121 protein-coding genes, 1 pseudogene, 1 riboswitch and 2 other annotated features (2 of these 125 running past the window's edge) are annotated in these 115,343 nt (G+C 40.6%); of the genes and pseudogenes, 90 read left to right on the plus strand and 32 right to left on the minus strand.

Annotated features, from left to right (window positions below):
• Positions 1-44, plus strand: a riboswitch (yybP-ykoY riboswitch); it begins 57 nt to the left of the window's first position.
• A gap of 88 nt (positions 45-132) precedes the next feature.
• The 3 genes from ACQKIC_RS08805 (at position 133) to ACQKIC_RS08815 (ending at position 3,422) form a co-directional block, all read left to right on the plus strand.
• The gene (locus ACQKIC_RS08805; protein ID WP_402867929.1) at positions 133-897 is read left to right on the plus strand and encodes a TerC family protein; all 765 of its coding nucleotides are present in this window, start codon (positions 133-135) and stop codon (positions 895-897) included.
• 372 nt (positions 898-1,269) lie between these two features.
• Positions 1,270-2,013: an RNA polymerase sigma factor SigI gene (gene sigI, locus ACQKIC_RS08810; RefSeq protein WP_402987654.1), complete on the plus strand. Its 744-nt coding sequence runs from the start codon at positions 1,270-1,272 to the stop codon at positions 2,011-2,013.
• Positions 2,010-3,422 (plus strand): anti-sigma-I factor RsgI family protein, encoded by a 1,413-nt coding sequence (locus ACQKIC_RS08815; RefSeq protein WP_427591039.1) that lies wholly within the window; start codon positions 2,010-2,012, stop codon positions 3,420-3,422. Before sigI ends, ACQKIC_RS08815 begins: the two co-directional genes overlap by 4 nt.
• Before the next feature lie 48 nt (positions 3,423-3,470).
• On the opposite strand, the gene ACQKIC_RS08820 is transcribed toward ACQKIC_RS08815, so the two are convergent.
• Positions 3,471-3,668: a small, acid-soluble spore protein, alpha/beta type gene (locus ACQKIC_RS08820; RefSeq protein WP_402867932.1), complete on the minus strand. Its 198-nt coding sequence runs from the start codon at positions 3,666-3,668 to the stop codon at positions 3,471-3,473.
• 226 nt (positions 3,669-3,894) lie between these two features.
• Between ACQKIC_RS08820 and ACQKIC_RS08825 the strand changes: the two genes are divergently transcribed.
• The 14 genes from ACQKIC_RS08825 to ACQKIC_RS08890 all read left to right on the plus strand — a co-directional run bounded on the left by ACQKIC_RS08825 (position 3,895) and on the right by ACQKIC_RS08890 (position 17,686).
• Positions 3,895-5,247, plus strand: coding sequence for a TrkH family potassium uptake protein (locus tag ACQKIC_RS08825; protein ID WP_427591040.1), 1,353 nt, complete (start codon positions 3,895-3,897; stop codon positions 5,245-5,247).
• Positions 5,248-5,423: 176 nt separating this feature from the next.
• Entirely contained in the window at positions 5,424-6,761 is a 1,338-nt protein-coding gene (locus ACQKIC_RS08830; protein ID WP_427591041.1) for an ATP-binding protein, read from the plus strand.
• Between the two features lie 141 nt (positions 6,762-6,902).
• Entirely contained in the window at positions 6,903-8,072 is a 1,170-nt protein-coding gene (locus ACQKIC_RS08835) for an acyl-CoA dehydrogenase family protein (protein WP_402956487.1), read from the plus strand.
• Positions 8,069-8,842: an SDR family oxidoreductase gene (locus tag ACQKIC_RS08840; RefSeq protein ID WP_407408058.1), complete on the plus strand. Its 774-nt coding sequence runs from the start codon at positions 8,069-8,071 to the stop codon at positions 8,840-8,842. The genes ACQKIC_RS08835 and ACQKIC_RS08840 overlap by 4 nt, the downstream gene beginning before the upstream one ends.
• 33 nt (positions 8,843-8,875) lie before the next feature.
• Positions 8,876-10,486: a long-chain-fatty-acid--CoA ligase gene (locus ACQKIC_RS08845; RefSeq protein WP_407408057.1), complete on the plus strand. Its 1,611-nt coding sequence runs from the start codon at positions 8,876-8,878 to the stop codon at positions 10,484-10,486.
• A 74-nt stretch (positions 10,487-10,560) separates the two neighbouring features.
• Entirely contained in the window at positions 10,561-11,124 is a 564-nt protein-coding gene (locus ACQKIC_RS08850) for a TetR/AcrR family transcriptional regulator (RefSeq protein WP_407408055.1), read from the plus strand.
• A 26-nt stretch (positions 11,125-11,150) separates the two neighbouring features.
• Positions 11,151-12,038, plus strand: coding sequence for a 3-hydroxyacyl-CoA dehydrogenase family protein (locus tag ACQKIC_RS08855; RefSeq protein ID WP_402956082.1), 888 nt, complete (start codon positions 11,151-11,153; stop codon positions 12,036-12,038).
• Positions 12,035-12,814 (plus strand): enoyl-CoA hydratase/isomerase family protein, encoded by a 780-nt coding sequence (locus tag ACQKIC_RS08860; protein ID WP_407408052.1) that lies wholly within the window; start codon positions 12,035-12,037, stop codon positions 12,812-12,814. Before ACQKIC_RS08855 ends, ACQKIC_RS08860 begins: the two co-directional genes overlap by 4 nt.
• Positions 12,815-12,831: 17 nt before the next feature.
• Positions 12,832-13,233: an acyl-CoA thioesterase gene (locus ACQKIC_RS08865; protein WP_402867940.1), complete on the plus strand. Its 402-nt coding sequence runs from the start codon at positions 12,832-12,834 to the stop codon at positions 13,231-13,233.
• Between the two features lie 30 nt (positions 13,234-13,263).
• On the plus strand, positions 13,264-14,322 hold the full coding sequence (locus ACQKIC_RS08870; RefSeq protein WP_427591042.1) for a phosphotransferase family protein: 1,059 nt from the start codon (positions 13,264-13,266) through the stop codon (positions 14,320-14,322).
• A gap of 4 nt (positions 14,323-14,326) precedes the next feature.
• Entirely contained in the window at positions 14,327-15,085 is a 759-nt protein-coding gene (locus tag ACQKIC_RS08875) for a 2-phosphosulfolactate phosphatase (protein WP_427591043.1), read from the plus strand.
• Between the two features lie 34 nt (positions 15,086-15,119).
• Complete coding sequence (locus ACQKIC_RS08880; RefSeq protein WP_402867943.1) at positions 15,120-15,899, plus strand: SDR family NAD(P)-dependent oxidoreductase; 780 nt, start codon at positions 15,120-15,122, stop codon at positions 15,897-15,899.
• 14 nt (positions 15,900-15,913) lie between these two features.
• Positions 15,914-16,693, plus strand: coding sequence for an enoyl-CoA hydratase/isomerase family protein (locus tag ACQKIC_RS08885; protein WP_402867944.1), 780 nt, complete (start codon positions 15,914-15,916; stop codon positions 16,691-16,693).
• 15 nt (positions 16,694-16,708) lie between these two features.
• A complete protein-coding gene (locus ACQKIC_RS08890) occupies positions 16,709-17,686 on the plus strand; it encodes a quinone oxidoreductase family protein (protein WP_427591045.1) in 978 nt (325 codons plus the stop codon).
• Between the two features lie 50 nt (positions 17,687-17,736).
• Here the strand turns inward: ACQKIC_RS08890 and ACQKIC_RS08895 are convergent, their stop codons facing one another.
• Positions 17,737-18,072, minus strand: a complete 336-nt coding sequence (locus ACQKIC_RS08895) for a DUF3905 domain-containing protein (protein ID WP_427591046.1) — start codon at positions 18,070-18,072, stop codon at positions 17,737-17,739.
• A 120-nt stretch (positions 18,073-18,192) separates the two neighbouring features.
• Between ACQKIC_RS08895 and ACQKIC_RS08900 the strand changes: the two genes are divergently transcribed.
• Both ACQKIC_RS08900 and ACQKIC_RS08905 read left to right on the plus strand, forming a co-directional pair.
• Entirely contained in the window at positions 18,193-18,351 is a 159-nt protein-coding gene (locus ACQKIC_RS08900; protein WP_402867950.1) for a hypothetical protein, read from the plus strand.
• Positions 18,352-18,492 (plus strand): hypothetical protein, encoded by a 141-nt coding sequence (locus ACQKIC_RS08905; RefSeq protein WP_402867952.1) that lies wholly within the window; start codon positions 18,352-18,354, stop codon positions 18,490-18,492. It abuts the gene before it with no gap.
• A 39-nt stretch (positions 18,493-18,531) separates the two neighbouring features.
• Here ACQKIC_RS08905 and ACQKIC_RS08910 read toward each other — a convergent pair whose 3' ends face one another.
• Both ACQKIC_RS08910 and ACQKIC_RS08915 read right to left on the minus strand, forming a co-directional pair.
• Positions 18,532-20,292 carry a B12-binding domain-containing radical SAM protein gene (locus tag ACQKIC_RS08910; RefSeq protein WP_402867954.1) on the minus strand — a complete coding sequence of 587 codons (1,761 nt, stop codon included), beginning with the start codon at positions 20,290-20,292 and terminating at the stop codon, positions 18,532-18,534.
• 172 nt (positions 20,293-20,464) lie between these two features.
• Positions 20,465-21,517: an acyltransferase family protein gene (locus tag ACQKIC_RS08915; RefSeq protein ID WP_402867956.1), complete on the minus strand. Its 1,053-nt coding sequence runs from the start codon at positions 21,515-21,517 to the stop codon at positions 20,465-20,467.
• Positions 21,518-21,783: 266 nt separating this feature from the next.
• Here ACQKIC_RS08915 and ACQKIC_RS08920 point away from each other — a divergent pair, with 266 nt between their 5' ends.
• The 3 genes from ACQKIC_RS08920 (at position 21,784) to ACQKIC_RS08930 (ending at position 25,075) form a co-directional block, all read left to right on the plus strand.
• Positions 21,784-23,943 (plus strand): PAS domain-containing protein, encoded by a 2,160-nt coding sequence (locus ACQKIC_RS08920; protein WP_427591047.1) that lies wholly within the window; start codon positions 21,784-21,786, stop codon positions 23,941-23,943.
• Positions 23,944-24,221: 278 nt separating this feature from the next.
• On the plus strand, positions 24,222-24,446 hold the full coding sequence (locus ACQKIC_RS08925; RefSeq protein WP_402867960.1) for an aspartyl-phosphate phosphatase Spo0E family protein: 225 nt from the start codon (positions 24,222-24,224) through the stop codon (positions 24,444-24,446).
• Between the two features lie 71 nt (positions 24,447-24,517).
• Positions 24,518-25,075, plus strand: coding sequence for a PilZ domain-containing protein (locus ACQKIC_RS08930; RefSeq protein WP_427591049.1), 558 nt, complete (start codon positions 24,518-24,520; stop codon positions 25,073-25,075).
• Positions 25,076-25,127: 52 nt separating this feature from the next.
• Here ACQKIC_RS08930 and ACQKIC_RS08935 read toward each other — a convergent pair whose 3' ends face one another.
• The 3 genes from ACQKIC_RS08935 to ACQKIC_RS08945 all read right to left on the minus strand — a co-directional run bounded on the left by ACQKIC_RS08935 (position 25,128) and on the right by ACQKIC_RS08945 (position 28,822).
• The gene (locus tag ACQKIC_RS08935) at positions 25,128-25,859 is read right to left on the minus strand and encodes a ZIP family metal transporter (RefSeq protein WP_427591050.1); all 732 of its coding nucleotides are present in this window, start codon (positions 25,857-25,859) and stop codon (positions 25,128-25,130) included.
• 113 nt (positions 25,860-25,972) lie between these two features.
• Positions 25,973-27,202, minus strand: coding sequence for an MFS transporter (locus ACQKIC_RS08940; RefSeq protein WP_427591155.1), 1,230 nt, complete (start codon positions 27,200-27,202; stop codon positions 25,973-25,975).
• Positions 27,203-27,319: 117 nt separating this feature from the next.
• Positions 27,320-28,822 carry an ATP-binding protein gene (locus tag ACQKIC_RS08945; RefSeq protein ID WP_427591051.1) on the minus strand — a complete coding sequence of 501 codons (1,503 nt, stop codon included), beginning with the start codon at positions 28,820-28,822 and terminating at the stop codon, positions 27,320-27,322.
• Positions 28,823-28,981: 159 nt separating this feature from the next.
• On the opposite strand from ACQKIC_RS08945, the gene ACQKIC_RS08950 reads away from it, so the two are divergent.
• The 3 genes from ACQKIC_RS08950 (at position 28,982) to ACQKIC_RS08960 (ending at position 32,569) form a co-directional block, all read left to right on the plus strand.
• A complete protein-coding gene (locus ACQKIC_RS08950; RefSeq protein WP_402867969.1) occupies positions 28,982-29,419 on the plus strand; it encodes a MarR family winged helix-turn-helix transcriptional regulator in 438 nt (145 codons plus the stop codon).
• Positions 29,420-29,659: 240 nt separating this feature from the next.
• A complete protein-coding gene (locus ACQKIC_RS08955) occupies positions 29,660-31,354 on the plus strand; it encodes a M3 family oligoendopeptidase (RefSeq protein WP_402867971.1) in 1,695 nt (564 codons plus the stop codon).
• A gap of 171 nt (positions 31,355-31,525) precedes the next feature.
• A complete protein-coding gene (locus tag ACQKIC_RS08960; RefSeq protein WP_402867973.1) occupies positions 31,526-32,569 on the plus strand; it encodes a YkvI family membrane protein in 1,044 nt (347 codons plus the stop codon).
• Positions 32,570-32,611: 42 nt separating this feature from the next.
• Here the strand turns inward: ACQKIC_RS08960 and ACQKIC_RS08965 are convergent, their stop codons facing one another.
• Positions 32,612-33,241 (minus strand): hypothetical protein, encoded by a 630-nt coding sequence (locus ACQKIC_RS08965; protein WP_402987691.1) that lies wholly within the window; start codon positions 33,239-33,241, stop codon positions 32,612-32,614.
• Positions 33,242-33,443: 202 nt separating this feature from the next.
• The gene (locus ACQKIC_RS08970; protein ID WP_402867977.1) at positions 33,444-33,620 is read right to left on the minus strand and encodes a YkvS family protein; all 177 of its coding nucleotides are present in this window, start codon (positions 33,618-33,620) and stop codon (positions 33,444-33,446) included.
• Positions 33,621-34,045: 425 nt separating this feature from the next.
• On the opposite strand from ACQKIC_RS08970, the gene ACQKIC_RS08975 reads away from it, so the two are divergent.
• Positions 34,046-34,240 (plus strand): abortive phage infection protein, encoded by a 195-nt coding sequence (locus ACQKIC_RS08975; protein WP_402867979.1) that lies wholly within the window; start codon positions 34,046-34,048, stop codon positions 34,238-34,240.
• Between the two features lie 49 nt (positions 34,241-34,289).
• On the opposite strand, the gene ACQKIC_RS08980 is transcribed toward ACQKIC_RS08975, so the two are convergent.
• The 3 genes from ACQKIC_RS08980 to ACQKIC_RS08990 form a co-directional block, all read right to left on the minus strand.
• Positions 34,290-34,778 (minus strand): sigma-70 family RNA polymerase sigma factor, encoded by a 489-nt coding sequence (locus ACQKIC_RS08980; RefSeq protein WP_402867981.1) that lies wholly within the window; start codon positions 34,776-34,778, stop codon positions 34,290-34,292.
• Positions 34,779-35,011: 233 nt separating this feature from the next.
• A complete protein-coding gene (locus tag ACQKIC_RS08985; protein ID WP_402956096.1) occupies positions 35,012-35,371 on the minus strand; it encodes a PilZ domain-containing protein in 360 nt (119 codons plus the stop codon).
• 85 nt (positions 35,372-35,456) lie between these two features.
• Positions 35,457-36,287, minus strand: coding sequence for a thermonuclease family protein (locus ACQKIC_RS08990; RefSeq protein ID WP_427591052.1), 831 nt, complete (start codon positions 36,285-36,287; stop codon positions 35,457-35,459).
• A 75-nt stretch (positions 36,288-36,362) separates the two neighbouring features.
• Here ACQKIC_RS08990 and ACQKIC_RS08995 point away from each other — a divergent pair, with 75 nt between their 5' ends.
• The 8 genes and pseudogenes from ACQKIC_RS08995 (at position 36,363) to ACQKIC_RS09030 (ending at position 42,543) form a co-directional block, all read left to right on the plus strand.
• Entirely contained in the window at positions 36,363-36,872 is a 510-nt protein-coding gene (locus ACQKIC_RS08995) for an ATP-binding cassette domain-containing protein (RefSeq protein WP_427650953.1), read from the plus strand.
• A 3-nt stretch (positions 36,873-36,875) separates the two neighbouring features.
• On the plus strand, positions 36,876-37,100 hold the full coding sequence (locus ACQKIC_RS09000; protein ID WP_427591054.1) for a hypothetical protein: 225 nt from the start codon (positions 36,876-36,878) through the stop codon (positions 37,098-37,100).
• A pseudogene (locus ACQKIC_RS09005) lies at positions 37,100-37,886 on the plus strand (ABC transporter permease). The gene ACQKIC_RS09000 and the pseudogene ACQKIC_RS09005 overlap by 1 nt, the downstream one beginning before the upstream one ends.
• A gap of 214 nt (positions 37,887-38,100) precedes the next feature.
• Positions 38,101-38,367 carry a phosphocarrier protein HPr gene (locus ACQKIC_RS09010; protein ID WP_402867991.1) on the plus strand — a complete coding sequence of 89 codons (267 nt, stop codon included), beginning with the start codon at positions 38,101-38,103 and terminating at the stop codon, positions 38,365-38,367.
• Complete coding sequence (ptsP, locus tag ACQKIC_RS09015; protein WP_427591055.1) at positions 38,367-40,085, plus strand: phosphoenolpyruvate--protein phosphotransferase; 1,719 nt, start codon at positions 38,367-38,369, stop codon at positions 40,083-40,085. The genes ACQKIC_RS09010 and ptsP overlap by 1 nt, the downstream gene beginning before the upstream one ends.
• Positions 40,086-40,413: 328 nt before the next feature.
• Positions 40,414-41,199, plus strand: coding sequence for an SDR family oxidoreductase (locus tag ACQKIC_RS09020; RefSeq protein ID WP_402956108.1), 786 nt, complete (start codon positions 40,414-40,416; stop codon positions 41,197-41,199).
• A gap of 39 nt (positions 41,200-41,238) precedes the next feature.
• Entirely contained in the window at positions 41,239-42,111 is an 873-nt protein-coding gene (locus ACQKIC_RS09025) for an NAD(P)-dependent oxidoreductase (protein WP_402987705.1), read from the plus strand.
• A gap of 66 nt (positions 42,112-42,177) precedes the next feature.
• Positions 42,178-42,543 (plus strand): hypothetical protein, encoded by a 366-nt coding sequence (locus ACQKIC_RS09030; protein WP_402868000.1) that lies wholly within the window; start codon positions 42,178-42,180, stop codon positions 42,541-42,543.
• An 88-nt stretch (positions 42,544-42,631) separates the two neighbouring features.
• On the opposite strand, the gene ACQKIC_RS09035 is transcribed toward ACQKIC_RS09030, so the two are convergent.
• A complete protein-coding gene (locus ACQKIC_RS09035; RefSeq protein WP_402956112.1) occupies positions 42,632-43,774 on the minus strand; it encodes an aminotransferase A in 1,143 nt (380 codons plus the stop codon).
• A 165-nt stretch (positions 43,775-43,939) separates the two neighbouring features.
• Between ACQKIC_RS09035 and corA the strand changes: the two genes are divergently transcribed.
• The 3 genes from corA (at position 43,940) to ACQKIC_RS09050 (ending at position 46,679) form a co-directional block, all read left to right on the plus strand.
• Positions 43,940-44,914 carry a magnesium/cobalt transporter CorA gene (corA, locus tag ACQKIC_RS09040; RefSeq protein ID WP_402956114.1) on the plus strand — a complete coding sequence of 325 codons (975 nt, stop codon included), beginning with the start codon at positions 43,940-43,942 and terminating at the stop codon, positions 44,912-44,914.
• Positions 44,915-45,020: 106 nt separating this feature from the next.
• A complete protein-coding gene (locus tag ACQKIC_RS09045) occupies positions 45,021-45,527 on the plus strand; it encodes an RDD family protein (RefSeq protein ID WP_402956116.1) in 507 nt (168 codons plus the stop codon).
• 246 nt (positions 45,528-45,773) lie between these two features.
• Entirely contained in the window at positions 45,774-46,679 is a 906-nt protein-coding gene (locus ACQKIC_RS09050) for a chemotaxis protein (RefSeq protein ID WP_402868006.1), read from the plus strand.
• 49 nt (positions 46,680-46,728) lie between these two features.
• On the opposite strand, the gene ACQKIC_RS09055 is transcribed toward ACQKIC_RS09050, so the two are convergent.
• Both ACQKIC_RS09055 and ACQKIC_RS09060 read right to left on the minus strand, forming a co-directional pair.
• Positions 46,729-47,235 (minus strand): YkyB family protein, encoded by a 507-nt coding sequence (locus ACQKIC_RS09055; RefSeq protein ID WP_402868007.1) that lies wholly within the window; start codon positions 47,233-47,235, stop codon positions 46,729-46,731.
• A 315-nt stretch (positions 47,236-47,550) separates the two neighbouring features.
• Positions 47,551-47,928: a hypothetical protein gene (locus tag ACQKIC_RS09060; protein WP_402956118.1), complete on the minus strand. Its 378-nt coding sequence runs from the start codon at positions 47,926-47,928 to the stop codon at positions 47,551-47,553.
• A gap of 118 nt (positions 47,929-48,046) precedes the next feature.
• Between ACQKIC_RS09060 and ACQKIC_RS09065 the strand changes: the two genes are divergently transcribed.
• Both ACQKIC_RS09065 and crcB read left to right on the plus strand, forming a co-directional pair.
• Positions 48,047-48,427: a fluoride efflux transporter FluC gene (locus ACQKIC_RS09065; protein WP_427591057.1), complete on the plus strand. Its 381-nt coding sequence runs from the start codon at positions 48,047-48,049 to the stop codon at positions 48,425-48,427.
• Positions 48,424-48,780, plus strand: coding sequence for a fluoride efflux transporter CrcB (gene crcB / locus ACQKIC_RS09070; protein WP_402868011.1), 357 nt, complete (start codon positions 48,424-48,426; stop codon positions 48,778-48,780). Before ACQKIC_RS09065 ends, crcB begins: the two co-directional genes overlap by 4 nt.
• Before the next feature lie 143 nt (positions 48,781-48,923).
• Here the strand turns inward: crcB and ACQKIC_RS09075 are convergent, their stop codons facing one another.
• Entirely contained in the window at positions 48,924-49,784 is an 861-nt protein-coding gene (locus tag ACQKIC_RS09075) for a metallophosphoesterase (protein WP_402868013.1), read from the minus strand.
• Positions 49,785-49,944: 160 nt separating this feature from the next.
• Between ACQKIC_RS09075 and ACQKIC_RS09080 the strand changes: the two genes are divergently transcribed.
• The 4 genes from ACQKIC_RS09080 to ACQKIC_RS09095 all read left to right on the plus strand — a co-directional run bounded on the left by ACQKIC_RS09080 (position 49,945) and on the right by ACQKIC_RS09095 (position 54,204).
• Complete coding sequence (locus ACQKIC_RS09080; protein ID WP_427591058.1) at positions 49,945-51,801, plus strand: SLC13 family permease; 1,857 nt, start codon at positions 49,945-49,947, stop codon at positions 51,799-51,801.
• Positions 51,802-52,001: 200 nt separating this feature from the next.
• Entirely contained in the window at positions 52,002-53,207 is a 1,206-nt protein-coding gene (locus ACQKIC_RS09085) for an EAL domain-containing protein (RefSeq protein WP_402868016.1), read from the plus strand.
• Between the two features lie 72 nt (positions 53,208-53,279).
• Positions 53,280-53,510 carry a hypothetical protein gene (locus tag ACQKIC_RS09090; RefSeq protein WP_402868018.1) on the plus strand — a complete coding sequence of 77 codons (231 nt, stop codon included), beginning with the start codon at positions 53,280-53,282 and terminating at the stop codon, positions 53,508-53,510.
• Between the two features lie 193 nt (positions 53,511-53,703).
• Complete coding sequence (locus tag ACQKIC_RS09095) at positions 53,704-54,204, plus strand: DUF3993 domain-containing protein (RefSeq protein ID WP_402987717.1); 501 nt, start codon at positions 53,704-53,706, stop codon at positions 54,202-54,204.
• Positions 54,205-54,281: 77 nt separating this feature from the next.
• Here the strand turns inward: ACQKIC_RS09095 and ACQKIC_RS09100 are convergent, their stop codons facing one another.
• Positions 54,282-54,515, minus strand: coding sequence for a glutaredoxin family protein (locus ACQKIC_RS09100; RefSeq protein WP_402868022.1), 234 nt, complete (start codon positions 54,513-54,515; stop codon positions 54,282-54,284).
• A gap of 53 nt (positions 54,516-54,568) precedes the next feature.
• Complete coding sequence (locus tag ACQKIC_RS09105) at positions 54,569-55,546, minus strand: MBL fold metallo-hydrolase (protein ID WP_427591059.1); 978 nt, start codon at positions 55,544-55,546, stop codon at positions 54,569-54,571.
• A gap of 183 nt (positions 55,547-55,729) precedes the next feature.
• On the opposite strand from ACQKIC_RS09105, the gene ACQKIC_RS09110 reads away from it, so the two are divergent.
• The 8 genes from ACQKIC_RS09110 to ACQKIC_RS09145 all read left to right on the plus strand — a co-directional run bounded on the left by ACQKIC_RS09110 (position 55,730) and on the right by ACQKIC_RS09145 (position 62,428).
• Positions 55,730-55,969, plus strand: coding sequence for a YkuJ family protein (locus tag ACQKIC_RS09110; RefSeq protein WP_402868027.1), 240 nt, complete (start codon positions 55,730-55,732; stop codon positions 55,967-55,969).
• 131 nt (positions 55,970-56,100) lie between these two features.
• Positions 56,101-56,247 carry a hypothetical protein gene (locus ACQKIC_RS09115; RefSeq protein WP_402868029.1) on the plus strand — a complete coding sequence of 49 codons (147 nt, stop codon included), beginning with the start codon at positions 56,101-56,103 and terminating at the stop codon, positions 56,245-56,247.
• A 124-nt stretch (positions 56,248-56,371) separates the two neighbouring features.
• Positions 56,372-56,812, plus strand: a complete 441-nt coding sequence (gene cbpB, locus ACQKIC_RS09120) for a cyclic-di-AMP-binding protein CbpB (protein WP_402868031.1) — start codon at positions 56,372-56,374, stop codon at positions 56,810-56,812.
• 91 nt (positions 56,813-56,903) lie between these two features.
• The gene (locus ACQKIC_RS09125; RefSeq protein ID WP_427591157.1) at positions 56,904-58,448 is read left to right on the plus strand and encodes an MDR family MFS transporter; all 1,545 of its coding nucleotides are present in this window, start codon (positions 56,904-56,906) and stop codon (positions 58,446-58,448) included.
• A gap of 324 nt (positions 58,449-58,772) precedes the next feature.
• Positions 58,773-59,657 carry a LysR family transcriptional regulator gene (locus ACQKIC_RS09130; RefSeq protein ID WP_402868033.1) on the plus strand — a complete coding sequence of 295 codons (885 nt, stop codon included), beginning with the start codon at positions 58,773-58,775 and terminating at the stop codon, positions 59,655-59,657.
• Between the two features lie 127 nt (positions 59,658-59,784).
• On the plus strand, positions 59,785-60,495 hold the full coding sequence (gene dapD / locus ACQKIC_RS09135) for a 2,3,4,5-tetrahydropyridine-2,6-dicarboxylate N-acetyltransferase (RefSeq protein WP_402868035.1): 711 nt from the start codon (positions 59,785-59,787) through the stop codon (positions 60,493-60,495).
• Between the two features lie 70 nt (positions 60,496-60,565).
• Positions 60,566-61,696 (plus strand): N-acetyldiaminopimelate deacetylase, encoded by a 1,131-nt coding sequence (locus ACQKIC_RS09140; RefSeq protein WP_407407906.1) that lies wholly within the window; start codon positions 60,566-60,568, stop codon positions 61,694-61,696.
• A 72-nt stretch (positions 61,697-61,768) separates the two neighbouring features.
• Positions 61,769-62,428, plus strand: a complete 660-nt coding sequence (locus ACQKIC_RS09145; protein ID WP_402868561.1) for a potassium channel family protein — start codon at positions 61,769-61,771, stop codon at positions 62,426-62,428.
• An 84-nt stretch (positions 62,429-62,512) separates the two neighbouring features.
• On the opposite strand, the gene rnjA is transcribed toward ACQKIC_RS09145, so the two are convergent.
• Together rnjA and ACQKIC_RS09155 are read right to left on the minus strand one after the other, a co-directional pair.
• Positions 62,513-64,183 (minus strand): ribonuclease J1, encoded by a 1,671-nt coding sequence (rnjA, locus tag ACQKIC_RS09150; RefSeq protein WP_402868038.1) that lies wholly within the window; start codon positions 64,181-64,183, stop codon positions 62,513-62,515.
• 3 nt (positions 64,184-64,186) lie between these two features.
• The gene (locus ACQKIC_RS09155) at positions 64,187-64,399 is read right to left on the minus strand and encodes a DNA-dependent RNA polymerase subunit epsilon (protein ID WP_402868040.1); all 213 of its coding nucleotides are present in this window, start codon (positions 64,397-64,399) and stop codon (positions 64,187-64,189) included.
• A gap of 898 nt (positions 64,400-65,297) precedes the next feature.
• Here ACQKIC_RS09155 and ACQKIC_RS09160 point away from each other — a divergent pair.
• On the plus strand, positions 65,298-66,065 hold the full coding sequence (locus tag ACQKIC_RS09160; RefSeq protein WP_402868042.1) for a Cof-type HAD-IIB family hydrolase: 768 nt from the start codon (positions 65,298-65,300) through the stop codon (positions 66,063-66,065).
• A 71-nt stretch (positions 66,066-66,136) separates the two neighbouring features.
• Here the strand turns inward: ACQKIC_RS09160 and def are convergent, their stop codons facing one another.
• Positions 66,137-66,691: a peptide deformylase gene (def, locus tag ACQKIC_RS09165; protein ID WP_427591060.1), complete on the minus strand. Its 555-nt coding sequence runs from the start codon at positions 66,689-66,691 to the stop codon at positions 66,137-66,139.
• A 223-nt stretch (positions 66,692-66,914) separates the two neighbouring features.
• Positions 66,915-67,085 (minus strand): YjcZ family sporulation protein, encoded by a 171-nt coding sequence (locus tag ACQKIC_RS09170; protein WP_402956130.1) that lies wholly within the window; start codon positions 67,083-67,085, stop codon positions 66,915-66,917.
• A 216-nt stretch (positions 67,086-67,301) separates the two neighbouring features.
• Between ACQKIC_RS09170 and ACQKIC_RS09175 the strand changes: the two genes are divergently transcribed.
• From ACQKIC_RS09175 to ACQKIC_RS09210, 8 genes are all read left to right on the plus strand, one after another.
• Positions 67,302-67,967 carry a YkyA family protein gene (locus ACQKIC_RS09175; RefSeq protein ID WP_407407913.1) on the plus strand — a complete coding sequence of 222 codons (666 nt, stop codon included), beginning with the start codon at positions 67,302-67,304 and terminating at the stop codon, positions 67,965-67,967.
• Between the two features lie 633 nt (positions 67,968-68,600).
• On the plus strand, positions 68,601-69,716 hold the full coding sequence (gene pdhA / locus ACQKIC_RS09180) for a pyruvate dehydrogenase (acetyl-transferring) E1 component subunit alpha (RefSeq protein ID WP_402868047.1): 1,116 nt from the start codon (positions 68,601-68,603) through the stop codon (positions 69,714-69,716).
• A gap of 3 nt (positions 69,717-69,719) precedes the next feature.
• Positions 69,720-70,697 carry an alpha-ketoacid dehydrogenase subunit beta gene (locus tag ACQKIC_RS09185; protein WP_402956137.1) on the plus strand — a complete coding sequence of 326 codons (978 nt, stop codon included), beginning with the start codon at positions 69,720-69,722 and terminating at the stop codon, positions 70,695-70,697.
• A gap of 121 nt (positions 70,698-70,818) precedes the next feature.
• Positions 70,819-72,201, plus strand: coding sequence for a dihydrolipoamide acetyltransferase family protein (locus tag ACQKIC_RS09190; protein WP_402956139.1), 1,383 nt, complete (start codon positions 70,819-70,821; stop codon positions 72,199-72,201).
• 3 nt (positions 72,202-72,204) lie between these two features.
• The gene (gene lpdA / locus ACQKIC_RS09195; protein WP_402987728.1) at positions 72,205-73,617 is read left to right on the plus strand and encodes a dihydrolipoyl dehydrogenase; all 1,413 of its coding nucleotides are present in this window, start codon (positions 72,205-72,207) and stop codon (positions 73,615-73,617) included.
• 247 nt (positions 73,618-73,864) lie between these two features.
• Entirely contained in the window at positions 73,865-74,122 is a 258-nt protein-coding gene (locus tag ACQKIC_RS09200) for a hypothetical protein (protein WP_402868055.1), read from the plus strand.
• A 43-nt stretch (positions 74,123-74,165) separates the two neighbouring features.
• Positions 74,166-74,999 (plus strand): polysaccharide deacetylase family protein, encoded by an 834-nt coding sequence (locus tag ACQKIC_RS09205; protein ID WP_407407916.1) that lies wholly within the window; start codon positions 74,166-74,168, stop codon positions 74,997-74,999.
• A 194-nt stretch (positions 75,000-75,193) separates the two neighbouring features.
• Positions 75,194-75,436 carry a hypothetical protein gene (locus ACQKIC_RS09210; RefSeq protein WP_402868059.1) on the plus strand — a complete coding sequence of 81 codons (243 nt, stop codon included), beginning with the start codon at positions 75,194-75,196 and terminating at the stop codon, positions 75,434-75,436.
• A gap of 266 nt (positions 75,437-75,702) precedes the next feature.
• On the opposite strand, the gene ACQKIC_RS09215 is transcribed toward ACQKIC_RS09210, so the two are convergent.
• Positions 75,703-76,137 carry a DUF1885 family protein gene (locus ACQKIC_RS09215; RefSeq protein WP_402956145.1) on the minus strand — a complete coding sequence of 145 codons (435 nt, stop codon included), beginning with the start codon at positions 76,135-76,137 and terminating at the stop codon, positions 75,703-75,705.
• A gap of 324 nt (positions 76,138-76,461) precedes the next feature.
• On the opposite strand from ACQKIC_RS09215, the gene hutH reads away from it, so the two are divergent.
• The 5 genes from hutH (at position 76,462) to ACQKIC_RS09240 (ending at position 82,243) form a co-directional block, all read left to right on the plus strand.
• The gene (hutH, locus tag ACQKIC_RS09220; RefSeq protein ID WP_427591061.1) at positions 76,462-77,964 is read left to right on the plus strand and encodes a histidine ammonia-lyase; all 1,503 of its coding nucleotides are present in this window, start codon (positions 76,462-76,464) and stop codon (positions 77,962-77,964) included.
• Between the two features lie 16 nt (positions 77,965-77,980).
• The gene (gene hutU / locus ACQKIC_RS09225; protein WP_402868065.1) at positions 77,981-79,648 is read left to right on the plus strand and encodes a urocanate hydratase; all 1,668 of its coding nucleotides are present in this window, start codon (positions 77,981-77,983) and stop codon (positions 79,646-79,648) included.
• On the plus strand, positions 79,649-80,926 hold the full coding sequence (gene hutI / locus ACQKIC_RS09230) for an imidazolonepropionase (RefSeq protein WP_402868067.1): 1,278 nt from the start codon (positions 79,649-79,651) through the stop codon (positions 80,924-80,926).
• Positions 80,919-81,914 carry an agmatinase family protein gene (locus tag ACQKIC_RS09235; RefSeq protein ID WP_427591062.1) on the plus strand — a complete coding sequence of 332 codons (996 nt, stop codon included), beginning with the start codon at positions 80,919-80,921 and terminating at the stop codon, positions 81,912-81,914. Before hutI ends, ACQKIC_RS09235 begins: the two co-directional genes overlap by 8 nt.
• Before the next feature lie 203 nt (positions 81,915-82,117).
• Complete coding sequence (locus ACQKIC_RS09240; RefSeq protein WP_402868072.1) at positions 82,118-82,243, plus strand: GapA-binding peptide SR1P; 126 nt, start codon at positions 82,118-82,120, stop codon at positions 82,241-82,243.
• A gap of 163 nt (positions 82,244-82,406) precedes the next feature.
• Here ACQKIC_RS09240 and ACQKIC_RS09245 read toward each other — a convergent pair whose 3' ends face one another.
• Positions 82,407-83,864, minus strand: coding sequence for an aminotransferase class I/II-fold pyridoxal phosphate-dependent enzyme (locus ACQKIC_RS09245; RefSeq protein WP_427591063.1), 1,458 nt, complete (start codon positions 83,862-83,864; stop codon positions 82,407-82,409).
• A gap of 338 nt (positions 83,865-84,202) precedes the next feature.
• Between ACQKIC_RS09245 and ACQKIC_RS09250 the strand changes: the two genes are divergently transcribed.
• The 9 genes from ACQKIC_RS09250 to trpA all read left to right on the plus strand — a co-directional run bounded on the left by ACQKIC_RS09250 (position 84,203) and on the right by trpA (position 92,652).
• Positions 84,203-85,162 carry an NAD(P)H-dependent flavin oxidoreductase gene (locus tag ACQKIC_RS09250; protein WP_402956155.1) on the plus strand — a complete coding sequence of 320 codons (960 nt, stop codon included), beginning with the start codon at positions 84,203-84,205 and terminating at the stop codon, positions 85,160-85,162.
• 46 nt (positions 85,163-85,208) lie between these two features.
• Positions 85,209-85,481, plus strand: coding sequence for a UPF0223 family protein (locus tag ACQKIC_RS09255; RefSeq protein WP_402868078.1), 273 nt, complete (start codon positions 85,209-85,211; stop codon positions 85,479-85,481).
• Between the two features lie 69 nt (positions 85,482-85,550).
• Positions 85,551-85,788, plus strand: a binding site (T-box leader).
• 36 nt (positions 85,789-85,824) lie between these two features.
• Positions 85,825-86,058, plus strand: a binding site (T-box leader).
• A gap of 155 nt (positions 86,059-86,213) precedes the next feature.
• The gene (gene trpE / locus ACQKIC_RS09260; RefSeq protein ID WP_427591064.1) at positions 86,214-87,608 is read left to right on the plus strand and encodes an anthranilate synthase component I; all 1,395 of its coding nucleotides are present in this window, start codon (positions 86,214-86,216) and stop codon (positions 87,606-87,608) included.
• Positions 87,605-88,210: an anthranilate synthase component II gene (locus ACQKIC_RS09265; protein WP_402868082.1), complete on the plus strand. Its 606-nt coding sequence runs from the start codon at positions 87,605-87,607 to the stop codon at positions 88,208-88,210. The genes trpE and ACQKIC_RS09265 overlap by 4 nt, the downstream gene beginning before the upstream one ends.
• Before the next feature lie 26 nt (positions 88,211-88,236).
• The gene (gene trpD / locus ACQKIC_RS09270) at positions 88,237-89,259 is read left to right on the plus strand and encodes an anthranilate phosphoribosyltransferase (protein ID WP_402868083.1); all 1,023 of its coding nucleotides are present in this window, start codon (positions 88,237-88,239) and stop codon (positions 89,257-89,259) included.
• On the plus strand, positions 89,260-90,039 hold the full coding sequence (gene trpC / locus ACQKIC_RS09275; protein WP_402956161.1) for an indole-3-glycerol phosphate synthase TrpC: 780 nt from the start codon (positions 89,260-89,262) through the stop codon (positions 90,037-90,039). It abuts the gene before it with no gap.
• A 17-nt stretch (positions 90,040-90,056) separates the two neighbouring features.
• Positions 90,057-90,674 carry a phosphoribosylanthranilate isomerase gene (locus ACQKIC_RS09280; protein ID WP_402868087.1) on the plus strand — a complete coding sequence of 206 codons (618 nt, stop codon included), beginning with the start codon at positions 90,057-90,059 and terminating at the stop codon, positions 90,672-90,674.
• Positions 90,675-91,880 carry a tryptophan synthase subunit beta gene (gene trpB / locus ACQKIC_RS09285; RefSeq protein ID WP_403080055.1) on the plus strand — a complete coding sequence of 402 codons (1,206 nt, stop codon included), beginning with the start codon at positions 90,675-90,677 and terminating at the stop codon, positions 91,878-91,880.
• The gene (gene trpA, locus ACQKIC_RS09290; protein ID WP_403080053.1) at positions 91,873-92,652 is read left to right on the plus strand and encodes a tryptophan synthase subunit alpha; all 780 of its coding nucleotides are present in this window, start codon (positions 91,873-91,875) and stop codon (positions 92,650-92,652) included. The genes trpB and trpA overlap by 8 nt, the downstream gene beginning before the upstream one ends.
• An 88-nt stretch (positions 92,653-92,740) precedes the next feature.
• Here the strand turns inward: trpA and ACQKIC_RS09295 are convergent, their stop codons facing one another.
• On the minus strand, positions 92,741-93,361 hold the full coding sequence (locus ACQKIC_RS09295) for a YktB family protein (protein ID WP_402956495.1): 621 nt from the start codon (positions 93,359-93,361) through the stop codon (positions 92,741-92,743).
• Between the two features lie 202 nt (positions 93,362-93,563).
• Here ACQKIC_RS09295 and ACQKIC_RS09300 point away from each other — a divergent pair, with 202 nt between their 5' ends.
• Positions 93,564-93,761, plus strand: a complete 198-nt coding sequence (locus tag ACQKIC_RS09300; protein ID WP_402868093.1) for a hypothetical protein — start codon at positions 93,564-93,566, stop codon at positions 93,759-93,761.
• 333 nt (positions 93,762-94,094) lie between these two features.
• Positions 94,095-94,898, plus strand: coding sequence for an inositol monophosphatase family protein (locus ACQKIC_RS09305; RefSeq protein ID WP_402956497.1), 804 nt, complete (start codon positions 94,095-94,097; stop codon positions 94,896-94,898).
• Positions 94,899-94,994: 96 nt separating this feature from the next.
• On the opposite strand, the gene ACQKIC_RS09310 is transcribed toward ACQKIC_RS09305, so the two are convergent.
• Positions 94,995-95,177: a YlaF family protein gene (locus ACQKIC_RS09310; protein ID WP_402868097.1), complete on the minus strand. Its 183-nt coding sequence runs from the start codon at positions 95,175-95,177 to the stop codon at positions 94,995-94,997.
• A gap of 125 nt (positions 95,178-95,302) precedes the next feature.
• On the opposite strand from ACQKIC_RS09310, the gene typA reads away from it, so the two are divergent.
• From typA to ACQKIC_RS09325, 3 genes are read left to right on the plus strand one after another with little or no spacing between them, the layout of a single operon-like run.
• Positions 95,303-97,150: a translational GTPase TypA gene (gene typA, locus ACQKIC_RS09315; RefSeq protein ID WP_402868099.1), complete on the plus strand. Its 1,848-nt coding sequence runs from the start codon at positions 95,303-95,305 to the stop codon at positions 97,148-97,150.
• A 22-nt stretch (positions 97,151-97,172) separates the two neighbouring features.
• Complete coding sequence (locus tag ACQKIC_RS09320) at positions 97,173-97,481, plus strand: YlaH-like family protein (protein ID WP_402868100.1); 309 nt, start codon at positions 97,173-97,175, stop codon at positions 97,479-97,481.
• Positions 97,482-97,488: 7 nt separating this feature from the next.
• Positions 97,489-97,773 carry a hypothetical protein gene (locus tag ACQKIC_RS09325; protein ID WP_402868101.1) on the plus strand — a complete coding sequence of 95 codons (285 nt, stop codon included), beginning with the start codon at positions 97,489-97,491 and terminating at the stop codon, positions 97,771-97,773.
• Between the two features lie 31 nt (positions 97,774-97,804).
• On the opposite strand, the gene ACQKIC_RS09330 is transcribed toward ACQKIC_RS09325, so the two are convergent.
• The 3 genes from ACQKIC_RS09330 to ACQKIC_RS09340 form a co-directional block, all read right to left on the minus strand.
• Positions 97,805-98,227 (minus strand): hypothetical protein, encoded by a 423-nt coding sequence (locus ACQKIC_RS09330; RefSeq protein WP_402956163.1) that lies wholly within the window; start codon positions 98,225-98,227, stop codon positions 97,805-97,807.
• Positions 98,217-98,417 (minus strand): YlaI family protein, encoded by a 201-nt coding sequence (locus ACQKIC_RS09335; RefSeq protein ID WP_402868104.1) that lies wholly within the window; start codon positions 98,415-98,417, stop codon positions 98,217-98,219. Before ACQKIC_RS09335 ends, ACQKIC_RS09330 begins: the two co-directional genes overlap by 11 nt.
• Before the next feature lie 147 nt (positions 98,418-98,564).
• Positions 98,565-99,164: a YhcN/YlaJ family sporulation lipoprotein gene (locus ACQKIC_RS09340; protein ID WP_402868105.1), complete on the minus strand. Its 600-nt coding sequence runs from the start codon at positions 99,162-99,164 to the stop codon at positions 98,565-98,567.
• Positions 99,165-99,375: 211 nt separating this feature from the next.
• Between ACQKIC_RS09340 and ACQKIC_RS09345 the strand changes: the two genes are divergently transcribed.
• The gene (locus ACQKIC_RS09345; RefSeq protein ID WP_402868106.1) at positions 99,376-100,704 is read left to right on the plus strand and encodes a PhoH family protein; all 1,329 of its coding nucleotides are present in this window, start codon (positions 99,376-99,378) and stop codon (positions 100,702-100,704) included.
• 60 nt (positions 100,705-100,764) lie between these two features.
• On the opposite strand, the gene ACQKIC_RS09350 is transcribed toward ACQKIC_RS09345, so the two are convergent.
• The gene (locus tag ACQKIC_RS09350) at positions 100,765-101,268 is read right to left on the minus strand and encodes a peptidyl-prolyl cis-trans isomerase (protein ID WP_402956166.1); all 504 of its coding nucleotides are present in this window, start codon (positions 101,266-101,268) and stop codon (positions 100,765-100,767) included.
• A 199-nt stretch (positions 101,269-101,467) separates the two neighbouring features.
• Between ACQKIC_RS09350 and ACQKIC_RS09355 the strand changes: the two genes are divergently transcribed.
• Together ACQKIC_RS09355 and pyc are read left to right on the plus strand one after the other, a co-directional pair.
• The gene (locus ACQKIC_RS09355) at positions 101,468-101,749 is read left to right on the plus strand and encodes a YlaN family protein (RefSeq protein ID WP_402868108.1); all 282 of its coding nucleotides are present in this window, start codon (positions 101,468-101,470) and stop codon (positions 101,747-101,749) included.
• A gap of 533 nt (positions 101,750-102,282) precedes the next feature.
• Positions 102,283-105,720, plus strand: coding sequence for a pyruvate carboxylase (gene pyc, locus ACQKIC_RS09360; protein ID WP_402956168.1), 3,438 nt, complete (start codon positions 102,283-102,285; stop codon positions 105,718-105,720).
• Positions 105,721-105,877: 157 nt separating this feature from the next.
• Here the strand turns inward: pyc and ACQKIC_RS09365 are convergent, their stop codons facing one another.
• Entirely contained in the window at positions 105,878-106,861 is a 984-nt protein-coding gene (locus ACQKIC_RS09365) for a COX15/CtaA family protein (RefSeq protein WP_402868112.1), read from the minus strand.
• 636 nt (positions 106,862-107,497) lie between these two features.
• On the opposite strand from ACQKIC_RS09365, the gene cyoE reads away from it, so the two are divergent.
• From cyoE to ACQKIC_RS09400, 7 genes are all read left to right on the plus strand, one after another.
• Positions 107,498-108,436, plus strand: coding sequence for a heme o synthase (gene cyoE, locus ACQKIC_RS09370; protein WP_402987763.1), 939 nt, complete (start codon positions 107,498-107,500; stop codon positions 108,434-108,436).
• 259 nt (positions 108,437-108,695) lie between these two features.
• Positions 108,696-109,778, plus strand: coding sequence for a cytochrome c oxidase subunit II (gene coxB, locus ACQKIC_RS09375; protein WP_402868114.1), 1,083 nt, complete (start codon positions 108,696-108,698; stop codon positions 109,776-109,778).
• Between the two features lie 24 nt (positions 109,779-109,802).
• Positions 109,803-111,674, plus strand: coding sequence for a cytochrome c oxidase subunit I (gene ctaD / locus ACQKIC_RS09380; protein WP_402956172.1), 1,872 nt, complete (start codon positions 109,803-109,805; stop codon positions 111,672-111,674).
• Complete coding sequence (locus tag ACQKIC_RS09385; RefSeq protein WP_402868118.1) at positions 111,674-112,303, plus strand: cytochrome (ubi)quinol oxidase subunit III; 630 nt, start codon at positions 111,674-111,676, stop codon at positions 112,301-112,303. Before ctaD ends, ACQKIC_RS09385 begins: the two co-directional genes overlap by 1 nt.
• 3 nt (positions 112,304-112,306) lie before the next feature.
• Positions 112,307-112,642: a cytochrome c oxidase subunit IVB gene (ctaF, locus tag ACQKIC_RS09390; RefSeq protein ID WP_402868119.1), complete on the plus strand. Its 336-nt coding sequence runs from the start codon at positions 112,307-112,309 to the stop codon at positions 112,640-112,642.
• Between the two features lie 149 nt (positions 112,643-112,791).
• Positions 112,792-113,694 (plus strand): cytochrome c oxidase assembly factor CtaG, encoded by a 903-nt coding sequence (gene ctaG / locus ACQKIC_RS09395; protein WP_402956174.1) that lies wholly within the window; start codon positions 112,792-112,794, stop codon positions 113,692-113,694.
• 239 nt (positions 113,695-113,933) lie between these two features.
• Complete coding sequence (locus ACQKIC_RS09400; RefSeq protein ID WP_402868122.1) at positions 113,934-114,395, plus strand: DUF420 domain-containing protein; 462 nt, start codon at positions 113,934-113,936, stop codon at positions 114,393-114,395.
• Between the two features lie 104 nt (positions 114,396-114,499).
• Here the strand turns inward: ACQKIC_RS09400 and ACQKIC_RS09405 are convergent, their stop codons facing one another.
• Positions 114,500-114,862 (minus strand): YugN family protein, encoded by a 363-nt coding sequence (locus ACQKIC_RS09405; protein WP_402868123.1) that lies wholly within the window; start codon positions 114,860-114,862, stop codon positions 114,500-114,502.
• 329 nt (positions 114,863-115,191) lie between these two features.
• On the opposite strand from ACQKIC_RS09405, the gene ACQKIC_RS09410 reads away from it, so the two are divergent.
• Positions 115,192-115,343, plus strand: the 5' end (the start) of a protein-coding gene (locus tag ACQKIC_RS09410; RefSeq protein WP_402956176.1) for a CAP domain-containing protein. 889 nt of this gene lie beyond the right edge of the window; the window shows 152 of its 1,041 coding nt (coding positions 1-152); its start codon is at positions 115,192-115,194; its stop codon lies off the right edge, out of view.

The following is a 115,343-nucleotide window of genomic DNA, read 5'->3' on the forward strand; positions in this document are numbered from 1 at the left end:
TGAATGGAGACATTCATCGGCTTTGTTGACATGATTTCATGTTCAGCAAGACCTTTGCCTATACGGCAGAGGTCTTTTTATTTTGCCAAATGCCGATAGGGAGGAAAATACAAACTATTGGAGGTAAAATATATGGAAGTATCGTTATTATTGGAATATGGATGGGTCCTTCTTATCTTGGTCGGACTTGAAGGGATACTCGCTGCTGATAATGCAGTCGTCATGGCTGTCATGGTTAAGCATTTACCAAAAGATCAACAACGGAAAGCTTTGTTTTATGGATTGTTAGGAGCTTTTGTTTTCCGTTTTGCAAGTTTATTCCTGATTTCTTTCCTTGTCGACGTATGGCAAGTTCAAGCACTCGGTGCGCTTTACCTTCTCTTCATCGCTTTTCAGCATCTTTATAAGAAATATGCTGGTAAAGGCGAGGCTGAAGTCAAGAAACCTAAGAAACAATCCGGCTTCTGGATGACCGTCGTCAAAGTAGAAGTAGCGGATATTGCATTTGCCATTGATTCGATGCTGGCAGCCGTTGCATTAGCTGTTACACTTCCTGCTACAGGCTGGATGAAGGTCGGTGGAATTGACGGAGGACAATTTGCTGTCATGTTCCTCGGCGGGATGATAGGCTTGGTCATCATGCGTTTTGCAGCTAATGGATTCGTGAAGTTGCTTCATCAGCGTCCATCACTTGAAACTGCAGCCTTCTTGATTGTAGGTTGGGTAGGGGTTAAATTGGCCGTCTACACGCTAGCTCATCCTTCCCTCGGCGTCTTGGAACAGCATTTCCCTGAATCAACCCTTTGGAAGTCAATTTTCTGGGTTGTATTAGTTGGAATCGCGGTTGGTGCTTGGGTCATTTCGAGTAAAAAAGAGAAACAAATTCAAGAAGTATAAAAAATGTCAGGCGTGAAAGTCACGCCTGACATTTTTTTGTGCAATGAAAATTAATCATTTTGTGGAAAATGACCGCGTTACCCACAAAAAAATAATCCTATTTTCGAAATTTATGCTTAAGAGTCAAATATTAAATTAAAGTAATAAAAATGACAAATGTCCTATGAAACCATTAGAAAACTTCGATTTTTTTATTGAACTGTAACTTTAATGTAATAAACGAGAAAAAACTAAGCATTTTATCATGTTATATCGAAAATTTAATCTGTGATTTTCGGAAAATAGGTCTTTTGGAACTGTCATTTAGGCTTGCTCCCCTTAAGATTAAGATGTTGATGCATAATTTTGCATCAATAGGAGCGAGGTGAACAAATGCTTGGTTTGTTGTTTACAGCATTCAAAAAAAAGCGTTCTTTAGAATCGACCGTCTTGAAAATTCAACAAGGCGATTTAAGCCTTCGAAATGATACCATAGAATCATTCAAGCCTTTTATAGCTAAAACCGTCTCATCCGTTTGCAGACGTTACATATATGAAACAGATGATGAATTCAGTATTGGATTGATTGCATTTAATGAAGCAATCGATAAATATTCTCCTGAAAAAGGAAGTTCGTTACTGGCATTTGCAGAAACCCTTGTTAAAAGGAGGGTTATTGACTATTTGCGGAGCCAGTCAAGACGTAAAGAAATGACTGTGGATCTTGCAGTGGACGAAGAAAATAACCAAAACCAAAGTTATTTCGATGATAAAAATTCCATACAAGAATATGAAAAGCAATTGGAATCAGAAAAAAGAAGTGAAGAAATTCATCTTTACATAAATGAATTACAAGATTTTGGTCTGTCGTTTGACGATCTTGTCGAAGTTTCTCCGAAACATGCTGATGCTAGGAAAGGAGCAATCATGATAGCTAAAATGCTAATGGAAGATGACGAGTTAAAAGAAATCCTGTTTACCAAGAAACGTCTTCCTGTTAAGCAGCTAGAGGGTAGGGTGGAAGTGAGTCGAAAAACAATTGAACGGAACCGAAAGTATATCATTGCTGTGGCCATAATACTGAATGGGGATTTCCTGTACTTGAACGAGTATATTAAAGGGGTGATTAATGGATGAAAAAAGGAGTTGTTCTTTCTATAAATAAACGTTTTGTCACTCTTTTAACCCCTGAAGGCGAGTTCTTAAAAACTAAACGGAAAGCCCGACCCTATAAAGTAGGAGAGGAAATTACCTTTTCGACTGTTAAACCATCGTTTAATTTTTCTTTTTCTACCTTTCATTTTTCAGCAAAGAAAACCGTCGTGCTCAGCTTGACATCCAGTTTTCTTATTCTCATTTCCCTCCTTCCGTCATTGTTTTCTGACCATGTCTCGGCTTATATGACGATCGATGTGAATCCAAGTATTGAATTGGAACTTAATGATGAACTGGAGGTTCTCAAGCTCACTGGACTTAATGGAGATGGGAAGTTGGTGATTAGGGAAATTTCAAACTGGAAAGGCAAGAATGTTAAAACGGTCACGAATCGTATCGTGAAGACCACAAAACAACTTGGTTATTTGAAAGGGAAAAAACAAATTGTGGTTTCAACAACTTTATTGGATGAGAATAAAGAACTGGATAAGAACCTAAAATCAGAAATTAATAAAATCTCAACTCAGGATAATATCGCCCAAACAAAGCTGAAAGTTATCCCAGCAACAGAAAGTGACCGCAAACACGCAAGGGAGCAGGGGATATCTACCGGAAAATATGTGGAAAAGAAGCTCGAGAAAAAGGAGAAGGAAAAAGGGGACACAAGGAAACCGGTACAGGGAAGTAACGCGAATCATTCAAGACACAGTGAAAATAATAGTAGCAAACGTGAATTACATAAAAAAGAAGCCGGAACAATACCTGAAAAAAATAAAGAGCTCGAGCAAAAGGAAAAAGCGGTAAAATCTTTAAGGGATTCAGTAGAAGAGTCAACCAGAAAAAAGGAAGAATCGCCTCAGAAAAAACAAAAGGTGAATAATCCTAAAGTAAAAGCACCAAAGCAGGAGCCATCAAAGCCAAAGCCACAAAAGGAAAAAGCAGCAAAGCCACAGCCACAAAAGGAAAAAGCAGCAAAGCCAAAGCCGCAAAAGGAAAAGGTAGCAAAGCCACAGCCACAAAAGGTGAAAGCGCAAAAGCCAAAGCCGCAAAAGGAAAAGGTAGCAAAGCCAAAGCCACAAAAGGTGAAAGCACAAAAGCCAAAGCCGCAAAAGGAAAAGGCAGCAAAGCCACAGCCACAAAAGGTGAAAGCACCAAAGCCACAGCCGCAAAAGGAAAAGGCAGCAAAGCCAAAGCCACAAAAGGTGAAAGCACCAAAGCCACAGCCGCAAAAGGAAAAAGCGCAAAAGCCACAGCCGCAAAAGGAAAAGGCGTCAAGGCAGCAACTGCCAAAGGAAAAAGCACCGAAACAACCACCCCATAAAGAAAAAGCAACAAAACAAAATAGTGAACATTCCCCTAAGAAAAATGAAATCGATTTTCACCATAAATAGAGCCCAGCTAATAGCTGGGCCCTTATCCATTATATTCAGTTAGGTTAATTATTGACCTTTAAGCTGAGATTGTGCCTGCTGGACAAGTCGTTTTGTGATTTCTCCACCAACCGAACCATTTGCTCGGGCTGATGTATCTGAACCCAATTGAACACCGAATTCTGAAGCAATTTCATATTTAATTTGATCTAAGGCCTGTTCAATTCCAGGCACAAGAAGTTTATTGCTGCTACTATTATTAGCCATTTTATTTTCCCCCTTATTGGTTCAGCGGTTTTTCCGCTGTAATTATAGTATGAGTAAAACGGTTGTTTTTACTTATAGGACGGATGTCAAATTTATTGGTAAACCTACCTTATTGTTGTAAGTAAGTCAGTTCCTAAAAGGTAATGGAAAAATCATCGAAAAAAGAGTACACTAAGATAGATTTTGTAACAATCATCGATTACGTAGAGTAAGAAAGGAAAACTGCATGGTTGCTATTAAAAAGCTATTATCAAAATTAACGCCAGCCCAACTTATCGTTGGTTATTACTTTATGGCCGTCAGTGTTTCTACAATACTGCTTAGTTTGCCAGTTGCTCTAAAACCTGGAGTGAGATGGGGATTCATGGATGCACTTTTCACTGCGGTTAGCGCAGTAAGTGTGACAGGATTAACCGTAGTCAATACAGCTGACGTATTCAGTAACACGGGCTATTTCATCTTAATGTTCGTTCTCCAATTTGGCGGAATTGGCATAATGACACTTGGAACTTTTTTTTGGTTGATTTTAGGCAAGAAAATTGGGATCAAAGAAAGACAGCTGATCATGACTGACCAGAATCAGACTAATCTTTCGGGTCTTGTTAAGTTATTGATTCAAATTATAAAGATTTTTGTCGTAATTGAATTAATTGGAGCTCTTATTTTAGGTGTTTACTTCCTGAATTATTATCCAGATTGGAAGGCAGCCTTGGTAAATGGACTCTTTTTAGCGGTCAGTTCCACTACAAATGCTGGTTTTGATATTAGTGGTGTATCCATGATCCCTTTCAAAGGCGATTATTTCGTCCAATTTATCACGATTATCCTCCTGATTCTTGGGGCAATCGGATTTCCGGTCTTAATCGAATTAAAAGAGTTTTTGTCGAATAGTTCGCGTAGTTATAAGTTTCACTTTTCCTTGTTTACAAAGCTGACCTCGGTAACTTTTTTTGGTCTTATCATTGGAGGCAGCATCCTTATCTATCTCCTTGAAATCAAGGGCTTTTTTCACGGAAAAAGCTGGCATGAATCACTTTTCTACTCATTATTCATGTCGTCGAATACGAGAAGTGGTGGCCTTTCCACGATGATTGTTAGCGAGTTTTCGGAACCGACCTTATTACTGATGAGCATTCTAATGTTTATTGGAGCATCGCCTAGTTCTGTAGGTGGTGGCATACGGACGACGACCCTTGCTATCATGATTCTCTTTTTGTGGAACTTCATGCGGGGGAGAAAGTCCATTAAAGTATTCAAAAGGGAAGTGCATCCTGATGATACCCGAAAAGCAACGGCTGTCATGATAATGGGTTCCCTGCTATGTATCCTGGCGATTTTCGTTTTGACTATAAGCGAGAACTTCACTTTGATGCAGATCATTTTTGAAGTTTGTTCCGCTTTCGGTTCAGTAGGCCTTTCGATGGGCATTACTCCGGAATTGAGTAATGTGGGCAAAGTTGTCATTATGATAATTATGTTTATTGGTCGGGTTGGAATTACCTCCTTCCTCTATATCATCGGTCATAAAGAAGTTACAGAGAACTACCATTATCCTAAAGAGCGTGTCATAATTGGCTGATTATTAAATAATAAAGATGAACCTTTCCGTTATTGGAGAGGTTTTTTTGGTTAATAGCAGGAATTGCGGATATTTTATGGAATTTTACTTTAAAGAGATTATTTACCATATATAACCAAACCTTAAACGAATCGGACAATAAATAAAATTATATTGTAAGTATGGGAGGTGTAAGGTTGAATAGCTATGTTGGCAGACTGGTTGTCCCCACCCTATTTTCCGCATTGCAACTACCCTATATAGTTTGGCTTTACGCTGAGTCACGGAAAGTCCCTGTAGTAGGAATATTCTATCTTGCCATTATTGCTGTCGTTGCATGGTTGTTAGGAGCCGTCTATGATAAAAAGCAAAGGACCATTGAATTGTTGAAAGATAGCGAAGGACGTTATCGCATTATTTCTAAATCCTCTAAAGAGTTGCTTAACAGCTTCAATGAAGTGATTTTTAAAACGGACGAAAAAGGGAAATGGCAATACTTGAATCCAGCATGGAAAATGATGAGCGGAAGGACTGTCAATGAATCACTGGGTCTCCATTTTTCCAAAGAAATAGATAAGACATCTTATCATCGTATTTTGAAAGCGTTTGCAAATTCCTTCCGTGAAGGAAAGCGATATTTCCGTGTCGACATTAAAATGAATAATCGAAATAATGAAGGGTCTTGGGTAGAAGCATTCGTTAAATTAGTCTATGACGACGGAGGTGAATTCATTGGGACGGCGGGCATATTATCGGAAATCAATGAAAGGAAACATGCAGAAGAAAAACTTGTAAGCCTGAATGAACATTTGGCCATTACCTCCAGCAAGTTATCTGCAGCTGCCCAACTTGCAGCTGGTATTGCCCATGAAGTCCGAAATCCTATGACTTCCATTTTGGGGTTTGTAAAATTAATCAAAGATGGGTCTGAAAACAAACAGGAATATTATGACATAATTTTCTCAGAAATTAACCGGATCGAGCAAATCCTCAATGAATTATTGTTACTTTCGAAGCCTAGTAAAACTGAATTTTCGGAAAAAAATCTAATCGGTATTTGCAATCATGTTTTAACGTTGTTGGAGACAAATGCTGTTCTTAATAATATCCAAATTCATAAAAACTTTGATGAAGACCCGATTTTAATTTACTGTGATGAAAATCAAATCAAGCAGGTACTAATTAACCTTATAAAAAATGCGATTGAGTCCATGGCGAATGGTGGTAACATTTTTGTCAATATTCAAGAAAAGGATCACGAGGTTTCAATAGGCATACTGGACGAAGGGGAGGGAATACCAGAACACTCGATTCAAAAAATTGGCGAACCATTCTTCACGACGAAATCGTCAGGTACGGGGTTAGGTCTTTCTGTATGTTTCAAGATCATTGAAAATCATGGGGGAAAAGTGTTCATAACAAGTGAGAGAGCAAAAGGAACGAAAATTGTTTGTATCTTTCCTACCTGCAAAACCAGTGAAAAAAAGGAGGTACCTTTTAAAATAATGAATCAATTTTCAGAAAATAAAATTTAATTATTGAAAATATTGTAAAAATAATAATATAATGGAAAATAATGAACATACCGACCAGTTAGTTAGTAAAAGGGAGGAATGAATGTGAATTTCGAACACACTCAAAAAGTGAAGGACTTAGAAAAAAAGTTAATCGGTTTCATGGAACAACATGTCTATCCAAATGAGGCCGTCTATCAAAAGGAATTAGAAAAACAAAACAGTCGCTGGAGTGCCATACCGCCCATTTTATCTGAATTGACGGGTAAAGCGAAGGAAGCTGGACTTTGGAATTTGTTTTTACCTGATAGTGAACACGGAGCAGGTTTAACCAATCTTGAATATGCACCACTTTGTGAAATCATGGGAAGATCCATGATAGGACCCGAAATATTCAACTGTAATGCACCGGATACGGGAAATATGGAAGTTTTGGTTCGTTATGGAACGGATGAGCATAAAGAACGCTGGCTTAAACCCTTGCTTGCCGGGGAAATAAGGTCTTGTTTTTCGATGACTGAGCCTGAAGTGGCCTCTTCCGATGCAACTAATATTGAATGCAGAATTGTAAGGGAAGGTGATGAATACGTCATCAATGGTCGAAAGTGGTGGTCATCTGGGGCTGGAGATCCGAGGTGTAAAATTGCCATTGTCATGGGTAAGACCAATGCCGAAGCACCCAAACATGAGCAGCAATCGATGATTCTGGTGCCGCTAGATACACCCGGCGTCAAAATTGAACGTATGCTTTCTGTTTTTGGTTATGACCATGCTCCACATGGACATGCTGAAATCACATTTACTAATGTCAGGGTCCCTTCTGAAAACATCCTCTGGGGTGAAGGGAAAGGATTTGCCATTGCTCAAGGAAGACTCGGACCTGGCAGGATCCATCACTGCATGAGGCTAATCGGTGCAGCTGAAAGAGCACTTGAAGAATTATGTAAGCGCATACAAGAACGTGTAGCATTCGGTAAGCCTTTGTCGAAACAGGGGGTGATCATGGAGTGGGTGGCCGATTCGAGGATTGAAATTGAACAAGCCAGACTTTTGACTTTAAAAGCTGCTTATATGATGGATACTGTTGGAAATAAAGAAGCGAAAGCTGAAATAGCCATGATAAAGGTAGTAGCTCCCAATATGGTATTGAAGGTGATAGACCGTGCAATCCAAGGCTTTGGTGCTGCAGGGGTTTCAGGTGACTTCCCGCTTGCTGCCCATTGGGCCAATGCTAGAACATTGCGGCTAGCGGATGGCCCAGATGAGGTACACCGTCAACAGGTGGCTAAAATCGAACTTCGTAAGTATCAAAAGGATGAGGTGAAAATATGAAAATAACCGAGTTATTCGACTTAACTGGAAAGACGGCGATAATTACTGGCGGTGGAAGGGGATTGGGCGAACAGATAGCGACCGGTTTTGCCGAGGCTGGGGCCAATGTCGTCCTGTGTTCAAGAAAGAAGGCCGCATGTGATGAAGTTGCAGCCCGCATGGAGGAACTTGGCGTAAAGGCGCTTTCCTTTAAATGCGATATCACAAATCCTGCCGACGTACAAGAAGTCGTGAATGAAACGGTCCGGAAATTTGGCTCCATCGATATCTTGGTGAATAATAGCGGTGCATCCTGGGGAGCATCGGCCATCGACATGCCCCTTGAGGCCTGGAACAAAGTGATGAATGTGAATGTAACGGGTACCTTTATCATGTGCCAGACTGTTGGCAGGATCATGATTGAGCAGGGATATGGAAAAATCATAAACATCGCCTCGGTTGCCGGTCTGGGCGGTACGAATCCAAACATACTGGATGCCGTTGGCTATAATACGAGCAAGGGAGCGGTCATAACCTTGACAAAAGATTTAGCCGCTAAATGGGGTCAACATAATATCAACATAAATGCGATAGCCCCGGGTTTCTTTCCCACAACCATGACGAAAGGCGTGCTAGCTAAAGGGGAAAGTCCTATTCTCGATTCCACTCCGCTCAAAAGATTAGGCAACGAGGATGACTTGAAGGGTGCTGCTGTATACCTCGCCTCAAAAGCTTCAGATTATGTGACGGGCAATATCCTGATTGTTGATGGCGGTTCTCATGTCATGTAGAAAATAGAATCAAAAATGGCTGGAGGGTATGTAATGAATAATAAAAGATGGCTGTCCGTTTATCCTGATTCAATCTTGAAGGAAATTGAAGTCCCTGAAGTCCCGGTGCAACAGATCCTCCAAAAGGCATTTGAGTCTTATCCAAGCAACACAGCGATCACCTTTTATGGGAGAAAGATTTCGTACAAAGAGCTCTTCTTTGCATCACAGGCTTTTGCTTCCGCCCTTCAAAAAAAGGGAGTGCAAAAGGGTGATCGAGTTGCCCTCATGCTACCTAACTGTCCTCAATACGTTATCGCCTATTATGGGGCCTTGACGGCAGGAGCAATCATTACCCAAGTCAATCCAATGTTGGTCGAAAGGGAGCTTCAGCAAATTCTACAGGATTCGGGAGCCGAGACCATTGTCGTTTTAGATGGATTGTATCCAAAAGTGAAGAGCGTACAGCCTAATGGGAATGTGAAAAATGTCATTGTAGTCAGTCTCCAGACATCTGAAGCAGATTTTCAACCCGATGTTGCTTTTGACCAGTTTTTGAAAACGGGTGACGGTAACATAATCCCTGTTTCATTTGATTCTGTAAATGATATAGCCGTCCTTCAATATACAGGAGGAACAACGGGACGATCCAAGGGTGCCATGCTGACGCATCGCAACATTTTGGCCAATGTCATTCAGTCTTATGAATTTTTTAAACATGAGTTAAAAATGGGAAGGGAACGAACGTTGACGGTCATCCCGCTTTTCCATGTGTTTGGGATGCAGTCTGCAATGAATTTGTCCATTTATACTGCGGGGGATTCGATTATGCTCCCTCGTTTTGAAATAGAAGAAGTACTTGAAACAATCAAGCGTGAACAGCCAACTACTTTTCCAGGTGTACCGACAATGTACGTCGCTTTGACGAATCATCCTAAAGCCGAAGAATACGGCATGGATTCTATACACCTTTGTAATAGTGGCAGTGCACCGATGCCCGTTGAGTTGCTTCGTGAATTCGAGAGGAAATCAGGTGCGAAGATATTGGAAGGATATGGACTTTCGGAAGCATCCCCAACCACACATTGCAATCCGGCGTTTGCTGAAAGAAAGCCAGGGAGCGTGGGGATTGGTTTCCCATCGACGGATTATAAAGTAGTGGACCTGGGGGAGGGATTGAGTGAAGTATCACCAGGAGAATTGGGAGAACTGGTGGTTAAAGGCCCACAAGTGATGAAAGGGTACTGGAACATGCCGGAGGAGACAGCGGTCACATTGAGAGATGGATGGCTTTATACGGGGGACATCGCCAAAGTGGATGAGGATGGATATCTCTATATTGTAGATCGGAAAAAGGATTTAATCATTGCTAGCGGATATAACATTTATCCGCGTGATGTGGAAGAGGTACTTTATGAGCATCCAGCCGTCCAGGAAGCGGTGGTAATCGGAGTTCCAGATGCGTATAGGGGAGAAAGCGTAAAAGCGGTACTTGTTCTTAAAAGTAACCAGGAAACCAGCGAACAGGAAATCATCGATTATTGCCGGAAAAACTTATCGGCTTATAAAGTCCCTCAATTAGTTGAATTTCGAGATGCACTTCCAAAAACAAATGTCGGGAAGATTTTAAGGCGCGCTTTAAGAGAAGAAATGACTAGGAAATAAGAAGAGGCATGATTGTACGAAAGCCTATGGTATCAATTCAACTGATAGTTTAACAGAATGCGGGGATTACACACATGAAAGATAAAATGACGGAACATGGCATACGCTTATTCGAACAGAAAGGCTTCAGCGAAACGTCCATTCAGGATATTGTCGAATCGGTAGGGGTGACAAAAGGAACGTTTTATTATTACTTTACAAGTAAAGAACAGCTACTGATGGATATTCATCTCGCTTATATCAATGAACTGCTAACTGGGCAGGAAACGATTCTTCAGGATACTAGTAAAGGATGTAAGGATAAGCTGTTCGATATGGTTTATATGCTTTTAAAAAGCATCAAGTCCAAAAAGTCGAGTGCAACCATCTTTTTCCGCGAAATGAAAAACCTCAGCAAAGATAAATTGGATCAAATCCTTCCGAAGCGGGATGAATTCCGCAATAAAATAGAAGGATTGTTGATAGAGGGGGGCAAACGGGGGGAATTCCGTTCTACTCTTGATACCTCTATTATCTCATTTGCCATTTTGGGTGTGGTCAATTGGAGTTATCAATGGTTCGACCCTGATGGAAAAAAGACAGATCGGGAAGTAGCCGAAATATTCATGGAAATGATTTTACATGGAATTAATGAATAAACGAGTTAAAAAGGGAGGGTGACTCAATGTCGACCAATAAGATACAGTCGATATCGGTAATCGGGGCAGGACAGATGGGACATCAAATTGCGATGCTTGCTGCCCTAGGCGGATTCAATACGGTATTACAGGATGTCCAGGACACTGCTTTGCAATCGGCAAAGGAAAAGTTAGAGGCAATCATGAATAAATGGGTGCAAAAAGGAAAGCTGAGTGAAGACAGTAGATTGGCAGCCTTCACCCGTCTTCAATTTACGACCGATTTGAATAAAGCCGCCAGCAATGCCGATTTGATTATTGAGGCAGTAGTCGAAAAAATTGAAGTGAAGCAGGAAGTCTTCGCTAAGCTAGAGCAATTTGCACCGGCAAACACCATTTTTGCGACAAATAGTTCGACTATCGTGAATAGTTTACTTTCCGGGGTGACGAACCGTCCGGATAAGTTCATCAATATGCATTTCTTTTTCCCGCCTCTTGTCATGGATTGCGTGGAAGTGGTCATGAGTGATCAAACATCCGAAGAAACAGCGAAGCTTGCATTAGAAGTCACGGAGAAAATGAATCGGACAGGCATTTTACTACGCAAGGAAATTTCCGGGTTCGTCGCAAATCGCATATTGGGGGCGTTGCAACGGGAAGCCCTTTATTTATATGAAGAAGGGATAGCGGATTATAAGGACATCGATTTGATTTGCCGTAAAGCTTTAAGTCACCCCATTGGCCCATTTGAATTGATGGATTTGTCTGGTATTGATGTGGGTTACTACGTTATGCAGCAACGTTATAAAGAAACAGGTAATCCAGAAGATAAACCTAATGCCTGTATAGAGGAAAAGGTGAAACAAGGTAATTTAGGAAGGAAAACTGGAAAAGGCTGGTACGACTATACAAATCAAGGAGTGAAGAATGTATGACAAACTTAGTGAGAGTGGAAAAAGAAAATCAGCTTGCGATTGTGACAATTGATAATCCGCCGTTGAATGTGATCAGCAGACAGGTATTTCAAGGGTTGTCCGAAGTTTTCACACAACTTAAAGATGATAATGAAATTGTTGCCGTGCTCATTACCGGGTCTGGAGATATGGCGTTTGCCGCAGGTGCGGACATAAAAGAATTCCCACAAATGATGGGCAATCCAAATATGAAGGAGACGGTAAGAGAAAGCCATGGGGTTTTAACTCAGATTGACCAATTTCCTAAACCGACCATCGCTGTTTTGAATGGAATGACTTTAGGGGGTGGATGTGAATTGGCACTGGCTTGTGATTTGCGTGTTGCCGAAGTAGGCGTGCAAATCGGTTTACCGGAAGTGAAATTAGGGTTATTTCCAGGAGCTGGGGGCACGCAGCGTTTGTCGAGACTTGTAGGAAATGCTAAAGCAAAGGAAATGATCTTTACTGGAGATCCACTTTCTGCTCAGGAAGCAGAAAAAATTGGGCTCGTCAATAAAGTCGTGGATGAGGGAAGCGCATTAAACGAGTCTAAAAAGTTGGCATCCCGAATGACGAGGCATTCATTACAGGCCCTATCAAGGATTAAGAAGGCCATCGATGAAGGGAGCGAATCGACACTTGAACAAGGGTTGGAGCTTGAAACGAATCTTTTTGAGGAAATCTTTCAAACGGAAGATGTGAAAGAAGGAGTTGCAGCATTTTTGGAAAAGCGGAAACCCGCGTTCTCCCATCGCTAAAAATTAGGAGGTATATTATGCATGAACTTAATGTGAACGTGCGTTTTTCTGAAACGGATGCATTGGGACATATCAATAACACCAGTTATTTTATTTATCTTGAAGAGGCCCGAATGAAATTCTTTGAAGCGCTGGGATTGGCCTCGAATATCGAAGACTGGAATTTCTTACTTGCTTCGACAAAATGCGATTTTATTACCCAAGGGTACTTTAACCAACTCTTATCCGTTCGAACATATTTGACAAAGGTAGGGACGAAAAGCTGTGAGATGAGCCATGATATTATTTGTTCGCAAACGGGAGAGACCATCGCAAAAGGAACGGCGATATTGGTTTGCTTTAATTTCGGGGAACAAAAAAGCGAACCCATTCCTGAAACGATTAAAGAAAGATTAGTCTCGCATATTGTCCATAGCTAGTTTACTAAAGTACGAGGGGTGAAGGGAACGATGGATGATACCATTCCTGTTCGTTCAGGGGAGGAGCTCGGTGTTAAAAGACTAGAGGCATTCCTCCAGGAAAAGATAGTGGATTTGCCAAATGATCCATTGGAAGTGCAACAGTTCTCGACAGGATATTCCAATTTGACCTATCAACTTAAAGTCGGTGAGTGGGAAGCAGTATTGAGGAGACCTCCACTTGGTCCGGTCGCTCCAAAAGCCCATGATATGAAACGGGAGTACCATATTCTTTCTTCCATCCATCCGTATTTTCAAGCAGCGCCTGAACCCATCCTGTTTTCGGTTGATGTCTCGGTTGTGGGCTCCCCTTTTTTTCTAATGGAAAGAAAACATGGAATAGTAATAGATTCCAAGTTTCCTAAAGATATTGTCCCGACTGTGGAAAAGTGCCGTCAACTATCCACTATCATGGTGGATCAGCTTGCGGATCTTCATTCCATTCCATATGAAAAGACGGGATTAGCTCAAATTTCAAAGCCTGATGGATTTATGGAGAGACAGGTACACGGGTGGATTTCCAGATATGAACGGGCAAAGACGGATGAAATCAAGGAAGTGGGACCGCTCGTTGCTTATTTACAAAAGAATATGCCGCGTTATAGTCAAACCTCGATCATTCACTATGACTTTAAGATCAATAATGCGATGTTCAACCAGAATTTAAGCGAGATGGTCGGTCTTTTTGATTGGGAAATGTCGACGGTCGGTGATCCGCTGGCTGATTTAGGCGTTGCCTTAAGCTATTGGACGGAAAGTGGCGACCCAGAAATGGTCAAATCCGGTTTGGGCCAAGCATCGCTTACTACTATGGATGGTTTTTTATCAAGGAATGAATTTATCGAAGCCTATGCTGTGAGAAGCGGTAGAGACGTTTCTACCATCGATTATTATTTGACATTTGGCTATTTCAAGTTAGCTGTGATTCTTCAGCAAATCTATTATCGGTATGAATTGGGGCAGACCAAGGATATACGCTTTTCTTCATTGGGGAAAATGGTGAAAAGTTTAATTACTCATGCTGCCCACGTAGCCGCAAAGGAAGCCTGATTAGATGAAACAGACGATGCAGCATATACACTTGCTATTGAAAAAAGAAGAAATCAACAGGGACAAGCTTCTAGATGGGGAGAAAGTCGCCATCGTACTAGATGTGCTATTAGCAACCACGACCATCGTGTCTGCTCTTCATAATGGAGCGGAGCAGGTAATCCCTGTCCTGAGCCCTGCCGATGCCGAATTGAAAAGCAAAGATATGACTCAAGGGGAATGCCTCCTTGCCGGGGAAATGAGGGCCCAACCTATTGAGGGCTTCATCTATCCGAGTCCGACGCTGTTGAATAAGCTAGTTCAGGGTAAAACGCTTGTCTTATCGACAACTAATGGCACAGTGGCCCTACAAAAATCAAGTTCGGCCAAAAAGGTGTATATTGCCTCTTTACTGAATAATCCATCCGTTGCAGAAAAAATCAAAAACGTTCACCAAACGGAAACCATTGTTATTGTGTGTTCGGGCAATTCGGGTGAATTCAGTATGGAAGATTTTTATGGGGCCGGCCATTTGATTCATTGTTTGGTCAATGGGACACAAGATGCGTTCCTGTTAAATGATGCAGCGAAAGCAGCATGTGCCTTTTATAGCACGAATATCAACAGTGCCTTTGAAATCCTCCAAACTTCGCATGTTGGTCAGCTGTTTGAAAATCATGATTTAAATGGCGATTTGAGGTTGGCAACTCAAAAAGGGTCGATAACCCTTGTTCCGGAGTTGATAAATGGAAAAATACAAACTGTGAAGAATAGGCAGAGATAAAGGGTCGATAAGGTAAGAAGAAAGGTGTGAAACAATGAGATTCTCACAATCCATTGCTGTAATAACAGGTGCGGGTTCGGGTATTGGGAAAGCGACAGCATTAAGGTTAACGGATGAGGGTGCACAGGTTTTATTAGTAGGAAGGACGAAAAGGAAGCTGAAAGAAGTGGCGGCTGAGATCAATGCCCGCCATACTATCCCGCTGGCTGACATTTTTCCTGCTGATGTTACGGATGAGGAAGACGTTAAAGAGCTGGCCATGTATGTTACCGAACAATACCGGGATCTTCATATTTTGATAAACAACGCGGGAGGATCGAGGTCCTCCAAACTTTTAGATACCTCCACAGAAGTATGGGATATGATCCAAGATGTCAATTTGAAAAGTGTCTTTCTTGTCTCAAAATATTTAGGGAAGGTGATGAAAGAAGCGGCAAGCCATGAACTTGACTCTGCCGGCAATCGGGCCATCGTCAACACGGCCTCACTATCCGCCCATCAAGCAGGGGCCCATATCCCGCATTACAGTTCTGCTAAAGCTGGTGTACTTAGTCTGACGAAGTCATTGGCACTTGAACTGGCTCCATACGGAATCCGGGTTAATTCGGTATCACCGGGATTCATTGAAACTCCATTAACGGAGGATGGCTTGCAGAATGAGAAATTCCTGAAGTCGATACAAAGAAACACGGTCCTCGAAAGAGTAGGGAAGGCAGAGGAAATCAGTAACGTCATCGCATTTGTCGCTTCACCTGAAGCCTCATACATGACAGGCACCGATATCTTAGTGGATGGTGGATGGTTAATCAAATAAAGGGGGATGAAGACATGTTAAGAGAACATTTATTAACGGAGGTTTCCAATCATGTATTGCTGGTGACTTTGAACCGCCCTGAAAGCTTGAATGCCTTTAGTCCGGATATGATAGCGGACTTAACCAATACGATTGTTGATGTTCGGCAGAATTCTCAAATAAGAGCCATCGTAATCAGGGGAGCCGGACGGTCATTCTCCGCCGGAGGGGATGTCAAATCGATGGGCCAGGCCACTGCCGTACAAATGTATGACCATGTCGGTAAACTGAATGATTGTATATTGGCGATGGATTCCTGCGAGGTTCCCATAATCGCCGCGGTACACGGATTTGCTGCAGGGGCCGGTTTTAATTTGGCACTTGCTTGCGATTTAATCGTGGCTGCAGAGGATAGCCAATTTGCTATGAGTTTTTCAAAGGTAGGGTTAATTTCGGATGGAGGTGGTTCATACTTTTTACCGAAATTAGTGGGCCCGCATCTTGCCAAACAACTCTTTTTCTCGGCCGAACCGATTTCGGCCGAGCGTTTACATCAGTTAGGCGTTATCAATCATGTATTTCCATTGAATCAACTTGAAGAAGAAGTGTTAAAGATAGCCGACAAGCTGGCACATGGGCCAACAAAAGCCTATGGAATGATGAAAAAACTTGTGAGTCATTCGTTTACGGCTTCACTTGAGGAAATTCTTGAACAGGAACGGATTACCCAAACCCTAATGGGGACAACTGAAGATCATATAGAAGGGGTTACTGCATTCAAAGAGAAACGAAAGCCGAAATATACGGGGAACTAATAGAGGGGGAAGAAGATGAAAGCCATACAATTTGAAGCCTACGGTGGACCTGAAGTTCTAAAGTTGACAGAAAAGGAAAAACCGACGCCTACCGGATATGAAGTATTGATTGAAATTGACTGTGTCGGGGTCAACTATGCCGATACAGCCCGGCGGGAAGGGCAATATGTCGTACCAACGCCGCTCCCGTTTATTCCAGGTGCAGAAGTGGCAGGGGTTGTGGTGGAAGTAGGAGAAAAAGTAACCAAGATCAAGGCTGGAACTAGGGTTGTGAGTTTGATTGAATCAGGCGGCTATTCCGAATATGCCTTGTCCAATGAATTCTCCGCAATTCCATTACCGGATGAAATCTCTTTCCATGACGCGGTTGCTTTACCCCTACAAGGGCTAAGTGCGTATCACATCTTAAAGACGATGGGACGCCTGCAGGCTGGGGAAGTGGTACTTATCCATGCAGCAGCCGGGGGCGTTGGGACGCTTGCTGTCCAGCTTGCAAAGATTTTCGGGGCAGGGAAAGTAATTGCCACAGCTAGCACCGAAGAAAAATTGGAACTCGCAAAAGAGATGGGGGCGGACGTACTCATTGATTATACGAAAGAGGGATGGGAGCTCGAAGTGAGAGAGGCGACAGACGGTAAGGGCGTGGATGTTGCCCTTGAAATGGCAGGAGGGGACATTTTCAATAAGACCCTGAAATGTCTGGCTCCTTTTGGTCGCATAGTCGTTTTTGGCAATGCTAGTCGTGAGCTATATACGATGAATCCTCAGAATTTAATGCGCCGTAATCAATCCGTCATAGGTTTTTTCCTACCCCAGATCATGAAAAGGCCGGATTTGCTTGTACCGAGTATCGAAGAGCTTTTCTCTTATGTAGCCTCAGGTAAACTAAAGATGACCATCGGAGGTATTTATCCAATCGAACAGGCAGCGGCGGTTCATGAAGAAATGAACGCGCGTCAAACGAAAGGGAAATTGATTTTGCAGATTAAATAAGGAAAGAGGGTGTCCTGGAAGTTTCAGGATACCCTTAAATTTGCGAGAGCTTAATCCGTTTCGGAGCTGACATCTTTATCGGGATGGAAAAAAGGGGCTTGAGGATCTCGTTTGGCTTCTAATAGTTCCCGATTTTCAGTCGAGTTCCAGCCAATATCATTTGTCGGGTGGACCCATTCATCACCAGCCATGATTTCCGGGTCTGTATCCTCATTCCAATTTTCAAGCGGTGAATTGTCTGAGGCGTACTTACTGTCCCCGATGACCACTCCATACTCATTCACAAATGGTGCTTCTGGTTTTATTCCAGTGTTCTTGAAGCTAGGTGCATTGATTTGATGTGGCTGAGTATCTGATAAAATTGGGTTATCGAGTTTTTTCTTCATTATATCCTCCTCCGTTTTTAGTCTTAATGTACGCGAATGACGATATATTATCCGTGAATAATTTTGAACGGAATTACCCCATTCTATAATGTTAACTTTTTTTATAGAGGTGGAATGAAAATGAAAAGGAAAGCCAATGTTGATGGGGCTGTAAAAGCCAGTAAAACGCCGAAGAAGAATCAAGGAATAGATGAATTTTCAAATGAATTTGCAGCCGATGAAAATGTCATGAAGGGTGCAAACCGTAACTCTAAACAAGGCAGAAAAGGAAGAAGTTAAATGAATAAACAAACACGTAAACAACCAGAGAAAAAAGATAAGGCCCAGTACGTACGAACGGAATTCGGTATGGAATTTAGTGAAGATATGAATGCAACCGAGATCTATGAAATACTGGCCGCGAAAAATAACAAAAAGTAAATAAGGACGGACCCCACAAACAGGGGTCCGTCCTTATTCTTATTGTATTGTGCTTTCAGCCTTAGATAGTGAAAAGATACGAGAACCTTTACCACTTGGATCAAAATAGGCAAGCATGATGGAAGGTTGTTCAATTATGGTCCCATCCGTTAAGTAGGTTTCTAAATCAAACGGAAGTTCTTCAATCAAGGTATGCTTATATATTTCCTTTTCGTTCAGTTGTAAATCCCTGAAATCGGTTCCTAGGTGCTCGGGATGCTTAAGAATTTCTTCATAAATCTTAGAACGGCCATGTTTATCTAAAGAGGCTTCCCACCAAGGTTTACGTGGCTTATATTTTTGATTCTTAAAGTAATCCAATTTCATGAGACCGATGACATTATTCAATTGATCGGTTTCCCTTTTAATCAAAAATAGCTCTAATCGCTTGAATAAATCTTCAAGCTGATGCCCAATGCGTGACCAGCCCTGCTCATCCCAATAGGTGCCGAATTCCTGGAAGAAGTCGAATGGGGAGGTAAATACCGTTTCTACAAGGAACTCGGTTGTATGGTTCATTCGATGATCGTTCCAGTATTTTTCAAGGACATCTTCGACTTGTTTAATGCGGACAATATCATCAAAGGTTAAAACATTGTTTCCCAGGATTTCGTAAGGGGCATGATCACTGTAAATATAATCGTGTTCATCCGCTCTAATGCGCAGCCCAGTGCCACGCAACATTTTTAAGAATCCGAGTTGCATCTCTTCGGGGCGTAGTGCAAAAACATCATTGAAGGTCTTTCTGAATGAAAAATAATCTTCTTCAGGCAGGCCAGCAATTAAATCGAGATGCTGATCTATTTTCTGTCCGTCTTTTACCATCGTGACAGTTCGGGTCAACTTTTCGAAATTCTGTCTTCTCATCACGAGATCATTTGTATGATCATTCGTAGACTGTACACCGATTTCAAAACGGAACAATCCGGCAGGCGCATGATCGTTCAAGAATTGAATGACTTCCGGGCGCATGATGTCAGCCGTGATTTCGAACTGAAAAACGACTCCAGGTTGATGCTCATCAATTAAAAACCTGAACATCTCCATCGCATAGCTCCGGCTAATGTTAAATGTACGATCGACAAACTTAATCGTTCTTGCCCCATTATCCATCAAATACCTGATGTCTTCTTTAATTTTTTCGCGGTCAAAATAGCGCACACCCACTTCAATCGATGATAGGCAGAACTGACAGCTGAACGGACAGCCACGGCTTGTCTCGATATACGTCACCCGTTTGGATATCTCATTACGATCTTCCTCTAAACGGTATGGTGAGGGAAGGGATTTCAGGTCCACCTTGCCATTCTGGGGCTGAATCACCTTTTTACCATCTTGCCGATAAGCAATTCCACTAACTTTCTTATAGTTGTGTTCCCCTTCTATTTCGGAAAGCAGGTCCTTGAAGGTTACTTCCCCCTCGCCAATGACAATAAAATCAGCACCTGGAATTTGATCTAGCCAATCATGAACATCGTAGGTCACTTCAGGACCACCGAGGATGATAACCAGTTCAGGATTGATCTTTTTAAGCATCGCCACGACTTTCATGGTTTCTTCGATATTCCATATATAACAACTGAATCCGATTACATCCGGCTTTTTGGAATAGAGGTCGCCGACGATGTTCATAATCGGATCTTTGATGGTGTATTCCGCAAGCTGTGCATCGTATTCCGGTTGGGCATAAGCCTTCAGGTATCGTATGGATAGAGATGTATGGATGTATTTTGCATTAAGAGTACTAATAATTATATTCATAAAAAATGGCGCAATGAAAGCGCCTATCTCCTTTCGTGTACATGTTATCTAAAAGCCAACAAGCACTAACGAATAATTGTACCATAGTCTCTTGGTTTTGGAAAACCACTTACAGTATAAAATGTTAAATAGAAGAAAATAAAAGGACAACCCTATGGCTGCCCTTTTTGTTCTAAAACCTGGTAGTAGATTGTTTATGTTCTTTACTAGGCTTTATATATTCTTTAACTTTACGAGCGAACTGTTTGGTCCTGGATATTTTCAATTCGATAATGGGCTGTGCCATGGAACCTATGATTTCGCTTGAAAGCATAACTGTAATCAAGAAGGAAAGCCCGGCTAGCATGATGAAGCTTTCGGTGTTACTAAAGTATTCCTGAAGGGTGCTTTCACGGAAAAAACGAATGAAGAAGCCGTGAAGCAAGTACACATACAGGGTTTGCTTACCCCAGTTGGTAAAGAAATATTGTTGTCTTGGGATAAAGGATAAAAAGCTAAACACTGTAATGACACTTAATCCGTAAAAACCAAGACGTTTAAACATGGATATGATGGACGCTTCCTCTAGCTCGGAATAGGGCTTAGAGCCAAGCAACCATTTATAATTGATATCTGCTTTTAAATAAAAACCGATGAAAACAACAAGGATGATAGAGAGTGATGCTATATGGACTTTAGGTGTAAATAGTCTTTTTAAATGATCTTTGTTTAAATGATACCCAATTAAAAACATGGGGAAAAATACAAACGTTCTCGATAAGCTTAGGAAATTGGAAATGAAGTCCACATATCCAATTAGCAAGGCGATTAGGAACGATAAACCTATACCGACAAGCGGCTTCAGTTTAGAGAAACCGAGAAGCATGATATTCCAGCAAAATAAACTGATCAAGAACCACAAAGACCAATGGGGGGTGAGCATGTCTACATTGAAGGAAGAACGATCATATAGAAAATAATAGTACACTGTGTAAATGATTTGGAAAATGATATAAGGTACGATCATTTTCATGGTGATTTTCGCTAAATACCCTTTTTGATAAAATCCTTTTGCAAAAAAACCGGAAACAAGGATGAAGGCCGGCATATGGAAGGAATAAATGGTTTTGTAAAGCGCATAAATCGTTTCACTATCGTTTATATAGGTGTTCAACAAGTGTCCAAAAACGACAAAGCCCATGAGAATGAACTTAGCATTGTCAAAGAAAAAATCACGTTGTTTCATAGTTGCCTCCAAATATTTATTTTTAGGAGAAGAAATCATTGTATCTCTATACCCTAAAAATAGAGATTGAAATCCATTATCATGGAAAGAGCTTAAATTTCCCTTAATTCAAAAATGAATTAAGAGAATGGCAATATAAATTTTACACGCATGACTAATTCTATTCTACTGTTTTTTTTGAAATAGCGAGGGAATTTGGGGTGGATGTCGAAAGAGATAGGTGTCGAAAGAAATGAATGGAAGTAGGTTTGGAAAGGGGTTTGAATATGAATGTAGAGTACGAGGCTGTCTGTAATGAGGAGATCAGCAGGTTGAATAAACACATCGAAGAATATAAAGAAATCTTTAATTCCATTATAGAGCCCCATATAATGATCGATGAAAACCTGAGATTCACCTATGCGAATGAGGCGGCATGCTTGTTGTTCGATCAGCCCAGAGAACAACTGGCTAAACTGAAGCTTAGTGATTTTCTTCAAGCAAGTACCTTACTTGCAGTTGATGTGGAGGGATTAAGCAGGCATAAAAAGCCTCTTAAGAAAAGGAAAGCGGTACAACTCCATAATGGAAACATGAGGGAGTTTGAGTTTATACAGGTTGGGACACTTTCAGGTGGAAAGAGGATTTTTCGTTTGGAGGATGTGTCTGAAATCGATCAGGTCGGGAATTTGATGCCACCGCAAATGGTTTTGGATAATTTCGATACAGCAAGAGAGGGTATTCTCCTTTTAAGTCGTAAAGGACTTATATTAGAGGCAAACTCCGCATTCATGAATGGTTTGAAAATCAATAAAAGAGATCTTATTGGGAAAAGACTATCAGATTTGGTGACACATGATGATAAGTCACAGCTAGACGAAGGGGTTAGTGAAATTTTTACAACATTGAATTCTATGGGTGAATTGGAGGTAACCCTACATGGGAAGCCTTGTCGTTTTACTTTTTCAACCCGTACACCAGTCGGAAATGAATTATTCATAACGACGTTTTCGAAGATCACTGAATCGAATATTATTGAAAAGAAATTAGAGTCGAGCGAAAGGATTTTTGCCGAGTTATTTGATCAATCAATGGAAGGAATCGTTTTTTGGAATGAGGCCGGTGTTATTTTTCGAGTCAATCAATCAGCCTGTAAAATATTTGAATCCACTAAGGAAGAAATGATTGGCAGTGACATATGGAAATTCATCTATAAGGAAAATCGTTATTTTAAAAGAATGCTTGCTACTTTTGAAAGAGACGGCCAAGTCAGGGATGATATTTTTTATAAGATGCCAAACAATCAAATCAAATTACTTGAATTAACGGCAAAGAAACATGAGGGCGATGGGTATAATGTAACCATCTTTCGTAATGTAACCGAACGCTGGGAAATAGAAAAAGAATTAAGGAAAAGTGAAGAGAAATTCAGGAAAATTTTTGAGGGGTCACTTGATGGGTTGATCTTATGGAACAAGGATGGATTTACGGACTTTAATGAATCAGGTAAGGCAATACTGGAAATCTCTAAGGAAAAACTCCTTTCTCTAACCGTAAAGGAATTCATCGGAAAAGTACCGGAAAATGCAATTGATTTGAATGCACATGTGGAAGCGGTATATAAAAAAGGAGTGTATTCTTCCATCATTCCACTAAAATTCGAAGATGGAAGGATTAAGCATATTGAATTTTTAACAAGAGGCAATCTGTATTCAAACCTGAATTTAACCATTTTTCGCAATGTAAGTGAAAGGCTTGAAATGCAAGAACAAATTAGGAAATCGGATACCTTACATGTTGTTGGTGAACTTGCCGCCGGAATCGCCCATGAAATTAGAAACCCCATGACAGCTTTAAAAGGTTTCATCCAACTGCTTGAAGATTTGGTCAAAGAGGATTTCTCTACTTATTTTCACATAATCACTTCAGAAATACAGCGCATCGAGACGATTATTACAGAGTTCCTGGTTTTGGCTAAACCGCAGGCCCTTCAATATTTGGAACAAGACTTGCACATCATCCTGAAAGAGACACTGGAGCTTTTAGCGGCACAAGCTTTACTTAATAATGTCCGCTTTGAGACAGATTTTGAGGGAATTGCATGCAACATATTCTGTGAAGCAAATCAGTTAAAACAAGTATTTATCAATATTATTAAAAATGCACTGGAAGTCATGCCGGATGGCGGCACAATTCGTATCCAATCGAGCCAAGTGTCAAATAGCCACGTTCGCATCTCGATTATTGACCAAGGAAACGGGATATCCAAAGAAAAGTTAAAAAAGTTAGGTGAGCCATTTTATACGACAAAGGAAAGAGGGACTGGCCTCGGATTGATGGTCAGCTATAAAATCATAGAAGAACATAATGGATATATCGAAGTGGAAAGCGAAGTCGATAAAGGGACAGTTTTTCATATCTATTTGCCCATTAAAAGTGAAGCTTAGAGGATGATGCCAATTGGGTAACTGGTTCTTTTCTTTTCACAAGGTTGGGTACTTGAAATCTTTCATAAATTGAAGGGTTTTTTTTTGTTTGAAAAGGTCATAAGGGTTCCCGTCATTTTCTGTCTTCTGTTGCTTTGAATTTTATCGCAATATAAGAAGTTTTGTCTTTTTTTGCGAACCTATTTACATATAAGGTATATTTTGTAATAATTCTTAAATATAATCAAACTCTAAAAAGGGCAGGAGTAGTGAATATAGGTATGAATTGTCGGAATGCAATGGAAATTTGTAACGAAATACGAATAAAACGGTGGGAAATGATGGATTTTGCGCAAATACACGGAATGAGTCATAATCATACCATTCGGATCAGTGAGGAGCTTGATAAACTGATTAATGAATATTTGATTCTGCAACATCATACGCCTATTGAAATGAGAGTGGAAACAAAAGACTTGGTCGTCATCTTACAGGAACCTTTCTACAATGATTACTTCCTTTAATAAATATATAAGAAAATGGATCGTGAATTTATCTTTGGATAGCAGTGACTATGAAGAAATAGAGGTCAAGAATGGAATATATTCAACTAGTAAAACGAGGGGAGATTAGCCAGGCGGCATTATTTTTTATCGAAGGGGAACTGATGAATGTCATTGTTATGGATCCTGATCGATTTAATTCCGGTGATACCGTTATCTGCCTGCATAAATCCCAAACATTCGAAACGAATATCATAAAAAAGCAAGAGAATAATCTATACTTATTTATTCCATGGTACGATACCCTTCAGGATAGTGAAAGAAGACGGGCTGCAAGGGTATCGTATGTTGCTCAAGGAAAAGTCCAGTCCCCCCAAAAAAGTGAAAGGGTTCAGTTGATTGATTTGAGCATCAAGGGCCTAGGATTTTCGTGTGAAAACAAACTAATGAAAGCCGAGTTGCATACCATCACCTTTATGATTGATCATGCCAGGAATCATTTTACAATCAGGATACAAAATGAGCGGGAAATGGAAGATGCATATCGGTATGGAGTCAGTTTCATAGGAGTGCCTGTCAAAGATTTGTTTTATGTCAGGAGATATATTCTTAACAGTCAGCTTGATAAATTATCATCTGCGGCTGTTTAAAAAGGAAAAAGGCTGACTCACATAAGGAGCCAGCCTTTGTCATGTTCAATTATCATAGAATTTCCAATAAGATGACCATAAATAAGAGTCCGACTATGAAGGAATAGGTGGAGGTGCGCTCATTCCCATCCCCGTGACTTTCGGGAATCAATTCTTTGTAGACGATGAATAGCATAGCCCCAGCGGCAAATGCAAGACCATAAGGGACCAAGAATTCAATATAAGAGGTTAAGTAATATCCTAATAGACCCGTGACGATTTCTATGGCGCCAGTTAAGGTGGCAATTATGAAAGCCGTGAATCTCCCAATTTTTTGATTGATTAGAAACAATGCGACGAGCAAGCCTTCGGGAGCATTTTGGAGACCTATTGCAAAAGCTATCAAATTCCCTGTATCAGGCGCGTTTGAGGCATAACTGACCCCAACGGAGAGACCTTCAGGAATATTGTGCAATGTGATGGCCGTGATGATGAGCAAAGCTTTCTCATCAAATTGAATACCACTTTTCGTATGGCCGAGATCAATGTGTGGAATATTTTTTTCCATAATCGTTAAAGTTAAGACTCCGAGGAAAACCCCGATGATAAGTTGGATATACCCCCCGGTTGCCAATGATTCTGGAATGAGGCTTAGCAAGGAAGCAGCCATCATGATTCCAGCTGTAAATGCTAAAAGTGTATCCCTGAATCGATGGGTCATGGACCCTTTAATGAAAAGAATCGGTAGCGCACCGGCCCCTGTAGACATAGCAGAGAGGATACTGCCTAATAAAACTCCACTCATAAATTTCTCCTTTGCATGGTTGTTCTTTTTTCAGTCTTTCTTTTTTCTTCTTCTCTGGGTAAAACAATAATGTATTGTATTTTTGATTATCCAAATTGGTTACAGTGTGAAACCTATTTTTGGGGATACCATTGTTTTAACATGAAATCACTTGGTAGGAACACACTGAGGATCCCTAGCAAGGGCAAAAATCCTACGATTTTAATCATGGCTGCAATCCCGATAATATCTGCAATCGCCCCCAATGAAACGGATCCAATCGCCCCCATACCAAAAGCGAGTCCTACAGTCAGACCAGCCATTGTCCCCACTTTACCGGGAACTAATTCCTGTGCATATATGACGGTAACGGAAAAACTGCTCATGATGATGAATCCGGCAATCAGTAATAGAATGAAAGCTGCAATCGGTGGTACGAATGGCAGAAGACCGGTTATCGGCGTACTTGCAGCAAAGGAAAAAAGTATCACGTTTTTCCGCCCAAAGCGGTCGGCGAGCGGGCCACCGAAAAATGTCCCGACTGCCCCAGCGGCTAAAAAGGCAAAAAGGAAGATCTGTGCCGCTTTTATTGTGAATGAGTGCTGTTCGATTAAATAAAAACTATAAAAATTTGTCATGCAGGATACATACCAGGAGCGGGCGAAGATAATGAATAATATTAAGACCAAGGCTTTGGCCACTTTATTGGAACGCTCTTTATTAACGACTTTAGCCGCCAGAGTTTTTGGCTGAAAATGCACGAGCCTTTGGGAATACCACTTGGCTATGTACAGTAATAGCATGACCGCGGCAAAGGCAACGAAAGCAAACCAGAGAGCGCCCTTCTGCCCGAACGGGACAAGAATGATGGCCGTGATGAGCGGAGCTAGTGCCTGCCCACTGTTTCCACCCACTTGATAAATTGACTGGGCCAATCCACGCTTGGGACCTCCAGCCATATAGGCGACTCTGGATCCTTCTGGGTGGAAAATGGCTGATCCAAAGCCCATTAAAACGACAGCACCGAGTATAGTTATATAGTTTGGTGCAAGAGCCAGGATGATGACTCCGATTAATGTGCTGGTTAATCCAACTGGCAAAGCATAAGGCAGTGGCTTTTTATCGGTATAAAATCCGACAGCTGGCTGTAGAAGTGATGAGATGATGTTCAGGCAGAAGGCAATCATGCCCAACTGTGTATAAGTTAAAGACATGGATTTTTCTAGGATGGGAAACATGGCCGGTACCACGGCCTGAAGAGAATCATTCATTAAGTGGCATATGCCAATAATAATCATTATTTTGAGGGTCATCTCTTGATTTTTTGGTATAGGTTTAGTTGCTGTGGTACTTGCCATATGTATTTGCCTTCTTTCTAAATTAGAATCTTATTCTAGTGACCTTATATTTAAGGTCCGTCAAGATGATTATCTTAGGATAGAAGGGTTTACTTTACTGAAACGTGATTCTTTCCATATAGATTACTTACTCACGTTCTCTTTTAGGATTGGTAAGCGAATCATGACCGTCGTACCCTCCGAAAGCTTGCTTGTAATCTCGATTGTTCCATTGAAGAGTTCGATGATTCTCTTGCAGACGAAAAGTCCTAAACCGGTCCCTTCCTTTTTGGAAGTATAGAATGGCTCAAATACTTTCTGGATGTCGTTCGATTCCAACCCGTGTCCAGTGTCAATGATTTCTATAATAGCTTCTTGTTTTTTTGGATAAATATGTATGGTCAGGTTTTTGCCTTGTTCCATGGCCTCAAAGCCATTTTTTGCTATATTAAGTATGACCTGCTTGAGTTGGTCCTTCGTACAGTATACAGGAAGTGGTGACCTAACTATATCCCATTCGACTTCGATACAGTAAAAACGAGCTTCAGATTCTATTATCGGTCTTAATTCAGCAACGATACCGCGTACATCATATGAGGATAAGTTTTGCACCATCGGCTTACCTAGAATCAAGAACTCACTGACGATACTGTTTATCCTTTCTATCTCTTTCATGATGATGGAATAATAAAACTGGTCTTGTTCATCTGGATGCTTCTCATTTAGCAATTGGACAAGTCCTTTTATGCCCGTGAGTGGATTTTTGATTTCATGTGCAGTACTTGCTGCAAGTGTACCTACGAAATTCAACTTTTGGTCATCAATGAGTTGTTTTTGTTTTTTTGAATTCCTACGATAGAGGAACTCATATACAATAATATAAATCACATGGGTGATGATGAAGGTGAAAAATATAAAAGAATAGAATATATGGATGTTTTGGGTATCCTTTTTTTTCAGCATTTTAACTGATATGGACCATTCGGCTTCTGTCAAGGGGAGGGTCATCCATCTTGAACTTGGGTTTACATTCCCGATATTTATATCAACGACCTTTTCTCTCTCATTCGTTTGAAGTTTTACTGTTTGTTCAGGTGAAAGTGTATTCAAGATATTCTTTAAATAATCGAATTTGATCTGAACCAATAAAAATCCCCGTACTTCCTTATCCTTTTCCAATATTGGGGCGAAGATGGTGAAGCACGTACAATTCAAATCATCAATTCCTGTTTTGTTGGCCATCACCGCTTTTTGAGTATTTACAGCTAAGTCCATATCTTCATGATCAATTAATTTGGATTGGGGGGGCTGCTTGCTTGTACTATGTATGGTCATTCCTTCTCGATCCAGCAGATAAATGTCAGCGTATCTGGGGTCTGTATCTTTGAAGGAGTCTAACAATTGATTCTTTGATTTTTCGTCCATATATGGAATAGAACGGTTGCGACTCAACCATTCCACATTTCCCTTGGTTTCCCTGATTACTTGGTCTATCGATTTTTGATAAACGGATCCAATCCATTCAGCCTTTGCTTTCCGTTCTTCTTGGATGGAATAATCAAAATATAACCAATAAGTGATAGTTAAAATGATTAATGGTAAAATGACAATAAGTATGTATTTCGAAAATCTCTGCCTTGAATTCATGTGGTCACTACTTTTATTTTTTCTTTTAGTATATCAAACTGGAGAATTAAACAATAGCAATAGCCATGCCCTATAGGCAAATTGACAAAAAAGGCGCAATAGAATATAATAACCTTCAATTCAAGATATTTTAATTAAAAATTTTAAGGTTGTGAAGTTATGGGGAATGATAGCATCCAACAGTCATTAAAGCTGTTTATCGTGATGTCAAGAGCTCACCGTTCGATTAATGATATAGTGAATAAACATATAGCTGAAGCGGGCTTGAATCCTACTGAATTTGCCGTACTTGAACTGTTATATCATAAAGGTGATCAACCTCTTCAACAAATCGGTGGAAAGATCTTGCTTGCAAGCGGTAGCATTACTTATGTAGTGGACAAGCTTGAACAGAAGGAGTTTTTACAGCGGATAGCTTGTAAAGATGACCGCCGTGTAACGTTTGCCAAAATTACGGATAAAGGTAAAGCCTTTATTGAGGATGTCTTTCCTGATCATGAAAAAAGAATCGATGATGTGATGAGCGTCCTTACGAAAGAGGAAAAAGAAACGGCAATAGAATTACTGAAAAAGATTGGTTACTCCGCAAAAAAATAATCCAGTAAACCAGCACCTTAATTTAATTGAGGTGTTTTTGTAGTTTTATTATGATTCGTCCGAATCTGACGGTCATGCCCACTAAAGGCGGAGAACCCTATTACTTTTTTCATAAATAGGAAGGCTTTACATAAGAATATGGCGAATGTAATTATGTCCTATTTTAACTGGCAACCAATGAACACGATAGGTGTTTTTTTGGGAAAAAAGGGATACAAATGATGAAATTGGGGTGTAATTATGAAATTTAATGAGTATAAATATGAACGGCCTGAATTGGATGACATTAAAGGGAAGTTCACGAAAGCTCTTAAGCAGTTTGTGGATGCGACTGAGGTTGAAGAACAAGTAGAAGCCATAAGTGAAATAAATGCCATTCGAAACTATGTTGGTACGATGAGCAATCTGGTCTATATTCGGCATACCATTGATACGACTGATGAGTTTTATAAAAATGAAAATGATTATTTGGACGAATTCTCACCTGAAATGGAGGAAATGACTTCCGCGTTTTATACAGAACTCGTTCAATCGAAATTCCGTCGGGAACTTGAGTCCAAGTGGGGAAGGCAACTATTTGATTTGGCTGAGGCACAGCTCAAAACGTTCTCGCCGGAAATCATCCCGCAACTGCAAAAAGAAAATAAGCTGGCAAGTGAGTACTCACAGTTAATAGCTTCCGCGAAAATTGAATTTGAGGGAGAAGAGCGGACATTGGCACAGCTTCAGCCCTTCATGGAGTCTGAGAGCCGTTCCATCAGAAAAATGGCAAGTGATGCTTACTATGGTTTCTTTGCAGAGAAGCAGGACGAACTGGATCGGATTTTTGATGAGCTGGTAAAGGTGCGACATGGCATAGCAACGACATTAGGGTATGATAACTTCGTCGAGCTAGGTTATTATCGCATGACACGGACCGATTATAATGCAGAGATGGTGGCAGCTTTCCGTAAACAGGTGAAAGAGGAAGTGGTTCCGCTCGTTACCCGCTTGAAGGAACGTCAGCAGAAACGCCTAGGTCTGGAGAAACTCTATTATTACGATGAGAATTTCCAATTCAGTACGGGGAATGCCGTTCCTAAAGGCGAAGCGGAGTGGATCGTGGAAAATGGTCAAAAAATGTACCATGAACTTTCTGCCGAAACGGATGAGTTTTTCAATTTTATGATTGAAAATGATTTAATGGACCTGGTTGCTAAAAAAGGAAAAGCAAGTGGTGGATATTGTACATTCATTGAAGATTATAAAGCTCCCTACATTTTTTCCAACTTCAATGGGACATCTGGTGATATCGATGTTCTTACACATGAGGCAGGACACGCTTTCCAGGTGTATCGAAGCCGTGACCTGGATATTCCGGAATATAATTGGCCAACCTATGAGGCTTGCGAAATCCATTCGATGAGCATGGAGTTCCTTACCTGGCCTTGGATGGATCTGTTCTTCAAAGAAGATACAGAAAAGTATAAGTTCTCCCATTTAAGTAGCTCGCTCGTGTTCCTGCCATATGGGGTGGCTGTGGATGAATTCCAACATTTTGTCTACGAAAATCCAAACGCATCGCCACTTGAGAGAAGACAGGCATGGCGCAAAATCGAGAAGGAATACTTACCTCATCGTGATTATGAAGAGAACGGATTTTTAGAGGGCGGAGGCTATTGGCAACGTCAAAGTCATATCTATCAGTCTCCATTTTATTACATTGACTATGCTTTGGCTCAAATATGTGCTTTCCAATTTTGGAAAAAGTCTGTGGAAAAAGATGAGAGTGCGTGGAAGGACTATTTAAACCTTTGTCAACTTGGAGGAAGTAAATCATTCCTTGGGCTCGTGGAATCGGCCAACCTTGATTCCCCATTTGCAGAAGGTACTGTGCAGTCTGTCGTAAGGGTTATCGATGAATGGCTGAGTTCGGTCGATGACCAAGCTTTATAAGTTGTGAAATCTCGTGAATCGTTAGCGGGTCTTCTATAGAAAGGCGCTCCCTTTAGAGGGAGCGTTTTTAAAATGGGAGGACCGAAGCTTTCCCATTAATTTAGGTTAAACTGACTTGGACTGTCTTAAAATTCTCCCTCTTACATATAGATGTAGGGAGGAGGGGTGTACATGCTTTCTAGGTGGTCAGGAATCTTTCAGGTTGCAGCCGTTTATGTAGGTACAGTTGTCGGAGCGGGTTTTGCAACTGGAAAGGAGGTTGTTGAGTTCTTTACCCGTTATGGCTTTTATGGCTTTATCGGGATTTTAATAGCAGGCTATATTTTCATTTTCAGTGGTACGAAGATCATGTTGATTTCCTCAAGGATCAAGGCAGCTTCCTATGAAGAATTCAATCAATTTTTATTTGGGAAGAAATTAGCGGGCGTCATCAATGTTTTTTTCCTTATCATGCTGCTAGGTGTTACAGCGGTCATGATTTCGGGATCAGGTGCCGTTTTCGAGGAACAGCTTGGCATCTCGAAAAACGTTGGGAGCTGGACAACGGCCCTTCTGGCTTCATTGGTTTTGATGCTAGGAATGCGTGGGCTTTTTACAGTGAATTCTTTTGTTGTTCCCATCATGATTCTATTTAGCTTGATTCTGTTCTTCTCGACTTTAGGGACGGGTGAATTTTTATCTTCTCTAACGCAATTCCCAGAAGAACGGATCAGCTTGAAGATGATATTCTCCCCGTTTGCCTATACCGCTTTTAACCTGGCTTTAGCGCAGGCGGTGCTTGTTCCGGTGGCGTATGAGGTTAAGGATGAAAGAATTATAAAGCAAGGTGCTATTTTGGGTGGGGTATTCCTTACGATTATTCTACTCACTGGGCATTTATCACTTATGACCCTTCCGGATGTGATGAGCTATGAAATTCCATCGGCGGTCCTTATGAAAATGGTGGGCGGTCATTTACATTGGATGTTCATCTTGGTGATATACGGCGAAATCTTCACTTCAGTCATCGGAAATATTTACGGATTGCAGAGGCAAATCAGCAACTATATTAAAGTGCCTGGCATATTCATCATCGCCTTCAGCTTTATTGTGGCGTTGATTATCGGCACGTACGGATATGGAAGACTCCTGGGTTATCTCTATCCGGTATTTGGATACATAAGTTTACTGTTTTTAATCCTCGTCTGGAAAAGTGATGCAGGCAAAAAAATATAAAACGAGGGAAAGGGCTTACGTGCCCTTTCCCTTTATTTGATATCAGGATTCTTTCATGATTGTTTTAGCCATCTCTAGAAAGGCATCCCGGTAATCTTTGTCCTTCTTTGTAAACATGGTTAAGCGGACAGGGGACTTCTCATCTTTGAGTAAGACAGAAGTAACCACATCATCGCCGTTCACGACTTCATAGCCGGAACCATTATCTATGTTAAGTGCCGGGTCCTCTATCTTCTCTGAAATGCTTTTCAGTTGGGTTTGGACATTTTCCTCTACTTCGTCCCATTTGACATCGCCCGTTAATAATTCAATCCTCATGGATACAGAGTCGTCATCGGTCAGGAAAAGGACATCCTTTCCAGGCTCCTCGGCAGTCAACTCGAACTGTTGTAAGACGTATAGGCTAAATGGTTGATTATCACTATTTTTCAGGAAGGCTGTTTCTTCTTTTGCTTCCCCATTACTTGTATATTGCAAATTCTGTTCCATAAGCCTAACCTTTTTTGTCCCTTCAGAACTATCAGTAGCTCCATTTGTTGAGCCTGCTGTATTCTCTTCTTTTACCGTATCTTCTTGTGGTTCAGCCGTCTTGTCGTCCGTGGTTGTCCCACATCCGCTCAGCAATAGGGCCGCCATTGTCGCTCCGCCTAAATATTGCGTCCATTTTTTCATCGTTTTCCCTCAACTTTCTGTTGAATTTCTCATATGTGTAGAAAGGCATGACCTATCGACGCTCTGGAGAGAATCATCCCTTTTATATATAGACGAATGAAAAAGAAAAAAGTTACAAATGATATCATGGTAACCAAATGAACCATAAAGTTCCTGCATAGGAAAACGGAATGGTCAAAAACCATTCCGTCGTTCAGTACCTTCATCCGATGATCTTATAATTTTTATGATTGACAACTGTCTTCTGTTCAAGCTCCAAGTCAAGGTAATTTTCCATATACGTGACGTCCACGATTACAGAGTTCTCATTCACTTTCTCGACGATTCCTTGTAAGCCTTCTCTAAATTCAATGATATTTCCAACTTCCGCTTTCTTCATGGTAATCATCCTTTCCCATCTCGTTTTCAATGATAATCAGTAACTATGAATAAATGGATTATTCGAACACCTTGCTGTTTAGATTTTGACCTGGGAAGTGCAAGTAAAAAGATATAGAGTAGTTATAATGACTGGTTAGAAAGTACAGGTATGTGTTTTTTACATATTATGGAAATCAATATAAGCACACTTACTCTTACTTGTATGAGTCTGGATGATACTTATGTACGAAAAATACCAATCAATTTACAATGTGATATTTTACTTTACAGTTTGCACTATTTTTATGTATTCGTAAAGAATAATATAGTCAAGAGACCACAAAAAGTTCTGATTGATAATAAGCGTTAAGGTTATGTTAAAATAGAAACGGAATTTCTCCTATACAGGTAAGGAACAGAAACAACTAATAAGGAGGAAATAGAATGGATTCCGAAGAAGCAAAACTAGTCCTGAATAAACTGGCTAATCGGGAAATGGAAGAGTTCAGGATCAATAAGGAAGAATTTTTGAGTTTTCGTGAAGTGCTTGTTCAAAGAGCGGATTTCAAACATTTCCGAGGAAATGCCCAACATAATGGGGAAGTCATTTATACGTATTTAGAGGAAGCAAGAAGTTAAAATAGGAAAAGGACGGTTCGAATCGATGAACCGTCCTTTTCCTATTTTTTTATGGAATATCCATCTCCTTCCTCAATTTAAGAAGGGTGGTTTTTCGCCATGATTTCACGGCTGCAATCGAGACATTGAATGTATTGGCGATTTCATTTTGATTTTTATTTCCGATGAAAGTAAAGATGAGCCAGCGTTGCTGGTTCAATGTCAAGTTTTCTGTGTAGGCTAAGAGGTTCTCTGTCACGAGGGCCTCTGTGTGCATAGAAAAGGGATCTTCTATTTCAAGAACCGCTGCGTCAACTGGCTGGATATGCGTGTCGTATTTATGGAGGCGTTTTAATTCATTGATGATTCTCCCTTTTATGACTGTATATGCGAAGTTGGAGAATTGTCCGTTTGCTTCCTTGTACTTGCCTTGAGCTTCCCATAATGCAATTAATCCAATTTGAAAGAAATCCTCTTTGTTTTTATAAATGGATAGTGAGCGGATAACATGATGAATCATCGGAGTGAATTGTTCTGATAAACTTGTAAAACCGTCCATTTTCTACGCCTTTTTAAAAAGTGCACTTTTCGTATATTCCCGGGTGCTTTCACCTTAAATAATTTCATGGAATATATCGAAATGGAAAAATGCATAAAATAAAGGGGAGAAAATTGAATTTTGCGACGGAAAAACGTAAAAAAGCACCATCCATTATCGATATTTCGAAGTTTTGATTGGGTTAGACAAAATAAATAAAGGCACACCCGGCTTGCCGGGTGTGCCTAATGAAACTATTGATTATTTTTCCGATAGATTTTCAGTTCCTTGATTATCGTTTCTTTCAAACTTTCATTTTCATTCATAATGAAACCGTACATATAAGCGGATCCACTTTTCTTTTTCCAGAGAATTCGTCCACGTAAATCAATCTCGTCTGCATTTATGATGAAAGTTAGCAAAAGCTCGAGGTCCGCTTGCTCCGGAAGGTCAAGATTGGACTGGAACTTGAGCCCTCCGGCACTGATGTCCAGAACGGACATGGCCCCATTTCGGCTTTTATTTTCCAAGTTGTTTACTCTAATGATGCTAAAAAAACCAGAAAGCGGACGATCGAAAATAAAACGAAATGCTTCATCCCTGTTATATTTCACAATATGTCCCCCTGGAAATTCAGTATCTTTTCCGTTTTCTATTTTATCCATTTACAAGAATGAACGGATGGATACGTGTATGACCTTAACTCTGTGATTTCCGGAAGCCGGCCTTCACTGCATCCTGTTCTGTACAAAACATTTCTTCTTCTTTTGTTATATCATAGTATTGTCCACTTGGTATGTGGTAGATCTTATCACCTTTTGAATTGATATTTCCTTTAATGTTCGGATTGGAGCACGATGATTTTTCGGTGGTTTTTTCTGTTGTTCCTTTATCCGTTTTCGAATCATCGTATCCTTTCGAAGTGGCATAGTTTTCAATCGACCAAATGCCGATTTCCTCTTTTTGAGCTTGTTTCTGGATGGCTTCCAGTTCGTCAAGATATTTTGTATTGGGTGCATATACGTATGCGACCCGTGCGAGCCCTTTTTCTAGCAGAAGCTTATTTACCATTTTTCCATCTACATAAAAATAGGCCAGCAGACGGCCATATTTGTCTCGTTCACCGATTCCTGTCTCCACTTCCACTTCCGAACCGGCAGGCATTAGCTCTTTTGAAAACTTGCTAGCTTCAGGACCAAAGGGTTGTACGGGCTTGGAAGGATGGACGGTTTCGGGGGTATCGATTAAAAGAAGCCTGACCGTTTCTTGCTTTCCATTAGACGTCTTAATTTTCACCGTGTCGCCATCGACCACGCGAACTATTTGAGCTGTGAAGGTTTTTCCTTTTGATTCATTGGAGACTTGGTCTGTAGAAAGGGAGTTTTCCTTGGTGGAAGTATTCGTTTCTTCTGTGGACTTTTCTTCTGACAAATCGTCGGTTATTTCCTGGCAACCTGTTAATGTAAACGCACATAACGAAATCAGTAAAAATACATATTTAAAAAAAGTACTATATGTCGGTGTAGTCACCATAAATCCTCCATTCAAGTTGTTTTCCATGGTGTCATGGATAAGTAAGGGTCGCAAATAATACTACCTTATAAAATGATGAAAGAAAATGAAAAATATTCTATTTTCACCATATCCACTGTCCTCTCTGATGGTTTATTCTTATTAAGAAATCGTGAAGCAAGAAAGGTAGGAACCGGAAATATGTTCAGGTTAGAAAACATAACGTTTAAAGGGATTCTAAATATTGACCATCTTGAAATCCCGGCAAGGAAAATAACTTGTTTGACTGGGGAGAGCGGAGCTGGGAAAACGTCACTGCTTAGACTATTAAATAGAATGAATGAGCCGGACACCGGGTCGATTTTTTATCAAGAGCAACTCCTTGGAACATTTAACCCGATAGAGCTCCGTCGCCAAGTTACGATGCTATCTCAAACAGCACTCACCTTACCTGGAACCATTGAAGAAAACCTCCAATTTGGATTAGAGTTGACCGAAAGAGAAAAGGAATCAAAGGACGAGCTACTAAACGTACTTGAAACGGTATTGTTAAAGAAGCCATTATCAGCTGATGTAGAGAAATTGTCGGGTGGGGAGAAGTAAAGGTTGGCATTGGCAAGATTGCTTCTATTGAAGCCTGACGTATATTTATTGGATGAGCCAACATCCGCTCTTGATGAAGAGTCAGAGTTGGATGTCATGAACCGGTTTTTAACTAAAGTGAAACAGGAAATGGGAACCGTGGTCATGATTACTCATTCCAGGCAACTTGTGGATGAATATGCTGAGGAAAGGATCGTTCTTAAAAAGTCAAAGGAGGGGGACTATTAATGGAGAGTAGTGGGATAATAAATATTGAGCTTTGGCGTTTATGTGCGGCCTATGTATTCGTGGTTCTCCTGCTTATCATTGTAAAATGGCGAGGGATATCGAGGGAAAAACAAATTTTGCTCGCTACAGTACGCATGACGGTCCAACTTATTCTTGCAGGGTATGTATTGACGTATATATTCGAGAATCCCCATCCCTTGCTTTCAATAGGATTTTTTATGTTTGATAGCCTGGTTCTCTATCCGAAATATTTTTAAACAAATACCCTTTACGCTCAGCAAGAAAATCAAACGAATGGTCATTTTGAGTATGCTCACAGGTCCGATGGCCGCTTTGCTTTATTTTAACTTGGTCGTCATCCATTTCACGCCATGGTATGAACCACGTTACTTTATCCCGATTGCTGGTATGATTGTGGGGAATGCGATGACCGGCGTTACGTTAGCTTTAAAGAACCTGCACGAAGGCATCACAAGTAACCGCGATAAGGTGGAGGCGATGTTGATGCTTGGCGCCACGCCGCAGAAAGCCGTCAAAAAATATGTGGATGCCGCTTTCGATTCGGCAGTGCTGCCGACTTTGAATAATATGTTGGGTATGGGGATCATTTTCCTTCCGGGAATGATGACTGGGCAAATTCTTTCGGGAATCAGTCCGCTCATCGCCATAGAATATCAAATTGCCATACTTATTGGGATTCTTGGTAGTGTCTCCATAACGGTCATCCTCTTTATCTTGCTGAGTTTTAAGGCGTTTTTCACAAAGTCTGCACAACTGTCCATCTAAAACTTTTTAAAGGAAATAAATTAATTGTTGCAGTTTTATCCTAATTTTTGTACGATTCTTTAGAAACAGGATAGTTATGGTTTGTTTGTTGAGAATGATAATGATATTCTGAAAAGGAAATCGTAGATTTTCGTATCTTTCTTAAATGAATAGGGAAAAACCTTACATATCCTATTCTTGTTAGTTTATTTTATATTAAAGGAGAATGATTTATATGGTAGAAAAAACGTTTACAGTAACTGCAGAAACAGGAATTCATGCTCGTCCCGCTACATTGCTTGTACAAGCAGCTGGTAAATTTGATTCAGAAATTAACCTTGCATATAAAGAGAAAAAAGTGAATCTTAAATCCATTATGGGTGTTATGTCTCTTGGAATCGGTAAAGGTGCAGAAATCACGATTACTGCAGAAGGCAGCGATGAAAATGATGCTCTAAAAACACTTTCTGACACATTGAGCAGAGAAGGTTTGGCAGAATAATGTCCACGCTGATAAGTGGAATCGCAGCGTCAAGCGGCATAGCCATCGCGAAAGCCTATCGTCTTATCGAACCGGAATTGTCGGTTGAAAAAAGGAGTATTGAGGATGTTGAGGCTGAAGTAACCCGTTTCAAGGAAGCCATCCAAAAATCTACTTCAGAATTGGAAATCATCAGGAACAAGGCCGAGCAGGATTTGGGGGCCGATAAGGCAGCCATTTTTGATGCCCATTTACTAGTACTTTCCGATCCGGAACTTTTGAACCCTGTACAGGATAAAATCAAGTCCGAAAACATAAATGCTGAATCTTCTTTACATGAAGTTGCAAGCATGTTCATTACGATGTTTGAACAAATGGATAATGAGTACATGAAGGAAAGAGCCGCTGATATCCGTGATGTAACAAAACGTGTCCTATCTCATCTTTTGGGTATACATATTCCGAATCCAAGCATGATTGCAGAAGAAGTGATCATCATTGCCGAGGATTTGACGCCTTCTGATACGGCCCAGTTAAATCCGATGTATGTTAAAGGGTTCACGACTGATATCGGTGGCAGAACATCACATTCAGCCATTATGGCTCGTTCATTAGAGATTCCGGCAGTTGTAGGAACTAAAACGGTGACCGCTTCCATCGAAAATGGGGACTTGGTCATCATAGACGGGCTTAATGGCGAAGTGCATATTAACCCGACCCCTGAACTTGTGCAACAGTACGAGGAAATGCAGAAAAAATATGCCTTGCAGAAGGCTGAATGGGCAAAGTTGGTCCATGAACAAACGGTTACAAAAGATGGGCACCAAGTAGAGCTGGCAGCCAATATTGGGACACCGAAGGATTTAGAAGGTGTTCACAAAAATGGTGGGGAAGGAATCGGTTTGTACCGGACAGAATTCCTCTACATGGGACGAAATGAAATGCCTAGTGAAGAAGAGCAGTTTGAAGCCTATAAGACGGTGCTGGAAGGGATGGCCGGAAAGTCGGTTGTCGTCAGAACACTTGATATAGGCGGGGACAAAGAGTTACCCTACTTGCAGTTACCTAAGGAAATGAACCCATTCCTTGGCTATCGGGCAATTCGTTTATGCTTAAATGAGCAAGAAATTTTCCGTATCCAGTTACGGGCGTTGCTACGGGCAAGCATTTACGGAAACTTGAAAATCATGTTCCCAATGATTGCGACCTTAACGGAATTCCGCGAAGCCAAAGCTGTGTTGGAAGAAGTGCGGCAGGAATTACTTGAAAAGGATATCCCGGTGGCAGAAAAGATTGAAATCGGCATCATGGTTGAAATTCCTTCCACTGCGGTCATGGCAGATATTTTTGCCAAAGAGGTCGATTTCTTCAGCATTGGTACGAATGACTTGATTCAATATACAATGGCAGCGGACCGGATGAATGAGAGAGTCTCGTATTTATATCAACCATATAACCCGGCAATATTACGACTTGTTAAAATGGTAATTGATGCTGCCCATAAAGAAGGAAAATGGGCAGGAATGTGCGGCGAGATGGCGGGAGATGAAGTGGCTGTCCCTATTTTAATTGGGTTGGGCCTTGATGAATTCTCGATGAGTGCCACCTCTATCTTAAAAGCTCGATCTCTAATCAGGAAACTTTCACTTGAAGAAATGAAAAAACTATCACAAGATGTCTTGGTGATGGATACAAACGAACAAGTGAAAGAAGCTGTACTTGAAAAAGTGAATAAATAGCATGACAAACGGCGCTTTCATCCAATGAAAAACTTCAATGGATGAAAGCACCGTGTTTATTTTTTTGAAATCTTCCAAAAGATGTTTAACAACGTTATACATGGGTAAATAAAGGACAAGCACAGTTGTTTAGCTCGATATGAGCAACTGACATTCTCATTTCCCCCTTTTAAAGCCGGCTGGGTTTCCCAGCCGGCGATTTTTTTGGGGGAATAGGATAAAACTCTCCGGGGAATTGGGATATTGATAATTCAGATTTTTCACTTTATACAATAAAGGATATAATAAAATCATGTTTGGTATTTTTTATGAAAAAGGGGGAAGTACAGTGGATTTATATTTACAAAAGAAAAATGCTTTGATTCTGGCCTCGAGCCAAGGGTTGGGAAAGGCAATAGCGGAAGAGCTTGTTAAAGAAGGTGCCAACGTCATGCTCGCTGCGAGAAGTGAAGAAAAATTGGTGGCAGTTCAAAAGGAATTATCAAAGATCGGCAAGGGGAAAGTGTCGTATAAAGTGACGGATATTACAAAACCTGATGATATTAAGTCGTTGGTGGAGAAAGTGGCTGAAGAATTTGGCGGGCTAGATATCCTTATCAATAATGCTGGAGGTCCTCCAGGGGGGACATTTAATGATTTTAGTGATGCAGACTGGCAACATTCATTTGAACTGAATTTATTGAGCTTTATCCGAACCATTCGTGAAAGCTTACCGCTTCTAAAAAAACAAGGCGGCAAGATCGTTAACATTGCATCGTCTTCTATTAAAGAGCCAATACCCGGCCTATTACTATCGAATACTTTCCGCACGGCAATCGTGGGATTGGCGAAAACATTGGCTACAGAGCTAGCACCAGACAAGATATTGATCAATACGGTTGGACCGGGTCGAATCTCAACCGAGCGCATTCAACATCTGGATCAATTCAATGCCGAGAAACAGGGTGTCTCGACTGCAGATATCACAGGGAAAGCCCTTAGTAACATCCCGCTTGGGCGTTATGGCGAACCAGAGGAATTTGCGAAGTTCGTAACCTTCCTCGTTTCTGGGGCCAATACATATTTAACCGGCCAATCTTATTTGGTAGATGGAGGGATGGTTAAATCCATCTAGTTTGCATTAATTCACAGATGATTCGAAGGGAGAATGAACATGAAAGAGAAAAACACAGTAATCGGATTTATTGGTACAGGGGTTATGGGAAAGAGCATGGCGGGAAACTTGCTTAAAGCAGGTTACGAGGTACATGTTTATACCAGGTCCAAGGAAAAGGCAGAAGAGTTGATTGGTAAGGGGGCAAAGTGGGCAGCAACACCTAGGGAGATTGCCCAACAAACGAATGTGATCATTTCCATGGTCGGGTATCCGAGTGATGTCGAGGAAATTTATCTGGGGGAACAGGGTCTTATTGAATGTGCAAAAGAAGGAACACTTTTAATAGATATGACAACCTCCACACCCTCCTTGGCCATGAAGATAGCGGGAGAAGCACGGAAAAAGGGGCTGGAAGCTCTTGATGCCCCAGTTTCCGGAGGAGATGTGGGTGCCCGTGATGGCAATCTAACCATCATGGTGGGCGGAGATCCTGCTGCATTTGAAACAGTACGCCCAATTCTTGAGTGCATGGGAAGCAATATTGTTCATCAAGGCCCTGAGGGTTCAGGTCAGCATACGAAAATGTGCAACCAAATAGCGATTGCCTCCAACATGATCGGGGTTACGGAAGCCATCTCATACGCTACAAGGGCAGGGCTTGATCCGGAAAAAGTCCTCCAAAGCATTTCCTCGGGCTCTGCCGGCAGTTGGTCCCTATCCAATCTTGTCCCACGAATGGTCAAAGGTGATTTTGAACCAGGGTTTTATATCAAGCATTTTATTAAAGATATGAAAATTGCACTTGATGAAGTGGAGAAAATGGGGTGGGATGCGCCTGGATTAACTTTGAGCAAATCTCTGTATGATGGGCTTGCAGAGGCTGGTGAGGAGAACAGCGGCACCCAGGCTTTATATAAACACTATAATTAAAAGTGCTATCCGCTCCTTTTTTGAATAAGCTGTAAGCGACAGCCTTTACAAAAAGGAGAGATACGTATGGGTGACTTTGACGATATCCACATGAAGTTCCAGGAACTTGAAGATGGCATATATATTGTCCGAATCGAGGGGTATAAACGGGAAAAAACGATTCACCAAACAAAGCCCATTCGTTGGGAATTGAAATTGATGAATGAGAGCCCCTTGATCTTACCGGTGAAATTCAGTCATATCGAGACCGATGCTGGTTTTCAAATATTAATGAGGGAGTTAAAAAACCTAGGGCATTCGAAACCGCGAAACGCCAGGGAATTTGAAGAGGTGATGACGGATCTATTGGGTTCAATAGTCGAGGTCAGCCTTACGACAACCAATAAGGAAGAAGGCTATCGCGAAGTGCGATTCTTACGAAGGTTGTATTAATATTGCCATACTCTCTTTTTTACAAAGAAAATGGCCTCAACGGTTCCTACTGTTGATGGCCATTTTTTTGTGCATACTATACTCACAGTTATTTTAAAAAGGCTGCGATACGATCCAATCCTTCTTTAAGTGTTTCCATGGAATAGGCATAGGAAATCCGGAAGTATCCTTCCCCCAGTGGCGAGAAGGCATCTCCAGGAACGACAGCTACCTTTTCCTGTTTTACTAGTTCCAGGCAGAACTCCAAGGAGGATGGGTAGCCTTCAGGCAGTTTTACGAAAAAGTAAAAGGCACCATCCGGTTTGACCACATCCAGATCCATTGCTTGTAATCGGTTGTACACGTAGTCCCTCCTACTAGCATATTCCGTTTTCATGGACATGCTATCGTCTTTTCCAACTGTTAACGCAGCTAAGGCAGCACGTTGCGAGATGGAGGAGGCACAAGTTACGTTATACTGATGGACCTTTAACAAATGTTTAGAAATCGACTCGGGAGCAAATAACAGACCAATCCTCCAACCAGTCATTGAATGGGATTTTGATAAACCATTTAACACAATGGTTTGTTCCCTTAAAAAAGTGGCGATTGAAACATGATCCTGGTCGAAAACCAACTCGCTATATATTTCATCGGCTAAAATGAAAATATCCTTGCCACGCACGAGCTCTGCGATGTCCTGTAGCTCTTCTGCCGTTAGTGTGACCCCGGTTGGATTTGAAGGGTAAGGCAAAACGATGCAACGGGTTTTTTCGGTTATGTATGCTTTTAGGATATCAGCGGTCAAACGAAAACCGTTCTTAGTCGTGTCAGCGTAAACAGGCTCGGCCCCGCTCATTTTAATGATCGGCTCGTAGCCTGGATAGACAGGGCCTGGGAGGATCACTTCATTTCCAGGGGTGAGGATGGTCCGAAATGTAATATCGATTCCTTCGCTTGCTCCCGAAGTGACGATGACTTCATTGACTGGATTGTATGAAAGCTGGTATTTATCTTTTACATAAGCGCTCGCGGCTTCCCTTAATTCCAAATATCCGGCATTATGGGTGTAAACCGTATAATCATCATCAATAGCCTGTTTTGCGGCTTCCTTAATATGTCGCGGTGTAGGGAAGTCGGGCTGACCTATCGTTAAAGAAATGGTCCCTTTAATATCGGCTACTAGATTATAGAATTTTCGGATTCCAGATATTTGAACCTCTTTTACAAGCGGGTTTACTAAATGTTCCATTTGAATATCCTCCTTGTTCTTATCAGTTTGTGAATGGTTATATGAATGTATCAAATCCATTCTATTCTATCATTTTGTAAGGGGAGAGGAAAAAATACTTTTTGTGATTAATGTATTGAAGGTATAATGAAGTTCAGATCAAGAAAATTTTGAGGATTGATATAAATGATTAGAACCTGTGCCATAACAAAAGAAAAAGAGGTCATTTTTGATTTAGAGCTAAAAAAATTAGGTGATGATTATATTGAATGGTATTGGGTGGACTTTTCAAAACCTACTGTAGAGGAAATAAAGGTGCTATCGAGCCATTTCCACTTTCACCATTTAGCCATCGAAGATTGCCTTGATGACTATAACCAGCGGCCAAAAATGGATTTTTATGAAGGCTATCAATTCCTCGTGATACATGCCATAAGGCAGAAAATCTTCAAGGCTGTCGAATTGGGTCTTTTTATCGGGGAAAAATGGTTAGTCACATTTCATAAGGAAGAACTCCAGGAACTAGAAGAGGTTTGGAGGGAAATCCCTGAGTTGGAAACCTTAAAGCAAGGGCCGTTCTTCTTGATGCATAGACTGATTGACCGGGTCGTCGATGAATTCTTTCCTCCTGTTTATAAAATGGAAAGCGAGCTTAACAGTATCGAGGATAACACGGAGAATGAAACGATATCGGAATTGATGAATCAGCTATTCGATTTGAGAACGGATTTGTCGAAGCTTCGTCGTACAATCCTGCCCATGCGTGACTTATTGTATCGGATGATTACTTCTGATAGGTTGAACTATTTAAAGGATCAGCATCTATATTTTCATGATGTATATGATCATCTTATTAAACTAACGGAGATGCTTGAATCCTATCGGGATTTTTCTTCAGATATTCGCGATAGTTATCTATCGGTCAATTCGAATAATATGAATTCTACGATGATGACTTTGACTGTCATTACGACCATTTTCATGCCACTCACTTTCATAGTGGGCGTGTATGGTATGAACTTTAAGTATATGCCTGAATTGAATTGGCACTATGGCTATTATGTAATCCTTGGGATGATGGGTGGCATTGCTTTTATGATGTTTTTATATTTCGTCAAAAAAGGCTGGTTGGAAATAGGTAAAAAGTCTCGTAATAGGTAAAATCGATTAAGCGATCTGCCATATTGATGGAACAATGATAAAAGTCTTTGTTATAATGGATAGGTTATCATTAATTTCCAAAAATGTGAAAGAGAGGTAGTTTATTATGGAAAGATTAGTAGAGGTTTATCCAGATGAAGGAAGAGAGTATGCAGGTTTTTGGATACGATTTGGTGCCAATATCATTGATGGAATCATAATCGGTATCCCCACAGGAATCCTGATGACCATCGTGAATCTAATTTGGCTCGGCAGCATGTCAAGCGTTCAGGAGGACATGCTTGATCCCAATTATGAGCCGGGAGGCGGAGAAATCTTGGCCTTCATGGGCGGGACTTTCATCACCTTATTTTTAGCTATACTTATTAGCTTTCTATATTATACTCTATTACACTCTTCGAAATGGCAGGGGACTGTCGGGAAAAAACTGCTTAATATTAAAGTGGTGGATTTAAATGGAAATCGTATCGGTTTCGGCAAGGCTGCGGGCCGCTATTTCGCTACGATTATTTCAGGAGTCATCCTTTATATCGGCTATATCATGGCCGGGTTCACGGAAAAGAAACAAGCGCTCCACGATATGATAGTCGGAACGCTTGTCGTAAAAAAGTAAATGAATCAAAGTAGGGAGGCTCAAAGGTGGGCCTTCTTTTTTTCGTGTGCCTCGGTAATTCATTTTCACAATATTATTTTTTGCCCAGGATTCTAAACAATCGGCGAAAATTACCGAATTATTAGGTAGAAGTCATTTATCTATAAGGTATAGGTCTTTTTTGCTAAAATGTATTATTTTTCAATCTAGAAAAGTAGTATATTGAATAAATAAATGATAGATGTAAGGGAAGGGCGAGATAAATAAATGGAAGCCAATAAAGGAATATTACTTGAAAGCGGTACGAATGAACTTGAAATCGTCGAATTCGGGATTGGAAAGAATAAATTCGGCATAAATGTAATTAAAGTGAAGGAAATCATAAATCCTGTACATATTACCCTTGTGCCTCACTCCCATCCGAATGTGGAGGGGATCATTGAGCTTCGTGGTGAAGTGCTTCCTGTCGTTAATGTAGCTGATGCCTTAGGGTTTCCTGCATCGGAAAATCCAGAACAGGATAAATTCATAGTCGCTGAATTCAATCAGCAAAAAGTCGTCTTCCATGTCCATACGGTGACACAGATCCATCGTATCTCATGGACACAAATCGAGAAGCCTTCGGATATGTATCAAGGCTTGGAAAGCCAGATTATTGGCGTTATCAAACTAAACAGTGAAATGATATTATTGCTGGATTTTGAGAAAATCGTCGTCGAAATCAATCCTGAGTCAGGAATCAATGTTCAGCAGGTTAGAAAACTTGGTCAACGTCAAAATTCCGAAAAGAGAATCTTGATTGCTGAGGACTCGCCATTACTGCGTAAGCTGCTGTTCGATACATTGACTGAAGCCGGATTTAAGCAATTGGAGTTCTACGAAAATGGTCAGGATGCCATCAATTATTTGGAAGGGCTCGTAGAAGCCGGCAAAACGATTGTGGAGGAAATCCAACTGGTGATTACGGATATTGAGATGCCTCAAATGGACGGGCATCATCTTACTAGAAGAATTAAGGAGAATGGCAAACTCGCTGAATTGCCGGTCATTATATTTTCATCGTTGATTACAGATAGCCTACGCCATAAAGGGCAGGTAGTCGGTGCGGATGCACAGATCAGCAAACCGGAGATTGCGGAACTGATAAGATTGATCGATCAATTTGTTTTATAACCTATGAAAATGGGACGAGGATATTAGATCCTCGTCCCGTTTTTTTCTTTTAATACTTTGAACCTTTTCCTAAAAAAGAAGAGGGGAATGGATTATGAAAGGGCTGTTTAACTTGACTCCGTCCATATGACTTTTTTTCGGCCTTTACAGGGCTGGTTTGTTTTTCGCCAGCTTGTCCAACGTAAGTTTGTAAAATTTGCTTTGCTTTTGATAGTGACAAGGCAGCTTTAGGATTTCGTATGGACGCTGCGCGACTGCCGAGATGGGGGAGGGTTTTTAAGTCTTCCTTCGTAGGCGGTAGGTGAAAGACGTATGATCCACATTCAACAATGACATCGGATTGTTGCGCGGCAAAGCGAGGGTTGTCAGAAAAATGGAGTCCCATCTTCTTCGCTTTTCCTTCTTGCATGAGCTTATTTAATGCGAGCTTCTTTAGATTGTACAGATTTTTAGGCTCCAATGCAGTCTTAGCATGTTTATTTACTATAAACACGGCTTGGGCAAGGGAGTTTATCGAAAACTCATCCATTTCAGAATGTCCTTTCGTTTGATTCATAGTAGAAACTCCTTTTCATCATAGGTTTAGAAGTAATGCTATTGAAATAGATTTCTTCAATCAAGTCTACCGTTTATTTATATTGGTGTGATATTAGGCTTGTAAGGTAGAGTCGGATGGAAAATAGTTCAAAAATTTATAATTTAAAGTTATTCCCAACACTTTACCATCTATGCATTTCATATTATACCACTACAAAATATATAAGGAAGCAAATTCTAATACTGTGACGCTTTAATTTGTGAAAAACTATAAGGTAAAGAACTTGTATCCATTAAGAAAAGAAGGCGGTTCATTCCGCCTTCTGTGCAACCCTTATTGGGTGTAGATATTAATATTTTCATTGACTGCGGCTTGTGCGCCGAATTGTTGTGGGTAGCCCTGAAAACCTTGGTACCCCGGATATCCCTGATTGCCTGGATAGGGAGGGGCAGGATAAGGAGGGTAAGCGGGCGGATAGGGAGGATACGGCGGATACGGCGGCGGGTACGGTGGACGGTTGTTGAATAATAACGGACCTACTGCTAATCCAGCCACAAATGATAAAGGGAGCAATAAAGGAAAGAATGGAAAGAAGCGTTCATCGTTCCCATATTCAATTCCCATTTCATCCCCGTATCCGTTACGATATACATTTTGCGGATGTGGATATTGTTGGTAGGGATAGAAAGGATAATAATATTGTGTTTGCATGGTTGGCCTCCTTTTCTCTATGTCTTTACATAGTATGGTTTATTTTATGAAAAGAGCCTGTTCCAGCTGAATCTGTTATAATGAATCTATTCGTTTTTCAAATAGTTGAGGTGGTTTTATGGAGCCGTTTAAGAAGGTTTTGGCCGTAGGTTTTGGAGGTGCGGGTGGAGCATTAGTACGCTATTCAATTAGTGCCTCGACATCCGTTTTTTTCTTTCCATTTGGGACGCTCCTTATAAATATAGTAGGGTGTTTTTTGCTTGGAACGATAAATGGGTATTTCGCCTCTAAAAAAAAGTCACTCGTTTTTTTAGCTCTTGGTAGTGGGTTTTGCGGAGGGTTTACCACGATGTCTACATTTTCTCAGGAAATGGTAACGCTTATGCGGTATTCCATGATTCAAGCAGCGATTTATCTAGGAGCTACGCTTGTAATGGGACTGTTTGCTGGTTTTATAGGGCTGCGTCCTTTTACTGACAAAAGAGGTGAGACCTTGTGATTCATGTTTTCTCCGTTTTGATTGGAGGGTTTTTCGGTGCAGCCTTCAGATATATGTTTCAGACTTTATTTAATAAGCTTCTGCCTTCGAAGCCCATACCATTTAGTATTTTGCTAATTAATCTAATTGGGTGTTTCGGGTTAGGATGGATCTTTCCAAGAAAGGAAGAATGGGAACTTTCTATGCAGTTGATGCTTTCAATGGGATTTTTCGGTGCTTTTACGACTTTCTCCACTTTCAGTATGGAAGCTCTTGACCTTATGAAAAAACACCGCTACATAGAATGTCTTATCTACATAACGGTATCGGTTATTGGTGGCATCTTGGCGTTCCTATATGGTTATATGCTTTAAAGGTCTTATCCATTAACACTTTTGCAGGATGGTAAAATTATCGAGGTGTTTCCATTCACCATCTAATGCTATAATTCACTACATAGGAATTTTCACGCACAGGCTTTGTTAATGAGTCTGGCGATTTTCCCCTGTATTTCTTGTTATTCTGCTCTTAGTTCATAAATGGTCAATTCAGGGCGCGATAAAAAGCGATAAGGAAGTCGGGTTGTGCCAAGACCTCGGTTAACATGTAGAGTCAAGGAACCAAGATCAAAGGTCCCCTCCGTATACTTTTCGGCATATGGGGGAGTGACAAGGGCACCAATCAAAGGAATTTGAACTTGCCCGCCGTGACTGTGCCCGCTAATCTGATAGTGGATATCATAAGTGCTAGATATATCTGCCAGGTCTGGAGCATGGGAGAGCATAATGGTGAACCCCCCTTTTGGTATACCTGAGAGAGCCTTTTCAAAGTCAGGTTTTCCGAGCATCGCATCATCCACACCAGTTAGGAATATTTCTTCTGCTGAAAGTAATGAAACCCGGGCGGAATTATTTTGCAACATGGTGAAATTCGATTTTTCCATGATATCTCGATATATCTCGGAGCCATACCCACCGTGATCATGGTTACCGAAAATGCTGAACTTGCCCAAGGGCGCTTTAAGTTGATTCAACACAGGTGGGATTTCATTTTGAGCATTATATTTATTGGGCTCGTCCATCAAATCACCGGTAAATAAAACAATATCCGGATCCATTTGGTTTATCTTCTCGACTATCGCTTGCAAGTCACTAAGCTGAAATTGAAAGCCTAAGTGGGTATCGCTGAACTGTATCATTTTCATACCATCAAAACCTTTAGGAATAAGAGGGTGGCTGATAAAATTGTGCTTTATTTCTAACCACTTTGGCTCTAAGTTATGGGCGTAATATCCGCCCCCAACGCTTAAACCAGTTACAGTCGCCAGCGTACGCAGGCCATTTTTTATAAATGTTCTTCGGGAAATACTTTTACTCAAATTAATCAACCTATCTACATTAAGAATGTTACTTCCTCATATTAACAAACAATGTACATAATTAGAAGAAATCTCTTCTATAGGCAAAGGGAAACCTAGTTTATTGGAGTCGAATGGTTAATATCCAGTTTAAAACTGACATTTACACGGAGGTAGCATGATGACCGAACCAATGTTTATTACACTGATTATACTTCTATGCGCGTTCGCGCTTTTTATACAAGGTAAATTTCGTGCGGATTTAATCGCTCTTTGTGCCCTTGCTGTTCTGGGGCTGACTGGCATACTTACATTTAATGAACTGGTGGCGGGGTTTGCCAATCCCGTAGTGATTATGCTAGCGGCCCTATATATCGTCGGGGCAGGATTATTCAATACTGGAATCATAGAAAAGATAGGAAACAAATTGCTTAACTATTGTGGTGGGAATGAGTGGAAGTCACTATTGATCGTCATGGTAACGGCAGGCCTATTAAGTGCACTATTAAGCGGTACCGGTATTGTTGCCATTTTGCTTCCACTTGTAATGAGCATGGCTTTGCAACAAAAAACAAGTCCGACCCGCTATTTATTGCCACTGGCCTATGCATGCAGTATTGGCGGACTCATTACACTAACCGGTACCCCGTCAAATATGATTGTAGCCAATGTATTGAGGGAAAATGGGTTAGAGACATTTTCTTTCTTTGATTTCGCACCAATCGGTTTGATTGCATTTATAGCTGGGCTTTTCTTCATGCTCACACTGGGACGTTTGCTATTACCGGAAAAAACAATTGCAGCCAATAATAGTGTGAAGGGCTTATCCGCGGGGGAACTGGCTGGGATGTACAAAGTGTATGATCTTTTGCATTACCTACACATTCCTGCTTCATCGGATATTGTCGGAGAAAGGCTATCCGACCTTCAGCTTCCCATTCAATATGAATTGACATTAATTGAAATTCAACGGAAATCCAAAGACAAGCAGTTGCCGTTGCTTCAAAAGCAACAAACGATATCTGCCAGGGCCAATGAGGTACTGCATCCGGATGACATCATTTTGGTTTTTGGTGAAGAAGACGCGGTTCAGAGATTAGCGGAGCACTATGAATTGGAATTCAAACACTTTAATACGGAACAAATTAAGAAACATTTCCTTAGCAGTAAATTTGGTTTGACGGAAATATTGATCGTCCCGAACTCGGACTATGAAAATCAAACTCTTATTGATGTTCATTTTCGTGAAAAATACCAATGTAACGTGCTTGCAATCAATAGGAATGGTGAATATATCCAGGCGGATGTCGGAACAGAGCGTTTGAAACCTGGCGATGCGATATTGATTCACGGGGAGTGGGAGAATATCGAGAGGATTTCTTCCGATCTAGAGGATGTGATAGTGATAGGTACAACCTCAGAAGAAAGTTCCGCTGTGGATTCAAAATTCAAAACGTGGATTGCCTTGACCATAATGGGCATAATGATCGTTCTATTATCGATTGATTCAATTCCTCCTGCTTTGTCGGTCCTTACCGCTGCCTTGCTGATGATCGTAACTGGCTGTGTCCGTTCCATGGAAGATGCCTATCAAAAGATAAATTGGGAACCTATCCTATTAATTGCGGCCATGCTGGGGCTGACCGCTGCTTTTGATGATACAGGTGGTGTCAGGATGATAAGTGATTGGATGGCTTTATTATTCAATAATATTGGTGCACATGGATTATTGGCGGTCTTTTATCTCTTGACCCTGATCCTGAGCCAATTCATCCCGTATGGGGCAGCTACAGTCGTTATGACGCCCCTGGCATTAACCTCGGCAGTCAATCAGGGAATCGATCCCGTTCCGGTTTTCCTCTCACTGGCGGTTGCAGGAAGCCTGGCCTTGGCGACACCAAGAGTGGCGACTACAAATGCGTTGGTCATGACTGCGGGCGATTATAAATATGAAGATTTCACCGTCATAGGCATTGCGACACAAATCTTCATCGGTGTCATCGTGGTCATAACGATTCCATTGTTCTTCCCATTTTAATCGTGCATTAAAAAGGCCATTGTTCGATTTTAGAACAATGGCCTTTTACTATATCCGAGTAAAATAATAGAGATTCCTTCCTATATTTTTACCCATATAAAGGGTGAAAAGGGAGGATTGCGAAAGTTAGTATTATCAACGCCAACAACTAATGGTATAATTTTTGCATATTGATGTTTCGTAATTAGGGGGAATACATCATGGATGCAGAAAAAATATTAAAGAATTTAGACAGGGTAACACCTTTTTTTCAACCCATTTTCAGTGCAGATCAACATCAGGTCATCGGGTATGAAATACTAGGGCGCTATGAGGAAAAGGGCGAATATGAAAGTCTTGGTACTTTTTTTCACGATTCTTCCGTGCCTGAAGAATATCGGATAGAAGTGGATAATTATGTGTTGGAAATAGCTCTCGAACGAATAAGGGATTATGGTGAGGATTTTCTCATTTTTATTAATCGCGATCCCAATTTGCTTATGCTCGATCATGGCGAAGAATTTATGGAAATTCTCCATCGTCACTTTCAACCGGAGGAAATGAATAGAATCGTTCTTGAACTATCGGATACGATCAGCCCGGAAAACTACGAACCATTACAACATGTACTCGCCTATTTTAAAACATACGGCATTAAAATAGCATTTGATCATCTTGGGGAAGATAGTCAACTCGATCATATTGCTCAGATTTCTCCGAATATTTTAAAAGTGAATTTGAATCAACTACGAATATCAGGGGGAGACGCATACCAGGTCATTCTCTTCTCGCTCAGTATGCTAGCACGTAGGATAGGGGCCAATTTACTGTTTGAAAATATCGAATCTGAGTACCAGCTCCGTTTCGCTTGGAAGAATGGGGGGCGTTATTATCAGGGGTATTTCTTAGCAAAACCTGACGGGGAATTTATTGATAAAGATTTACTTCGAGAAAAATTTCATCAGGAATGCCAATCTTTCATATCTCTGGAAACAAAAAAGATGGAAGCCGTTTATCAAAAAACCCTACAGTTTAACGAAGGCATGCAAGATTTCATCAAACAACAAAAAGGAAAAGGTTCGCATGAGGAATTCCTCGGAATCCTGGCGAAAAAATTGGATTCAGTATGTTTTCGGTTATATATTTGTGATGAAGAAGGGTATCAGAAATCGCCTAATATTCTTCATAAAGACGGACAATGGGTGGTCCAACCTAAATATATGAATCATAATTGGAGCTGGCGCCCTTATTTCCTTGAAAATATCGTTAAAATGCGCAATGAAAAAAAAGGCATTTTATCTGATCTGTACAGTGATATCGAAACGGGGGAGACGATTAGAACCTTTTCATATCCGCTGAATAATAAAGAATATATTTTCTTTGATTTGTCCTATAGCTTCCTCTATGAAAACGAAGCCTTGTTATAAAAGCGGATGCAGGTATAATATTGTTCAAAATGTGTAACGATAAGCAAAAATAATGCTTGGAGGAGACATATTTTGAGTACATATATTTGGATTCTACTCATTGTCGTAATCATCATGTCGATATATTTACTCTTTTATACCTATTCTGTTGCAAAAGGGCAGAAAGCGGTCAAAGGGAAGTACGATTCGTCTCTCGATGATTCAGTAAAAGAGCATCCATATTTGTGGAATCCGATTTTTATTTCTTTATTGGTTGCAACGGTCTTGATTGCTGGTTTCATTTTTTATTATGCATTTAAATAATTCATAAGAAGGAAGATTTCGGAAAGTATGAAATCTTCTTTTTTTATGGAATAGCGAGAAGAAAACTACCAATATTCGGGTAGTTTTCCAATATGGTATTTTTTTTCAGTTTGGTCTTATCCATGGCGGGTAAGGAAAAGTATAGACAAAAACCGGTATGATTCGGATATTATACTACCTAGGAGATGAAACTATGAAAAAATATTTAGTTGCTTGCGTCGTTAGTGCTCTTCTTTTAATCGGAGGCTTACCTGTTACTGCAGAAGAAGGCATACATAGGGAACAAGTATTTTCGTTAATGCAGGAAGCATTAAATGATCAAGGTTCACTCAGTGAGGAAATAAGAACGGAGAAAGACATTAAAGGAAAACTGAATGATCACTTCACGGAAGAGTTCATAGATAAGTTTTATAAAGCCAATGTCGTGCAAGTCGAGGGAGGTTATATGGCCTTCGGTTCGGATTTCGCACCCTATTATATTCCTTTCTTTAGCTATGATGATCATACAGAAGTAATCTATGGGGAAAACTTGGACTACATGTATGTACAAGAGTCATTTGAGGCATCAGAAGGGGGCCCTGTCACTTCCGGGAAACATGTAGAGACAGTTACCTTGAAAAAAGAAAATGACGTCTGGAAGGTTGCCGACGTTTCATATGAAAGCGCAAATCAAAAAGAACAGGCAGATAAGTAATATAGTTGATTGGATAATCGAATATCCAGCATGAAAAAAGTCTAAAGAAGGATGATCTTCTTTAGACTTTTTTAAAATTAAAGATTCAATTCCTTTTCAATGGCATCGATATTAAAACCAATGATGGCTTTTCCATCGATGACTACTGTAGGTGTGGAATATGATCCATATTTATTAGTTAATTCTTTGCGGGCATGCCCATCTGCTTTAATATCTTTTTCCTTATATTCGATATTGTTATCATCCAGAAACAATTTCGTTATCTTGCAGGGAGGGCATTCGGGTTGTGTATATAGGGTAATGTCTTTCATGATTTCCTCCAAATAATCTTTAATTGAGTTCTTATTCATTATAAAGAATGGCACTACTTTTGGATAGGATTATATCCTGGGTTATCACGTTTGACCAAATAGTCGATTAACCCCATGGAACAGACTTCCAGGTCCATCCTAATAATCTCGAACACGGGATGGTCCCCCGTTATGCCCATTGATGCAAGGTGGGTGGTGACTTTATCGAAAATCATTTCTATAGTTGCATCGACTTGTTCCTTGAACGTTTTGTATTCGTTGAAGGCAGTTTCAGCTGTTTGAACGAAAATGGGCAACCAGTAACGCAATTGTTTATATACTTCCGTTGGATTATCCGAAACGCCGTAATGGCCAAAATATATCCGATTCACATCCAAACTTTCATACAAATCCGCAGCGGCAAGCATCGCTATGGGATTAAATTGATTAGGTGATGTAGAAGGTAAATATAATTCGATGCCATCTGGTTCAAGTTCACGATAGTACACACCGACCGTATCACCGGAAAACATTCCTTTTGAAACTGAATCGTATATGCTGAGATGGTGGTTTGCGTGGCCTGGGGTATCATACAAGGTCAAGGTACAGTTGTCGCTCGTTTCAAGGGATTCCTTGTTTCCCTTAATGATGATTTTTTCGTGCGGAACTGGAAGGATGGGGTTGAAAAGTTTGTCGAAATCCGCACCGTAGACCTCTTTTGCCCCTGCAACCAATCGCGTTGGATCTTCAAGATGGCGCGCACCTTTTGGATGGACAACCACTTTTGCGTTCGGGCAATGCTGTAAAAAAAGGCCAACCCCCCCTGCATGGTCCAAATGAATATGGGTTAGAATGATATATGTAATGTCTTCTAAAGCAATCCCCAGCGCTTGCAACCCCTTGAGTACATGAGGGATGGAGGGGCTGGCAGATGTCTCAACTAAAGTAATGTCCCTATCGGCCATTACATACGTACCAGTTCGGTTCTCCCTACCTAGATCAAAACCGTCAATGAGAGAAACACGATAACCGAGATCACTAACCTTAACCAATAAAATGCACCTCCGGAAAATTTTTTGTGTACAAAATTCATTCCTTATTTTATTCTGATAATAGTAGCATGTAAAGAATGAAGGTTTTAATTATTCTGAATTTATTTCAGCGTGGCTACTGTATAGAAAAGTATGGTATAGTGAAACCTATCGAAAAGGTTTTATTCAGAAAGGAGAGGGAGTATGTCTCAATTACAGGGCATTCTTACCAGATTGAAAAGTCTTCAAGAGCAAGCAAAGGAATCTGAATCTGCTCAGCGTTTTTTTGAAATAGATGGTGTGAAAAAATGCCAGGTTACATATTTCAGCAAAACAGAAATGTTCGAGCTTGAAGTATACAGTGATAAAGGGAAATCATCAAAATATCAATTCGATAATGTTGATATGATTACCATTGAAATCTTTGATCTTCTTCAATCTTAATTTAATTTGTAAAAGCTGCATTCCATTAGGAAAGCAGCTTTTTTATTTTGTTTATTAGTGTGATTTAGGGAGCCAGGTGGTTTGAATGAATACAATGACTTTATGACACATTATAAAGAGGAGGGATGAAGATGAAAAAACCAAAAGCGATATGCCCTGTTTGTTCCGATGAAAGGATATTAGAGGATGTTTTAACCGCCCAGTCCAATCAAAATGTTATTTATCGATGCCCTGAATGTGGTTATGAAAAAGGTGATATCAAAACAAGCAAGGGGTAATCGACCTTTTAAAAGGTCCCTTTTTTTGGAATTAAAGGGGTGTTTGATTGGGCCTTTTCTGCGTGTTTATGTTAAACTAGAATAAGGGATATATATATAAAAACATATGGTAAGGGGTTTTAACATGATCGGTACTCATGATGGGGATTTATTGGAATCCAGCGTGAAAGACTTAATGATTTCTTCTGAACGCGTGGCCCACGTGCAGGTAACCAATAATTTAGAACATGCGCTATTGGTATTAACGAAGAGCGGTTATACGGCCATTCCTGTGTTAGATCCAATGTACAAACTGCATGGCTTAATCAGCACACCAGTCATTCTCGACTCTATCTTGGGACTTGAGAGAATTGAATTTGATAATCTGGAGAATAAAAAAGTTTCCGAAATTATGAATATAGATATACCTCGTCTGAATATAGACGATCCATTGATAAAAGGGGTAGAAATGTTAATTGATCATCCATTTGTCTGTGTTGAGAATGACGAACATCTATTTGAAGGCATTCTTACGAGAAGGGCGATTTTGAAAAAAGTCTTTAAAGAACAATTGTTGCCTGAATGAGGAAATATCCATAGTAAATGAACAGTTTACCTCAGACTCGCCAAGTGGCGAGTTTTCTTATTCTACATAAATCACTAAAAATGGGTTAACCATAGATATCATATTAGTTGAGAGGATGCGTAACTTGGTACAAGCAATAAATACTTCGAACGGTCAAAACTTAAAATTAAAGCGGCCATTCATCCTTGCGGCGATCATGATGGCGATGTTCATGAATGCAATTGAAGGTACGATTGTGTCGACGGCCATGCCTGCCATTGTCAGTGACCTGGGTGGCTTTTCATTATATAGCTGGGTTTTTTCCGGCTATTTACTTATGAATGCCGTGACGGTCTTGATATATGGAAAGTTATCCGACATAGTCGGTCGAAAGCCTGTTCTTTTATTTGGCATTATCGTCTTCCTGATTGGTTCGGTTCTATGTGGCTTTGCTGACTCGATGACGGAGCTCATATTTTATCGATTTCTGCAGGGGTTTGGTGCCGGGGCAGTCGCGCCAGTCGCATCAACCATTGTCGGGGACATTTATAAGAATGAAGAGAGGGCCCGCATCCAAGGATACCTCTCAAGCGTATGGGGTATTTCTGCTGTCATGGGACCGGCATTGGGCGGGTTGATTGTCGAGTCTCTTTCTTGGAGACTTGTATTCTGGATCAACATTCCCCTGGGTTTACTATCATTCGTTGGAATCTGGATGTTCCTTCATGAAAATATTGAAAAGAAAAAACGTGATATTGACTATATAGGGGCGGCGTTGTTAACTTTATCGATTTCCACCTTGATGGTGGTCCTTGTCCAAGGTGGAGTAAAATGGTCCTGGGCTTCTACTCCAGCCATTTCACTTGTTGGAATTGCCGTCGTTTCGTTTGTTTTATTCATCGTTCAGGAAAAAAGGGCTTCCGAGCCAATGATGCCATTTGAAATATGGAAAGAGCGCTCAATTTTAATAGCGAACCTTGTTTCCCTGACAACAGGGGTGATGATGATTGGGTTGTCGAGTTTCCTGCCAACGTTTGTTCAAGGAGTAATGGAACGCTCACCGACAGTTGCAGGTTTTACACTGACTGCCATGTCCATTGGTTGGCCAATTGCTTCGGTTTTTGCTGGTAGACTCTTGTTAAAAATAGGGTTTAAGGCTACATCACTCCTTGGTGGGGTTTCTTTGATTCTTGGAAGCGTGATTTTAGTTTTGATGAAGCCAGAAGCTGGTCCACTTATTGCAGCAATGGGATCTTTCTTTGTTGGAGTGGGGATGGGTTTGACATCGACATCCTTCATCGTCGTCATACAAAAGACGGTCAGTTGGGAACGCCGGGGGATTGCAACTGCCTCGAATATGTTCATGCGGAATCTTGGGAATACTGTGGGAGCCGCTTTACTCGGGGGAGTCATGAATACAAGGCTGCAAGCCTATTTGAATGAACATGCAGCAGTTGAATCAAAAGTGACGATCGACACAGCCAATAAATTATTGGATAGTGAAGAGCGTGCTATGTTGCCTAAAGATGTAGTAGAGGTATTACAGGAAGGACTTACGACGTCCCTGCACACCATTTATCTCATCGTCCTACTTTTTGCCGTTATCAGTCTAGTGACTCTGACAAGACTAAAGAAAAGGGAAAAGGGAACTGAATAGTTAGAAAGAAGAGGCAATCTACACATGGGTTGCCTCTTCTTTTGGATGCTCAAGGTCCATGCCTACACGAGTGACAATATGAATCACTGAGGCGTTGGTTACGCCATGTAAAATGAATTTGAACTGTTGGGTGGGGGGAGGTTTCTTTCGAGAATTTAGATCATGGCACTCTAGACTCTGCAAACCCGATGATGAGCAATAAAACATCATCATGAGTATCATTCCATTTCTTTTCTCTTGTAATATAGGTGATCTTTGTTGATAATTAAATTTATATAAAATGAATCAATGTGATAAGAATTAATTATCAAGAGGTTGGTGTGTATGTCTTTTTCAGAATATCATTTATTATCCGTTTTGGCCCAGGAGATGAATATGAGGAAAGCTGCGGAGCGTTTATTCGTTTCCCAGCCTGCGCTTTCACAACGTCTGCAAACAATAGAGAAGGATTGGGGATCAAAGTTGTTCCTGCGTTCGCAAAAAGGGCTTTCCTTGACACCTGCTGGTGAAGCGGTCATTCGATTGGCTAATGATATATTGGCCAAGGAAGAAACGGTGAGGGAAAGTATCCAGGCAATGGATCATGAAGTATATGGTACCTTGAAAATTGCTTGTGCTTCAATAGTCGGACAGAACTGGTTACCACAAGTTTTGAAAAAGTTCGTACAAAAATATCCCTATGCCAAAATTTCTTTAATCACTGGCTGGAGCAGTGAAATTTTAAAGTCCTTATATGAGGGGCAGGTCCATATCGGCATCATCCGTGGGGCACCCGATTGGAAAGGCGTAAAACAGCATTTGTTTACGGATATGCTTTACCTGGTGGACACAGAGATGAAGGAACTGGACCAGGTATTCGAAACGGATCGCCCTTTTATCCAGTTTAAAAGTGATTCGAATTATTATCAGGAAATACAGGATTGGTGGCATCGTCAATTCAAGACCACCCCTAAAAATACGATAGTCGTCGATCAAATTGAAACATGTAAGCAAATGGTATTCAATGGGATTGGCTATGCGATCCTACCTGCCATCACTTTACATGATAAAGACACGAATATCTTTAAGATTCCCCTCTTGGATGGACAAAACCATTCAATCGAACGGGATACATGGCTTTGTGGATATGAATCTGCTTTTCAGCTTAAACAGGTACAAGCCTTCACGGAAGTGGTCAAAGAACATATACGTGATCAAGGCATGTTGTGAGTCTTCGAAAGATGGTGTCACGCTAGTAAAAACCATTTATAAAAAGATATTCATTCCTTGTCTTGTAAGCTGTTGTCTGTTAAATTTAAAACGAGTAACGATACATAATTAGGAGGTTTTACCGAGCATGAACAAAATGGATGCAAATGAAATTATTTCTTTTATCTCCAATAGTAAAAAGTCAACACCAGTAAAGGTATATGTCAAAGGTGAATTAGATGGCGTAGATTTTGGCCCTGCTGCTAAAACTTTCATTACAGGCAACACCGGCGTTGTATTCGGTGAGTGGTCTGAAATTGAAACGGCTATCGAAACAGCTGGATCGAAGATTGAAGATTATGTGATTGAAAATGATCGTCGCAATTCTGCTATACCACTATTAGATTTAAAAGGCATCAAGGCCCGCATCGAGCCAGGTGCAGTGATTCGTGACCAAGTTTCAATTGGTGACAATGCGGTTATCATGATGGGAGCATCAATCAATATCGGTTCTGTTATTGGTGAAGGTACAATGATCGACATGAATGCAACTCTTGGAGGACGTGCAACAGTGGGCAAAAACTGTCATGTGGGGGCTGGAGCTGTCCTTGCTGGTGTCATTGAGCCACCTTCAGCAAAACCTGTCGTGTTGGAAGATGATGTGTTAATTGGTGCTAACGCAGTCGTTCTGGAAGGCGTAACAATCGGGAAAGGTTCAGTTGTGGCGGCAGGAGCCATCGTCACGAAAGATGTCCCTCCATACTCAGTGGCTGCTGGTATACCGGCTAAAGTCATTAAACAAATAGATGAAAAAACAAAATCAAAAACTGAAATCATGCAAGAGCTTCGTCAACTTTAATTCCAACCTGAAATATGTTCAAGAGCGTGGATACCTATATCCACGCTTTCTGTATAGGGAGTGAAAAAATATGGAACAGAGCCCGTTTGTTACGATACGGCGCGATTTACATCAAATACCGGAAATAGGTTTTCAAGAATTCAAGACGCAACAATATTTGCTTACATACATAATGAACTTGGCTTCAGAACGAATGGAAGTCGAAACTTGGAAAACAGGGATCTTCGTGAAAATCAAAGGAAATAATCCCAATAAGGTAATTGGCTACCGAGCTGATATCGATGGTTTGCCAATTATAGAAGAGACAGGATTGCCATTTGCCTCTACACATGACGACTATATGCATGCGTGTGGACATGATTTCCACATGAGCATAGGCCTCGGTGTACTGACACATTTTGTTGAACATCCAATCGATGATGACTTAGTATTCATTTTTCAACCGGCTGAGGAAGGGCCAGGCGGGGCTGAACCGATGTTGAAATCCGAGATAATGAAAAAATGGAAGCCTGACATGATTCTTGCTCTCCATGTGGCACCTGAATACCCGGTTGGGACGATTGCGGTTAAAGAGGGACTTTTATTTGCAAATACATCTGAACTATTCATCGATCTGGAAGGCAAGGGCGGACATGCAGCCTATCCGCACAATACGAATGATATGGTCATCACTGCCTGTTCACTTGTGGGACAATTGCAAACCATTGTTTCCCGTAATGTGAACCCATTGGATTCAGCGGTAATCACCATTGGAAAGATTACGGGAGGAACCGTTCAAAATATCATTGCGGAGAAGGCTCGTTTAGAAGGCACTATAAGGACCCTGGACCCTGAAACGATGGTTAAGGTTAAGTCACGGATCGAAGCCCTTGTAGAGGGCATTAAAGTAGGATATGAGTGTAAAGCGACAATAGACTATGGCTGCATGTATCATCAAGTATATAATGATGAGAAGTTGACCAGTGAATTCATGGATTTCACCGAACAATCATCAGAGGTTCAATTGCATCGCTGTACAGAAGCGATGACGGGGGAAGACTTCGGTTATATGTTGAAGGAGATTCCGGGCTTCATGTTCTGGCTTGGTGTAGCATCCGATTATGGGTTGCATCATGCCAAGTTAATGCCCGATGAGAAAGCCATTCAACTTGCCATCGATCATTTAGCAAAGTATATAACGTATAAAGGTAAAAGAGCATAACAGTAGAGGGTATGACCATGGTAAATGATGATATATCCTGTAAGACGAATGGAAGAGTTTGGAGGGCTTACTGTGAAAAAGGAATTTGCAGTGATAGGGCTTGGCCGTTTTGGCGGCAGTATTGTTAGGACCTTGGCAGAAGAGGGAATGGGTGTGCTAGCCATCGATGTGGATGAAGACCGCGTTAATGAATATGCCAGAATAGCTTCGCATGCCGTCGTTGGAGATACGACTGATGAAAACGTACTTAGAAATATCGGTATCCGGAATTTTGAACACGTCATTGTCGCTATTGGGGAAAATATTCAGGCAAGCATTTTAACGACCCTCATGCTTAAAGAACTGGGTGTCAGCAATGTTACGGTCAAGGCCCAGAATGACTATCATGAGAAAGTGCTCCGAAAGATTGGAGCGGATTTCGTGGTTCATCCAGAACGGGATATGGGAAGGCGTATTGCCCATAACATCGGTTCTAATAACATCCTGGATTATCTTGAGCTTTCCGATGAACATTCCATTGTGGAAATCGTGGCAAGCCAAAAGATGAACGGAAAATCGATATTCGATCTAGACATCCGGGCCCACTACGGGTTGAATATTGTCGGGATTAAAAGAGAAAATGAAATTAATGTTTCGCCCCAGGCCAATGATTTGATCCATAAAGGGGATATCTTGATAGTCATTGGAGCCGATTCTGACATCAATCGGTTTGAAAAGAAAATCGTCGATTAAAAAAAGGAGGACCTGCCGATTTCTGCAGGTCCTCCTTTCCTTTAAACTAAAAAAAACCCCAGCCATTCGGCTGGGGTTTCTTAATTATTGTACCTCCATGATGATCGGAAGGATCATCGGGCGGCGTTTTGTTTTTTCATATAAGAATGGTGATAGAGTATCTGTAATCTCATTTTTGATTTCAGACCATTGAGTGGTCTTGCGCTCCATCACTTTATTCAGGTGCTTGGTGATGAGGGACTGAGCATCATTGATCAGGTCTCCAGATTCTCTCATGTAAACGAAACCACGTGAAATGATATCCGGACCGGAAGCGATTTTGAATTCCTTCATATTGATGCTGACAACGACAACAACAAGTCCTTCTTCGGAAAGGATTCTACGGTCACGTAAAACGATGTTCCCGATATCGCCGATGCCGCTTCCATCGATATAAACCGATCCTGAAGGGATTTTCCCGGCGATTTGAGCCGTATTTTCACTTAATGAAAGTACCTCACCATTATCCATGATAAAGCAATTTTCCTCAGGTACACCGCAATCCATTGCATGACCTGCATGAAGTTTTTGCATACGGTATTCACCATGAATCGGCATGAAGAATTTTGGCTTGATTAAACGAAGCATTAACTTTTGTTCCTGTTGACCGCCATGACCGGAAGTATGAATATTATTCAATGGACCGGAAATGACATCTGCGCCCGCACGATATAATTGGTTAATGGTTCTTGATACGCTGATCGTGTTACCTGGAATTGGTGAAGAAGAGAAAACGACAGTATCTCCAGGTATAATTTGAATTTGACGGTGAGTTCCGTTTGCAATTCTTGAAAGAGCTGCCATTGGTTCACCTTGGCTACCTGTACAAAGGATGGTCACCTTGTTTGCAGGCATCCGGTTCAATTGCTGTACATCGATAAATGTATCTTTAGGTGCAACGATATAACCAAGTTCTTGACCGATAGCGATAGCTGAATCCATACTACGTCCAAAGACGGCAATTTTACGGCCATTTTCAACAGCTGCTTCAACGACTTGTTGAAGGCGATGGATATTGGATGCAAAGGTTGCAAAGATGATCCGACCATCTACTTTACGGAAGATATCTTGAATCGTATCGCCTACGCGGCTCTCTGACATCGTAAAGTTCTGCACTTCACTATTCGTGCTGTCGGATAGTAAGCACAATACGCCTTCTTTTCCGATTTCGGCCATTTTTGTCAAATTGGCCGGTTCTCCTACAGGTGTAAAGTCGAATTTGAAATCACCAGTATGGACAATTTGTCCAGGAGGAGTTTTAACCACGATTCCGTAAGAATCCGGGATACTGTGAGTCGTACGGAAGAAAGAGACAGAAGTCTTCCGGAATTTGATGACTTCATCTTCACTGATTTCAATCATCGTTGTCTGGCGTAATAGACCATGTTCTTCCAATTTATTGCGAAGTAGTCCAAGTGCCAGCTTGCCGCCGTATACAGGGACATTCACTTTTCTTAGTAAATATGGAATTCCGCCAATGTGATCTTCATGACCATGTGTGATGAAGACACCTTTAATTTTATCTACATTTTTTTCTAAATAGCTGTAATCTGGTATCACATAGTCTATTCCGAGGAGTTCGTCTTCCGGGAATTTAATTCCCGCATCGATGACGATGATCTCATCTTGGAATTGAACAGCATATGTGTTCTTACCGATTTCGCCTAAACCGCCCAAGGCGAATACAGCAGTTTGATCGTTTTTCACAAATTTCATAAATTATCCTAGCTCCAATACTTTAAAATCTTCACTTTGTTTTTCGTATTCCAAATATGCGCCAGCTACTGGTGCTACTAACTCTACGTTATAAGGTTTTTCCTTTAGCTTTAAACGGACGTCGCGGACGGATTCACCTTCCACATACATCGTTTGCGTATTCTCCCTGATGGGAACCTCAGATATGGTTACTTGATAGTATACCTTAAAAACCATTTTAATCTCTCCTCACTTGTTTACATTGCTTTTTTTCATTATATATAAAAACAACAATTTTTACATGTTTTTCAACATCATGGAAAAACAAACCCAACTTACCTTTTGGAAGAGGGGTTTTTATTTAACTTATTATACCAATACGGAATAGTATATAAAAATAAATAGCTGAATTCGTAGGTTTAACCAACCTCTATCCTTTATCCTTTCCGTTTTTACTACGTGTAAAACTTAATTGGATAAAGAAATGTTCCGGAATGGGCCTCTTTAAAAGGAACATCTATGTATTTAAAAAATAATCCTTCAATCAATGCTTGGTGAAATCGGTTTCTTGCTAAAAAAAAGGGAATCACCGGATATGTGAACCTGTGCAAAGAGATGGATATTATAGTATGTACATGTAATCTTTCAAAGTAGGCTTAATAAGAACTGTACAACAAGGAAGAAGCCCTCCGCAAGTTTTTGAAGGGCTGTACAAAAAAATCTCGCAAATGGATGACGGCCATTGGCAGAATGAAAATGGCATCATGCGATTGATTTTTTTCTTAGAAGATCATTCCATTGTTTTACAAGCTTTTTACGAAGCTTCTTTAACATGGCGATCACGCTCCCTTAGTTATTATTGTATAGGATTATTCAATAAAGTAAATACGTCTTTACAGGTAAAAGGCTTATTTATGAAAAAAAGGCCGTCATTTCTACCATATGCTTGGCTATCTTGGGAGAGTGTGAAGGGGGATTTAGATGTCTCATATATAATATATGCTGAACCACGAATGAAAAACCTGGATAAATGTGGTGTTTTTGAAAAGGAGTTACTTGACTTATTTTAATGACAATTATTAAATGGGTACATATTAAAAAAAGGTAAACTGAATGAATTGGAAGTGAATAGTCAGTGAAAATCGTATTCTTTGATATTGATGGAACATTACTGGATCATGAAAAAAAATTACCGGCTTCAACAAAGAAAGCAGTGAAGCAACTGCAGGATAGCGGAGTCTTCGTAGCCATTGCGACGGGACGTGCTCCATTCATGTTTGAAGACTTAAGAGAAGAACTTGGTATCGATACATTCGTTAGTTTTAATGGACAATATGTCGTTTTTGAAGGGGAAGTCATCTATAAAAACCCGTTGAATCTATCTGAAATCAGAAGGCTGCATAAGGCTGCGGAGGAAAATGAAGTGCCTATCGTATTCATGAATGAGGAAACGATGCAATCAAGCGTTCCGTATCATAATCGGATTGAAGAAGCCTTGAGCACTCTAAAATTCCCACATCCGGGGCATCAGGCGGATTTTTATGAAAATAATGACATTTATCAAGCCTTATTATTTTGCTCTGAGGATGAAGAATCGGAGTACGTGGGTATGTACGATAAATTTAACTTTATTAGATGGCATACCTATTCAACGGATGTTTTGCCTTTTGGGGGTTCAAAGGCTGAAGGGATAAAGACTTTGATGAAAAAGGTCGGATTTGACCTTGAGGATGTATATGCATTTGGAGATGGCTTAAATGATATAGAAATGCTTAAAGCTGTGGGGTATGGAGTGGCTATGGGCAACGCAGGACAGCTCGTCAAACAGGAAGCTGATTACGTGACAACGGACGTCGATAAAGACGGCATCCTCCATGGGCTAAAAGAACTTGAATTGATTTAATGTAAGGCAGGCAGCAAGACCCCCACTTATATAAACGGTGGGGGTCTTTGCTGCCTTTACTGGGATGAAACTCATCTTTCAATTGGAATGTAACTTTCTGGGACGTTGAAAGGATCATCATGATTGATGTGATCATAAAACATAATACCATTTAAATGATCGATTTCATGTTGGAAGCAGATGGAGGCCAAACCTTTTAACCGGAGCTGAACATCTTCTCCTTCTATGTTTGTACCTGATACCTTTATACGGGCATAACGAGGTACATAACCAGAAATGGGCCGATTAACGGAGAGGCAGCCTTCGCCGGCGGTAAGATAGGACCTTTCAATGGAATGGCTTACGAGTTTTGGGTTGAATAGAGCATAGCTAATTAATTCGCCTTTTTCATTTTTAAGATGTACGGCGATCATGCGTTTGGATATATTCACCTGTGGTGCGGCCAAACCAATTCCTGCCCTCAAACCATATTTCAAAGCGATTTCAGTATCCTGGCTATTTTGTACATACTCCATTAAGTCGGCCAAGACCTTTTTGTCCTCTTCAGAAGCAGGTAGTGGAACTTCTTCAGCCACTTTCCTTAATATTGGATTGTCTTCTTCAACAAAATCATCCATTGTAAACAAGTTCTTTCACCCCACTAAGTTTCATAAATATATGTATGGGATTATTTTAACAAAAATATGCTCGGAAGTTAATATAAGAGACAATGATAGGGAAGAAGGACCATCCCTATCATTATATTATTTACGGCATTATAGTCTGTTTCTTTTTCATTTTCATTTATAATTTTCTTTAATAAGGGTATTTAGATGATATTTTGGGTAAAGGGAGAGGGTGATTATCTGTTTAGCATAAGCATGCGCCGACAATGATCAGTAGTATGAATAAGACTACGATTAAAGCGAAGCCGCCGCCGAAACCACAACCGCCACCGCCACCGCCGTAACCTCCATAACCATAACTTGGTGCAGCGGATACTGGATAACAACAATCTTGGGTGTAACCTCCATAATACATAATTATACCTCCGTTTTATATTTTGGGATTCAACCATCTTGATTTGAAATGGTTTAATACAGCCTATGCGGTAGGGGTTGAATCGTGTAGGCTCTAACCCAGACTTGAAAAATATCCTGTTTTCGGTAGTGGAACGCGTGTAGTGACTGCTATTAAATTCAGATGTGGGAATTTCTTAAAAACATCCTAATAGAAGGATCAGAGGGAGTGTTAGTTTTGAAGCTTTATCGTCTATACGTCGTTTTGTTTGCTTCTGTCATAATGATGACCGGATGTATGAATAGCGGTTCACCTGAGGAAAGAGTCGTTAAAATTCTAGACAAGACAGTTGAGAAAGAAAGTAATTTTACAGAGAAACAAGAGCCTTTAAATGATTTGGAAAAAGAAGAAAAAGAAATATATGAAAAGATCATCAAACTCGGGATGAAAGAGTATGACCAAATCGTGGAACTTTCCGACGAAGCATTAAAAAATATCGAAAAACGAGAAGAGTTAATCGAAAAAGAAAAAGATAGTATGGATGCCTCGAAAAAGCAATTCGACAAAATGGAAGGGCAAACTGATAAAATTGAAGATCAAAAGGTAAAAAAAGAAGCTGTCAAAATGGAAAAGACAATGAATGAACGATATGAAAAATATGAGGACGTATACAAAACCTATCAACAAAGCTTAGCGAATGATAAACAACTATATGAACTATTCAAAAAAGAGGATTTAAAAATGGATGAACTCCAAAGTCAAATTGATAAAATTAATACAACATATGAAAAAGTTGTGAAAGCCAATGAGAAATTCAATGCAGTAACAACAAAATATAATCAAGAAAAAGATAGCTTTTATGAAACGGCAGGCATAAAAAAAACGGACTCTGACAAAGATTAAAGAAGAGGAATAAGGCTATGGGCATTGCTCATAGCCTTATGTGCGTTTGGGTAAGAAAATAAAATGATCAGATTTCCGTTAAAAAGTGAAAAAACTCAACGGAAATATTTACTGACCTGTACTAAGGGAAAATAAATAAAGAAATTCTAACAGTTGAGACGATTGAAAGTATATAAAGTTTTCTTACAATACTATTCAAAAGTTGGAAATGCCTTTAGATAAAGGTCATGATTGATTCTTTAGGAATAGGAGTTGAAGAGAAATACTATCCTTTGGCACCTTACGGGAGCTAAAAGTGGCAAAGTTTATAGTACAGATGTATAATAAAAACTATAACAGAGGGTCGATTAGTGGAAAATAAAACTAATAAAATTTTGAATGTAGGGAAGTATAAGTGATTGACTTGATGTTAATTCATCTTGTACACTAAATTTACCAAAGTTCTTGTATCATATTTCTTGATTATTTTATTGGTACAGCTTAAGATTAAGACATAAATACGATTCCCTTGTTTGAGAGATTATGCTTAAGGGGAAAATAAAACAATAAGTACTTGAAGAAACTATAAGACAAATCATTTTGCTTTATAGAATAATAATTACTAACCTTTTTAATGAAAGGATGAGGTGCCAAATGGCTCAGAAAACTAAACAGGCTAAAATTAATGTTCAAGATCAGCTGAAAAAAGTTGAAGAACAATTTGAAATGTTTCAAATCTTAAATGAAGAGGGAGAAGTCGTGAACGAAGCGGCAATGCCTGACTTAAGTAATGAACAATTACAGGAATTGATGCGCCGTATGGTATATACACGGATACTGGATCAACGTTCTATTTCCCTTAACAGACAAGGAAGATTAGGTTTTTATGCACCTACCGCAGGGCAGGAAGCCTCTCAGATAGCTTCTCAATTTGCTTTGGAGAAAGAGGATTTCATTCTTCCAGGGTATCGTGATGTTCCACAAATCGTTTGGCATGGCCTGCCACTTTGGCAAGCTTTCTTATTCTCAAGAGGACATTTTAAAGGGAATCAAATACCGGAAGATGTGAATGTCCTTTCACCACAGATCATTATCGGCGCCCAATATATTCAAGCTGCCGGCGTAGCACTTGGTCTTAAGAAACGTGGTAAAAAAGCTGTCGCGATAACATATACGGGCGATGGAGGAACTTCACAAGGAGATTTCTATGAAGGAATCAACTTTGCCGGAGCATTTAAAGCACCAGCTATATTCATTGTGCAAAATAATAGGTTTGCCATCTCAACACCTGTCGATAAGCAATCTGCAGCTAAAACATTGGCCCAAAAAGGGGTGGCTGCTGGTATTCCAGGCATTCAGGTAGACGGCATGGACGCATTAGCGGTTTATACTGCAGTGAAAGAAGCACGTGAGCGCGCCATAAATGGTGAAGGCCCAACACTGATTGAAACCTTGACTTACCGCTATGGACCTCACACTATGGCTGGGGATGATCCAACTCGTTACCGGACAACGGATTTGGATAATGAGTGGGAACAAAAGGATCCACTTGTTAGACTTCGTAAGTTCTTGGAAAATAAAGAGCTTTGGAATGAAGACTTAGAGAATGAAACGATAGAGAAAGCAAAAGAAGATATAAAAGAAGCAATCAAAAAGGCTGACGCAGAACCAAAACAAAAAGTGACAGACCTTATTTCAATCATGTTTGAAGAAATGCCTTACAATCTAAAAGAACAATATGAAATTTATAAAGAAAAGGAGTCGAAGTAAGCCATGGCTCAATTGACGATGATTCAAGCAATTACAGATGCATTACGTACAGAACTTAAAAATGATGAGAATGTACTCGTTTTTGGAGAAGATGTCGGCGTTAATGGAGGAGTGTTCCGGGCGACTGAAAATCTTCAAAAAGAGTTCGGTGAAGAACGTGTTTTCGATACACCCCTTGCAGAATCAGGCATCGGTGGATTGACAGTCGGTCTTTCCTTACAAGGTTTCCGCCCTGTTCCTGAATTACAATTCTTTGGATTCATTTATGAAGTAATGGATTCAGTCAGTGGACAGCTTGCTCGTATGCGTTACCGTTCAGGCGGTCGCTACAATGCACCGGTTACCATTCGTTCTCCATTTGGCGGTGGAGTTCATACTCCAGAAATGCATGCGGATAGTCTAGAAGGATTAATGGCTCAGCAACCTGGATTAAAGGTAGTTATTCCTTCCACTCCATACGATGCAAAAGGTTTGTTGATTTCAGCAATTCGCGACAACGATCCTGTCATCTTCCTTGAACACATGAAATTATATCGCTCTTTCCGTCAGGAAGTTCCTGAGGAAGAATATACGATTCCATTAGGAAAAGCAGATGTAAAACGAGAAGGAACGGACTTATCCATTATTACGTATGGTGCGATGGTGCAGGAATCCATCAAGGCTGCGGAAGAATTGGCTAAAGAAGGACATTCGGTAGAAGTGGTCGACCTTCGTACTGTTTCTCCATTGGATATTGATACGATTATTGCCTCTGTTGAAAAAACGGGACGGGCCATTGTCGTTCAAGAAGCCCAAAAACAAGCTGGTGTAGCAGCACATGTTGTAGCAGAAATTAACGAACGTGCTATTTTAAGTCTGGATGCTCCCGTTTTACGAGTGACGGCTGCCGATACAGTTTTCCCATTTTCTCAGGCTGAAACGGTATGGCTTCCAAATTATAAAGATATTATCGAAACAGCGACAAAAGTGTTGAAATTCTAATTACTTTTAATGAGAAGAATGAAAGTAAAGGCTTTGGAGAGTCTTTCTCATTAGTAGAAATACATGACAAAGGGCTTTATTCAAAGCCCTAAGTATGATTTAATATAGGAGGTTGAATTCAGTGGCATTCCAATTTAGACTCCCTGATATCGGAGAAGGTATACACGAAGGTGAAATAGTAAAATGGTTTGTTAAACCAGGAGATACGATTCAAGAAGATGACGTACTTTGTGAAGTTCAGAACGATAAAGCTGTAGTCGAAATTCCATCACCGGTGAAAGGTACCGTTGAAGAAATTCTTGTTCAAGAAGGAACGGTGGCTGTAGTCGGAGATGTACTTGTCACTTTTGATGCTCCTGGGTATGAAGATCTTCAGTTTAAAGGGGATCATGGGGAAGAAGCGAAAGCAGAAGGTGATAAAGATACTGAAGCTCAGGTTCAAGCTACTGCTGAAGGCGGACAGAAAGTCAATAAAGAAGCTGCACCGGTTCAGGAAAATAGTGAAGAAACGGGCGCAGGAGCTCAACCAAAGGCGGGATCTCAGCCACAGGTTGAAGCAGATCCTACACGACGTATCATTGCCATGCCTTCTGTTAGAAAGTATGCACGGGAACAAGGGGTAAATATTCGCGAGATTACTGGCTCAGGAGATAATGGCCGCGTCATGAAAGAAGATATAGATGCTTTCAAAAATGGCACATCCGCTTCAAAAGAACCAGCTCGTCAAAGTGATGATGCTTCACAACAAATAGATTCGGATACGAAAGAAGATAATACGAAAGTGGCAATTCCAGAAGGGCAATACCCTGAAACGCGCGAAAAAATGAGCGGCATGAGAAAAGCGATTGCCAAGGCAATGGTTAAGTCGAAACAGACGGCTCCTCATGTTACATTAATGGATGAAATTGATGTGACGATGCTAGTTGCCCATCGTAAGAAATTCAAGGATATTGCTGCAGAAAAAGGAATCAAGCTTACATTCCTACCTTATGTTGTTAAAGCCTTAACTAGTGCATTACGTGAATTTCCTATGCTTAATACATCATTTGATGATGAAACAAGTGAGATTATCCATAAACACTATTACAATATCGGAATTGCGGCAGATACAGAAAAAGGTCTGTTAGTTCCAGTTGTAAAAGATGCAGATCGAAAATCAACTTTTGCTATTTCACAAGAAATTAATGAATTAGCTGCGAAAGCTCGTGATGGTAAGTTGGCTTCCAATGAAATGAAAGGCGCTTCTTGCTCCATCACGAATATCGGTTCCGCAGGCGGTCAATGGTTCACACCTGTAATCAATCATCCAGAAGTTGCCATTCTAGGGATTGGACGCATTGCCGAAAAAGCAATTGTTCGCGACGGGGAAATTATCGCCGCTCCAGTTCTGGCATTATCACTTAGCTTTGATCACCGTATTATTGACGGGGCCACTGCTCAGCATGCATTAAATCACATCAAAAAGTTATTGAACGACCCAGAATTATTGTTAATGGAGGCGTAAACAATGGTAGTAGGAGATTTTCCGATCGAAACAGATACATTAGTAATAGGTTCAGGACCTGGGGGGTATGTTGCCGCAATTCGCGCAGCACAGCTTGGACAAAAAGTAACAGTTGTTGAAAAAGGATCAATTGGCGGAGTTTGTTTGAACGTAGGTTGTATCCCTTCAAAAGCGATGATCTCAGCAGGTCACCGTTTCCATAATGCTCAGCATTCAGAAGATATGGGGATCTTTGCGGAAAAGGTTTCTGTTGACTTTTCTAAAGTGCAAGCATGGAAACAATCTGTTGTAAATAAATTGACAGGTGGCGTAAGTAGCCTATTAAAAGGAAATAAAGTTGAGGTCGTGTCAGGAGAAGCTTACTTCGTAGATGAAAATAGCATCCGTGTCATGAATGAAGACTCAGCTCAAACATATACATTTAAAAACGCGATTATCGCAACTGGTTCTACACCAATCGAAATCCCGTCATTTAAATATACTAAACGTGTACTTAATTCTACTGGTGCTCTTGCTTTGGAAGAATTACCAGGTTCAATCGTCGTTATCGGCGGAGGGTACATTGGTACAGAGCTTAGCGGCGCATTAGCAAGCTTTGGAACGAAAGTAACGATCCTTGAAGGTACAGAAGAAATTCTTTCTGCAGGTTTTGAAAAACAAATGGCAGCCCTAGTTAAAAAGAACCTTAAAAACAAAGGTGCTGAAATTGTTACAAAAGCTCTTGCTAAAGGCGTGGAAGAAACTGAAACTGGCGTTACGGTTACTTATGAAGTAAAAGGCGAAGAGAAAAAAGTTGAAGCGGATTATGTGTTAGTGACAGTAGGTCGCCGTCCGAATACATCTGAAATCGGTCTTGAACAAGTCGGCATCAAAATGACGGACAGAGGCTTGATTGAAATTGATAAACAATGTCGTACAAATGTGAAAAACATTTACGCGATTGGTGATATCGTTTCTGGACCTCAATTAGCACATAAAGCTTCTTATGAAGGAAAAATCGCAGCGGAAGCTATCGCTGGCGAGTCTTCTGAAATTGACTACCTAGCGATTCCGGCTGTGGCATTCACTGAACCGGAACTTGCTTCTGTAGGTTATAATGAAAAAGACGCGAAAGAAGCAGGAATCGAAGCATTAGCTTCTAAATTCCCATTCGCTGCAAATGGACGTGCTCTTTCATTGAACAGCACGGACGGTTTTGTGAAGCTTATTACCCGTAAAGAAGACGGATTGGTAATTGGAGCACAAATCGCAGGACCAAACGCTTCTGATATGATTGCAGAACTTGGTTTAGCTATCGAGGCAGGAATGACTGCTGAAGATATCGCGATGACAATTCATGCGCATCCAACTTTAGGGGAAATCACAATGGAAGCTGCTGAAGTAGCCCTTGGAACTCCTATCCATATCATCAAATAATTGTTTTCCCAAAAAGCATACTGCCCTTCCTGGGCAGTGTGCTTTTTTTTCGTTATAAGTTAATGTTACCGATCCGAAATACTTAATGAAATGTGAAGACGGGCATATATTTATAAAGAACATGATCCGTTTTAATAGGGAAAAAGGTTTGAAATTTGTAGAATAGGATAAAAAAATAGCAGGAGCGGTGTGACTTGAGAACAAGTTTGCCGAAATAAAGCAACGGCCAATTGTTCATATAAATGGGGTGGATCACTTGAAAGATTATCTTGTCATCCTTTTTCAACTAATTGTTTGGAGTGGATATACGGTGGTTGAATGGCTGTCGGTCAATGATCGTTTTGTTTTTAAAGTATTCATGTTTTTGGTCTTTTCTTATTTAGCCATTTATATCGGAAAAATGATACTGAAATCCAATAGAAGGACGCTGCTTGTCACCGTTATCAGTTTACTCTGTTATGGTGTATTGCAAATCCTTTTAGAAACATTAGTACCTGTTTATTGAATGAGGTTTAAGCCGTGATGCGACTTATACCAATGGAGGAATTATGCTTAACAGACCCTTGTGCATGTTTGCGATGATATCACTTGTATTGATGGGGTGTAATGGAATGGATGTTACCCGTGTACAAAATCAAAAAACCGTCGAAACATCGAGCCATATCAAAGATGAACAAAAAGAAGTAGAGCTGAGTGAGAAACAGGAGAAACCAATTGAAAAAGGGAAGGCAGAAGGGGAGAAGGTTCAAGTCCAATATCGTTTGAATGAGGCAAATTGGTCATTTGAACCAATTAAAGATGCTGATCCGAAAGTTGTCCTTTTGACATTTGATGATGCACCTGATAAATATTCACTAGACATTGCTAAAACGCTCCATGAGCTTCAAGTGCCAGCTATATTTTTTGTGAATGGCCATTTTATTGAAGATGATGAAAAGAAAAAAATATTGAAGGAAATCCATGATATGGGCTTCCTAATTGGGAACCATACATATTCTCACGTTAACTTGAAGGAACAGACTGATGTGGTTCAAAAAAAAGAAATCGTTAAATTAAATGATTTGGTAGAAGAAATCGTTGGGGAGCGGCCCAAATTCATCCGGGCTCCGTTCGGGACGAATACCGAATATTCCAAAGGAATTGCGAAACAAGAAAAAATGTTGGTTATGAACTGGACCTATGGCTATGATTGGGAAAAAGAGTATCAAAATGATAAGGCTTTAACGAATATCATGTTAAATAGTCCATATTTATCGAATGGAGCGAACTTATTGATGCATGATCGGAAATGGACGCATGACGCGATTGAAGATATCGTAAATGGTTTTCAAAAGAAAGGCTACACATTCCTTGATCCCAGATTAATAGAAACCCCTGCATAAAGTATCTATTAATCATTCGAAATCTGTCTCATTGATTATTACTTTGCGATTAAAAAGGCACTCGGGAAATATTCCGAATGCCTTTTATGATGAACAACCAGTTCACCGGACTTTGCTTTTATAGAATCTTATTCGCTTGTCTATAGCTGTCAATCATTGCACATATTATCACAATAGGGGCAAGAATGAACCCTATGGAAACGAACGCAAGTAAGCAAGACACTAAATATGCCAAAGCAAAAAATATACCTCTTTTAAATAGCTTTCTGTCTCTTGATGCCCATTCCCAACTAGGATGTAAGCTTAAGAATAGATGCCCAGCACCAGGAACCCAAAAAGATATTATGAGTGTGATTAGTTTCTTCAAACCATTTCCTCCTAATAATACAAATAATACATCCATCAACATTAAGTTAATTCACTTGATAGGTCAATAATCATGACTCATTATTATTGTAACCAAAAGAAAAAAGCATTCAAGGAGAATGCTTTTGGTTCCTTTTTCGAATAATCTACCCGTTTTGATAAGTTGAGATTCGAAATAATGCTCATAAATTATTATTTCAGAAGTATAACCATCCATTAAATAATGATTCTTTCGCGTACCTTACCAAAGAAAAAATGATTGGAAATTGTGACTATTTTAGACTTATCCTTAATATAGATGTCTATATCCTTATACGAATGCCTTAAGTGGTGTTCATTACTTTCTGGGATAATAATACATGATTCGTTTATTAAAGAGGTGGAGTTGGCCTTGCAATTTTTTTGCGAGGAATTTACATAATTCATTAGCTTTGCCTTTATCCCCGAATGTAGCTGTTTCAGGAAGAGTGAATTGGATATATGATTGAATCCGTTCCATGCCGTCCTCATCTTGAATGATTTCTTGGTCGACCCCAATTAATATCATATGATAACGGTCGACATTGGACTGTAAATAAATCATGTTCCCCTTCATTTCATCCGGCTCTTTCATATCATAAGGAAAGGCTTTTTTATCATAGTCCCAATCCAGTTGCTTTCCTGTTTTTGAGGTGACCATTTGGTAATAGGTGAGTAATTCCTTCACGTCCTCAATCGTGACATTGGTTTTCACAGACTCCGGGACTAGTTTGATATAGGCATTTTCAATCATTATTCAGCCTCCTTTTCCCTGTTTTCTTTATAATAGATTAACATTAAATGGATATTTTATATACCTATCTATATGTAACTGTAATTGGGATAATTCCTTCCTCACATTCTCAAACCAGATACATGTTTATGGTAAAAAATGTAATAATAGGTTGACAAACAGCTTTTTTTATTTGTAAAATTTAAACAATTAATACTCTTCCAGGAGTGAGATGAATATGACTATACATGGTATCGATTCAATTGTAGTTGCTACAAAAAAAGGGGCTGTATCGCTTTATTTAAAGTGATGCAGCTCCTTTACTATGTTAAAGGGGTGTAGGGCATGATTCTTACTGGTGAGGATTTAACGGTAAATCTATCAAAAAAGGTCATATTTGAGAAGGAAAAGGTCACCCTCTCCCAAAATGCTCTGGAAAATGTTTTGAATAGCAGGAAAGCAGTAGAAAAAATTGTCTTGGATAAACGCATACTATACGGGATTACGACTGGGTTTGGGAAATTCAGTGATGTATTTATCGATACCGAAGATGTAAAACAACTACAATATAACCTTATCCAATCTCATGCCTGTGGAGTAGGAAGCCCATTTCCCGAAAGTGTTTCCAGAGCTATGCTACTACTTCGGGCAAATGCTCTGGCTAAAGGCTTTTCAGGCGTGAGACTTGAAGTCATCTCTACTTTATTGGCACTTTTACATGCAGAGATACATCCGGTTATCCCACAGCAGGGATCTCTTGGTGCAAGTGGGGATTTAGCTCCACTTTCACATTTAGCGCTTGCATTAGTGGGGGAGGGAGAGGTCTTTTATAAAGGAGAGATTGTGAATGCTTCAGTGGCCATGAAACTGGAAAGCATTTCACCAATCGAGTTGGAAGCCAAAGAAGGGCTCGCACTAATCAATGGTACGCAGGCCATGACGGCGATGGGGGTGGTGGCCTTTCTGGAAGCGGAAAAAATCGGATGGTTGTCTGAAGCGATTGCCGCGATGACTGTCGAAGCATTAAATGGGATTATAGACACGTTTGATGAAAGGATTCACCTAGCAAGAGGATACCCGGAACAGATTGCTGTTGCCAAGAGAATGAGGAAGTGGCTCGAAGGAAGCAGGCTTACTTCCAGGCAAGGGGAAATTCGGGTGCAAGATGCATACTCGCTCCGGTGCATCCCCCAGGTCCTAGGGGCCTCCTGGCAGGTATTCGGATATGTAAAAGAAAAATTGCAAATTGAAATGAATGCAGCCACCGATAATCCGCTGATTTTTGATGAAGGTGACCATGTAATATCCGGGGGGAACTTTCATGGACAGCCGATTGCCTTTGCCATGGATTTCTTAAAGTTAGGGGTTGCGGAAGTTGCAAGCATATCGGAAAGAAGGATTGAGCGGCTCGTTAATCCCCAATTGAATGATCTCCCTCCCTTTTTAAGTGCCAGACCTGGACTGGAGTCAGGTGCGATGATCATGCAATATTGTGCAGCATCACTCGTCTCTGAAAACAAGACGCTAGCTCATCCTGCGAGTGTCGATTCCATTCCCTCATCAGCTAATCAAGAGGACCATGTGAGCATGGGGACCATCGCTGCTAGACATGCTTATGCAATAATCCAGAATACATGGAGGGTCTTGGCGATTGAATGCATTACGGCGATGCAAGGCGTTGAATATAGGGGTACAGAATATATGAGTCCGAAGACTTTTCAATTTTATGAAAAGGCCAGGGAAATTGTACCGACCATTAAGTCTGACCGAATGTTTTCCACTGATATTGAAGCCTGTACCACGTGGTTGAAAACGTATGACTTTACGGAATGGATGCATGACTTTTAGATAAGGGGTGAAAAACATGGGAGCTAAGGAACAAAGGGAAATTGTGAACTACAAAGGCTCTACTCTTCATGCGAAGGGATGGATTCAAGAAGCGGCGATAAGGATGCTGATGAACAATCTTGACCCTCAAGTAGCTGAAAATCCAGAAGAACTGGTTGTATACGGAGGGATAGGCAAAGCAGCTCGAAATTGGGAAAGCTATGACAAAATCATGAAAACGCTACATGAATTGGAGACGGATGAAACCTTATTGGTTCAATCAGGGAAACCTGTGGCCGTTTTCAGAACACACCCGGATGCGCCTCGAGTTTTGTTAGCTAATTCCAACCTCGTGCCGGCCTGGGCCAATTGGGATCACTTTCATGAACTCGATAAAAAAGGATTGATGATGTATGGACAAATGACTGCTGGCAGCTGGATTTATATTGGTAGCCAAGGAATCATTCAGGGGACGTATGAAACATTCTCGGAGCTTGCCAGGCAACATTTCCAAGGGTCATTAAAACATACCATCACCTTGACTTCCGGCCTTGGTGGAATGGGAGGAGCGCAGCCGTTAGCGGTTACCATGAATCAGGGGGTCTGTCTCGCCATTGAAGTGGATGAAACCAAAATCGACCGGAGAATAAAAAATGGTTACCTCGATCGTAAAACATCCGATATGGATGAGGCGATTGCCATTGTGAAAAAAGCAAGGCAGGCGGGTGAACCTTTATCCATCGGTCTGCTTGGAAATGCAGCAGATATTTTGCCACTTCTGATTGAACGTGGATTCATCCCTGACGTATTGACGGACCAAACATCCGCCCATGACCCGTTACATGGCTATATCCCTTCAGGAATGACGGTAGCACAAGCCAGACGTTTTCGACAAGATAATCCGAAGGCATATGTTGTTGCCTCTAAACAAACGATAGCCAGCCATGTTAGATCCATGTTGAGTATGCAGGAAAAGGGGGCCATCACCTTTGATTATGGAAACAACATTCGTCAGATGGCAAAAGATGAAGGCGTGGATCAGGCATTTAGTTTTCCAGGCTTTGTTCCGGCTTATATTCGTCCGCTTTTTTGCGAAGGGAAGGGCCCATTCAGGTGGGCTGCCTTATCGGGAGATCCCGAGGATATTTATAAAATTGATGCAGTCTTGCTCGAAGAATTCAAAGAAAACCAGAATCTATGCAATTGGATAAAACTGGCGCAGGAGAAAATTCCCTTTCAAGGCCTTCCAGCCCGAATTTGTTGGCTTGGATATGGAGACAGGGCCAGGCTCGGGAAAATGATTAATGACCTGGTCAAAGCTGGGGAATTGAAAGCGCCGATTGTGATAGGAAGGGATCATTTGGATGCAGGTTCTGTTGCTTCGCCTAACCGTGAAACAGAAGCGATGATGGATGGCAGTGATGCCGTTTCCGACTGGCCAATCTTAAATGCATTAATCAATGCTGTTGGCGGGGCAAGTTGGGTCTCGGTTCATCATGGAGGCGGTGTCGGTATGGGCTATTCGATTCATGCTGGCATGGTGATAGTGGCGGACGGTACGAAGGAAGCGGAAGCAAGGCTTGAGCGGGTACTTACATCAGATCCTGGAATGGGTGTGGTGCGCCATGCTGATGCCGGTTACGAACTGGCGATTATGACAGCCAAGGAAAAGGGAATTCATATGCCGATGTTGGGAGAGAAGTAGATGAGTAGACCCATTTTCATAAAAAACGCGGCCCAATTGATCACACTCGACGGAAAGATGAAAGCCCCCAGGATTAAGGCAGAAATGTCAGACTTGCAAATCATCGAAAATGGAAGCGTCTGGCTCGAAGCCGGAATCGTTCAAGCGGTAGGCAGAACGAGTGATTTACTGGAAAAGTACACGCATCGTCTAGCTCAAGCCGAGACCCTAGATGCAACGGGCAAGTTGGTTACGCCTGGTTTGGTAGATCCACATACCCATTTAGTATTTGCCGGAAGCAGGGAAAAGGAGTTTAATCAACGCCTGGAAGGTGCCACTTACATGGATATCATGAATCATGGCGGGGGCATATATGCGACGACCGAGGCTGTGAAAAAAGCGAGTCACACCCAGTTGCTTGAAGAGAGCTTGGAACGCATGAACGGATTTCTTCTACAAGGGGTGACGACAGTCGAGGCGAAAAGTGGCTATGGCTTGGATTGGAACACGGAGAGAAAACAGCTTGAAGTGGCAAAGTTACTTCATGAACAACATCCAATTGATGTTGTTTCAACCTTTATGGGTGCCCATGCCGTCCCCCTACATTTTAAAGAAAACCCTGAAGTTTTTGTTGATTTAATCATTAATGAAATGATCCCTGCAGTTGCACAAGCTAAATTGGCGGAGTTTAACGATGTATTTTGCGAAGAAGGCGTATTCACCCCCGAACAGGCAAAGAAAATCTTGGAGGCCGGAAAGAAATTCGGACTGAAGGCTAAAATTCATGCGGATGAAATCGAGCCGTATGAAGGAGCGGAGCTTGCGGCTGAATTAGGGGCCATTTCAGCAGATCATTTGCTAGAAGCATCGATTACGGGGATGAAGAAGATGGCAAAAGCGGGGGTGGTTGGTGTTTTACTACCGGGAACAGCCTATTTCTTAATGAAAAAATTCGCCGATGCCAGAAAGATGATTGATCTAGGTGTACCGGTCGCCCTTTCCACGGATTGTAATCCGGGTTCTTCGCCGACGGTATCTCTACCTTTCATGATGAATCTTGCTTGTATGAAGATGGGGATGAGTCCTGCTGAAGCGATAACGGCCGTCACAATCAATGCAGCCCATGCCATTGATCGTGCTGAGGAAATCGGGAGCATCGAAGTCGGCAAAAAGGCGGACATCACGATTTTTGACGTAGATCACTTCGCCAAACTTCAGTATTTTTATGGAGTCAATCACACACATACCGTCATAAAAAAAGGAAGAGTCGTTGTGAAAGGGGGAGCGCTTGTTGAGTGACGTTCATCTTCAACCGGCAACTTTTACTTGGAGGAAGGAAGCATTCCCGGCAGCCCACCCAGCGAAGGTCCACCAGTGGATTCGGACAATTGATGAGCAGAGAATGGCAGGAGATATGGATGAACCGGATTGTGTCTTCTTTGGGGCCCCACTATCCAGGTCATCCATCAGCCCATCGGGAGCATCGGAGTTCCCTGATTATTTTCGTCGTTCATGGAAAGGCTTTTCTACCTATAACATGGATTATGATGTGGATTTCTCTGGGATGCAGGTATGGGATTTAGGTGATGCACCCATGCATGGAACGGATATCAGCCTTTGTCATCAGTCGATTAGGGAGACATCCGCTGCTGTTCACGATATGTACCGGAATTCCTTGATTGGTGGAATTGGCGGTGATCATTCTACAACAGCCATGCTGGTGAAAGGAATGAAGCAAATCTATCCTGATAGTAAAATAGGTATCCTGCAATTCGATACGCATCTTGATCTGCGGGATCCTTCCGAAAACGGTCCTACTAATGGTACACCCATGCGTCAGTTGATTGAAGCGGGCATTGTCGAGGGAAAGCATATCCATAATATTGGCTTGCATGGGTTTTATAACACCAGGGATTTAATTGACTATGCAAAGAAGAAAGGAGTCAGGTATGTCCCTTTACGATTAGCCAGGAAGCAAGGTCTTGAACAGGTGATAAAAGAGGCATTAGCTCATTTAAATGATCAAGTGGATATGATTTACGTGACGATTGATATGGATGTTCTCGACATGGCGTTTGCTCCTGGTGTTCCAGCAGCGACTACTGGTGGGATGCATCCGGGGGAATTGCTGGAAGCTGTATTTCTTGCCGGAAGCCATGACAAGGTGAGGGCTTTTGATATCGTATGTTTGGACCCGCTCAGGGATACGCTGAACCAGGCAACGGTACAGATGGGTACTTCTGTTTTTCTGACGATGATATGCGGACTACAAATCAGAGGGAAATAGCAACGCTAATCAGGACTTGTTTTCCTGAAGCCAATGAAAACAATGGGGAATTTCTAATATTGGAATTTATGAAATAACGAATTGGAAAAATCTATATATGACATACTTTATAGCTTGAAATATTAAATGTGCTATATTATAATGAAATAAAGCGGTTACATTAATCGTTTCATGCATACAATATAGAGGAAGGGGTTGTAAAAATGGGAACTATCGTTTGTCAAACTTGCAACAGCACGATTGATCATTTTGAAGATGAAAAAGTAAGTGTACTTTATACACATAATCACAACTGCCACAGCTGTGATACAGCTGCCTCTAAGGAATAGGACATACAACATTGACTGATAATAGATTTTGAGGGTGTTCCAGGAAATATAACCTGGACGCCCTTTTTCCATGAGGGAAGACCCAATTAAGGAACGATTATGATTGTAAACGACGAGTAAAAACCAGAGCGTATGTCTGATTGCTCTGGTTTTTACCGTTTCTTTAATGTTTAATGATCCGTAAGTATTTAATTTCTGGATCCTCAGGACCTTGGACGGGAAGGCCCACCTCGATATTTTTCTGGATATAGGCAATGTTGTCCTCGGTGATCAGTTCGCCCGGTATGAAAATCGGGATCCCAGGGGGATAGACCATAATGAATTCTGCACTGATCTTTCCTACGGATTCCTCGATAGGCACCACCTCGGTTTCCGCATAGAAAGCCTCTCTTGGCGATAGGGCAAGTGGCGGAGTATCGGGAAGCAGGACTTCGATTCTTCCATGATCGGCAGCCCACTCCTTAAATTCTTCCGATAAGTCTTTAAGGGCATTGATTAATATATCCACTTCCGTTATGGAATCCCCTGGGGTGATCAAACAAAGGATATTATATAAATCAGAGAGCTCCACCTCGATATTATGTTTCTCACGCAACCACTTCTCCACGTCATATCCGGTAATGTCCAATTCTTTAATAGAAATGATTAATTTTGTCGGATCATAACTAAAGGCAGCTTTACTCGCCAATATTTCTTTCCCTACACAATATAAATAAGGAATTTCATTGATTGCGTTCCTTGCATATTCAGCAAGCCTTATTGAACCATCGATCATTTCCCTTCCGTTCGTTGCTAGTTGCCTTCTGGCTGTATCAAGTGATGCAAGAAGGATATAGGATGTCGAGGTCGTTGTGAGCATGCTTAAAATTGCCTGGACCCGATTTGCGGAAACCAGTCCGTCCTTTACATTTAAAACGGAACTGCCCGTCATCGAACCTCCAAGTTTATGAACACTCGTAGCTGCCATATCGGCTCCAGCTTGCATGGCGGATAGTGGCAGTTCTTCATGAAAATGAATATGGACCCCATGTGCTTCGTCAACGAGCACCGGCATATGGTAAGTATGTGCCAACTCCACTATACTCTGCAAGTCTGCCGAAATGCCGAAGTAAGTCGGGTTGATTACCAAAAGTCCTTTGGCATCGCTGTGTTCCTTTAGTGTTTTTTCAACGGCTTCTATAGTTATTCCATGGGAGATTCCCAGGTCTTTATCGATTTCAGGATTAATGAAAATGGGAACGGCACCGGAAAATACGATGGCTGACATAACGGATTTATGTACGTTCCTCGGAACGATGATTTTATCTCCGGGTCCGCAGACCGACATGACCATCGTCATGATTGCACCGCTTGTTCCTTGTACCGAAAAGAATGTATGGTCAGCCCCGAAAGCCTCAGCTGCTAGGTCTTGAGCTTTTTTGATTATTCCTTTTGGCTGATGGAGGTCATCAAGTGGGGCAATATTGATCAAATCTATCGATAAGGCATTTTCCCCGATGAAATCACGAAAATCGGGATCCATCCCTTTCCCCTTTTTATGACCTGGAATATGGAATTGAACAGGATTCTTTTTTGAGTGCTGTAACAAAGCAGTATATAAGGGTGTTTCATTCTGTGACAAATTCTTGTAGCCCCTTTTCAATATAATATATAAAAATACTCCATTTACTGCAGTATATTATTCTGCGTGTCAGCCTCTATTAAATCGGGCTGCGAATTATGGGTAGACATAAAACAAAAGAATTATAGCATGTCTAACAATAAATGCCTAGTTATACTTTTAAACCCTAAAATAGCAAGCTAAGGCGAAAGAATCTATGAAACTAGGCAAATGAAATGTATTAGCGATTGTTGAATGAACTTCCTGATATAGGTGAGTTTATGATTTGAATAAATAAACAGTATTTGCCATAATGATTCGTGTAGAGTATTAAAGAATGGACAAGGGGGAAGATGTTCTTGAAATGGAAAACTCGCGTGACTGATTTATTGGGGATACAGTATCCAATTGTGCAAGGGGGATTGGCACACCTTGCCTATGCGGAATTGGCTGCAGCGGTTTCGAATGCTGGGGGTTTGGGACAGGTAACGGCCATGTCGTTGAATGACCCGGATCAATTGGTTCAGGAAATCCGAAAGACAAAAGCTATGACGGATAAGCCTTTTGGCGTCAATTTCGCCATTGGTCAGCATGGCAGGCCCTATGAACATATGCTTGAGGCAGCGATGAAAGAAGGAATTGCCATTGTCTCGGTAACTGGTGGCAACCCTGCTCCATTTCTAGAATTTCTTAAAGATACGCCTGTAAAGAAGCTTGTGCTAGTTGCCGCAAAGAGGCAGGCCGTCAAAGCCGAACAATTGGGAGCGGATGCTGTGATGGTGGTCGGGCAGGAAGGCGGAGGTCATTTAGGAAGGGATGATATCGGTACATCCGTATTGATACCGCAAGTGGTTGACTCCGTGCGCATTCCCGTAATCGCTTCAGGTGGATTCGGGGATGGACGTGGGTTAATGGCTGCATTGGCCCTTGGAGCCGAAGGTATCGAGATGGGTACAAGATTCATTGCTGTCGAGGAATGCGTCCATGCCCATGAATTATATAAAAATGCCTTGGTTTCCGGAACAGAAAATGATACCGTTGTCATTAAGCGTTCAATTGGTGCTCCTGCCCGCGTCATTTCTAATAGCTGGACGGATAAGATTCTTGAAATTGAAAAAGAAAACGGTGGATACGAGCAATTGAAGGATTACATAAGCGGAGAAGCAAACCAAAGGTATATTCATGATGGAATCGAGGACGAAGGCTACGCTTGGGCAGGACAGGTCATGGGGATGATCCATGATGTACCAACGACGGCCCAGCTATTCAAACGTATCATCAGTGAGGCGGAGGCCATTCGCTCAAAGTGGGCTGAGTGAGAAAGTTACCCATTCAACAGGATTTAACTAGAAGGAGTGAATAAGTATGGATTATCAATATCCTATGGATCTTGATTGGTCAACGGAAGAAATCGTCGACGTCATTAAATTTTTTGAAGCAGTCGAGAAAGCTTATGAAAGTAAAATTGAAAAAGAAGCATTCATGAATGCCTATCGCCGTTTTAAGGTGATTGTCCCAGGTAAGGCGGATGAAAAGAGGTATACGGACGAATTCGAATCGGCCAGCACGTATTCTGCCTATCATGTTATTAAGAAAGCGAAAGCACTTGCAGATGGTGATTGGATTAAAATGAAATAAAATTTTCAATTGTTAGAAAACTTTATTGACTTCCTGCAAATTATGTTTTAACATAATAAACAAGAAAAGATAAAGGCAGTGACGAAGAATAGTACCTTAATATTGTTCTGTAGAGAGCCAGTGGTTGCTGAAAACTGGTGAACAAGTTTAAGCGAATGGACTTCCGAGCCCCAAACCGAAACGGATGACGGAGTAGGCTTTGGCGATTATCTCATCGTTAATGGAGACAGGCATGTAATGTTTTTTGTGCCGTAAAGTGAGCTATTATAGCTAATTAAGGTGGTACCACGGGTTCCTCGTCCTTTGGATGAGGGGCTTTTTTGCGTTTTTTTTTAAAAGGATAATTAAATCTTTGATTAAGAGTAGTAATCTTTCTTTAGCATCGTCACAGAGAGCCGGATCAGCTGAAAACCGGTACGAAGTAGGAAGATGAATGGACTTATGAGTGGTTTCTTGAAATGAAGTAGGGAAACCCGGTTGCCTCCGTTAAAGGGTGTGCAGGATTATATCCTGCTGTAAGAGGGAAAAAGAGTGATTTTTCCAACTTGAGGTGGCACCGCGGTATTCCGTCCTCTGCAAGCACAATATTTGTGTTTGCAGGGGATTTTTTTATATGTTCCATTTCTGACGATGTTATGACGAAGGATTAAAAAGATAAGCTCCACCTCCTATTCTGACGGCGGGAGAAAAAATAAACGTATAACTTAATTGACATAAAGGGAGGGATTGTTCATGAATTCTTTGAATGAGAAAAAGAAACTTCATTTTAAAATGGAAACAATAGAAGGGGATATTCACACACCAATCTCCATATTTCGCAAATTAAATGATAAGAAAAAATTCCTGCTCGAAAGCTCAAATTCACATCATGATAATGGTCGCTATTCCTATCTAGGGTCTAATCCTTATTTGGAGGTGACTTCATTAGCCAATCAAGTTCACGTCAAGGATTCTGTATCCGGGGAAGAGGAAGTGAAGGAAGCGAACATCATCGAGTTCCTGAAGGATCAACTGTTGGTTGAACTTGAGGGTATCCCGGTGAATATTCCCCCATTTAATGGGGGTGCAGTCGGGTACCTGGGGTATGATGTTATTCGTTTATTTGAAAAGATTGGTGATGTACCCCCTGATCCACTTCAGATGCCAGATGCCCATTTTCTATTCTTTAAGGAATTGTACATATTCGACCATGTCCTGCAAAAGATTCATCTTTTGACTGCCGAAGACGATGGAAAAAAAAGTTTAGCGGATATGAAGGAGAAAATCAATCAACCGAGTAAACCGTCACAAGAATTATCGTCGGAATTTTTGGAATTCGATTCGAACTTCAGTCAGGTGGAGTTCGAGAAAATGGTGCTTGAAGCCAAGGAAGCGATTGTAGCGGGTGAAGTGTTCCAAATCGTGTTATCACAAAGGTTCCAGGCTGACTTTGATGGAGAGCCGTTCGATGCATATCGACGACTTCGCTTAGCCAATCCATCACCATACATGTTCTATATTGAGTTTGGAGAATACACCATTCTGGGTTCTTCGCCGGAAAGCTTAATCAGTGTTTCAGCCGGTATGGTGCATGTGAATCCCATCGCGGGTACACGACCTAGGGGAAAAACGGTTGAGGAAGATAAGGGGTTAGAAAAAAGCTTACTGATGGACGAGAAGGAATTGGCTGAACATAGGATGCTTGTAGACTTGGGAAGAAACGATCTCGGGCGGGTTTGTGAAATTGGTTCGATTCATCTTACGGAAGAAATGGAAATTCAGAGATATCAGCATGTGATGCATATTGCCTCCAAGATTAGCGGCAAGCTTAGGGAGGAATTTACGAGTTTAGATGCTTTAACGGTCTGTCAGCCTGCTGGGACTGTATCTGGTGCCCCAAAAATCAGGGCCATGGAATTGATCAACGGACTTGAAAACTGTAAGCGAGGCGTCTATTCAGGATCAATTGGATTTATTGGTTTCGGAGGTGACCTGGATATGGCCCTTGCCATACGGACGATGATTATCAAAGAGGGGCATGCCTACGTACAGGCCGGAGCGGGAATTGTATATGACTCGGATCCGAAAACCGAATATGAGGAAACACAGAATAAAGCTCGGGCGTTGATGGAGGTAAATAAAAAATGATTTTGTTGCTTGATAACTATGATTCATTTACTTACAACTTGTATCAATATTTAGGAGAAGTCGAGAAAGATTTGATTGTGAAAAGGAACGATGAAATCACCATTGCTGAAATTGAGGACATGAACCCAACGGCAATCATCATCTCCCCAGGTCCAGGACGACCTGAAGATGCGGGAATGAGTATGGAAATCATTCGTTCCTTTTATAAGAAGCTTCCTATCTTGGGAATCTGTCTTGGTCATCAGGCGATTGGCGCAACTTTTGGTGCGAAAGTGGTTGGAGCACAAGTAATCATGCATGGAAAGACATCGGTTATTGAGCATGATGGGACGGGGGTTTTTGTTAATCAGGAACATCAATTCCCAGTGATGCGTTACCATTCCTTGGTAGTTGAGAGGGAAAGCGTGCCTCCTGAGTTACTAGTTACGGCGAATGCGTTGGACGATGGAGAGATCATGGCATTGAAACACCGGGATTATCCGCTGTATGGTCTCCAATTTCACCCTGAATCAATTGGAACAAAGATTGGCAAAGAACTGTTACATGAATTTTATAAGATTGCGGATGCATATCAATTAGAGAAGGAACAATCCATTTTATAATTTTAAAACGAGTGGGGGAGTCAGTTGTGAAGGAGTATTTAGTGAAGTTAGCAGAGCGTCAAACATTGACGGAAGATGAGATGAGTAGAGCAGCCCAAGCGTTATTTTCTACAGATATTACAGAAAGCGAGATGGCGGCTTTTCTTATAGCATTAAAAGCAAAAGGAGAAACGGCGGGAGAAATCGCCAGTCTGGTCAGGGTCATGCGAAAAAAAGCAAGAAGTGTACATTCGACTAGTTTAAACGTGATGGATAATTGCGGGACAGGTGGAGATGGCTCACAAAGCTTCAACATCAGTACCACTTCTGCATTTGTTCTGGCCGGTGCCGGAGTAAAGGTTGCCAAACATGGAAATCGTAGCATTTCGAGTAAGACGGGAAGTGCGGATGTTTTGGAAGAGCTAGGGGTCAATTTATACCTTGAACCTGGAATGGTGAAAGAACTGCTGGAGGAAAACGGCATCACTTTCTTGTTTGCGCCGTCACTCCATCCAAACAGCGCCCGGATTATGAAAGTGAGAAAAGAATTGAAAATCCCAACTGTCTTTAATTATTTAGGTCCATTAACAAATCCAGTGCAACTCGAAACGCAACTATTGGGAATTAACCGTCGGGATATGCTTGAGCTATTTGCCGAGGTGCTCCACAAATTAGGCAGAAAACGTGCGGTTGTCATCCATGGAGCAGGTTCTATGGATGAAGCAAGTCTACAGGGAGAAAATTCTCTCGTCCTTTTGGAAGAAGGGGACATCATCCCCTTTACCCTGAATCCGGAAGAAGTGGATTTGCCCATCTACGGAAATGAGGAAATTCGTGGAGGAGACGCTAAGGAAAATGCTGATATTATGCTACGTGTCTTAAAAGGAGAGAAAGGGGCTTACCGGGATACCGTTTTGTTGAACGCAGGGCTGGGATTATTCGCCCATGGAACGGCGCCCACAATTAAAAAGGGCATTTCTCTGGCCAAAGATAGCCTAGACAGCGGTTCAGCTCTTGCGAAATTAGAAAATTTAATTGCCTATGGCAACCGTAATAAGGTGGTAATGTAAATGGAAAATATTTTAACGAAAATCATCGAAAGGAAAAAAGTGGAGGTTGCCCATTATAAAGAAGGAAGCGGCTTTCCACAGTCGGAGGCGGTCCGTTCAACAAGGCCATCGCTAGTGGAATCTTTGAAAACAGCCGCCTCCATTTCGGTTATAGCAGAAATAAAACGTGCTTCTCCATCAAAGGGTAAGATAAACATGGATGTTGACCCCAACAATCAAGCCCTATCTTATGAAAAAGGGGGAGCTGCTGCCATATCCGTTTTGACGGACGAGTCTTTCTTTAAAGGAACGATCGATGATTTACGAAACGTGAGCCAACTTGTCAAAATCCCTAGACTCTGTAAGGACTTCATCATTGATGAAATCCAGATTGACCGGGCCTACCATGCAGGTGCGACCATTATTCTTTTAATTGTGGCAGCTCTTTCGAAAGAGCGCCTACATGAGTTGTATCAATATGCAAAAAGTAAAGGGCTCGAAGTATTAACTGAAGTCCATGATGAATCAGAGCTAAAACAGGCGGTGGACCTCGGAGCAGAATTGATTGGGATCAACAATAGAAATTTAAAAACATTCGAAGTGGACCTGGCTGTAACGGAACGGCTTGCGAAACTGCTTGATCCGAACATTCATATGATTATCAGTGAAAGTGGAATCAAAACGAAAGCAGATGTCCTGCGTGTGAAAAAAGCGGGTGCCAGGGGGATTTTAGTGGGTGAAACCTTGATGACTTCCACCAACCTTTCGGATACGATGAATGAACTTCAAGTGAACTTTTAAGAGGTAAGGAGAAAAATATGTTCGTCAAAATTTGTGGATTGAAAACATTGGAGGATGTCCAATCGGCTGTAGGGGCAGGTGCTGATTTCATCGGGTTCATTTTTGCAGAAAGCAGCCGGAAAGTCCAACCTGAGGTGGTGCGTGAAATTGGACGAAACCTTCCTGGACATGTGAAAAAAGTAGGGGTGTTTTCTAATCAGGCCGAACGGGATGTGATTAGGACGGCTGGCATCGCTGGATTGGATTATATTCAGCTGCACGGAAACGAGTCTACTAGTTTTGCCGAAAGGATGCCGCTACCTGTCATTAAGGCATTCGCCATACATTCAGAAGAGGACCTTGAAAACCTTAACGATTATCCCGCTGAGTATCTTCTGGTCGATTTGCCGAAAGGTTCCTCGGGAAAAGGAATGACATTAGATTGGGATATGCTCCAAAAAGCCAAGCTTCCACTGGACAAGGTTATTCTTGCAGGTGGCTTAAATCCGGATAATGTGGATAAAGCGATTTTGGCCGTATCCCCATTCGGGGTTGATGTCGCTAGTGGTGTGGAGATTGATGGGGTGAAGGACGCAACAAAAATAAAGGCATTTATAAGGAAGGCAAAAAATATACAGGAGAAGAGGAATGAATAGATGAGTACGTATACACAACCTGACCAAACTGGACACTTCGGGGCATATGGTGGCCGTTTTGTCCCTGAAACCTTGATGGCTGCAATCACTGAACTTGAAGAGGTCTATGAACAATCAAAAAATGATCCGGATTTCCAAAAGCAGCTATCCTATTACCTGACTCAATACGTTGGTCGGGAAACACCTCTTTATTTTGCTGAGAACCTGACGAAACTTGCAGGTGGTGCCGATATCTACCTGAAACGTGAGGATTTGAACCATACAGGTGCCCACAAAATAAATAATACGATAGGCCAGGCTTTATTGACTCAAAAAATGGGCAAGAAAAAGGTCATAGCCGAAACAGGTGCAGGACAGCATGGCGTAGCGACGGCGACAGTCTGTGCTTTATTGAAGCTCGAATGCATCATCTTCATGGGTGCAGAAGATATCAGAAGGCAGAAATTGAACGTATTCAGAATGGAATTGTTAGGGGCAAAGGTTGTTTCCGTTACACAAGGGAGCTCCACTTTGAAGGATGCAGTAAATGAAGCATTACGATACTGGGTTGCAAATGTAGAGGACACTCACTACATTATGGGTTCTGTCCTCGGTCCACATCCGTTTCCCGTCATTGTTCGCGATTATCAAAGCGTCATTGGCAATGAAACAAAGCGCCAGTATTCAGACTTGGTAAATGGGCTTCCTGATGCAGTGGTCGCTTGTATTGGGGGTGGCAGTAATGCAATGGGCATGTTTTACCCTTTCATAGAGGATGAAACGGTGAAGTTATATGGAGTGGAAGCTGCAGGTCATGGTCTCCATACACCATTACATGCTTCAAGTTTGACTAAGGGAAGGCCCGGCGTGCTTCACGGGGCATTCATGTATGTCTTGCAAAACGAAGACGGCCAAATCCAGGAGGCCCATTCGGTCTCAGCGGGGTTGGATTATCCCGGAGTAGGACCGGAACACAGTTACCTAAAGGATACGAATCGGGTCACATATACTTCCGTTACTGATCAGGAAGCCTTGGATGCCCTTGTATTGCTTTCAAGAGAAGAAGGGATTATTCCAGCTTTAGAAAGCTCTCATGCCCTTTCTTATGGGTTAAAACTGGCAAAAGAAATGGAAAAAGGGACAGGGTTGGTCATTTGCCTCTCTGGTCGTGGTGATAAGGATGTTGAACAAGTCCAATCCATTTTAGGGGGCAGCGATCATGAATAAGTTAACGAAAGTGATGCAAGATTGTGTGAACAAGGGAGAAAAGGCGTTCATCCCCTATATCATGGCAGGCGATGGAGGTTTGGATCGATTAAAAGGCCAGCTGATGTTCCTAGAAAAAAACGGGGCAACCGCTGTTGAATTGGGCATACCCTTTTCCGATCCAGTTGCTGATGGGCCGGTTATTCAACAGGCAGGGATTCGTTCTTTGGAGAAGGGCACGACTTTGAAGGATATTTTGAAAAAGGTAACGGAAATCAAAAACGATGTGAATATCCCGATTATACTAATGGGGTACACCAATTCCATCATGGCATATGGTCTAAAGGAGTTTATAGAGGATTGCCTTCATGCTGGAATAGCAGGATGTATCATTCCTGATTTGCCGATTGAGGAAGAAACGGTGTTTTCATCCATTAAAACAGCGGGTATCACACTGATTCGACTTGTGACCCTCACGTCTTCAAGGGATCGAATCACGGAGATTACAGCAGGAGCTGAAGGCTTTATCTACGCAGTTACGGTAAAGGGTATCACGGGTACCCGTGATACCTTCGGGGGCGATGTCGGTGAATATCTTAAACAGGTAAAAGAACTGAGCCCTGTCCCGGTTCTTGCCGGGTTTGGCATCTCAACGCCCGAGCATGTAAGGAATGCGATTCAATCCTGTGATGGGGTCATCGTCGGAAGCAAGGTCATAGAATGCTTTGAAACGGGAAAAGAGGAACACATCACCGAGCTCATCAGCGCAAGTAAAATATTGGTTCAAAAATAAAAGCACGGAGGTACCTATAAAGGCACCTCCGTGCTTCCATCGTTTGGTCTATATTTTGTAGATATACGTCATATTACGACATAAGCGTTTATTTTAATTGATATAGGGGTAAAAGATGTTCAAACGCATCTTGAATGATTTGGATGAATTCATCTTCTTTTAATTGAATGGCCTCTTCGCGGGGGATTTGTATTCCGCAAAGGATCTCGGCCTTCTTGACCGTTTGCAAACGGGAAAACATGGAGTGTAAATCTTCACTAGAAAGCCCTTCATGTGGAATGACTTCAGGCTTTGTGTGGTCCATTGACCAAACGTAGTCAGAAGGGATATTTTCTTTTAACCGGTTAATGTTTTTCTCAAGATGCTGTCCTATTTCTACCTTATTGGGGGCCTCATAAATGACGGCGTACCATATGAACAAATGTGTCTCCCATAAACCTATCTGAAAATGGGGCATCATTTTATAGCCCCGGCTATTAGCGGCAAAAGCAACCCATGTATCGTTAGGAGGGTTCACTTTCCGTCTGGCATGCCTTGCTACATGAGGAAACATTTCTTCACCAGTCATGATAGATAGCTGATGTGAAAAATGTTCGCCCAATGCATGAAGCTTAGGTTGTATCTTTTCTTTTAAAGCTTCCATTCGCGGTTCTAATCCATCAATTTTAAATACGTTAAAATCATCAGAAGTGAAACTTAATAATTTCATCATTTATCTCTCCTACCGTAAATATCTGCACATATTGTAGCATAAGTATAAGGTAATTTCGAAAATAGCGTTTTGTAACTTGATTTCAAATAAATTGATGGGTAAGAACACAAATTAGTTGCTATTTGTTGGTGGAAGACATATGATAAAATAAAATTAAATTCTGAAAATTAAGTTTATTGATGAAGGGAGAATGTTAATTATGAAACAAGTCATGAACCAAGCATTAAAAGCTAAAGAAGTAGAAAGACATAGAGCTGCAGTGTTAAGAATGGAAATGGACTATGAATTAGCAACCCTTTTTGAAGCAATCAGTGAAGAAAACGATCAGATGAGGTCACTATGCAAGCAAAGATTAGAGCGTATCCGTTTGGAGTTGCTAAAGCTTAAGGCTTTGTAAATGAATAGTTGTAAAGATCAATAAGGAGCATATGAATTAAATGGATAATGAAATCTATAATAGTTGAACGGACACTTATTTTTTTAGAAAATAATGTGTCCGTTTTTCATTATATACCTGAAGTGTTCCCAATAGCGGATTTGAATATTTCTATTGAGGAATAAAGGATAGAAGTCTTGATGTGGTGGACTGTTCATTTAAGTGGATTGAATTTTAAATTTTTAAAAAGCTTAAAATATGAAGATGTTAAAAACTTGAAGTCATGGTATATTTGCATTACTCTTTAGAATATCTATTTAATGTAGTTTTGATGACAAAGGACGGGATATTATGATGGCATCGGTTAAAGAAATGGATACATATGCGAAGGTATGGATGAGGGAAGCGGGGGTCAAGCTTCGGGCGTCCTTTGAAACCAAGCTGAATATCGAGGAAAAAACGAATCCCAATGATTTGGTAACGAATATGGATAAGGCAATAGAAAAATTCTTTGTTGAACATATAAATGAAACATTTCCTGACCATCGTATTTTTGGAGAAGAGGGTATGGGGAATCAGATAAAGGATTTAAAGGGGACGGTGTGGATTATTGATCCCATCGATGGTACATTGAACTTTATCCACCAACAGCGGAATTTTGCCATTTCTCTCGGTGTATACCAGGATGGCATCGGGAAAATCGGCATGGTCTATGATGTTGTGCATGATGAATTATACCATGCTGTTAAAGGGCAGGGAGCTTTTATGAATGAACAAAGGCTTGCCCCGTTAGAAGAAGGTTCTGTCAGTACATCCATTCTATCGATGAATGCGAGTTGGGTAACGGAAAACCGCCGAATCGATCCAAACATCCTTTCCCCGCTTGTCCGTGATGTCAGGGGAACACGATCATACGGATCAGCTGCACTGGAACTTGCTTTCGTAGCTGCTGGACGCCTGGATGCTTATATAACGATGCGCCTTATGCCATGGGACTTTGCTGGAGGGGCGTTACTTATTGAAGAGGTTGGTGGGGAAGTGACCAACATTAAAGGGGAGGAATTGAACTTCCTATCAGGAGATTCTCTTTTTGTTTCTAAACCTGGTCTACATAAGGAAGTGTTCGAACGATACTTGTCGGATAATTCAAGAAAGTAGTGAACGATATGCAGGAAAAACCTTTAATGGAAAATAAATTTTCGGAGTATAAAGTAATAAATAAAAAAACTCGCTATCAGCAGCGAGTTTTTTTATTTATAACTTTCCTGCTTCACGCAGTTTTTTCTTTTGAGAGAAGCCATACCCCATTATTCCGCATAGCACAACGATTGCAGCTACTATTCCGAGTATGCTCTTTATCGCGATAAAGATGCCAATGGAGCCAATACTTGCTGTAGCCAGTATCGCTAAAATTAAGAAATTCCATTTAATATTCATTAAAATCACCCCTAATAATTCTATTGTACATAATTTCGTTATTTGTTTCTACCATGTTTGTGATATAATATGTAAGTTAATACTAGTGATACGTTAAACACCAAATTTTTTTAGGAGTGAATTTTTTGAAATTAAGAGAAAATATTCGTAATATAGCCATCATTGCCCACGTCGATCATGGTAAAACAACTTTAGTGGATCAGTTGCTTAAGCAATCTGGTACTTTCCGTGAAAACGAACACGTTGAAGAACGTGCGATGGATTCTAATGCTATTGAAAAAGAACGCGGAATTACGATTCTTGCGAAAAATACAGCAGTTCAATATCAAGACACAAGAATTAATATCTTGGATACACCTGGTCATGCTGACTTTGGTGGTGAAGTAGAACGGATCATGAAAATGGTCGATGGCGTTTTACTTGTTGTCGATGCTTATGAAGGTTGTATGCCTCAAACACGTTTCGTGTTGAAAAAAGCTTTGGAACAAAAAATCACGCCTATCGTTGTCGTGAATAAAATTGATAAAGACTCTGCTCGTCCAGATGAAGTTGTCGACGAAGTTATCGACTTGTTCATCGAACTTGGCGCTGAAGAAGAACAATTAGACTTCCCAGTAGTCTTCACTTCAGGTATTGCTGGAACAGCAAGCTTGGATTCAGATCCTACTAAACAAGAAAAAGACATGACTCCATTATTCGAAACAATTATCGAAACGATTCCTGCTCCAGTCGATAACTCAGAAGAACCACTGCAATTCCAAGTGGCTTTACTTGATTACAACGACTATGTAGGACGTATCGGTGTTGGTCGTGTATTCCGCGGAAAAATGCACGTAGGACAACAAGTTTCATTGATGAAGCTTGATGGATCAGTTAAGCAATTCCGTGTAACGAAAATCTTTGGTTATATCGGCTTGAAAAAAGTTGAAATCCAGGAAGCTGTTGCTGGTGACCTAATCGCCGTTTCCGGTATGGAAGATATCAACGTCGGTGAAACGGTTTGCCCAGTAGAGCATCCTGATGCGCTTCCAATCCTACGTATCGATGAGCCAACATTACAAATGACTTTCCTTGTAAACAACAGCCCATTCGCAGGACGTGAAGGTAAATTCGTAACGGCTCGTAAAATCGAAGAGCGTTTGAAAAGCCAATTGCAAACAGATGTAAGCTTAAGAGTAGAAAATACTGATTCTCCGGACGTATGGATTGTTTCTGGTCGTGGAGAGCTTCACCTTTCTATCCTGATTGAAAACATGAGACGTGAAGGCTATGAGCTTCAAGTTTCGAAACCGGAAGTTATCGTTCGTCTTATTGATGGCGTACGTTGCGAGCCAGTTGAACGTGTTCAAATCGATGTTCCAGAAGAGCATACTGGTGCTATCATGGAATCCATGGGTGCACGTAAAGGCGAATTGTTAGACATGGTCAATAGCGGAAGCGGTCAAGTTCGTTTACTATTCACGATTCCAGCCCGTGGACTTATCGGTTATTCTACTGAGTTCTTAACAATCACTCGTGGTTACGGTATCATGAACCATTCATTTGACAGCTACCAACCAATGGCACAAGGCCAAGTTGGCGGAAGACGTCAAGGTGTATTAGTATCTATGGAATCAGGAAAAACAACACAATACGGTACTATGCAAGTAGAAGACCGTGGTGTCATTTTTGTTGAACCAGGTACTGACATTTATGAAGGTATGATTGTCGGCGAACATAATCGTGATGCAGATTTAACGGTTAATATCGTTAAAGCAAAACAAATGACAAACATGCGTTCAGCAAATAAGGATCAAACTTCTTCAATGAAGAAACCAAGAATCATGTCTCTTGAAGAAGCACTTGAGTATTTGAACGATGATGAGTATTGTGAGGTAACTCCTGAATCAATCCGTCTTCGTAAGAAAATTCTTGATAAAAACGAACGTGAAAGAGCAGCTAAAAGAAAAAAAGTGGCTGTTGAAGAAAAATAATTAGCTAGAGGAGGAGTAAAGATTGGATATCCAAGAGCGATTATCATTTTTTGCAGCGTTGTACAGAGTGGATGAGAACCCTGAAGCGGGAATGTGGTATTTGTATTTAACAATCTTTGGATTATGCATCCTTGTCTATCAGCTAGGTTTCGCCAAAAAGCTACCTTTGCTCAAAAATGTGATTATCTATGCGGTAATGGCACTTGGATGTACCCTTCTTTCTTTCTTCGCTGTGTTTCTCCCAATGGGGGAAGCGTTAGTCATAGCATCTCTTGTCCTTGGAATTTATAAGATTCGTCTTCATAATTCGAAAAAAGAAGAACAGGCTTGAGTGAGCTATGAAATCATTACAAGATGCTTTATACAATTGGCTGACGATAAGAGTTGTTTGTGATGAAAGGCCCGATGATACAGCCGCACGAGAAACAGAAATGTTTTTTATGCAGATGCTTCAGAACGACCACCAGGTGAGGATTGATTCCGTTACAAAAACAGAACCTTTTTATTTTGTTGAATATAAAGTAGGAGACGAAATGAAAAAGCAACGTTTCCCGATTGAATTAATTGATATCATGTTGGATCAGATACAACTTGAGCCAGATAAGTATAAAAATATCGAGTAATACAAAAATGACCGTGCGGTTTTCCGCACGGTTATTTTTGTATGGACAATGGAAGGAACAGAGAATAAATAAAATGTGCAAGTGCCCACAATAAGAATGTGAACAAGTCAAAAGAAGGAATAACCATGGCTTTAGAAAGGAAAGCCAATGGAAAATAAAGCAGGATGGCAGGAATGATGAATAAATTAGCAAAGGCAAATCGCTTCACAATCTTTCTTTTTTGAATCATATAGGCATAGCCATAAGTAAGGAAGATTGATATAAATAAATGAAAAGAAAATAGCCATGCTTCATTCCAAGGGATTTCCCCAAAAATAGGAATGAAATCCACGTTCAATAAAAGCTGATACACTTTTATTCCTGAGGACACTTCAATCCATTTCGTTATAAAGCCAAGTAATAATCCATTGAACAGACCAATCAGGAGTATCCGATTGAACGATTTACCATTCATCTTCTTTTTTTATCGTGCGGTAGAGATGGAAATTGCCTGTGGCAATCCGTTCATTCGTACGTTCTTCAATGCGTTGTTTACATATATCGCACATGTAGGTATGTATAGGACGGTTACGTAGCTTCTTAGCTTCTGGACTATCATCTGGTATGTCTTCGATTTGATCGCATATTACGCATTTTACCTTCATAATTATTGAACCTCACTTCGATTTCAGTATGTGTTTAAGTATACCAATAATTTCATGCCAAAACGAGGATAAAGTACAAGTCTCCCGTGTGGGATTTGCAATTGTACATAAGAAAAAACCCGAAGAAGATTCGACGGGGTGAAAAGGTTAATCTTTATGATGATTGGACTGTTCGTTTTGTTCTTTTTCTAATTGTTTTCTGTCATCTTGATTATGGGGCGAGTTCCCTTGATCATCCGTAACCTTTGCAGGGGTAGGTGTCAAGGTGTCACCAGGTACCTCAGGTATGACTCTGCTTGTGATATCTGCCAACTCATTTAATATCCCCCTTACTGGTTCGCCATTTTTAATGTCTGCTGCAACTTCTTTGATTCGTGCATTTAAATCTGGATCGGCTACGACAATCGCATAGGCACCATGAGGATCATTCTTTAATGTCTCTCCAACCGAGTATTTAACGGTTCCGACTTGTGAGCGTTCGATGTCCGCGTCGATATCAATCCCCACCAGGGCGTATTTCCCAATTACAACTGCGGTGGCATCATTCACTTCAGGTACTGATTGAGCCAGATTCGTTAGCCTTTTGGATGTTTCTTGTCCGGTCCTGCGATCGCTTTCCTGAATGGTCGAGTTATGAACTTGGGTTAAGCCGTTTTTAGCCTGGTCTTTTGAATCGTCACTTGCATGATCCGTCGAACAACCTGACATCAGTAAGAGTGCAGCCAATGAAAAAATTTGTTTGCGCAAGAGTTCCGTCTCCTTTTTTCTCGTAGAATTCATTGATCATATTGTGTATTTGGCATCTTTATATCAAGGAAGATTTCTTTATAGTCTGTAATTGTTCTTCTATCTTTATACAAAGGGACATATATTTTATCAACAGTCTCGTCCGCTACATAACTGCTAAGAGCAGTCATTGTTAGGTATATCCGATAAAGAGCAGGCAGGAGGCGTCATATTGGACAAAATCTATGTTTTAGATACGAATGTCCTGTTGCAGGATCCGTATTCCATTTATTCATTCGGGGTTAATGAAATCGTCATTCCAGCAGTTGTATTAGAAGAATTGGATTCTAAGAAAAGGTATATGGATGAAATCGGAAGGAATGCAAGGCAGGTTTCGAAATTAATTGATCATTTTCGGGAAAAAGGGAAACTACACCAGAGTATCCCGCTTCATAATGGAGGAAGTTTACGAATAGAACTTAATCATCGTTCTTTTCATGAACTACAGGAAATTTTTGTCGAGAAAACAAATGATAATCGAATATTGGCGGTTGCTAAAAATTTGTCATTGGAAGAAGAGACGAAGGAAGAGGGAAAGACGGTCATCCTCGTTAGCAAAGATACACTAGTGCGTGTAAAGGCAGATGCTATCGGACTTGAGGCAGAAGACTTTTTAAATGACCGTGTCGTTGAATTGGACCATGTCTATGGTGGATATAAAGAGATATTTGTTTCAATTGACAACCTAAATAAATTTTATGAAAAAAGTTATTTAGAACTTGAAGAGTTGTCAGAAGATCAATACTATCCCAATCAATTTCTCCTCATGAAGGATACATTAGGAAGCTCAGCCTCGGCGATTGGGATCATCAATGAAAACTGTAAGACTGTTAAGAAGTTGATGTATGAAGGGGAACATATTTGGGGAATTAAGCCTAGGAATGTTCAACAAACGATGGCTTTGGATTTGTTGCTTCGTTCAGATGTACAGCTTGTGACACTAATTGGTAAGGCGGGCACTGGGAAAACGTTGCTTGCTTTGGCAACAGGCTTGTTGCAAACAGAGGATTTAGCCCATTATAAGAAGCTTCTTGTCGCAAGGCCAATTGTACCGGTCGGTAAAGATATTGGTTATCTGCCTGGAGAAAAGGAAGAAAAATTGAAGCCGTGGATGCAGCCTATATTCGATAATCTGCAATACTTGTTCAATACCAAGAAACCAGGAGAATTGGATGCCATTCTAGCAGGGATGAGTTCGATTGAAGTAGAAGCCCTGACGTATATCAGGGGAAGGAGCATACCGGATCAATTCATCATCATTGATGAAGCACAGAATCTGACGAAACATGAGGTAAAGACTATCTTAACAAGGGTAGGGGAACGAAGCAAAATCGTGTTGATGGGAGATCCAGAACAAATTGATCATCCATATTTAGATGAATATAATAATGGCTTGACGTATGTAGTCGAAAAATTCAAGACGGAGCGGATTGCTGGGCATGTCAAGCTGATAAAAGGGGAAAGATCTACATTGGCACAGCTTGCTGCAACGCTTTTATAAATAAAAAAATGGCACGGGGAAAATCCCCTGCCATTTTCTGGAGTATCGCTATCGGCGAGCTTATTTGACTGTAAAAGACGTGACATACTTGATTGGATTGTCGATATTACTTCCATCACCAAAATAAATTTCCATGGGACCACCTTCAGACACTTTAAGTGGTTGTCCATCCTTTGAAAACCCGATGAAAAATTTCATGGCATCTTCTAGCGGAAACGCCAATTCTTTGCCTTCTGAAGTAACGATAACTTCGGTTGCATCATCAGCGGGTTCGGCATTTTTTAAAAAAGGTTCAAACAGAATGCCAAAAGAACCTTCAAGCAATCGTTGTTTCTCGAATTTCCGTTCTGTTTTTATTGTAGGGGGTAGAACCGCTCCCTCTTGAATTTCTTTTTGCCAATGTCTAGAAGCTTTCTTAGTATAATCTTCTAGTTCATTGATCTGTACTCTTTCTTCACTGAAATATGTATCAATCTCAATTTTACGGTCATCGAAGATCCATACTCCAGGGTCTATTGTAAGAGGATATTTCACATTTCCGTTAATAAACACGATGGATTCCAAATATCTCATTCCTTCCTTTGCTCACATACATGTACAATTATAATCAATTACAGGAGAATTGTCACATTATCGAGCATGCATCGGCACAATTCTTCCAGGTTTCGTTATTCATTTAGTTTGTCAATATCCTTGCTTTTTAAGACAACTAAAGGTAGAATTTAAAGATAAGATTTAATCGCTCTGAGCGGGGGGATTTAACATGGCATCTGAAATGCTTGTCAATCATCGAGAAAAAGCTTTTGCTTTATTAAAGGCAGATGCTGACAAGATTCTAAAATTGATAAAAGTTCAAATGGAGAATCTCACTATGCCTCAATGTCCTTTATATGAAGAGGTACTGGATACTCAAATGTTTGGTCTATCACGGGAAATTGATTTTGCTGTACGATTAGACCTAATAGAGGAATTGGAAGGCAAATCTCTTTTAGAGACACTCGAAAGAGAATTGTCAGTATTACATGAAGCATCATTAAAAAAATAATATATAGCACATACTAACTCAAACAAATCTCGATGATTGTTTGAGTTTTTTATTTGTATACATAATCAAATGAATAGGTTATACTTATTTTAAAAGTGTTATACTAATAGGACGGAACATTCTTTGTTTAGTCCTTTTTATGTTTTTATATTAGTAATGATGTATCAAATTCATTCACAACATTTAATATTCTACAAAACTTGAATACGGTTACTGATCCAATGGCACTAAGACAAAAAGTGGATTGAAAAATACTTTTAAATATAAACGAAAGAATTTTTTATTTTTTTATTGTATTCAGTTTATTTTAGTATTATGGTTATATTAATTACTTATTAAAGTGAAAAGTACGAAAAGTTGGTATATCATAATAATAGTAATTATTTAAAAATTTCGCTTTATTCTTTTTCATTATTCACTTAATGAAATGGACGTTTAAGTTATCTCTATTAATGGAGAATGAAAAGTTGTGATATCTCTCACACTTTTTTTCTATATATTTATAAAAATACATATTGATTAGGGTGGTAGCAATGGTTAAACGTATAGAAAAGGTACTTGCGGCAAATCGCGGGGAAATTGCGATTCGAATTTTTCGGGCATGTACGGAATTAGACATTTGTACAGTTGCAATCTATTCCAAGGAAGATTACGGATCCTATCACCGCTATAAGGCTGATGAAGCATATCTGGTTGGTGAAGGTAAAAAGCCGATCGATGCATATTTGGATATTGAAGGGATTATTGCGATTGCCAAAATGAGTGGAGTTGACGCTATTCATCCTGGTTATGGCTTCCTTTCAGAAAATATAGATTTTGCTAAACGTTGCGAAGAAGAGGGAATTATCTTCATCGGACCTGAATCAAGGCATTTAGATATGTTTGGGGACAAGGTAAAGGCTAGAACACAAGCTGAACTGGCTGGTATTCCGGTCATTCCAGGCAGTGATGGACCAGTAACAAGCGTGGAAGAAGTAAAAGAATTCGGTAAGAAGTACGGCTTCCCGATTATTATAAAAGCCTCACTTGGTGGAGGCGGACGCGGCATGCGTATTGTCGAAAAACTTGAAGAAACCGAAGAAGCATACAATCGCTGTAAATCTGAAGCGAAAGCAGCCTTTGGGAATGATGAAGTATACGTAGAGAGATACATTAAAAATCCAAAGCATATCGAAGTTCAAATCTTGGCAGATTCTCATGGTAATACCGTTCATTTATATGAACGTGACTGCTCGGTGCAAAGACGTCATCAAAAAGTCGTTGAAGTTGCTCCTTCAGTTTCGCTTCCGGAGAGCCTTAGAGAAGAGATTTGCGAGGCTGCAGTCAAATTGGCCAAAAATATTGACTATGTCAATGCTGGGACAGTGGAGTTCCTTGTGGCAAATGGTGAATTTTATTTCATTGAAGTCAATCCAAGGGTTCAGGTAGAGCATACCATTACCGAAATGATTACAGGAATCGATATTGTTCAATCGCAAATCATGATTGCCGAAGGCCATGAACTACATGGTAAAAAGATCGCCATTCCAGAACAAGCGGGCATTAAAACAAATGGGTATGCAATCCAATCAAGGGTGACAACCGAAGATCCGTTGAATAATTTTATGCCTGACACTGGAAAAATGATGGTTTACCGTTCAGGTGGAGGATTTGGCGTACGTTTGGATGCAGGTAATGGATTCCAAGGTGCAGTGATTACCCCATATTATGATTCCTTGCTAGTCAAGCTTTCAACACATGCACTATCATTTGAGCAGGCTGCTTCCAAAATGGTGCGTAACCTGAAGGAATTTAGGATTCGAGGAATTAAAACAAACATCCCATTCCTTGAGAATGTTGTCAAACATAAGAATTTCATTACGGGCGAGTACGATACTTCATTTATCGATTCAACGCCTGAATTGTTTAACTTCCCAGTCAGAAAAGACCGTGGAACAAAAATGCTTTCATATATCGGCAATGTAACGGTGAATGGTTTTCCAGGTGTGGAAACGAAGAAAAAACCGGTCTTTGACCCAGCACCGATTCCGGATGTCAAGAATCTGCCGCTTACTCCAGGTACGAAGAATATTCTAGACGAACGAGGAGCAGAAGGCCTGGTTAACTGGATTAAGGAACAGAAAGAAGTATTAATTACGGATACGACTTTCCGTGATGCACATCAATCATTATTGGCTACAAGAATTAGATCAAAGGATATACTGGACATTGCAGAGCCTACGGCAAAATTACTTCCAAACCTATTTTCCATGGAAATGTGGGGCGGGGCAACGTTTGATGTAGCCTATCGCTTCTTGAAAGAAGATCCATGGGAGCGTTTGTTAAGTTTCAGGAAAAAAGCGCCTAATGTCCTGTTACAAATGCTTTTAAGAGCTTCCAATGCAGTGGGTTATAAAAACTATCCCGACAATGTCATACAGGAATTCGTTGAGAAATCAGCGGCGGCGGGTATTGATGTCTTCCGGATCTTCGACAGCTTAAACTGGGTAAAAGGGATGGAAGTGGCTATTGATGCTGTCCGCCAATCTGGTAAAATTGCCGAAGCGGCCATTTGTTACACAGGTGATTTGAATGATTCATCGCGCAGCAAATATAATATAGAATACTATAAAAACATGGCGAAGGAATTGGAGCATGCAGGTGCTCATATTCTAGCTATCAAAGATATGGCAGGTCTTTTGAAACCGGATGCGGCTTACCGTCTTGTATCGGAATTGAAGGAAACGACTTCTCTACCTATTCATTTGCATTCGCATGATACGAGCGGAAATGGTATCTTTACGTACTCAAAAGCCATTGAAGCAGGAGTGGATATTGTGGATACGGCGATTGGCTCGCTTGCAGGCTTAACTTCGCAGCCAAGTATTCAAACCCTTCATTATGCACTGGAGGGATCGGGTAGACAGCCTAAACTTGAAGTGGATTCACTTGAACGTCTAGGAGAGTATTGGGGAGAGGTACGGAAGTTCTATAAAGACTTCGAAAGTGGCATGAATGCACCCCACACGGAAGTTTATAAGCATGAAATGCCAGGTGGACAGTATAGTAATCTACAACAGCAGGCTAAAGCAGTAGGTCTTGGAGATCGTTGGCATGAAGTGAAGGAAATGTATCGACGCGTCAATGTCATGTTCGGAGATATCGTTAAAGTGACACCATCTTCAAAAGTTGTAGGCGACATGGCCTTATTCATGGTACAAAATAGCCTTTCGGAAGAGGATGTCCTTACAAAGGGTCAAGCCATTGATTTTCCTGATTCCGTTATTGAATTATTCGAGGGGTACTTGGGACAACCAACGGGAGGTTTTCCAAAGGAACTTCAGGAAGTTATCCTGAAAGGGAAAAAACCGATTACAGTTAGACCAGGTGAACTACTGGAAGCTGTAGATTTTGATGCATTAAGAGAAGAGTTGTTCCGAGAAGTGGGACGTCCTGTCACAGACTTCGATGTGCTTGCATATGCCCTATATCCTAAAGTATTCTTGGATTATAATAAAACGAAAGAGTTATTCGGCGATGTATCCAACCTAGACACAGCCACTTTCTTATATGGCATGAGATTAGGAGAAGAAATCGAAGTCGAAATAGAAAAGGGGAAAACCCTTATCGTTAAATTAGTGTCAATTGGACAGCCATTGCCTGATGGCACACGGGTTGTGTATTTTGAATTGAATGGTCAATCTCGTGAAGTCATCATCAAGGATGAGAATATTAAATCGTCCGTGCAAACCAAAATCAAGGCTGACACCAAAAATAAAGAACATATTGGGGCTACGATGCCTGGTACGGTCATCCGCGTTGTCGTCGAAAAAGGCGATCAAGTCAAGCAGGGTGATCACCTGATCATTACAGAAGCCATGAAAATGGAAACAACTGTACAAGCACCTTTCTCTGGTACAATTAAAGACATTTATGTTAAAGACGGAGAAGCCATCAGTACAGGTGATCTATTGATTGAAATAACTAAGTAACTCTAAGAGAGTCAGAGACTAGCTTTGAAAGAGGGCGCACGGATGGGATAACATCTGGAGTGCCCTCTTTCAGGCTATCCTTTTAACAGGTATACAAAAAGCCATCATTTTGAATGATGGCTTTTTGTATACCTGTTATTGTTTGAAAAGTCAGACGTCATCTGGCAGGAATGGTCGGTGATACAATTCCCTCATCTCGTTCATTAATAGAAGAAACTTGATTCTCCTTTTCAATAAGTAATGCGTTTTTCTTGCTTCTTGTAGTGAGAAGAAGCAAATAGCTCATCACCCCGAAAAAACAGGCTATAAATAAAGCATGTGCCAATGCAATGTATAGATTTTGTTTAGAAAAGATAATGAAAGCTCCGGCGGTTACTTGTAAAAAGACTAAAATGAATGCTGCATTCCAACCACCATATATGACCCGTTGATGTTTATAGTGTTTATGTGCCAAAAAGGTAGCGTAGGAAACCCATAAGAAAATCATCCCTGCTATCGCCCTATGACCCATTTGTATCCATTCATAGGTGTTAGTAGGTAGGAAGGTTCCATTCCCACATAGAGGCCAATCTTTACATATAAGACTAGATTCAGTATGTCTTACGAGAGCACCGGTATATACGACCAGTAAACAAAAAATCAAAATGCCGGTAATGTGAAATCCCATTCTTTTGTCAACAATCAGTTTATCAGCCTCAAACTTCTTGTCCACTTCGAAAATCAATAGGGTTAATAAAAATACGGAAGCAAAGGATATAAGGGAAATACCAAAGTGGAGAGCCAAAACAAAATCAGATTGAGACCAAAGAACTGCAGCAGCTCCTATTAATCCTTGAAGAACTAGGAAGCCGAATGAAAGAATCGATAGAAAGCGGGCTTCGCGAATATGACCTATTTTTCGCCAAGACATAACTGATAAAAGCAGGACCATGAATCCGCCTACACCTGAGACAACCCGATGGGAGAGTTCAATAACCAATGCGAACGTAATTTTTTCGGGGATTAATTGACCATTACATAATGGCCATGATCTACCACAGCCCATGCCGGAATCGGTCTTTGTGACTAAGGCTCCCCCTATTAAGATAAAGAGCATTACAATCGTAGTTAAAACAGCAAACCATTTAAGTGACGATTTCACCAGTAGTCCCACCTTTTTCTTGGAGTCATATTAGTTAGTTTTATTAAATCCATACCATATTATCATATCATAATGTAATTGATAAATATTTGTAGAACCTCCTCGATATTACACAAAATAGTATGATTTTACAAGTTCGAAAAAAAGTGCATCCCTAAATGCTACCATCAATATGGATTGAAACTCAGAAGGGAATTTGATAAAAATTGAAGAAGTGGGGATGGTAAAAAAGAGTGAAATGGGGGAATATGTAGGATATTTCCATAATGATCGCCACATGGCGATTTAAGTGAAATTCATGATGTTTACAGTATTTTCATCGAAAAATAACTCGACACAATTTGGTCAAAAATTATTCGAAAAAATTTCACAAAAGCTTCCAAAAATGTGTTTTAATATATTGAAGAAATGATTTTACTAATTTTTACTGTTATGGATGAACACTATATAGTATAGTTGCTTTGAATGGTTTCTTAAATTTTCAATGATATAGGCAAAAAGTAAATTATTTACTTTTTGTTTGCGCTTCCTTGGTTACAAATATAGAAAAGTATGAAATAATGATTTATAGTTATGTACTAAGTGTGCTACCTTTTACTTTTGCATGTTTTTGAGTGATTCAAAGGAGGAAAACAAATGTCAGAAACAAGGGGTATGTCAGAAGCTGTCTTGAAGGACAGTAAAGCCACCCTTCAATCGGATATACCAAAAACTACAGCCTGGAAAGACTTTCTGGCACTTATTAAAGTGGGGATTGTCAATTCAAATATAATCACGGCTTTTACTGGGGTGTGGTTAGCGATTCACTTTGCAGGACTTAGCTTTTTTAGTAATCTTGATGTGGTGTTCTATACTCTTGCAGGCTCGGCTCTTATCATGGCTGGATCTTGCAGTTTTAATAATTACTATGATCGGGATATCGATCATTTGATGGAACGAACCAAAAACCGTCCTACTGTAACTGGAAAAGCACAACCTTCCAGGGTGTTGTTCCTAAGTTTTGGACTGATTATTACAGGACTTATTTTACTTGCCTTGACTAATATGACGACGCTATTGATTGGGGCGTTTGGCGTATTCGCCTATGTGGTTCTTTATACGATGATTTTCAAAAGAAGATTTGTTTCGAATACCATAATAGGCAGTATCTCGGGAGCGGTCCCACCCCTGATTGGATGGGCAGCGATCGATCCAAACCTTGATGTGATTGCGTGGGTTTTATTCGCTATCATGTTCCTTTGGCAGCCCCCACATTTTTACGCCCTTGCAATGAGGCGGGTTGAGGAATATCGGGCAGCTGGGGTTCCAATGCTTCCTGTTGTAAAAGGCTTTAAAAGGGCAAAAAAATCAATTATAGTATGGATCATTGCTTTAATGTTCATTCCATTCTTTTTAACTCCCTTAGGCACTCCATTAGTTGTCTTGGCCGCACTATTAAGTACCGGCTGGCTTATTTTGGGATTGAAGGGGTATAAAAAGAAAGATGATATTAAGTGGGCAACTTCCATGTTTGTATATTCGCTTAATTATATGACTATATTATTTGTAGCGATGGTTATCGTTACACTTATTTAAACTTAGTATACATCATAGGGTTGTAGCCCGTTTGTTAATGGGCTGCACCTTACTTGATAATAAATTGGACACTGACCGCTATACATATTATTCAGAAAAACATCATGAGATTCCATCCTTAGAGCGGTTTGATTCACTAGAGTAATCCTTAGTTTAGGGATTCTTTCTTTTAAAGAAATTGACATAGAGAGAATATTCGCAATAGCGCCCATTTTGAATTTTGTGAGAAAATTTTGATGAAAGAGGGGTTTCTGAAGCTATGAAAAAAAGGCTGCACAAATGGCGCCTAATTGCTTTGCTGGGTATAGTAGGACTTGTCCTTTCGGGCTGCGGTGAACCATTCCTATCCACGCTGAAGCCAGCTGGCGATGTTGCGCAAACACAGTTTGATTTACTGGTATTGAGCACATTAATCATGGTACTGGTGATTATTGTAGTAATCATTTTATTCGTTGTAGTTTTATTCCGCTTCCGCCGAAAGAAAGGCGACGAGACAATACCGAAACAAATTGAAGGAAGTCACAAACTCGAAATTATTTGGACTGTTATTCCTATCCTTCTTTTGATTGTTCTGGCTGTTCCGACTGTCGTTACCACTTTTGACTTAGCTGACACTAGTGCAATGGATAAGAAAGATAAAGATGGAAAAACGAAGGATGCTTTGGTGGTCAACGTTAGGGCAAACCTTTATTGGTGGGAATTTGAATATCCAGACCTAGGTGTAATTACCAGTCAGGATTTGGTCGTTCCGACTGATCAGAAAGTTTATTTCAATTTGACAGCTTCAGATGTTAAACATTCATTTTGGATTCCGGCTGCCGGAGGGAAAATGGATACGAACACTGATGGAGTCAATTCATTTTTCTTAGAATTCGATAGCGAAAAGGCAGAAAATTCTAACGATTTATTCTATGGGAAATGTGCTGAGCTTTGCGGGCCATCCCATGCATTAATGGATTTTAAGGTCGTTACGAAATCAAAAGCTGACTTCGAAGCTTGGACTAAAGATATGAAGACTGCAAAAGCACCTGTGGCAAAAGGGGATGTTGCTAAGCAAGGGGAAGAGGTCTTCAATAAAAGCTGTATCGGATGTCATGCGGTTACCCCAAATGACAGTAGACCTGAAGCAGCCCGTCAAGCTCCAAACCTGGCTACATTCGGCGAACGTGAACGAGTGGCGGGAGTATTGGATCACACGGAAGAAAACGTGAAAAAATGGATCAAAAATCCTGAAAAGTATAAACCGGGTAACACAATGACCGGTACTTACGGCGAGCTTTCTGATTCAGAAATTAATGCACTGACAGCTTACCTTTTAGAGCTCAAGGTGGAAGAAAAATAGAACATTGATTAAGGAGGTTAAATCGTGAGTACGCACGCTAATAAAAAAGGTTTTGGCGCTACGATTTGGGATTACCTAACTACGGTAGACCATAAGAAAATCGCCATTTTATATCTAATTGCAGGCGGATTATTCTTTGTGATCGGCGGTTTGGAAGCAATGTTCATCCGTATCCAGCTGGCAATCCCGAATAATGATTTTGTAAGTGCCGGGTTTTATAACGAAATATTGACCATGCACGGCACGACGATGATTTTCCTGGCGGCCATGCCGTTGGTATTTGCGGTAATGAACGCGGTTGTGCCGCTACAAATTGGGGCACGTGATGTTGCGTTCCCATTTTTAAACTCATTAGGTTTCTGGTTGTTTTTCTTCGGGGGTATCTTTTTAAATCTTTCATGGTTTTTAGGTGGAGCCCCTGATGCAGGCTGGACATCTTATGCATCTTTATCCCTTCACTCTGAAGGGCATGGTATTGATTTTTATGTACTGGGACTACAGATTTCCGGTTTGGGAACCTTAATTGCAGGGATTAACTTCCTTGTGACCATAATCAATATGCGTACGCCAGGAATGACCTATATGCGTATGCCACTATTTACATGGTCAACATTTGTTGTTTCTGCATTAATATTATTTGCCTTCCCACCACTTACTGTTGGGCTAGTATTAATGATGTTTGACAGGATGTTCGGAGCCAACTTCTTCGATGTGGCAGCCGGGGGGAATACGATTATTTGGGAGCATTTATTCTGGATATTCGGTCACCCGGAAGTGTATATCTTGATCTTGCCTGCTTTTGGTATATTCTCTGAAATCTTTGCAACTTTTTCGAGAAAAAGATTATTCGGTTATTCATCCATGGTGTTTGCAACCGTCTTAATTGGTTTCTTAGGTTTCATGGTATGGGCACATCATATGTTCACCACTGGTTTAGGACCTATTGCAAATGCAATCTTTGCCGTTGCCACTATGGCAATTGCGGTACCTACCGGTATTAAGATTTTCAACTGGATCTTCACGATGTGGGGCGGAAGTGTGAAATTCACGGTTCCAATGCTTTATGCCGTCGCCTTTATCCCTTCCTTCACAATGGGTGGCGTGACAGGTATCATGAATGCAGCTGCACCAGCTGATTACCAGTTTCATGATAGCTATTTCGTCGTTGCCCATTTCCACTATGTAATCGTCGGTGGGGTTGTATTGGGTTTATTGGCGGGGATTACGTTCTATTGGCCGAAAATGTTTGGAACGATGTTAAATGAAGGCTTAGGGAAAATCACTTTTTGGACTTTCTTGATTGGTTTCCATTTAACATTCTTTATTCAACATTTCCTTGGTCTAATGGGGATGCCACGTCGTGTATTCACATTCTTGGATAACCAAGGACTTAATACAGGAAATATGATTAGTACAGTAGGGGCTTTCCTAATGGCATTTGCTGTCATCGTTTTAGTCATAAATGTTATCATTACGTCTGTTAAAAACGTCAAGGTCGGCAATGATCCTTGGGGAGATGGCCGTACTCTTGAATGGGCCATCCCATCACCGCCGCCATTCTACAATTTCAAGCAACTTCCGCTTGTCCGCGGGTTAGATCCATATTGGGTCGAGAAAATGGAAGGTAAAAAGGAAATGACGCCAGCAGAGCCACTTGGTGATATTCATATGCCTAATAATTCTATCCTTCCTGTAGTAATGTCATTCGGTTTATTTGTAGCCGCATTTGGTGCTTTATATAATATGGATGATAAAAATTGGACCTTGCCTGTAATCATAATCGGGCTTTTGATTACATTTGGTTCCATGTTCATACGTTCTGTCAAAGACGACCATGGATATCATATTCATAAAGAAGACCTTATGGATGATGATGATAAGGAGGTTAAGGCATAATGCAAGCAGATGAAAAATTCACGGATGCTACTTGGCCTGCTTCTCCTGAGAAAGCGACTTTAGAAGGTAAAAATAAATATTTAGGATTCTGGTTGTTTCTTGGTGGAGAGACGGTATTATTCGCTTCACTTTTTGCTACGTATCTTGCATTAAAGGATAAAGTTCCTAATGAAAATGCAGCACTGGCAAAAGATCTATTCGAATTACCTCTTACGTTTGTTGCGACCATGCTTTTGCTGACTAGTTCATTAACAAGCGTGTACGCAATGTATCACATGAAAAATAATCATTTTAAACAAATGCAAGCTTGGATCGTTATCACTGTGGCATTAGGTTTTGGTTTCCTCGGTCTTGAGATTTATGAATTTAACCACTATGTTCATGAATTTAAGCATACTTTTACTAGTAGTGCATTCGGTTCGGCGTTCTATACGTTAGTCGGATTTCATGGAGGACACGTTGCCTTCGGTTTAATGTGGTTCATATCCCTGATGCTCCGAAATGCGAAAAGGGGTTTGAATTTATATAATGCCCCTAAATTTTATGTGGCAAGTCTTTACTGGCATTTCATTGACGTTGTTTGGGTATTTATCTTTACAGTCGTATATTTAATGGGAATGGTGGGATAACTGATGGCGAATGAACAGTCAAATTCAGCAAACCCGAATGTCGATTTAAAATATCGTCGTAAGAAAAATGCTGAAGAGATGAAGCATCAAGTAATTACTTTTAGTCTTATGATTTTCTTAACTTTAGTGGCATTTGCCGCTGTAGGAATAGAAGGTTTTTCACATTGGTTCATTAAGCCAGTCATTTTATTGCTGGCAGTTATACAAGTCATTTTCCAGCTTTATTATTTTATGCATATGAAGCATAAAGGTCATGGCACTATTACATTGTTTCTCTTTTCCGGCCTTGCAGTCGGGTTGATTACAGTGCTAGCTTTTATCACGATTGTCTGGATATGATAGATAGGGACCGGCTATTTTTAAAATAGCCGGTTTTCTTATAATTATCGCCCAGTAAAATCCAGGTTTATCTATATTTGTTACTGCGGTTTATTTTAGGTATAATAGAAGGATAGTAATGGAAAAAAGTTTACGAACGAGGTGATTTTATGTCTATTGATATTTTTGGCTTTCGTGCTTTATGGAGTCCATTTTACTTTGCCGTCCTCGTACTTATTACCATTGGCTATTTTTTGATGGTGACAAAGTACAGGAATAGATTTGAGGATAGTTCACCGGTTCCCTTGAAACAGGTAGTCTATTTCTTAATGGCCATGATTCTTCTTTATGTGGTCAAGGGGTCGCCTATCGATTTGCTCAGTCATATCATGTTCAGTGCACATATGTTTCAAATGGCACTGCTTTACTTGGTGATACCTCCCTTATTTATCATTGCGATACCCACATGGGTGTGGAGATCTTTAATAGATATAAGGGGAATGAAGTCGCTGTTTCGCTTCTTCACGAAGCCTCTCTTTGCACTTATGCTATTTAATGTTCTTTTTTCGCTGTATCATATCCCATTGGTATTCGATTTCATCAAAACTGGCATGTTGGTCCATGCAGGCTATACGGTGATTTTATTTGTGACAGCTGTTTTGATGTGGTTTCCTTTGGTTAATCAGCTTCCTGAATATGAAAGCCTTTCGGGGGTTAAAAAAGTAGCATATATTTTTGGTAGTGGCATTTTAATGACCCCTGCGTGTGCATTGATCATTTTTGCCGATTATCCAATGTATGATACGTTCACTAATGCTGAATCTTGGGCTAGTGCCATGGAACTGTGCGTGCCTGCATCGGCATTGTCAGGCCTGACGCTCAGTGGTCCAGAAATGTTTAATGGGCTGCCTTTGCTTGAAGACCAACAGCTAGGTGGAGTATTGATGAAGGTCATTCAAGAAATCGTTTTAGGATATGTTTTAGGTGTCATTTTCTTTGCTTGGTTCAAGAAGGAGAATGGCGGTGAAAGCGAAATTGACCCTATTCCTACAGATTTCCAGACTGTAGAATGATCATTTCGTGAAAGACTTGTCTACTGAGTGGACAAGTCTTTCATTTGCCTTGTTAGGGGTTTCCGGTATTCTTACTTCAAAATATAGGCTAAACATGAAACCGAAGGAAAGGCTAGTTATTTGACTTGGTTTTTTGATAAAAGTGAGCATTGTGTTAAGTTTGCTTGCTTTTATTGAATTTTATGAATACCTCTTATAGAATAATAGATGATTAATAAATATAGAGAGGACTACATCTTATGTCTTTACCGATTCTTCCAACAATTAGCACAGCTTTCATTGTATTAAGTTCAATCACGGTTGCAATAGGCTGGTACCAAATTAAACAGCGCAGAACAGAGACACATAAAAAGACCATGATAGTGGCCGCGATTTTTGCGATAATTTTCTTCACTATCTACCTTTCTCGTACGATTTTCGTTGGTAATACATCTTTCGGAGGACCGGATGATATTAAAATTTATTACACGATCTTTTTGATTTTCCATATCACACTTGCGACTACCGGGGCAGTACTTGGAATCATTATGCTGACAACAGGTTTAAAAGGTAAGTATGCGATTCATAGAAAAATCGGTCCTACGACTAGCATTATTTGGTTTTTCACTGGAATCACTGGTTTGGCCGTTTATCTTTTACTATATGTCATTTATCACGGTGGAGAGACAACATCACTGATTAAAGCGATTCTTGGATCATAAAACTAAAAAAGGCCTGATGTGTAAAAACATCAGGCCTTTTTGATACAAGAAAAGAGGGGTGTTCAGAGATTCCTCTCTTCTGTTTGTTCAGTTTCCAGTCACTTTTACAGTCCATTAAATTGTGTAAGTTCCTCTTTAACCTGAGCCAGGATTTTTTCACACTGTTTCACTAATGAAGGGGGGAAGAACTCTCCTTCTCCATATTCAATGCCATGTGGATAATAGTGTTTTCCTAAAAGTGGAACCATTAGTTTCATTGTGGCCCTATGAGCCCCCACATCACCTTCGACGGCATAGCCTAGTATACGCAGATAAAAAGTGCCTTCTCTCAATTCGAATTTACGGTCATAACTTACTCTCTCATAGTCCCATTGTTCGGCACGTATTAAACCGTATTCCGGCATTAGGTCATCTAATCGGTTTAAGTCGGCTGTGATGTTCTCAATTCCAAAGCTTTCAAATTTCACGAGTAGTACCTCCTATTTTTGCATTTGGGAATTAAAATGACATACAAGGAAAATATTATGTAGTGAAAGTAACGAAAATTCCCCAAGCATATTTATAATATACCATTTTATCCTATATTTTATAATAGTATGAAATGATGGAAGTTGCAATGAACTCGACATTGTATTTTTATGATTCACAAAAGTTCCATTTTTGCAAAATTAAAAAATGATGTAATCTATCGTTAAATAGAAAATTATGATGGAACAATGTTATAATCAGGAAAGAAAGCTAGTATTAGATACATAAGCATAGAGAGAGGGTGTGTCCTCTGCGCAGGTTCGGAAAGGTGTTGCTGTTAAGTATTGTTTTTTTCATAATCGGCATTTATACGAATATCGGTCTGGAGGAAAAGCTGAATCCTCTCATAGATGGAAACAAAGATGTTAATCCTAACGATACGATAAATGAAAAGAATCCGCATATGGAGAAAGATGAAGT

It is taken from the genome of Peribacillus sp. NPDC046944, assembly GCF_050272735.1.
Lineage (GTDB): Bacteria > Bacillota > Bacilli > Bacillales > DSM-1321 > Peribacillus.

Coding starts and splice junctions, on each gene's coding strand:
- ACQKIC_RS08805 (WP_402867929.1), top strand. CDS start 133: ATGGAAGTATCGTTATTATTGGAATATGGATGGGTCCTTCTTATCTTG.
- sigI (WP_402987654.1), top strand. CDS start 1,270: ATGCTTGGTTTGTTGTTTACAGCATTCAAAAAAAAGCGTTCTTTAGAA.
- ACQKIC_RS08815 (WP_427591039.1), top strand. CDS start 2,010: ATGAAAAAAGGAGTTGTTCTTTCTATAAATAAACGTTTTGTCACTCTT.
- ACQKIC_RS08820 (WP_402867932.1), bottom strand. CDS start 3,668: ATGGCTAATAATAGTAGCAGCAATAAACTTCTTGTGCCTGGAATTGAA.
- ACQKIC_RS08825 (WP_427591040.1), top strand. CDS start 3,895: ATGGTTGCTATTAAAAAGCTATTATCAAAATTAACGCCAGCCCAACTT.
- ACQKIC_RS08835 (WP_402956487.1), top strand. CDS start 6,903: ATGGAACAACATGTCTATCCAAATGAGGCCGTCTATCAAAAGGAATTA.
- ACQKIC_RS08840 (WP_407408058.1), top strand. CDS start 8,069: ATGAAAATAACCGAGTTATTCGACTTAACTGGAAAGACGGCGATAATT.
- ACQKIC_RS08845 (WP_407408057.1), top strand. CDS start 8,876: ATGAATAATAAAAGATGGCTGTCCGTTTATCCTGATTCAATCTTGAAG.
- ACQKIC_RS08850 (WP_407408055.1), top strand. CDS start 10,561: ATGAAAGATAAAATGACGGAACATGGCATACGCTTATTCGAACAGAAA.
- ACQKIC_RS08855 (WP_402956082.1), top strand. CDS start 11,151: ATGTCGACCAATAAGATACAGTCGATATCGGTAATCGGGGCAGGACAG.
- ACQKIC_RS08860 (WP_407408052.1), top strand. CDS start 12,035: ATGACAAACTTAGTGAGAGTGGAAAAAGAAAATCAGCTTGCGATTGTG.
- ACQKIC_RS08865 (WP_402867940.1), top strand. CDS start 12,832: ATGCATGAACTTAATGTGAACGTGCGTTTTTCTGAAACGGATGCATTG.
- ACQKIC_RS08870 (WP_427591042.1), top strand. CDS start 13,264: ATGGATGATACCATTCCTGTTCGTTCAGGGGAGGAGCTCGGTGTTAAA.
- ACQKIC_RS08875 (WP_427591043.1), top strand. CDS start 14,327: ATGAAACAGACGATGCAGCATATACACTTGCTATTGAAAAAAGAAGAA.
- ACQKIC_RS08880 (WP_402867943.1), top strand. CDS start 15,120: ATGAGATTCTCACAATCCATTGCTGTAATAACAGGTGCGGGTTCGGGT.
- ACQKIC_RS08885 (WP_402867944.1), top strand. CDS start 15,914: ATGTTAAGAGAACATTTATTAACGGAGGTTTCCAATCATGTATTGCTG.
- ACQKIC_RS08890 (WP_427591045.1), top strand. CDS start 16,709: ATGAAAGCCATACAATTTGAAGCCTACGGTGGACCTGAAGTTCTAAAG.
- ACQKIC_RS08895 (WP_427591046.1), bottom strand. CDS start 18,072: ATGAAGAAAAAACTCGATAACCCAATTTTATCAGATACTCAGCCACAT.
- ACQKIC_RS08900 (WP_402867950.1), top strand. CDS start 18,193: ATGAAAAGGAAAGCCAATGTTGATGGGGCTGTAAAAGCCAGTAAAACG.
- ACQKIC_RS08905 (WP_402867952.1), top strand. CDS start 18,352: ATGAATAAACAAACACGTAAACAACCAGAGAAAAAAGATAAGGCCCAG.
- ACQKIC_RS08910 (WP_402867954.1), bottom strand. CDS start 20,292: ATGAATATAATTATTAGTACTCTTAATGCAAAATACATCCATACATCT.
- ACQKIC_RS08915 (WP_402867956.1), bottom strand. CDS start 21,517: ATGAAACAACGTGATTTTTTCTTTGACAATGCTAAGTTCATTCTCATG.
- ACQKIC_RS08920 (WP_427591047.1), top strand. CDS start 21,784: ATGAATGTAGAGTACGAGGCTGTCTGTAATGAGGAGATCAGCAGGTTG.
- ACQKIC_RS08925 (WP_402867960.1), top strand. CDS start 24,222: ATGGAAATTTGTAACGAAATACGAATAAAACGGTGGGAAATGATGGAT.
- ACQKIC_RS08930 (WP_427591049.1), top strand. CDS start 24,518: ATGGAATATATTCAACTAGTAAAACGAGGGGAGATTAGCCAGGCGGCA.
- ACQKIC_RS08935 (WP_427591050.1), bottom strand. CDS start 25,859: ATGAGTGGAGTTTTATTAGGCAGTATCCTCTCTGCTATGTCTACAGGG.
- ACQKIC_RS08945 (WP_427591051.1), bottom strand. CDS start 28,822: ATGAATTCAAGGCAGAGATTTTCGAAATACATACTTATTGTCATTTTA.
- ACQKIC_RS08950 (WP_402867969.1), top strand. CDS start 28,982: ATGGGGAATGATAGCATCCAACAGTCATTAAAGCTGTTTATCGTGATG.
- ACQKIC_RS08955 (WP_402867971.1), top strand. CDS start 29,660: ATGAAATTTAATGAGTATAAATATGAACGGCCTGAATTGGATGACATT.
- ACQKIC_RS08960 (WP_402867973.1), top strand. CDS start 31,526: ATGCTTTCTAGGTGGTCAGGAATCTTTCAGGTTGCAGCCGTTTATGTA.
- ACQKIC_RS08965 (WP_402987691.1), bottom strand. CDS start 33,241: ATGAAAAAATGGACGCAATATTTAGGCGGAGCGACAATGGCGGCCCTA.
- ACQKIC_RS08970 (WP_402867977.1), bottom strand. CDS start 33,620: ATGAAGAAAGCGGAAGTTGGAAATATCATTGAATTTAGAGAAGGCTTA.
- ACQKIC_RS08975 (WP_402867979.1), top strand. CDS start 34,046: ATGGATTCCGAAGAAGCAAAACTAGTCCTGAATAAACTGGCTAATCGG.
- ACQKIC_RS08980 (WP_402867981.1), bottom strand. CDS start 34,778: ATGGACGGTTTTACAAGTTTATCAGAACAATTCACTCCGATGATTCAT.
- ACQKIC_RS08995 (WP_427650953.1), top strand. CDS start 36,363: ATGATGAAAGAAAATGAAAAATATTCTATTTTCACCATATCCACTGTC.
- ACQKIC_RS09010 (WP_402867991.1), top strand. CDS start 38,101: ATGGTAGAAAAAACGTTTACAGTAACTGCAGAAACAGGAATTCATGCT.
- ptsP (WP_427591055.1), top strand. CDS start 38,367: ATGTCCACGCTGATAAGTGGAATCGCAGCGTCAAGCGGCATAGCCATC.
- ACQKIC_RS09025 (WP_402987705.1), top strand. CDS start 41,239: ATGAAAGAGAAAAACACAGTAATCGGATTTATTGGTACAGGGGTTATG.
- ACQKIC_RS09030 (WP_402868000.1), top strand. CDS start 42,178: ATGGGTGACTTTGACGATATCCACATGAAGTTCCAGGAACTTGAAGAT.
- ACQKIC_RS09035 (WP_402956112.1), bottom strand. CDS start 43,774: ATGGAACATTTAGTAAACCCGCTTGTAAAAGAGGTTCAAATATCTGGA.
- corA (WP_402956114.1), top strand. CDS start 43,940: ATGATTAGAACCTGTGCCATAACAAAAGAAAAAGAGGTCATTTTTGAT.
- ACQKIC_RS09045 (WP_402956116.1), top strand. CDS start 45,021: ATGGAAAGATTAGTAGAGGTTTATCCAGATGAAGGAAGAGAGTATGCA.
- ACQKIC_RS09050 (WP_402868006.1), top strand. CDS start 45,774: ATGGAAGCCAATAAAGGAATATTACTTGAAAGCGGTACGAATGAACTT.
- ACQKIC_RS09055 (WP_402868007.1), bottom strand. CDS start 47,235: ATGAATCAAACGAAAGGACATTCTGAAATGGATGAGTTTTCGATAAAC.
- ACQKIC_RS09060 (WP_402956118.1), bottom strand. CDS start 47,928: ATGCAAACACAATATTATTATCCTTTCTATCCCTACCAACAATATCCA.
- ACQKIC_RS09065 (WP_427591057.1), top strand. CDS start 48,047: ATGGAGCCGTTTAAGAAGGTTTTGGCCGTAGGTTTTGGAGGTGCGGGT.
- ACQKIC_RS09080 (WP_427591058.1), top strand. CDS start 49,945: ATGACCGAACCAATGTTTATTACACTGATTATACTTCTATGCGCGTTC.
- ACQKIC_RS09085 (WP_402868016.1), top strand. CDS start 52,002: ATGGATGCAGAAAAAATATTAAAGAATTTAGACAGGGTAACACCTTTT.
- ACQKIC_RS09095 (WP_402987717.1), top strand. CDS start 53,704: ATGAAAAAATATTTAGTTGCTTGCGTCGTTAGTGCTCTTCTTTTAATC.
- ACQKIC_RS09100 (WP_402868022.1), bottom strand. CDS start 54,515: ATGAAAGACATTACCCTATATACACAACCCGAATGCCCTCCCTGCAAG.
- ACQKIC_RS09110 (WP_402868027.1), top strand. CDS start 55,730: ATGTCTCAATTACAGGGCATTCTTACCAGATTGAAAAGTCTTCAAGAG.
- ACQKIC_RS09115 (WP_402868029.1), top strand. CDS start 56,101: ATGAAAAAACCAAAAGCGATATGCCCTGTTTGTTCCGATGAAAGGATA.
- cbpB (WP_402868031.1), top strand. CDS start 56,372: ATGATCGGTACTCATGATGGGGATTTATTGGAATCCAGCGTGAAAGAC.
- ACQKIC_RS09130 (WP_402868033.1), top strand. CDS start 58,773: ATGTCTTTTTCAGAATATCATTTATTATCCGTTTTGGCCCAGGAGATG.
- dapD (WP_402868035.1), top strand. CDS start 59,785: ATGAACAAAATGGATGCAAATGAAATTATTTCTTTTATCTCCAATAGT.
- ACQKIC_RS09140 (WP_407407906.1), top strand. CDS start 60,566: ATGGAACAGAGCCCGTTTGTTACGATACGGCGCGATTTACATCAAATA.
- rnjA (WP_402868038.1), bottom strand. CDS start 64,183: ATGAAATTTGTGAAAAACGATCAAACTGCTGTATTCGCCTTGGGCGGT.
- ACQKIC_RS09155 (WP_402868040.1), bottom strand. CDS start 64,399: ATGGTTTTTAAGGTATACTATCAAGTAACCATATCTGAGGTTCCCATC.
- ACQKIC_RS09170 (WP_402956130.1), bottom strand. CDS start 67,085: ATGTATTATGGAGGTTACACCCAAGATTGTTGTTATCCAGTATCCGCT.
- pdhA (WP_402868047.1), top strand. CDS start 68,601: ATGGCTCAGAAAACTAAACAGGCTAAAATTAATGTTCAAGATCAGCTG.
- ACQKIC_RS09185 (WP_402956137.1), top strand. CDS start 69,720: ATGGCTCAATTGACGATGATTCAAGCAATTACAGATGCATTACGTACA.
- lpdA (WP_402987728.1), top strand. CDS start 72,205: ATGGTAGTAGGAGATTTTCCGATCGAAACAGATACATTAGTAATAGGT.
- ACQKIC_RS09205 (WP_407407916.1), top strand. CDS start 74,166: ATGCTTAACAGACCCTTGTGCATGTTTGCGATGATATCACTTGTATTG.
- ACQKIC_RS09210 (WP_402868059.1), top strand. CDS start 75,194: ATGGAAACGAACGCAAGTAAGCAAGACACTAAATATGCCAAAGCAAAA.
- ACQKIC_RS09215 (WP_402956145.1), bottom strand. CDS start 76,137: ATGATTGAAAATGCCTATATCAAACTAGTCCCGGAGTCTGTGAAAACC.
- hutH (WP_427591061.1), top strand. CDS start 76,462: ATGATTCTTACTGGTGAGGATTTAACGGTAAATCTATCAAAAAAGGTC.
- hutU (WP_402868065.1), top strand. CDS start 77,981: ATGGGAGCTAAGGAACAAAGGGAAATTGTGAACTACAAAGGCTCTACT.
- hutI (WP_402868067.1), top strand. CDS start 79,649: ATGAGTAGACCCATTTTCATAAAAAACGCGGCCCAATTGATCACACTC.
- ACQKIC_RS09240 (WP_402868072.1), top strand. CDS start 82,118: ATGGGAACTATCGTTTGTCAAACTTGCAACAGCACGATTGATCATTTT.
- ACQKIC_RS09255 (WP_402868078.1), top strand. CDS start 85,209: ATGGATTATCAATATCCTATGGATCTTGATTGGTCAACGGAAGAAATC.
- trpE (WP_427591064.1), top strand. CDS start 86,214: ATGAATTCTTTGAATGAGAAAAAGAAACTTCATTTTAAAATGGAAACA.
- ACQKIC_RS09265 (WP_402868082.1), top strand. CDS start 87,605: ATGATTTTGTTGCTTGATAACTATGATTCATTTACTTACAACTTGTAT.
- trpC (WP_402956161.1), top strand. CDS start 89,260: ATGGAAAATATTTTAACGAAAATCATCGAAAGGAAAAAAGTGGAGGTT.
- ACQKIC_RS09280 (WP_402868087.1), top strand. CDS start 90,057: ATGTTCGTCAAAATTTGTGGATTGAAAACATTGGAGGATGTCCAATCG.
- trpB (WP_403080055.1), top strand. CDS start 90,675: ATGAGTACGTATACACAACCTGACCAAACTGGACACTTCGGGGCATAT.
- trpA (WP_403080053.1), top strand. CDS start 91,873: ATGAATAAGTTAACGAAAGTGATGCAAGATTGTGTGAACAAGGGAGAA.
- ACQKIC_RS09295 (WP_402956495.1), bottom strand. CDS start 93,361: ATGAAATTATTAAGTTTCACTTCTGATGATTTTAACGTATTTAAAATT.
- ACQKIC_RS09300 (WP_402868093.1), top strand. CDS start 93,564: ATGAAACAAGTCATGAACCAAGCATTAAAAGCTAAAGAAGTAGAAAGA.
- ACQKIC_RS09305 (WP_402956497.1), top strand. CDS start 94,095: ATGGCATCGGTTAAAGAAATGGATACATATGCGAAGGTATGGATGAGG.
- ACQKIC_RS09310 (WP_402868097.1), bottom strand. CDS start 95,177: ATGAATATTAAATGGAATTTCTTAATTTTAGCGATACTGGCTACAGCA.
- ACQKIC_RS09325 (WP_402868101.1), top strand. CDS start 97,489: ATGAAATCATTACAAGATGCTTTATACAATTGGCTGACGATAAGAGTT.
- ACQKIC_RS09330 (WP_402956163.1), bottom strand. CDS start 98,227: ATGAATGGTAAATCGTTCAATCGGATACTCCTGATTGGTCTGTTCAAT.
- ACQKIC_RS09335 (WP_402868104.1), bottom strand. CDS start 98,417: ATGAAGGTAAAATGCGTAATATGCGATCAAATCGAAGACATACCAGAT.
- ACQKIC_RS09355 (WP_402868108.1), top strand. CDS start 101,468: ATGGCATCTGAAATGCTTGTCAATCATCGAGAAAAAGCTTTTGCTTTA.
- pyc (WP_402956168.1), top strand. CDS start 102,283: ATGGTTAAACGTATAGAAAAGGTACTTGCGGCAAATCGCGGGGAAATT.
- cyoE (WP_402987763.1), top strand. CDS start 107,498: ATGTCAGAAACAAGGGGTATGTCAGAAGCTGTCTTGAAGGACAGTAAA.
- coxB (WP_402868114.1), top strand. CDS start 108,696: ATGAAAAAAAGGCTGCACAAATGGCGCCTAATTGCTTTGCTGGGTATA.
- ACQKIC_RS09385 (WP_402868118.1), top strand. CDS start 111,674: ATGCAAGCAGATGAAAAATTCACGGATGCTACTTGGCCTGCTTCTCCT.
- ctaF (WP_402868119.1), top strand. CDS start 112,307: ATGGCGAATGAACAGTCAAATTCAGCAAACCCGAATGTCGATTTAAAA.
- ctaG (WP_402956174.1), top strand. CDS start 112,792: ATGTCTATTGATATTTTTGGCTTTCGTGCTTTATGGAGTCCATTTTAC.
- ACQKIC_RS09400 (WP_402868122.1), top strand. CDS start 113,934: ATGTCTTTACCGATTCTTCCAACAATTAGCACAGCTTTCATTGTATTA.